This window comes from Candidatus Zymogenus saltonus (assembly GCA_016929395.1).
Lineage (GTDB): Bacteria > Desulfobacterota > Zymogenia > Zymogenales > Zymogenaceae > Zymogenus > Zymogenus saltonus.
The window spans coordinates 1-115,343 of sequence record JAFGIX010000032.1; the positions used below are offsets into that span (position 1 = coordinate 1).

General features: G+C 51.1%; 102 protein-coding genes, 6 tRNA genes and 1 other RNA gene (1 of these 109 running past the window's edge). 85 read left to right on the plus strand and 24 right to left on the minus strand.

What is annotated here, in order from left to right; genetic code table 11:
- Positions 1-171: 171 nt before the first annotated feature.
- The 3 genes from JW984_06620 to JW984_06630 all read left to right on the plus strand — a co-directional run bounded on the left by JW984_06620 (position 172) and on the right by JW984_06630 (position 3,160).
- Positions 172-951, plus strand: coding sequence for a DUF1295 domain-containing protein (locus tag JW984_06620; protein ID MBN1572856.1), 780 nt, complete (start codon positions 172-174; stop codon positions 949-951).
- A gap of 135 nt (positions 952-1,086) precedes the next feature.
- A complete protein-coding gene (locus JW984_06625; GenBank protein MBN1572857.1) occupies positions 1,087-1,494 on the plus strand; it encodes a DUF2177 family protein in 408 nt (135 codons plus the stop codon).
- Positions 1,495-1,816: 322 nt separating this feature from the next.
- Positions 1,817-3,160 carry a deoxyribodipyrimidine photo-lyase gene (locus JW984_06630; protein MBN1572858.1) on the plus strand — a complete coding sequence of 448 codons (1,344 nt, stop codon included), beginning with the start codon at positions 1,817-1,819 and terminating at the stop codon, positions 3,158-3,160.
- Here JW984_06630 and JW984_06635 read toward each other — a convergent pair.
- Entirely contained in the window at positions 3,155-3,634 is a 480-nt protein-coding gene (locus JW984_06635; GenBank protein ID MBN1572859.1) for a tryptophan-rich sensory protein, read from the minus strand. The genes JW984_06630 and JW984_06635 overlap by 6 nt on opposite strands.
- Positions 3,635-4,711: 1,077 nt before the next feature.
- Here JW984_06635 and JW984_06640 point away from each other — a divergent pair.
- A complete protein-coding gene (locus JW984_06640; GenBank protein MBN1572860.1) occupies positions 4,712-5,287 on the plus strand; it encodes a hypothetical protein in 576 nt (191 codons plus the stop codon).
- 129 nt (positions 5,288-5,416) lie between these two features.
- On the opposite strand, the gene JW984_06645 is transcribed toward JW984_06640, so the two are convergent.
- The 3 genes from JW984_06645 to JW984_06655 all read right to left on the minus strand — a co-directional run bounded on the left by JW984_06645 (position 5,417) and on the right by JW984_06655 (position 10,652).
- Positions 5,417-6,610: a hypothetical protein gene (locus JW984_06645; protein MBN1572861.1), complete on the minus strand. Its 1,194-nt coding sequence runs from the start codon at positions 6,608-6,610 to the stop codon at positions 5,417-5,419.
- 764 nt (positions 6,611-7,374) lie between these two features.
- Positions 7,375-8,982 (minus strand): FAD-dependent oxidoreductase, encoded by a 1,608-nt coding sequence (locus JW984_06650; GenBank protein ID MBN1572862.1) that lies wholly within the window; start codon positions 8,980-8,982, stop codon positions 7,375-7,377.
- Positions 8,979-10,652, minus strand: coding sequence for an FAD-binding protein (locus tag JW984_06655; protein MBN1572863.1), 1,674 nt, complete (start codon positions 10,650-10,652; stop codon positions 8,979-8,981). The genes JW984_06650 and JW984_06655 overlap by 4 nt, the downstream gene beginning before the upstream one ends.
- A gap of 547 nt (positions 10,653-11,199) precedes the next feature.
- Between JW984_06655 and JW984_06660 the strand changes: the two genes are divergently transcribed.
- Entirely contained in the window at positions 11,200-11,781 is a 582-nt protein-coding gene (locus JW984_06660) for a hypothetical protein (protein ID MBN1572864.1), read from the plus strand.
- 325 nt (positions 11,782-12,106) lie between these two features.
- Here the strand turns inward: JW984_06660 and JW984_06665 are convergent, their stop codons facing one another.
- Positions 12,107-13,492, minus strand: coding sequence for an MFS transporter (locus tag JW984_06665; protein MBN1572865.1), 1,386 nt, complete (start codon positions 13,490-13,492; stop codon positions 12,107-12,109).
- 118 nt (positions 13,493-13,610) lie between these two features.
- Between JW984_06665 and JW984_06670 the strand changes: the two genes are divergently transcribed.
- A complete protein-coding gene (locus tag JW984_06670) occupies positions 13,611-15,395 on the plus strand; it encodes a hypothetical protein (GenBank protein ID MBN1572866.1) in 1,785 nt (594 codons plus the stop codon).
- Positions 15,396-15,736: 341 nt separating this feature from the next.
- Here the strand turns inward: JW984_06670 and JW984_06675 are convergent, their stop codons facing one another.
- Positions 15,737-16,024: a hypothetical protein gene (locus JW984_06675; GenBank protein ID MBN1572867.1), complete on the minus strand. Its 288-nt coding sequence runs from the start codon at positions 16,022-16,024 to the stop codon at positions 15,737-15,739.
- 237 nt (positions 16,025-16,261) lie between these two features.
- Between JW984_06675 and JW984_06680 the strand changes: the two genes are divergently transcribed.
- The 7 genes from JW984_06680 (at position 16,262) to JW984_06710 (ending at position 21,727) form a co-directional block, all read left to right on the plus strand.
- A complete protein-coding gene (locus JW984_06680) occupies positions 16,262-16,480 on the plus strand; it encodes a zinc ribbon domain-containing protein (protein MBN1572868.1) in 219 nt (72 codons plus the stop codon).
- Between the two features lie 528 nt (positions 16,481-17,008).
- Positions 17,009-17,767, plus strand: coding sequence for a slipin family protein (locus tag JW984_06685; GenBank protein MBN1572869.1), 759 nt, complete (start codon positions 17,009-17,011; stop codon positions 17,765-17,767).
- Between the two features lie 8 nt (positions 17,768-17,775).
- A complete protein-coding gene (locus JW984_06690; protein MBN1572870.1) occupies positions 17,776-18,297 on the plus strand; it encodes a hypothetical protein in 522 nt (173 codons plus the stop codon).
- On the plus strand, positions 18,287-19,285 hold the full coding sequence (locus JW984_06695) for a site-2 protease family protein (protein ID MBN1572871.1): 999 nt from the start codon (positions 18,287-18,289) through the stop codon (positions 19,283-19,285). The genes JW984_06690 and JW984_06695 overlap by 11 nt, the downstream gene beginning before the upstream one ends.
- A 185-nt stretch (positions 19,286-19,470) precedes the next feature.
- Positions 19,471-20,313 carry a lysophospholipase gene (locus JW984_06700; GenBank protein MBN1572872.1) on the plus strand — a complete coding sequence of 281 codons (843 nt, stop codon included), beginning with the start codon at positions 19,471-19,473 and terminating at the stop codon, positions 20,311-20,313.
- A gap of 82 nt (positions 20,314-20,395) precedes the next feature.
- A complete protein-coding gene (locus JW984_06705; GenBank protein ID MBN1572873.1) occupies positions 20,396-20,770 on the plus strand; it encodes a hypothetical protein in 375 nt (124 codons plus the stop codon).
- A gap of 27 nt (positions 20,771-20,797) precedes the next feature.
- Entirely contained in the window at positions 20,798-21,727 is a 930-nt protein-coding gene (locus JW984_06710; protein ID MBN1572874.1) for an alpha/beta hydrolase, read from the plus strand.
- A 425-nt stretch (positions 21,728-22,152) separates the two neighbouring features.
- Here the strand turns inward: JW984_06710 and JW984_06715 are convergent, their stop codons facing one another.
- Positions 22,153-23,124, minus strand: coding sequence for a dipeptide ABC transporter ATP-binding protein (locus JW984_06715; protein MBN1572875.1), 972 nt, complete (start codon positions 23,122-23,124; stop codon positions 22,153-22,155).
- 32 nt (positions 23,125-23,156) lie between these two features.
- Positions 23,157-24,119 carry an ABC transporter ATP-binding protein gene (locus tag JW984_06720; GenBank protein MBN1572876.1) on the minus strand — a complete coding sequence of 321 codons (963 nt, stop codon included), beginning with the start codon at positions 24,117-24,119 and terminating at the stop codon, positions 23,157-23,159.
- 180 nt (positions 24,120-24,299) lie between these two features.
- On the opposite strand from JW984_06720, the gene nikR reads away from it, so the two are divergent.
- The 3 genes from nikR to JW984_06735 all read left to right on the plus strand — a co-directional run bounded on the left by nikR (position 24,300) and on the right by JW984_06735 (position 25,921).
- Entirely contained in the window at positions 24,300-24,731 is a 432-nt protein-coding gene (gene nikR / locus JW984_06725; GenBank protein ID MBN1572877.1) for a nickel-responsive transcriptional regulator NikR, read from the plus strand.
- A 214-nt stretch (positions 24,732-24,945) separates the two neighbouring features.
- On the plus strand, positions 24,946-25,620 hold the full coding sequence (locus JW984_06730; GenBank protein MBN1572878.1) for an energy-coupling factor ABC transporter permease: 675 nt from the start codon (positions 24,946-24,948) through the stop codon (positions 25,618-25,620).
- Positions 25,621-25,639: 19 nt separating this feature from the next.
- The gene (locus JW984_06735; protein ID MBN1572879.1) at positions 25,640-25,921 is read left to right on the plus strand and encodes a PDGLE domain-containing protein; all 282 of its coding nucleotides are present in this window, start codon (positions 25,640-25,642) and stop codon (positions 25,919-25,921) included.
- 995 nt (positions 25,922-26,916) lie between these two features.
- Here the strand turns inward: JW984_06735 and JW984_06740 are convergent.
- Positions 26,917-27,534 (minus strand): response regulator, encoded by a 618-nt coding sequence (locus JW984_06740; protein ID MBN1572880.1) that lies wholly within the window; start codon positions 27,532-27,534, stop codon positions 26,917-26,919.
- Positions 27,535-27,712: 178 nt separating this feature from the next.
- Between JW984_06740 and JW984_06745 the strand changes: the two genes are divergently transcribed.
- The 25 genes from JW984_06745 to JW984_06865 all read left to right on the plus strand — a co-directional run bounded on the left by JW984_06745 (position 27,713) and on the right by JW984_06865 (position 52,421).
- Entirely contained in the window at positions 27,713-28,330 is a 618-nt protein-coding gene (locus tag JW984_06745; GenBank protein ID MBN1572881.1) for a threonylcarbamoyl-AMP synthase, read from the plus strand.
- Positions 28,331-28,549: 219 nt separating this feature from the next.
- Complete coding sequence (locus JW984_06750; GenBank protein ID MBN1572882.1) at positions 28,550-29,830, plus strand: aspartate aminotransferase family protein; 1,281 nt, start codon at positions 28,550-28,552, stop codon at positions 29,828-29,830.
- Positions 29,831-29,927: 97 nt separating this feature from the next.
- Positions 29,928-30,287: an SCP2 sterol-binding domain-containing protein gene (locus JW984_06755; protein ID MBN1572883.1), complete on the plus strand. Its 360-nt coding sequence runs from the start codon at positions 29,928-29,930 to the stop codon at positions 30,285-30,287.
- A 144-nt stretch (positions 30,288-30,431) separates the two neighbouring features.
- A complete protein-coding gene (locus JW984_06760; protein MBN1572884.1) occupies positions 30,432-31,718 on the plus strand; it encodes an aspartate aminotransferase family protein in 1,287 nt (428 codons plus the stop codon).
- 44 nt (positions 31,719-31,762) lie between these two features.
- Positions 31,763-32,554 (plus strand): APC family permease, encoded by a 792-nt coding sequence (locus JW984_06765; protein MBN1572885.1) that lies wholly within the window; start codon positions 31,763-31,765, stop codon positions 32,552-32,554.
- A complete protein-coding gene (locus JW984_06770; GenBank protein ID MBN1572886.1) occupies positions 32,555-33,199 on the plus strand; it encodes an APC family permease in 645 nt (214 codons plus the stop codon).
- 266 nt (positions 33,200-33,465) lie between these two features.
- Complete coding sequence (locus JW984_06775; protein MBN1572887.1) at positions 33,466-34,086, plus strand: 4-vinyl reductase; 621 nt, start codon at positions 33,466-33,468, stop codon at positions 34,084-34,086.
- 85 nt (positions 34,087-34,171) lie between these two features.
- Complete coding sequence (locus JW984_06780) at positions 34,172-34,792, plus strand: hypothetical protein (GenBank protein ID MBN1572888.1); 621 nt, start codon at positions 34,172-34,174, stop codon at positions 34,790-34,792.
- 66 nt (positions 34,793-34,858) lie between these two features.
- On the plus strand, positions 34,859-35,476 hold the full coding sequence (locus JW984_06785; protein ID MBN1572889.1) for a 4-vinyl reductase: 618 nt from the start codon (positions 34,859-34,861) through the stop codon (positions 35,474-35,476).
- Between the two features lie 388 nt (positions 35,477-35,864).
- Positions 35,865-36,704, plus strand: a complete 840-nt coding sequence (locus JW984_06790; GenBank protein MBN1572890.1) for a transketolase — start codon at positions 35,865-35,867, stop codon at positions 36,702-36,704.
- 15 nt (positions 36,705-36,719) lie between these two features.
- A complete protein-coding gene (locus tag JW984_06795; GenBank protein MBN1572891.1) occupies positions 36,720-37,733 on the plus strand; it encodes a transketolase family protein in 1,014 nt (337 codons plus the stop codon).
- 32 nt (positions 37,734-37,765) lie between these two features.
- Positions 37,766-38,542 (plus strand): hypothetical protein, encoded by a 777-nt coding sequence (locus tag JW984_06800; protein MBN1572892.1) that lies wholly within the window; start codon positions 37,766-37,768, stop codon positions 38,540-38,542.
- Between the two features lie 88 nt (positions 38,543-38,630).
- Complete coding sequence (locus tag JW984_06805) at positions 38,631-39,977, plus strand: APC family permease (protein MBN1572893.1); 1,347 nt, start codon at positions 38,631-38,633, stop codon at positions 39,975-39,977.
- Between the two features lie 92 nt (positions 39,978-40,069).
- Positions 40,070-40,690 carry a hypothetical protein gene (locus JW984_06810; protein ID MBN1572894.1) on the plus strand — a complete coding sequence of 207 codons (621 nt, stop codon included), beginning with the start codon at positions 40,070-40,072 and terminating at the stop codon, positions 40,688-40,690.
- Between the two features lie 29 nt (positions 40,691-40,719).
- On the plus strand, positions 40,720-41,826 hold the full coding sequence (gene ald, locus JW984_06815; protein MBN1572895.1) for an alanine dehydrogenase: 1,107 nt from the start codon (positions 40,720-40,722) through the stop codon (positions 41,824-41,826).
- A gap of 269 nt (positions 41,827-42,095) precedes the next feature.
- Positions 42,096-43,052, plus strand: coding sequence for a MoxR family ATPase (locus JW984_06820; protein ID MBN1572896.1), 957 nt, complete (start codon positions 42,096-42,098; stop codon positions 43,050-43,052).
- Positions 43,053-43,216: 164 nt separating this feature from the next.
- A complete protein-coding gene (locus JW984_06825) occupies positions 43,217-44,002 on the plus strand; it encodes a VWA domain-containing protein (GenBank protein MBN1572897.1) in 786 nt (261 codons plus the stop codon).
- Between the two features lie 398 nt (positions 44,003-44,400).
- Positions 44,401-45,546: a 2-hydroxyacyl-CoA dehydratase gene (locus JW984_06830; protein MBN1572898.1), complete on the plus strand. Its 1,146-nt coding sequence runs from the start codon at positions 44,401-44,403 to the stop codon at positions 45,544-45,546.
- 75 nt (positions 45,547-45,621) lie between these two features.
- Positions 45,622-46,812, plus strand: coding sequence for a 2-hydroxyacyl-CoA dehydratase (locus tag JW984_06835; GenBank protein MBN1572899.1), 1,191 nt, complete (start codon positions 45,622-45,624; stop codon positions 46,810-46,812).
- Between the two features lie 122 nt (positions 46,813-46,934).
- On the plus strand, positions 46,935-47,174 hold the full coding sequence (locus tag JW984_06840) for a MoaD/ThiS family protein (GenBank protein ID MBN1572900.1): 240 nt from the start codon (positions 46,935-46,937) through the stop codon (positions 47,172-47,174).
- A 6-nt stretch (positions 47,175-47,180) separates the two neighbouring features.
- A complete protein-coding gene (locus JW984_06845; GenBank protein ID MBN1572901.1) occupies positions 47,181-49,070 on the plus strand; it encodes an aldehyde ferredoxin oxidoreductase family protein in 1,890 nt (629 codons plus the stop codon).
- A 130-nt stretch (positions 49,071-49,200) separates the two neighbouring features.
- Positions 49,201-49,935 (plus strand): metallophosphoesterase family protein, encoded by a 735-nt coding sequence (locus JW984_06850; protein ID MBN1572902.1) that lies wholly within the window; start codon positions 49,201-49,203, stop codon positions 49,933-49,935.
- A 93-nt stretch (positions 49,936-50,028) separates the two neighbouring features.
- Entirely contained in the window at positions 50,029-50,760 is a 732-nt protein-coding gene (locus JW984_06855) for a hypothetical protein (protein MBN1572903.1), read from the plus strand.
- 149 nt (positions 50,761-50,909) lie between these two features.
- Complete coding sequence (locus tag JW984_06860; GenBank protein ID MBN1572904.1) at positions 50,910-51,644, plus strand: hypothetical protein; 735 nt, start codon at positions 50,910-50,912, stop codon at positions 51,642-51,644.
- A gap of 93 nt (positions 51,645-51,737) precedes the next feature.
- On the plus strand, positions 51,738-52,421 hold the full coding sequence (locus JW984_06865; GenBank protein MBN1572905.1) for an acetate--CoA ligase family protein: 684 nt from the start codon (positions 51,738-51,740) through the stop codon (positions 52,419-52,421).
- Positions 52,422-53,172: 751 nt separating this feature from the next.
- Here JW984_06865 and JW984_06870 read toward each other — a convergent pair.
- From JW984_06870 to JW984_06880, 3 genes are all read right to left on the minus strand, one after another.
- Complete coding sequence (locus tag JW984_06870; GenBank protein ID MBN1572906.1) at positions 53,173-54,051, minus strand: 3-keto-5-aminohexanoate cleavage protein; 879 nt, start codon at positions 54,049-54,051, stop codon at positions 53,173-53,175.
- A 30-nt stretch (positions 54,052-54,081) separates the two neighbouring features.
- A complete protein-coding gene (locus JW984_06875; protein MBN1572907.1) occupies positions 54,082-55,470 on the minus strand; it encodes a TldD/PmbA family protein in 1,389 nt (462 codons plus the stop codon).
- Between the two features lie 135 nt (positions 55,471-55,605).
- The gene (locus JW984_06880; protein ID MBN1572908.1) at positions 55,606-56,022 is read right to left on the minus strand and encodes an NUDIX hydrolase; all 417 of its coding nucleotides are present in this window, start codon (positions 56,020-56,022) and stop codon (positions 55,606-55,608) included.
- Positions 56,023-56,128: 106 nt separating this feature from the next.
- Between JW984_06880 and JW984_06885 the strand changes: the two genes are divergently transcribed.
- The 6 genes from JW984_06885 to JW984_06910 all read left to right on the plus strand — a co-directional run bounded on the left by JW984_06885 (position 56,129) and on the right by JW984_06910 (position 59,836).
- Positions 56,129-56,806, plus strand: a complete 678-nt coding sequence (locus JW984_06885) for a LysE family transporter (protein ID MBN1572909.1) — start codon at positions 56,129-56,131, stop codon at positions 56,804-56,806.
- Between the two features lie 21 nt (positions 56,807-56,827).
- Positions 56,828-58,249 carry a phosphoglucomutase/phosphomannomutase family protein gene (locus tag JW984_06890; protein ID MBN1572910.1) on the plus strand — a complete coding sequence of 474 codons (1,422 nt, stop codon included), beginning with the start codon at positions 56,828-56,830 and terminating at the stop codon, positions 58,247-58,249.
- Positions 58,250-58,264: 15 nt separating this feature from the next.
- Positions 58,265-59,293 (plus strand): tetratricopeptide repeat protein, encoded by a 1,029-nt coding sequence (locus tag JW984_06895; GenBank protein MBN1572911.1) that lies wholly within the window; start codon positions 58,265-58,267, stop codon positions 59,291-59,293.
- A 75-nt stretch (positions 59,294-59,368) separates the two neighbouring features.
- Positions 59,369-59,443 (plus strand) — tRNA-Gly (locus tag JW984_06900).
- A 10-nt stretch (positions 59,444-59,453) separates the two neighbouring features.
- Positions 59,454-59,528: transfer RNA gene (locus tag JW984_06905), tRNA-Cys, on the plus strand.
- A gap of 221 nt (positions 59,529-59,749) precedes the next feature.
- Positions 59,750-59,836: transfer RNA gene (locus JW984_06910), tRNA-Leu, on the plus strand.
- Between the two features lie 232 nt (positions 59,837-60,068).
- Here the strand turns inward: JW984_06910 and JW984_06915 are convergent.
- Positions 60,069-60,269, minus strand: a complete 201-nt coding sequence (locus tag JW984_06915) for a hypothetical protein (protein ID MBN1572912.1) — start codon at positions 60,267-60,269, stop codon at positions 60,069-60,071.
- 300 nt (positions 60,270-60,569) lie between these two features.
- Between JW984_06915 and JW984_06920 the strand changes: the two genes are divergently transcribed.
- The 21 genes from JW984_06920 (at position 60,570) to JW984_07020 (ending at position 77,402) form a co-directional block, all read left to right on the plus strand.
- The gene (locus JW984_06920; GenBank protein ID MBN1572913.1) at positions 60,570-61,118 is read left to right on the plus strand and encodes a nucleoside deaminase; all 549 of its coding nucleotides are present in this window, start codon (positions 60,570-60,572) and stop codon (positions 61,116-61,118) included.
- Between the two features lie 69 nt (positions 61,119-61,187).
- Positions 61,188-61,281 (plus strand) — tRNA-Ser (locus JW984_06925).
- 63 nt (positions 61,282-61,344) lie between these two features.
- Positions 61,345-61,435, plus strand: a tRNA-Ser gene (locus JW984_06930).
- A gap of 80 nt (positions 61,436-61,515) precedes the next feature.
- Positions 61,516-61,614: signal recognition particle sRNA small type (gene ffs, locus JW984_06935), an RNA gene on the plus strand.
- 125 nt (positions 61,615-61,739) lie between these two features.
- A complete protein-coding gene (locus tag JW984_06940; GenBank protein MBN1572914.1) occupies positions 61,740-62,801 on the plus strand; it encodes a DNA adenine methylase in 1,062 nt (353 codons plus the stop codon).
- 40 nt (positions 62,802-62,841) lie between these two features.
- Positions 62,842-63,597: a restriction endonuclease gene (locus JW984_06945; GenBank protein MBN1572915.1), complete on the plus strand. Its 756-nt coding sequence runs from the start codon at positions 62,842-62,844 to the stop codon at positions 63,595-63,597.
- 23 nt (positions 63,598-63,620) lie between these two features.
- A complete protein-coding gene (gene dnaX, locus JW984_06950; GenBank protein ID MBN1572916.1) occupies positions 63,621-65,312 on the plus strand; it encodes a DNA polymerase III subunit gamma/tau in 1,692 nt (563 codons plus the stop codon).
- Positions 65,313-65,338: 26 nt separating this feature from the next.
- Complete coding sequence (locus JW984_06955) at positions 65,339-65,668, plus strand: YbaB/EbfC family nucleoid-associated protein (GenBank protein ID MBN1572917.1); 330 nt, start codon at positions 65,339-65,341, stop codon at positions 65,666-65,668.
- A gap of 28 nt (positions 65,669-65,696) precedes the next feature.
- Positions 65,697-66,287, plus strand: a complete 591-nt coding sequence (recR, locus tag JW984_06960; protein MBN1572918.1) for a recombination protein RecR — start codon at positions 65,697-65,699, stop codon at positions 66,285-66,287.
- Between the two features lie 268 nt (positions 66,288-66,555).
- Positions 66,556-67,104, plus strand: a complete 549-nt coding sequence (locus tag JW984_06965; protein ID MBN1572919.1) for a 2-oxoacid:acceptor oxidoreductase family protein — start codon at positions 66,556-66,558, stop codon at positions 67,102-67,104.
- Positions 67,105-67,107: 3 nt separating this feature from the next.
- Positions 67,108-67,446 (plus strand): 4Fe-4S binding protein, encoded by a 339-nt coding sequence (locus tag JW984_06970; protein ID MBN1572920.1) that lies wholly within the window; start codon positions 67,108-67,110, stop codon positions 67,444-67,446.
- Positions 67,447-68,622 carry a pyruvate ferredoxin oxidoreductase gene (porA, locus tag JW984_06975; protein ID MBN1572921.1) on the plus strand — a complete coding sequence of 392 codons (1,176 nt, stop codon included), beginning with the start codon at positions 67,447-67,449 and terminating at the stop codon, positions 68,620-68,622.
- A complete protein-coding gene (locus JW984_06980) occupies positions 68,619-69,560 on the plus strand; it encodes a pyruvate synthase subunit beta (protein MBN1572922.1) in 942 nt (313 codons plus the stop codon). Before porA ends, JW984_06980 begins: the two co-directional genes overlap by 4 nt.
- A gap of 25 nt (positions 69,561-69,585) precedes the next feature.
- Positions 69,586-70,047 (plus strand): NAD(P)H-dependent oxidoreductase subunit E, encoded by a 462-nt coding sequence (locus JW984_06985; protein MBN1572923.1) that lies wholly within the window; start codon positions 69,586-69,588, stop codon positions 70,045-70,047.
- Positions 70,048-70,069: 22 nt separating this feature from the next.
- A complete protein-coding gene (locus JW984_06990) occupies positions 70,070-71,929 on the plus strand; it encodes a 4Fe-4S binding protein (protein ID MBN1572924.1) in 1,860 nt (619 codons plus the stop codon).
- Positions 71,930-71,937: 8 nt separating this feature from the next.
- Positions 71,938-72,657: a (2Fe-2S)-binding protein gene (locus JW984_06995; protein ID MBN1572925.1), complete on the plus strand. Its 720-nt coding sequence runs from the start codon at positions 71,938-71,940 to the stop codon at positions 72,655-72,657.
- A 99-nt stretch (positions 72,658-72,756) separates the two neighbouring features.
- A complete protein-coding gene (locus tag JW984_07000; protein MBN1572926.1) occupies positions 72,757-73,245 on the plus strand; it encodes a roadblock/LC7 domain-containing protein in 489 nt (162 codons plus the stop codon).
- A 17-nt stretch (positions 73,246-73,262) separates the two neighbouring features.
- Positions 73,263-73,856, plus strand: coding sequence for a gliding-motility protein MglA (locus JW984_07005; protein ID MBN1572927.1), 594 nt, complete (start codon positions 73,263-73,265; stop codon positions 73,854-73,856).
- 230 nt (positions 73,857-74,086) lie between these two features.
- Positions 74,087-74,162 (plus strand) — tRNA-Asn (locus tag JW984_07010).
- Positions 74,163-74,429: 267 nt separating this feature from the next.
- Positions 74,430-75,080: a carboxymuconolactone decarboxylase family protein gene (locus tag JW984_07015; protein MBN1572928.1), complete on the plus strand. Its 651-nt coding sequence runs from the start codon at positions 74,430-74,432 to the stop codon at positions 75,078-75,080.
- Positions 75,081-75,293: 213 nt separating this feature from the next.
- Positions 75,294-77,402 carry a DUF3160 domain-containing protein gene (locus tag JW984_07020; protein ID MBN1572929.1) on the plus strand — a complete coding sequence of 703 codons (2,109 nt, stop codon included), beginning with the start codon at positions 75,294-75,296 and terminating at the stop codon, positions 77,400-77,402.
- Between the two features lie 642 nt (positions 77,403-78,044).
- On the opposite strand, the gene JW984_07025 is transcribed toward JW984_07020, so the two are convergent.
- The gene (locus JW984_07025) at positions 78,045-78,635 is read right to left on the minus strand and encodes a tetratricopeptide repeat protein (protein ID MBN1572930.1); all 591 of its coding nucleotides are present in this window, start codon (positions 78,633-78,635) and stop codon (positions 78,045-78,047) included.
- Positions 78,636-78,789: 154 nt separating this feature from the next.
- On the opposite strand from JW984_07025, the gene JW984_07030 reads away from it, so the two are divergent.
- The 9 genes from JW984_07030 to JW984_07070 all read left to right on the plus strand — a co-directional run bounded on the left by JW984_07030 (position 78,790) and on the right by JW984_07070 (position 90,309).
- On the plus strand, positions 78,790-78,942 hold the full coding sequence (locus tag JW984_07030) for a hypothetical protein (protein ID MBN1572931.1): 153 nt from the start codon (positions 78,790-78,792) through the stop codon (positions 78,940-78,942).
- Positions 78,943-79,217: 275 nt separating this feature from the next.
- Complete coding sequence (locus JW984_07035; GenBank protein MBN1572932.1) at positions 79,218-80,126, plus strand: DUF362 domain-containing protein; 909 nt, start codon at positions 79,218-79,220, stop codon at positions 80,124-80,126.
- Between the two features lie 339 nt (positions 80,127-80,465).
- A complete protein-coding gene (locus JW984_07040) occupies positions 80,466-82,055 on the plus strand; it encodes a 4Fe-4S binding protein (protein ID MBN1572933.1) in 1,590 nt (529 codons plus the stop codon).
- Positions 82,056-82,092: 37 nt separating this feature from the next.
- A complete protein-coding gene (locus JW984_07045) occupies positions 82,093-83,805 on the plus strand; it encodes an alpha-glucosidase (protein MBN1572934.1) in 1,713 nt (570 codons plus the stop codon).
- 132 nt (positions 83,806-83,937) lie between these two features.
- On the plus strand, positions 83,938-85,089 hold the full coding sequence (locus tag JW984_07050) for an alanine--glyoxylate aminotransferase family protein (protein MBN1572935.1): 1,152 nt from the start codon (positions 83,938-83,940) through the stop codon (positions 85,087-85,089).
- 11 nt (positions 85,090-85,100) lie between these two features.
- On the plus strand, positions 85,101-86,681 hold the full coding sequence (locus JW984_07055) for a phosphoglycerate dehydrogenase (protein MBN1572936.1): 1,581 nt from the start codon (positions 85,101-85,103) through the stop codon (positions 86,679-86,681).
- A gap of 160 nt (positions 86,682-86,841) precedes the next feature.
- Positions 86,842-88,137 carry an adenylosuccinate synthase gene (locus JW984_07060; protein MBN1572937.1) on the plus strand — a complete coding sequence of 432 codons (1,296 nt, stop codon included), beginning with the start codon at positions 86,842-86,844 and terminating at the stop codon, positions 88,135-88,137.
- A gap of 5 nt (positions 88,138-88,142) precedes the next feature.
- On the plus strand, positions 88,143-88,712 hold the full coding sequence (locus tag JW984_07065; GenBank protein ID MBN1572938.1) for a DUF2889 domain-containing protein: 570 nt from the start codon (positions 88,143-88,145) through the stop codon (positions 88,710-88,712).
- A gap of 268 nt (positions 88,713-88,980) precedes the next feature.
- The gene (locus tag JW984_07070; protein ID MBN1572939.1) at positions 88,981-90,309 is read left to right on the plus strand and encodes an NCS2 family permease; all 1,329 of its coding nucleotides are present in this window, start codon (positions 88,981-88,983) and stop codon (positions 90,307-90,309) included.
- A gap of 120 nt (positions 90,310-90,429) precedes the next feature.
- Here the strand turns inward: JW984_07070 and JW984_07075 are convergent, their stop codons facing one another.
- Together JW984_07075 and JW984_07080 are read right to left on the minus strand one after the other, a co-directional pair.
- Positions 90,430-91,371, minus strand: a complete 942-nt coding sequence (locus JW984_07075) for a DUF4268 domain-containing protein (GenBank protein ID MBN1572940.1) — start codon at positions 91,369-91,371, stop codon at positions 90,430-90,432.
- A 251-nt stretch (positions 91,372-91,622) separates the two neighbouring features.
- Positions 91,623-93,842: an alpha/beta fold hydrolase gene (locus tag JW984_07080; protein MBN1572941.1), complete on the minus strand. Its 2,220-nt coding sequence runs from the start codon at positions 93,840-93,842 to the stop codon at positions 91,623-91,625.
- Positions 93,843-94,073: 231 nt separating this feature from the next.
- Between JW984_07080 and JW984_07085 the strand changes: the two genes are divergently transcribed.
- The 3 genes from JW984_07085 to JW984_07095 all read left to right on the plus strand — a co-directional run bounded on the left by JW984_07085 (position 94,074) and on the right by JW984_07095 (position 96,714).
- Entirely contained in the window at positions 94,074-94,661 is a 588-nt protein-coding gene (locus JW984_07085; GenBank protein MBN1572942.1) for a hypothetical protein, read from the plus strand.
- A gap of 170 nt (positions 94,662-94,831) precedes the next feature.
- On the plus strand, positions 94,832-95,572 hold the full coding sequence (locus JW984_07090) for an SUMF1/EgtB/PvdO family nonheme iron enzyme (protein ID MBN1572943.1): 741 nt from the start codon (positions 94,832-94,834) through the stop codon (positions 95,570-95,572).
- Entirely contained in the window at positions 95,569-96,714 is a 1,146-nt protein-coding gene (locus tag JW984_07095; protein ID MBN1572944.1) for a PQQ-binding-like beta-propeller repeat protein, read from the plus strand. The genes JW984_07090 and JW984_07095 overlap by 4 nt, the downstream gene beginning before the upstream one ends.
- Before the next feature lie 164 nt (positions 96,715-96,878).
- Here JW984_07095 and JW984_07100 read toward each other — a convergent pair whose 3' ends face one another.
- The 8 genes from JW984_07100 to JW984_07135 form a co-directional block, all read right to left on the minus strand.
- Entirely contained in the window at positions 96,879-98,360 is a 1,482-nt protein-coding gene (locus JW984_07100) for a sulfatase (GenBank protein ID MBN1572945.1), read from the minus strand.
- A gap of 25 nt (positions 98,361-98,385) precedes the next feature.
- Positions 98,386-98,943 (minus strand): hypothetical protein, encoded by a 558-nt coding sequence (locus JW984_07105; GenBank protein ID MBN1572946.1) that lies wholly within the window; start codon positions 98,941-98,943, stop codon positions 98,386-98,388.
- A gap of 391 nt (positions 98,944-99,334) precedes the next feature.
- A complete protein-coding gene (locus tag JW984_07110; protein ID MBN1572947.1) occupies positions 99,335-101,569 on the minus strand; it encodes a (Fe-S)-binding protein in 2,235 nt (744 codons plus the stop codon).
- A gap of 60 nt (positions 101,570-101,629) precedes the next feature.
- Positions 101,630-102,604, minus strand: coding sequence for an electron transfer flavoprotein subunit alpha/FixB family protein (locus tag JW984_07115; GenBank protein MBN1572948.1), 975 nt, complete (start codon positions 102,602-102,604; stop codon positions 101,630-101,632).
- A 36-nt stretch (positions 102,605-102,640) separates the two neighbouring features.
- Positions 102,641-103,399, minus strand: a complete 759-nt coding sequence (locus JW984_07120; protein MBN1572949.1) for an electron transfer flavoprotein subunit beta/FixA family protein — start codon at positions 103,397-103,399, stop codon at positions 102,641-102,643.
- Between the two features lie 34 nt (positions 103,400-103,433).
- Positions 103,434-104,576 carry an acyl-CoA dehydrogenase gene (locus JW984_07125; protein MBN1572950.1) on the minus strand — a complete coding sequence of 381 codons (1,143 nt, stop codon included), beginning with the start codon at positions 104,574-104,576 and terminating at the stop codon, positions 103,434-103,436.
- 122 nt (positions 104,577-104,698) lie between these two features.
- Entirely contained in the window at positions 104,699-106,675 is a 1,977-nt protein-coding gene (locus JW984_07130) for an enoyl-CoA hydratase/isomerase family protein (protein ID MBN1572951.1), read from the minus strand.
- Positions 106,676-106,718: 43 nt separating this feature from the next.
- Complete coding sequence (locus JW984_07135) at positions 106,719-107,351, minus strand: TetR/AcrR family transcriptional regulator (protein ID MBN1572952.1); 633 nt, start codon at positions 107,349-107,351, stop codon at positions 106,719-106,721.
- A 540-nt stretch (positions 107,352-107,891) separates the two neighbouring features.
- On the opposite strand from JW984_07135, the gene JW984_07140 reads away from it, so the two are divergent.
- The 5 genes from JW984_07140 to JW984_07160 form a co-directional block, all read left to right on the plus strand.
- Positions 107,892-109,028: an acetoin utilization protein AcuC gene (locus JW984_07140; GenBank protein MBN1572953.1), complete on the plus strand. Its 1,137-nt coding sequence runs from the start codon at positions 107,892-107,894 to the stop codon at positions 109,026-109,028.
- 172 nt (positions 109,029-109,200) lie between these two features.
- Positions 109,201-110,583, plus strand: a complete 1,383-nt coding sequence (locus JW984_07145) for an aspartate aminotransferase family protein (GenBank protein MBN1572954.1) — start codon at positions 109,201-109,203, stop codon at positions 110,581-110,583.
- Positions 110,584-111,027: 444 nt separating this feature from the next.
- A complete protein-coding gene (locus JW984_07150; GenBank protein MBN1572955.1) occupies positions 111,028-111,471 on the plus strand; it encodes an Lrp/AsnC family transcriptional regulator in 444 nt (147 codons plus the stop codon).
- Positions 111,472-111,563: 92 nt separating this feature from the next.
- Positions 111,564-114,296 carry a tryptophanase gene (locus JW984_07155; GenBank protein ID MBN1572956.1) on the plus strand — a complete coding sequence of 911 codons (2,733 nt, stop codon included), beginning with the start codon at positions 111,564-111,566 and terminating at the stop codon, positions 114,294-114,296.
- 618 nt (positions 114,297-114,914) lie between these two features.
- On the plus strand, positions 114,915-115,343 hold the beginning of the coding sequence (locus JW984_07160; protein MBN1572957.1) for a PAS domain-containing protein. 2,145 nt of this gene lie beyond the right edge of the window; the window shows 429 of its 2,574 coding nt (coding positions 1-429); the start codon lies at positions 114,915-114,917; the stop codon falls past the right edge of the window.

Here is a 115,343-nt window from a genome sequence, read left to right on the forward strand (position 1 = left end):
AAAAGACCGGGATAAGATTGACGATTTGATTAAAAGGGTGAGAGACATAATAGAGAGAGGATTAGAAAAAAACTTATCTCTCGGGCAGTCCTGATCTATCATAACATGGGAAAGCGAGAGGTCTCATATTGAAAAAAGATCATTTATTAAGATAGAAAAGGAGGTGTTTAGATGGAAATAATTAATACATTTTTGATTGCAGCGATAATCATCTTCTGCTACATGACGGGGCTCTTCGTTATTGCCCTGATTCGCAAAGATAACAGCATTGCCGATATCGCTTGGGGACTTGGATTCGTCATCGTCGCATGGGCAACGTTGTTGATTGTTGGCAGTTTGTATCCGCGGCAGATTCTGGCCTGTAGCCTCATTTTGATCTGGGGTAGTCGGCTCTCGATAAGGATTTTTCTTAGAAATCGTGGGAGGCCGGAAGACCCCCGTTATCGAAAATGGAGGGAAGAGTGGGGCCGCTTCTTCATCTTGAGAAGCTACCTTCAGGTCTTCATTTTTCAGGGGATGATCCTCCTTGTTAACATCAGCCCGGTTCTAATCATCAACACCACAAGCGATAGTAATCTGGTTTTCCTCGACGTCCTGGGGCTTTTGGTGTGGTTGACCGGATTTTTCTTCGAATCGATGGGCGATTATCAGCTTGACACCTTCTTAAAAGATCCCAAGAACCGGGGAACTATCATGGACAGGGGACTATGGCACTATACCAGACACCCTAACTACTTCGGGGAGATCACGATGTGGTGGGGGATATTTATCATCGCACTCTCTGTCCCCTATGGGTGGATCGGATTTATCGGCCCACTTACCATCACGCTTATGATCGTTTTGGTCTCGGGGATCCCCATGACTGAGCGACTGATGGCAAAGACCCCCGGCTTCGAAGAATACAGACGAAGGACGAGCGTATTGATTCCGTGGTTTCCTAATAAAATGTAAAGAAGTTCGTGAGGTAGGGTAGTATGGAATGTGAATTACTCTAGGTTACAATGGTATAGTACCGGTTTTTTTCTTGCAATAGCTTAGAATACATGTTATAAGTATAAAGAAGGATAGTGGAATTGAGGTGACACTATGAGCATTATATTTTACCTTAAACTCTACGCGTTAACGGTACCAGTATTTTTTGCAATTGATATGTTGTGGCTCGGTGTTGTAGCCAAGGGTTTTTACCGTAGAAAGCTGGGTTTTATTTTAAGTCCCAACATCAACTGGACGGCGGCCATTACATTTTACTTAGTATTTATAGCGGGCATTCTCATCTTTGCCGTTCGACCGGCAGTAAACAGCAATTCGTGGGTGCAGGCTGTAGTTTTTGGCGCGCTATTTGGATTTTTTACTTATGCAACCTATGATTTAACGAATCTGGCCACAATCAAAAATTGGCCATTGATTATTGTGGTAGTTGATATACTCTGGGGTATGTGTCTTTGCACACTTACCGCACTCTTGAGTTTCACTATTTCAAGATGGCTTGTCTAATCACAGAAGATAGTAAGACTCCTTCAGAATGAGAGTTCCTGTTAGCTTCCCATGAGTTCTTATTGCTCTAATTCTCCACTAAATTTTACAGTATAAATCATCTCCGAGTTTCTAATTACAGTTATTGGAATATTCTATTAAAGCTATATCCTTAAGGAAAAACCAAAATGTAGAGTTAAGCGTAACTCTTTTGCTCCGGATGGTCATTTGCATGATAAGGAGTGGATAGTGTAAATTCTTTAAAGGAACGTCAAAAGACGTAAGGGATTACAGACCATCTTATAGGAGGTCAAACCGTCAACACAAATCATGACTGATGCATATGAATCAGCAGAGGATAAGAAAGCTCAACAATAAATCGCAACGAGTCGGGAGCATACTCTACTGGATGTCGAGAGATATGCGGACTGAAGACAACTGGGCCATCCTCTTTGCCCAGAAGCTCGCTCAGATAAGCAAAGAACCACTGATGGTGCTTTTTTGTCTCGCCTCAAACTTTCTCGGTGCCAAGAAAAGACAGTATTCCTTCATGATCGAGGGGCTCAAAAAGGTAGAAAAAAGGCTTCACAAAAAAAACATTCCCTTCTTTGTTAAGGTAGGTGAACCCAAAACCATAATCTACGATTTCGTTCGGCAGCATAAAATCGGCGCCGTTATCTGCGATTTCGATCCGCTCCGAATAAAGAGGAAGTGGAAAGATGAAGTGGCATCTTCGATCGATGTCCCGAACTTTGAGGTCGATGCCCATAATATAGTCCCCTGCTTTGTGGCATCCCCTAAAAAGGAGTACGGCGCCTATACGATTCGTCCTAAGATAAGCAGGCTTCTGGGAGAATTCTTGGACTCGCCGGAGAGACTACAACCACAGAGAGATTTTAATCTCCATAATGTTGCAAATGACTGGCAAGAGATCGAAAAAATCCTCGGGATAAAGGACGCCGATCACAATTTCGGCTTCTTCGTTCCGGGAGAGGATGAAGCCGGAAATGTTCTCAAAGAATTTATAGAACAGAAGCTCGATCGGTATGCCGAGGCGAGAAACGACCCCACCCGAGATGCTGCTTCAAACCTTTCGCCCTATCTCCACTTAGGACATATTTCTCCCCTCAGGGTGGTCTTAAAGGTTATGGAGAGCCCGATAGCAAAAACCGCCAAAGAGGCTTTTTTAGAGGAGCTGATCGTCCGGAGAGAGCTTTCTGATAATTACTGTTTTTACGAAAAAAACTACGATTCTTTTGAGGGGTTCCCCGACTGGGCAAAAAGGACCCTCAACGATCACAGAAATGACCCCCGGCCGTATCTCTACACCGTCCGTCAGTTTGAGAGTGCCGAGACCCACGACAAGCTCTGGAACGCCGCCCAGATGGAGATGGTAAAATGTGGTAAGATGGCCGGATATTTGAGGATGTACTGGGCGAAAAAGATCCTCGAATGGACAAGGCATCCCGAGGAGGCCCAGGAGTTTGCCATCTATCTAAACGACGCCTATGAACTGGACGGCAGAGACCCTAACGGATACACCGGCATCGCGTGGTCTATTGGTGGTGTACATGACCGGGCATGGGGCGAGCGGCCTATTTTCGGAAAGGTAAGGTACATGAGCGAGCGGGGAGCTCGGTCGAAATTCGACGTTGAGGAATACATTAGAAAAATCAATGCCCTATGAGTTAAGGATAAAAATGGAAATATTGAGCAGGGCGGCGAAACTGACCCACGCTATGTAGGGAATCAATAAGTATCCTGCCAATCTTGAAATCGGGAAAAACCTAATAATAGTCACCAGTATGGCAATCCACAATAAGATTATTTCAATAAATGCGGCCAGGGGCGCTTTGAGACCAAAGAATATCAACGTCCACAGGACGTTTAGGACAAGTTGAACGGCGAAAACCCACACCGCCAACTTTACCTCCCGCTTTTTAAACCCTTCTCGTATTACTAAAAAAAGCGAGATCCCCATAAGAAAAAAGAGAGCGATCCAGACCGGTGAAAATATCCAGTCGGGAGGGTTAAACGATGGTTTTGTGAGCGAAGCATACCACGTGGGGACGCTGGGAGCGGTAAAGAGCGAACCGATAATTCCACAGCCCTCGCACAAGATTACGGCGCCCAATAGCCTAACAATATCTTTACTTTTCATACATTGACCTAAAAGAAAGTTTTTACCTTGTATTGAATAAAAAGATTTTCTTCGACGTATTGTATATTTTATATCCATTTGAGTAAATAAGCAAAGGTAATCCCGAATTAATTGCCGATGGCATAGTCGTCTGCATGTTGGGTAAATTCACCATTACAATCTGTAATGTACCAATCATGTTAAATAAAAAGATTATCGGTTTATATGATAAAATTATGTGTTCCAGAAATGTAACTCAGATTTTCACTATTTACCCAATGACTTTGTTCTCGAAAATAAACAATGCTCTTTCATTTATAATAATTATATTCCATGTTATTTATTGTGTGTGACCACACAGTGACCAAAACACTTCAAAACAAACCGAAATAGATCGAAATAAACCGAAACAGATCAAAACGTTTTTCTCAATAAAAATAGAGGGTTAGCCTATTTTCAACGTTATTTCAATAACTTAGGCTAACCCCCTGTACATGACTGGCAGTCATAAGGTCGTTTTTTTGGTGTCATTTTTGTGTCACTTTTTTTGAAAAAAATGGGTATTTTTTGGTATTTTTAGGTATATTTTAGGATAGTCAAAATTTACTTAACTATTTGATATTATTGAAAAAACCTAATAATTACCCAGCTCTACCATACCTAATACAACGGACTACGAATCCGTAGGCCGCAGGTTCGAATCCTGCCGGGCGCGCCATATATTGTCAATATTTCAAGGAGTTGGGAGAAGTTTCAGCTCCTTTTTTTTGGGGAGAAGCAAGTATTGCAAAGACAGATCAAAAAAGCGGACTTTGAGCTTCAGCTTTTTTTGTAGAATCAAATCGATCGGGTCCCATGCTGTTACGCAATTACCCTATGCCGGTTTTTCAAATATGGGGTAAATCTTCAGGCTGTAAATAGACAAAAAAGTCTAATTTCTTCGCTATAGTGGTTTAGCATAATTAAAATTGAGATAATGTAATATTTGAAGACTATGGTTACACATATGAAAAAAGAAAAGGAAAAGAGGTATTGAAATTTGTCATATTCTAAAATACAATACAAAATATAGCGGATTTTGATATTGCGGTGAAAAAAATGGGTGAAAAAACTGTTTCGAATGTGGTTATTCGTATTCTTTTGGATGCGACCGAAGACATTCTGGGAGTCAACGGCGTAAAGGCTTTGTTGAATTACGCGAATATGGCTTCGCTGATTGAGAACAAGCCGGATTACTCTATGGAGAAAAACTTTACAGATGATGAATATGCCGTATTGTCATCAAATTACTATAAGGTACTTGGTACTTCCGGGGCGAAGGCGGTGTTCAGGATAGTCGGGACGTCAATTGTAAAACAGGTACAGGGAACCGGCATGCTGGAATCCTTCAACGATCTTGAAAAAGAGGAAAAGCTTTTTAAGGCCATAGAGTTGTATTGTTTGGCGTCGGGTAGGGGAAAGGTAAAAAAGGAGGGGGAAAAGATTATCTTCGACAATCCCGATTGTACGGCCTGCAAAAATATTAAAGACGATGCCCCGTTTTGCACCGTTTACAACGGAATGCTCGATGCATTTATCAAATGGGCGGGAGTGGAGGGTCTAAAGTCGGTGGAGATCAAATGCATGGCCATGGGTGATGACACCTGCTGCTGGGAGATCGTGCCCGTGGATTGAATCGCCTGCGCCCGATATTTGTTATCGATGCGGCCCTAGAATTGCCGGACGTAGATTTTCATGCCCTACAAAAACCGGACGATCAGTAAACCCCTGTATATTGTCTGCAAAAAAACGACTCGCAGCTTTCTACTTCCCCCAGAACCTGATGGTTTTATCGCCGGAAGACGAGATCAGAAAGGCGCCGTCTCCGCCGAAGACGAGGGAGTAGACATTCGAGGTGCCAGCATGCCTCAGGTCTTTGATAAGCGCGGCATTGGATGATCCCATATCCGTCGAGATTATTCTGACGTGTCCGTCGTAAGACGAGACCGCGACGGCGTCCCCGCTCGGAGAGAAGCGCACGTTGTGGAGGTTATTTTGAAAATCCTTGTAGGTGCTTATATGGGATGGGTTTTCTGCGTCGATCAAGATAAGATATTGTCCGCCGACGGCGACCTTACGTCCGTCTAGGGAGATGTCGACCGGTCTGGAAAAGGTCGGCGCAGGAATAGACCAGACCGCCCCGCCTTTGTGCAGGTCTATCAGCTCGACAAGATCGGACGGGTAGAACGTGACCGCCATGTATCGATTGTCGCGGCTCAGGGCAAAGCCGTTCACACGGTTCTTGAATTTGATCGTCTCTATCCTCTTAAGGGAGTTGGGATCGACCCGTTTGAAGAGCGTGAGAACCGACGTCTGGGTGCTTATGTCTGACAAAACGCAAATGAGAATACGCCCGTCCGGAGACCAGCGCATATGCCACACGGGAGAGCCGTCCAGATGGGTGACCAGGTCTCCCGTAAGTCCGCTGAAGAGGTTGAGCCCGACTTCGTTTCCGACGAGGAAGGTCGGCCCGCCGCCTGTTTCGGGCCATAGGACGACCTCTCCCCTGTCAAAACTGCCGTACTCGAATCCCGGGACTTTAAAGTTGCCGATAAGCTTTTTCGTGTTTGCAAGATAAACCCGGACCGTGGCTTCCATTTCGCTCATCGCGAGGAGGTACCGCCCGTCTCCGGTGAGGTCGGCTGTTGAGAGATGGCTCTGTCCCACATTGATTTTCGCCGTTTCCCTCCATCCCTTGTAGCGCTGTGGATCGGCCGATGGCAATGGCTCCGAGAGAAAATCGGCGTCTGTGTCAAGAATGATGGGTCGATCAATCTTTGATATAGCGGGCTTCGTCTCCAACGGCTCCTTTTTCTGATAAGAGGAGTCATCCACCATCTGTTTTGCTATTTTCAATTCGATGGTTTTGTTAAATTCGCTTGCTTTCTTGCCGCTCTCCCCAAAGATGGAAATTGGCAAAAAGAGAAGCACGGCCGAAATCGCAATTATTTTTTTCATGGCTTTCCTCCCAGGGTTTGTAAATTAGCACAGTGATTTTTTTTGTCAAGTTTTCTTTTATAAAGCTTTTATGATTCAAAAATCAAAAACCTCCAATAAACGAGTTTTGTCTTTCTCGAAACCATTTACCTCCGTTTTTCTATTATGAAATGAGAGTCTGTCTGATACCAAGTTTCTATTGTGATAAACAGCATTTAATGTTAATCTAAAATCAAGTGAATTGATGTGCAAATCAGACACATAAACTGTTACGTGTAATATTAGTCAATTATATATGGAGTAGTAAAATGGGAGATTGTGAATTATTAAAGGATTGCATGTTTTTTAATAATAGATTGAAGAATATGCCCGTTTTTTCAGAAAAGCTAAAGGAAGAGTTTTGCAAAGGCGACTATTCGAGATGTGCGAGGTATCTTGTCGCTAATGCTCGTGGGAGGGATAAGGTTCCGGATAATTTGTTCCCGAATCAATCCGAGAGGGTCGACGATTTGATAAAATGATAAAGCAACATAGTTAAGCCGAATTGATGGAAATACTTCTCAAGCGAATAGTCTCAATGGAAACAGCACGTGTTCATTCAGCAATAATTCAAGTTTAAGTCAAATAGCTTACGTTAAACAGCTTGGTGATTTCAGGCCGACCTTGGGTAATTGCCTATTTTTTAATAAAATTAACCTGTTGCTTTAAGAGGAATGAACGACATTTCTACGCTCGGCACCTTTGATTTTTTACCACGGGCTCCAGCCCCGTTGATCGGTGTTCGGCTATCTAAGGAGATAGGGTATCTCGATCCAGATCGCCTCCTCGGGGCACTCAACCTCGCAGGCGAGGCAGAACCAGCACGACCTGTGCTTCCCGAAGGGCTCGCCGCAGGAGTAGCAACGCTTTGCCTCCCTTAACGCCTCATCTTTGGACATCGTGGACTCGATCTCTGAAAAATCGCCCGAACCATTGTACTTCCTCTTTTTGGTCACCACGCGGGGGGAGTCGCTCTCCCTGCTAATGTCGATGTCGAACTCGGTTATAATAGGGCCGGCGTAGGAGCGTCCGTATCTCATGTGTCTCCCTTTGAGGTACCTGTCGGCGGATTCGGCCGCCACAAGGCCGTTTGCCATCGCTTCTACAACCGAGGAGGGGCCGGTAACGATGTCGCCGGCGACAAAGATGTTTTCGGAGCCGGCCTGCAAGGTCAAGTGGTCGATTTCCGCTACCTTCTTCATATTGAGGCCGGCTGAGATGAGGGCCGAGGCGTCCGGCCTCTGGCCGATGGCGATTATGACCGTGTCGGCGTCGAGGCCCAGCGTCTCGCACGAGTCGAATACCGGCTTGAAGATACCGTCGGCGCAGTTCACCTCGATACACCGCCGGAACTCAACGCTGTTGATTTGGCCCTTTTCAGTATGGAGCATAAGGTTTCCCCAGGAGGGGTGGAATTTGACACCCTCGGCCCGGGCGTCCTCCACAGCCCAGGGGAAGGCGGGCATTTCGGCCTCCGGTTCGAGGCACACTATATTAACACCCCCGGCGCCGAGGCGTAAGGCCGTCTGTGCGGCATCCACCGCCACGTTGCCGCCGCCGACAACCACGACCTTTTCCCCCACCTTCGGAGGCCTGTCGGACCTCACAGCCTTGAGGAAGGGGAGGCCGTAGTGGATACTCCCGGCGTTCTCCATCCCCTCCATAGTCACGCTTTCTGTGCACCCCGCCGCGATGATAATCACGTCGTGCGATTTCTTGACCTTGTCGAAGGGGATGTCTTTACCGACCGCCTTGTCGCAAACTATCTTAACGCCCATGCGATTAAGGACCGATAAATCCCTCTCAAGTATATCAAGGGGGAGGCGAAACTCCGGGATCGCCCACCTGAGCATCCCGCCGGGGGCAGACTCCGCCTCGAAGATGTCTACCCTGTGCCCCCTCCTCCTCAGGTCGTACGCGGCGGCGAGACCCGCCGGGCCGGAGCCGACGACGGCAACCTTCTTTCCGGTCTCCGCCTCCATCGGGGGGGTGTAGTCCGCCTCCTCCTCAAACTCACTGACGTAGCGCTTCAGCTCCCTGATTGCCACCGCCTCGCCCTCTGTCTCCCTTCGGTGGCAGGCTTCCTCGCAGGGCCTGGAGCAGATACGGCCGAGGATTCCGGGGAAGGGGAGCGTCTCCCTGATCAGGTCGAGAGCCCTTTTTTCCTCCCCCCTGGCCACTAACTGAACGTACCCCTGGCAGTTGACCCCCAGGGGGCAGGCGCCCCGGCAGGGGGAGAGCTTCATCCTAAGGTTGTCCAGGATGCAGGTCTCGACGCAGACCCCGCAGAAGGTACACTTGTCCTTGTCGACCACGATGTTGTCGGAGAGGCCCTCCATGAGATTTACTCTCATTCTTTTATCCCCCTCTCCATTTTAATGATTGGCGCGTGCTTGACCCTTATGTCCTCTATCGTGTCACCCTTTATCAGGACGATGTGCTTCAGCCACTCCTTATCGTCCGTTTCCGGGTAGTCGACTCTATAGTGCCAGGGGATCCAGCGGCTCTCCCTGCGCTCGAGGGAAGAAACGGCGCTCATCTTTGCGCACTGGATGATGTTTTCTACCTCGAAGAGCTTGAAGAGGTCGTGGACGTTTTCCACCCGAACCACCTCTCTCAATTCTCTTCTGAAGCGGTCCATCCACCAGACGGCGCGGTTGAGCTTGTACTCGTTTTTCGGCGGTACGAGGTAATCGCCGATGATTCGCCTGACCTTGTACTCGAACTCCTCGACCGATACCGGTCTGCCCTTCTGGGACGTTCTCTCCTCTATCTCCGAAAGAAAATCGCTGACCTGATCGAGGTTCGGGTTGACATCCCCGTCTTTTTCGGCGAGCTCCGTGGCGGACTCGGCCGCAATCTCGCCGAAGACGAAGGCACCGGAGAGGTGCCCCCTTGCCACCAGCGAGGTGTCACCCGCGGCGTAGAGGCCGGGGACTGTGGTCTCGGCCCTTTCGTTTACCCGGACGCCGGTGAGACCGTGCCCCCCGCAGAGAAAACACTCGGTGGGCCATAGCTCTATCTCCTTCTTCCTGAAATCGATTTCCCTCCCATCGTAGAACCGCTGGCAGGCGGGCCTCTCGGTGGTAAATAGTATCTCCTCGATCTCCCTGATTCTGTCCTCCGGCAGGTGGCTCATCTCGATGCGAAGAGGGCCCCGGTTCATCAGGAGGTGCTCCCTGTACATGGTGCGGATCGACGGGTGCTCCCTGTCCTGGGGCTGGTTCAGGGCGTTGAAGAGCCTCGCCCCCCTTGTGAGCGTAATATAAAGGAGGGGCGCGTTGATGTCCTTTACGATGTAGTAGACCAGGGTGTACTCGAACCCGCTCAGCTCGGCGCCGGCCCGGTACGCCAGTATGTAGCCGTCGCCGGTGTTTCCCGGAAAGTCGTAGACACCGTAGAGGTGGCCGTTGTCTGGAAGGCCGAACCTCGCCGTTCCGCCGGAACTTATGATCGTTGTCTTCGCCCTGCAGACGATTATCTCTCCTGTCCTGACGTTCATCCCTATCGCCCCGGAGACGCGGTCGCCCTCCTTCAGAAGCCTGACCGCCATCGTTCGGTTTACGACCTCGGCCCCCGACTCCTTTACCTTTTGTGCCAAGATCGTCTTCAGGTCGGGCTCCATCATCGTCAGGCAGAATTTCCCCTTCGGGTGCACCTGGAGGATCTCGTAGTTTCCGTCTTTGTCCTTCGGGAAGTAGACGCCCCACTCTTCGAGGCGCTTTAAGAGTTCCCAGCTACGCTCGGCCAGTTTATGATTCACCGGCTCGTCCATGATCCCCTCGCAGGCCATCCGGTTTGACTCTACGTAGAGGTCAGGGTCGGAGACCCCGGGGACCGCAACGATGTTCAGGGCGTCCATCCCCCGGGCGATGCAGCCGGAGTACTTGATATCCCCCTTCTCGAAGATGACCACCTTCTGACTCGGGTTTACTCCCTTTGCCCTCACCGCGGCCATGGCGCCGGCGCTCCCGCCGCCGATGATAAGTATGTCCGCGTCCAGTATCGGGAAATCTCTGTTCATTGAGTCGGCTCCGCTCCCTTTCTATCGCCTTTAAAAATCAGAAACTATCTTATTTTTAAGTTGAAAAAAATATTTTGGCCTCCCACTATATATCCGCTGAAAATTGAAGTCAACAATTTAACTTATGAAAGGTCTGTTTAGAAGATTCGAGAGATGAACGAAGAATTAAATAAGGGGATCGATTTGTAAAGCCCAAGCTTCAATTGGACTCAAAGGGTTTTAGCAGGGAGGCACAAAAAAAGAGCGCCGGATATTTTACTGATAGTTTTGGATTAACCTGGAAATATCTTTGCAAAAAAGTCCTTGCAATTTTTCAGATAATATTTAAAATATTCTAAATTTTATTAAAAGAGCTTTAATTTGCTGAAATAACATGATTTTTTTGGAGGTTTGTTTTGGAGAGGCCGCAAGGTTCACGCTATTTTGGCATATAATTTGCTAAATATAATGTATGTGAAATAATAGTAAATTGGAATGTTGAATTATTAAAGATTTGTTTCATGAAGTAAATAATAATAAATAGTAGACTTTATAATAGGAGTATAAAATGAAGGAAATTAAGACTCACCTTACGTATCTATTAGATTTGGTCGGTTTAAATGAAGACGACTATTCGGTACTCAAAAAGCATTCCGATAAGACCAAGATGTGGGGCGATGAGTTTGCGAAGAAGTTTATTACCGCCATTTCTACCTATGAGCCCACAAAGGAGATCTTTTTCAGGGAAGGAATACGCCTGCCGGAAATCGGCGTGGATGTCGTAAAAAAGTGGTACATCGATGTGGCGAGCGGCAATGTGGACAGGGATTTCTGGAGGCGCCAGTACTTGATAGGTCTAGTGCACCTCAAGCACGGGGTAGAAAACTCATTCAGATTGGGGATGATGAGCGTCGTTCAGCAGCTCTTTCTTATGGAGTGCCTAAAGGAGCTCGACAAGGACGAGGCGATAAGGCTGTATCTCTCATTCAAGAAGGTGACAGACGTCATCTCCGGCATAACCGCCGAGGGCTATTTCCCCAATCTCGTTGTCGCCATTCAGCGGACGACCGGAATAAAGAAGCAGGTGATGGACAGGATGGTGAACCTGGAGATCGATACGCTGATCTCCGAGGCGAGGAGCCTTTCTTAAGGTGATTTTATTCTCTAAGGCAAGTCTATTTGCAAGTTGTGTGTAAATAAACACCTTACTTACAATACAAAACAAGGGGCTTGAGCAGGACAAGGGGCTTAAGCCCCTTGTCTAAGTAGATAAAAATGCGGACACATCAAAGAGATCGGCTTCTGTAAAAAATGAGCCACCAGCCTTCATGTCGGGACGTTGGGGAGCCGAGTACTTGTTACCGTGCCGACGATGACCTTCGCCCCTAAAACAGGGGTGGTTACATTACAGAAGTTACTTCCAACGACAAATCAATTGCCAATCCACAGTTCCCGTCCCGGCCCAAAGAGACAACTTATGCCCCCGCCCCCTTCTCCTTCTTGTCCAGTATCTCCCTGATCTCCCTGTACTTTTCCTTTGTGATCGGATAGAAGAGGCTGACTATTATCGACGACAGCAGCAGCATTGCCGGGATCGGCCCGATCAGGAGCTTTATCGCTATGATCGCCTTTTTGGTCTGCAGCATGTTCGCCACGTAGCCGAAATAGTCTAAGAATATCCCTATAACGAAGAGAGCTATTGCCGAGGCGAACTTCTGAAGGAATAGGGTAAATCCCGTGAACATCCCCTCCCGGCGGGCCCCGGTGTTAAGCTCGTCAAAATCGACGCAGTCTATGATCATCGCCCACGGGATGAGGTGGGCCGTCGATACGCCGATTCCGGCGAGGAAGCTCAAAACAACAAGGGCCAGAAAGGGCGTTCCCGGGGGAAGGATGAAGAGGAGGAACATGACCGCGGCCCAAAAGGCCATGCCGCAGATGTAGGTCATCCTCTTTCCGATCTTCTTTGAGACGAAGACCCAGAAGGGGAGAAAGAGCATGGCCGTGATAAACATCGTTCCAAACAGTATCTGAAGCACCGATTCCGTATACCCGATGCAGTATATGACGTAATAAATAAAGACCGCGCCGATGATGTCGACGGTCATCCAGCTCAGAAGGAAGATAGTCATGGCGACGCGAAAGGGCTTGTTTTTCAGGGTCTCCTTAACGGAGGTGATAAAGGGTAGTGATTTCTGTTCCTGAAACTCCGGCCTCTCCTTGGTTCCGAAAAACGATATAAGAACGGGGAATATCGCGAATATCCCGATGAAGATGCCCATCATCCCGAATCCCGTCTCTTTATTTGGATAGAGGTCCAGGATCATGAAGGGCACTACCGCCGCCAGCAGCCCGAAGACTATGGAGAAGAACATCCTGGCGCTGATGAGGGATGTGCGGTCGTCGTAATCGAGGGTAAGCTCCGGCGCCAGGGAGGCGTACGGAATTCCCGCTATGGTGAAGAAGGTCCAGAAGACGAGGTTCAGAAGCGCGTAGGTGATGAAGAGGAAGGTCTGGTTATCGATGGGGATCATCGGGTACGTCTGCCAGATGAGGGCGAAAAAAAAGGCGCAGGGGAATATCCCAAAGAGCATGTAGGGGCGTCTTCGGCCCCAGCGGCTCTTCGTCCTGTCCGACAAGTAGCCGACCATGGGGTCGGTTACCGCGTCCCATCCCTTCAGGATGAGGAGGACCGCCCCCGCCAGGGACGGCTTAAGCCCAACCACGTCGGTAAGGAAAAACATGTATAGAAACGCGACGACGGTAAACAGTGTGCTGAAGGTGGAATCGCCGACGCCGAAAAGGATCTTCCTGTAAAAGGGCATCCTTTCGTATTTTTTTTCTTCGACCTTTGTTTTCATATTAATATTTCAATTTGGTTGGTAGATTGTGCAATAGTACTTAATTTGGTTTTGTTTGTAAAGGTTTAACTTTCCCTATTTTCATTTTTCTGGTATAATCTCGGCTATGGTTGAAAAGGTGCGCAAGAATAAGGATAAGGGGCCTCAAATGCTCCTCGACAGGTCAAGACGGGGCGGCACCATAGACGGGGCCGATCTGGAGCGGCTTACCGTCGACGAGAGGCTCTGGTTGATTCAGCGGATGCCTGCGAGAAAGAAGGCGAACCTGATAATATCGTCTCCCGATCCGATGAACCTTCTGAAAAAGCTTTCCCCCCAGGAGGTATACCTGATTGTGAGGGAGTCGTGGGGGGACGATGCCTCAATAATCCTCGAGATGACGGCTCCGGAGAAGATAGTCCAGCTCATGGACATCGATATCTGGACAAAGGATCGGGTCAACTACAACAGGTTAATGGAGTGGCTGGAGCTGATCGCAATCGGCGGGGGGAGGGCGCTAACAAAGAGCCTTTTTTCCCTCGATCCTCCCCTTCTGGTACTCTTCTTCAAGGGGATTATCGAGGTGAAATCCAGAAATCTCGATCAGGACCCCCTGGAGATGGACGAGGGCGGTTATTACAGCTTCGATTCAATATACTATTTCAGGCCCGTAAATCCGGATCTCGATTTCGAGATGATCATTGACGTGCTGTCTAAATTTTTCGAAATAGAGCCGGAGTACTACAAGATAGTGGTGGAGGGGATAATGGGGGAGCTGCCGTCGCCGATGGAGGAGGAGGCATACCAGCTCCGCTCATCGAGGATGGCCACTTCAGGATTCCCGGAGTTTTACGAGGCGCGGGAGATATTCCTTTACAAGGATACAGAGTCTTTGAAGAAGGAGATAAAAAACGGGGTGGGCAAGGTGCTAGACAGCGATGAGGAGCATAGGGACGAGCTCCCGCCGGACTACTGGCTCATGCCAACGAACGGGGAGGGGGGGATACTGGAGGAGCTTTTGGCAGATATGGGAGGTTCCAGGGATGAAGGAAACGTCCTCTGGGAATTGTCGTATCTTGTCCATAAGCTCGTCGCGGCCGAAGGAAGCGACCTTGCGGACACCCAGCAGATCGTATCTTCGGTGGAAATGGCCAAGGACTATTTGAACCTCGGGCTTGAGATACTGACGAACGGAAACCGGGATGAGGGGAGGAGGATACTTAAGGATGTTTACCTCCAGTCTATCTTTCGCCTTGGATACAGCAGGGCGCTCGACGTCAAAAAGAGCTCCGACAAGATACTGAAGAGACTTCGGGAGTTGATCAATCCCGCCCTCTGGGGAAGCGAGGCGGGCGATCTCATAAAAGGACTTTCCGGCGATCGCCCGTTCTTCTACGAGGGGATAACGGAGGGTTACGACCAGTATCGGAACTTCAGATCGATACGGGATGTCGAGTTTATCGAGGGATTTCTCAAGGAGCTGGAATACAAAATAGAGATGGTGTCCGCCCTCGTTGACATCCCTGTGGAGATAGAGTCGTACCTGAAGAAGAACGCCCCGGTCAACAACTGGGGAATGGAAACGGTATTAATGACGGCCATTGTCAGAAGGTGTCTCAACGGCACGTGGGAGGTAATCCCCCTCTCACGAAAGGATATCGAGAAGTTTTGCAAGGTTTTGAAGGGAAAGGGGAGAAAGATCGAGGTGGCAAGGAATGAGATCGACGGGATAATTGGGGAGCTTTCGGTTAAAGGAACTGGGGAGGACGGCACGGATTTTTTGAAAAGATTCGTGTCGGAGGCTTTTCGGGGTCTCGAAAACGAGCTTTCGGCCATTAAAGACAAGAAGGATATAGACCTGAGGTTTATCGGATCTGTTAGCACCGTGGGGGTGTCGCCAGATGGGGGGGATTGGCGGGATTGACTGGTAACGTTGGACAATGCTGAAAGCAAAAAAAAGGGGTGTAGAGGCAGGGGCGGTAACGCCCCCTTAATTACGAGTCAACCTTCTTGAGTTTGATATTTTAGGTTAAATACGCCCCTTAAGGCGAAAAATAACCGCTCATATCTAACAACCGGCAAACCCAATGTAATACTGCTGACTGTTATTAATGTCGGCTGTTGTCAACGCCTTTGCTAACACCCTGTCCGGTGCCTTTGTTCAGCCCTTCGCTTTTTACCCTTTGCCCTTTAATATCAACCAACGCAAATCCGACACCCACTGCGGCCGGAATCGGCCGAATCCATCGATTAAATCAGGTCCTTCTATTCGGCTCCGGTTCTCGTCTTTATTATCTTGACGTTGGCCCAGGGCACCTCCACGAGGCCGTAATCCTCGGTCAGAAACATGACGGTCCCCGTGGGCTTCTCGAAGGGGCCTATTCCCTCCGTCCTGCTCTTGTACCACTTGACGTTGTTGAATACGGTCCCGTCATTCAGGTAAACGGAATAGCCCCCCCTCGTTATTGTGCCGACCCCGCTGCAGCCGATCAGGGCCGCGATCATAAAGATAACTATAACCGCTGAAAATCCCTTTTTCATGGCCTTTTTCATGGCTCTATCCTCATAAATTCCTGTTTAAAACAATCTAAAACTTTTTACTCTAAAAATATGTGACATATATCACACCTGAAAGTAGAAAGTGTTTGATTTATAGATTTTGCTTTCCAAGAAAATGTGTTATAAGATACTATATATATTGTATCATATTTATATCATATTGGCTCAATTTGTTTCAATACCGTTTCGATATCCGCTTTACCCGTTTGAAGATCGAGTTATAGGAAGATTATGCCGATTTACGAATACATCTGTAACAGCTGCAGCGAGGAGTTCGAGGAGCTCGTTCTCGGGAGCAAGGACGATGTGGTCTGCAAGAAATGCGCTTCGGGAGATGTAAGGAAGAAGATGTCCGGGTTTGCGGTGAAGGGGAGCGAAAAAACGGTGGCGTCGTCAGGGGGTAGCGCATGCAGCGGCTGCGTCTCGAAGAACTGCGGCAGCTGCAAGTGATCCGCAAGTCCATTTGGATATTTGTCAATCGGCCGAGGAAAAAGGGGGCAGAATTTATATAACGGGTCTGTGCCCCCCCACCATGTTAAGGGGGGCATAATATTATAATCTGTTAAGCTGCTTTTGGGTTTGTGTAGGCGGGAGTGTTTTGTGATTGTCCCTCGATACTGATTAGCGGGCAAGCACATAATTGTACAGTTTCTGCTTCAATCAGATCATTCATTGAAACCCCGGTTTTAAAGGCAATTTATTTTTCTGCGACCTCGATGGGTTTTTTTAAATAACTTTTTCATACCTTACCACCCCCTGCTATTTACATACTTCCTGTCTACTTTAGAATTTGACCAGAATCACGTCTGTCGAGGAATACTCTTTTAGTATTCCCCTTGTTGAGATAGGGAAGCCGACCGTGCAAGGCTATATTTGTTGCTCATAAGGGGCGACCGCAGTATAAATTCATTGACTGAGTGATAGTATAAGAGTATACTGTTGTTTCAGTTTTGAAAAAAATCTATATGGAGGTTTTAGATGGATAAAATATTTCCTTTGATAATTCTCATCGGCTTTGGTGTGGCCATCCTCTTTTCGATGATAAAGATTCTCAACGAATACGAGAGGGGGGTAATCTTCAGGCTGGGGCGCATAATCGACACGAAAGGCCCCGGGCTTATCATCCTTATACCGCTCATCGACAAGATGATCAAGGTCTCGCTGAGGACCGTCACCATGGACGTTCCGGCCCAGGACGTCATCACGAGGGACAACGTCTCGGTCAAGGTGAACGCCGTCATCTACTTCAGAGTAATGGACCCGAACAGGGCGATAATCGAGGTTGAGAACTACATGTACGCCACTTCCCAGCTTGCCCAGACCACGCTGAGGAGCGTTCTGGGCGAGGCGGAGCTGGACGAGATGTTGGCCGAGCGGGAGAGGATAAACAGGCAGCTCCAGGACATCCTCGACAAGCAGACTGATCCATGGGGGGTCAAGGTATCCCACGTGGAGGTGAAGCACATCGACCTCCCGCAGGATATGCAGAGGGCGATCGCGAGGCAGGCGGAGGCGGAGCGTATCAGGAGAGCCAAGGTAATCAACGCCGAGGGAGAGCTCCAGGCGTCCACGAAGCTGGCCGAGGCGGCCGACGTTATGGGTAAACACCCCATATCGGTGCAGCTGAGGTTTTTGCAGACGCTCTCCGAGATCGCCACGGAGCACAACTCGACCACGATATTCCCGGTGCCGATTGACCTCTTCGAGCCGTTCATAAAGGGGTACAAAAAGGGATAGGGGGATAAATGGAGGACGGTGGACTGAAGGCGGCGGCCGACCTCATGGCCTTGGCGGCGAGGACGGCGCCCAAGTCGCGGGGGGAAGATTATATCTTGGTAAAATCCATCGCCGGCAAAGAGATTGAGAAGCTCGCCGACGGGATGGAGAAGTTCGGCGAGAGGACAGGGAAGGGGAACTTCGACAGGGACGCGAAAGGCGTGAGGAATTCCCCGGTGGTGCTGTTGATCGGGATCAAAGACGCAAAGCCGTTGGGCCTGAACTGCGGGGCGTGCGGATACAACTCCTGCGGTGAGCTGATGAAGAAAAGGAAAGGTCCGGAGTTCAACGGACCCCACTGCGCATTCAGGCTACTCGATCTCGGGATCGCCCTCGGGTCGGCCGTGAAGACCGCATCGATCCTGAACGTCGACAACAGGATCATGTACAGGATAGGGACCGTGGCGAGGGACATCGGGATCGTTGACTGGGACTACATCATGGGGATACCGATGTCGGCCACGGGAAAGAACATATATTTTGACAGATAAGCTTAAAGGGGATATAGAGACCGTCGAAGGCCCTGCTGCGGAAAACAATCTTCATGGGGGTGAATTTTCTCGTGACGACTTGAGACGGAGGCCGATTTACCCGAGGATTAGGACGCAGAAAGGCAGAAAGGGGAGTAAGGGGAGGGGCTACAGGCTTAACATCGTCCTGTTTGTGCTGACGGTCATAACGACCCTATTCGCAGGGGCCTCTTTTTACGTAGGGTTGTGGGATATACTCAAGGAGCCGGCAAAGCTCTTGTTGGGCGTCCCCTTTTCGATCTCGATCTTGTCGATCCTTCTGGCGCACGAGATGGGACACTACATCACGTCGAGGAGAAACAGGGTGGATGTGTCGCTCCCCTATTTCATCCCCGCGCCGACCCTCTTCGGGACGCTCGGGGCGGTAATCAAGATGAGGTCCCCCATCGCGAAGAAGAACACGCTCTTTGACATCGGGGCCGCAGGCCCAATAGCGGGTCTTGTGGTCGCTATTCCCGTGGTTGTCCTGGGATTGGCGAAATCCAAATTCGTTGATATACCGGCGGGGGGAAGTGACGAGATCGGTTTGATTTTCGGAGACTCGATCCTCTTCTCGGTCATCTCAAAGGCCGTCCTCGGTAAGACGCCGGAGGGCCAATATATCTGGCTCCATCCGATAGGGTTTGCGGGGTGGGTCGGATTCCTCGTCACGGCGCTGAACCTGATGCCGATAGGCCAGCTCGACGGCGGGCACATAGCATACGCGGTCTTCGGAAGGCGCCAGAGGTACGTGGCGAGGGGTTTTCTCTTGGTCTTGATATTCATGGGGGTTGTGTTCTATCCGGGCTGGTTGATATGGGCGATCCTACTTATCCTGATAGGGATCGACCACCCGCCGATAATGGACGGGGATATCCCTCTGGACAAAAAGAGGGTGGCCGTGGGGATATTGACGTTTTTGATATTCATCTTGACCTTTATTCCTAATCCGGTCAGGATGGATATGTGAAATATTATGGTTTCCCGATCGAGCGGATCGGGTTGAAGTCCTTTTGGGGATCGGGACGATTACGACGAAATGAGATATTCAACCCACCTTTATGAAGGGTGCCGAATTACGAGTTGTGAGCTTTTTAAGGTTTTAGATAAAATTGATTTCGTATGAACGGAAGAAATCTGGAGGTAATATACAATATGTCTCAATATATTCATGACAGCGGGAATTTCGAGGGGGTCGGGGGACTTAAGATCTTTTTTCAATTCTTCAAACCTAAAAAGTATAATGGGGTCATAATTTACGCTCACGACAGTGGGGAGCACAGCGGTCGATACATCCACGTAATCGAGCATTTCATAGATAAGGGATTTTCCTTTTACGGTCTCGATCACAGGGGCAACGGAAGATCAGAGGGGAAGAGGGGACATATAAACGGCATGAGCGACTACGTGAATGACCTGTGGACGTTCATCAATATCGTGAGGAAACGGGAGAGCGATAAGAAGTACTTCCTGCTGGGCCACAGCATGGGGGGACTGATCGGCATCAATTTTGTGGAGGAGCATCCCGGTTTGTTGGACGGCGTTATCGTTACCTCGCTCCCCTTAAAGACAAAGACCGAGGTCTTGGGGCTGAGGGAGTTTATCGGCAGACAGCTGTCCGCGTTTTGGCCGAGATATTCCTTGTCAAACGAGTTCGATCCCATCTACCTTTCCCACGATAAAGACGTGATAAAAAAATATATGGAGGATAAACTCGTTCACAACAAGGTCACGGCCCGCTTTTTCACGGAGATGGTGTCGGCCATGAAGTCGGCGATGCAAAAGGCGGAGAATATTAAAACACCCTTTCTGATCCTGCACGCCGGAGATGACGAGATAGCCGATCCCGCGGGGAGCGTGGAGTTTTTCGAGAAGCTGGGGTCTTCGGACAAAAAGCTGATCGTCTACGACGGATTTTTCCACGAGATATTGAACGAGGCGGATAGGCAGCTTGTGTACAGGGACATCGAGAAGTGGCTCAAGCCGAGGGTGGATTAACAATTTAAGTTTAGTATTACAATGTCGCTTACTTAGTAATTGTCCGGGTAAGGTTATTTCTAATAGTCATGGTGGTTATAGCTTGAATAATAGCAAGCTCGATAATAGATGGAAAATGGGAATACAAAAAGATGCTGGCGAGTTGTTAATGCTTTGTTATGAAAGATACAGGGAAGGTAAAGAAACCAGCATAGAAGAATTTAAGAAAGTGTCTGGATGGGATGATGTAAGAATAAAAAATGCGGGAAGACATCTTTTTAAGACGGGATTGGTTTACGGTCCAACATCTGATCAAGGGGATTTTAAAATAGTAGAAGTACTCCCAGAAGGTATTAGAATTGTGGAAAACGAAGAAATATTTGAAAGTACTTTTGGAATAAAACTAAATTTAGGAGTGCTATCGTTCAGCTGGGATATTAGAAAGAAAAATAATTATAAGTCTATTCTAAATATTTAGAAGATATAATATATTTTAGGAGGTCTTATGAAATCTGATAGTTTTAAGTTCAAGGCGAAGGACGGAACGGAGCTCTTCGTCTACAGGTGGCTTCCCGATAAGGGAGAAAAGATAAAGGCGGCCGTACAGATAGCCCACGGCATGGCGGAGCAGGCCTCGAGGTACGAGCGATTTGCAAAGGCCCTCGTCAAAGAGGGATACGCCGTCTACGCGAAGGATCATCGGGGCCACGGGAAGACGGCGGGCGACCTCGAAAACGTCGGGTTTTTCGCGAAAGAGGACGGCTGGACGAAGGTCGTGGACGACATGCACGAGTTGACCAAGATCATCAAGAAGGAGAACCTGAAGCTCCCCGTCTTCCTCTTCGGGCACAGCATGGGATCGATGCTCGCAAGGCACTACATCTTCCTGTATGGAAAAGAGATCGACGGCGTCATAGTATCAGGAACGAGCGGAGACCCCGGGATACTCGGGAAGATAGGGGTTCTAATAGCGAAACGGGAGAAGAAGAAGAGGGGGGAGAAGTTCAGGAGCGAGCTCTTAACAAAGCTCTCTTTCGGCGAGTTCAACAAGCCCTTTAAGCCGAACCGGACCGAGTTCGATTGGTTGAGCAGGGACGAGGCCGAGGTCGACAAATACGTGAAAGATCCCTACTGCGGAGGGGTCTTCACGACCTCCTTTTTCTGCGACCTCCTTGCCGGTATAAATGCCATCCACGACGTGAAGAACGTCGAAAAGACTCCCAAAGACCTCCCGATGTTCATCTTCTCGGGCGGGAAAGATCCGGTCGGAAAGGGGGGCAAGGGGGTAAGGGCGGTCCACAAGATGTACGAGAAGATCGGCATGAAGGACCTTACCCTCAAGCTGTACCCGGACGCAAGACACGAGATGCTAAACGAGGTAAACAGGGAAGAGGTGTTCGCCGACGTCATAAACTGGCTGAACGACCACCTTTAATCCCTCTGTCGTTGGTTGATCGTAGTGATAGAATGTGGAGCGTCGGTCAAAATAGGTAGTTGACAACTTTTTTAAGTTACTACGCTGAGTCTTCTACCGGATTTGAGGGGGGGATGGGGGGAGTTTAAGTTTTTGGCGCTTTCGCCTAGAGTCTTCGATTGGGGCTTTACAGGCGTGCCGGCGTTTGACATTGTGCCGATGTGAGGGTCGATGGAAGAGCCTCTTGAGCCGCCCCATCTTCAATAGTCGACGGCAGGACAGACCTGGAGAGACCGGATAGATCGGATAGAAAATCTAATCGGGATATTTGCTGGGGTAGGCGGGTGCAGGGCGTCTCCCTGATTTACCGAGGGGGACATTGACGGAGTCCCCCCTCTTATAGAAAATGGCGGTCCCCCCTCTTATAGAAAATGGCAAGCCCCCCATTAACGGAAATGGCAGGCGCAGAGCCTTCCCCCCCCCTTGTCTTCGAGGGGGGGTTCTTCATTCCTGCACAGATCCTTTACCTCAGGGCAGCGGGTGTGAAAGCGGCACCCGTGAGGGGGAAAGACAGGGCTTGGGATATCCCCCGACAAAATTATCCTCTTCTTCTTTTTGCCCGCCTCGTCGACCTCGATCGTGGGAACGGCCGAGAACAGGGCCGCCGTGTAGGGGTGAAGGGGTTTTTCGTACATGGCGTTTTTTTCCGACATCTCCACTATCTTGCCGAGATACATGACGCAGACCCTGTCGCTGATGTATTTGACCACGGAAAGATCGTGGGAGATGAACAGATACGTGAGGTTGAAGTTCTCCTTTAGATCGCTCATCAGGTTCAGTATCTGGGATTGGATGGAGACATCGAGGGACGAGACCGGTTCGTCGGTGACGATAAGCTCCGGCCCCAGGGCGAGGGCCCTCGCTATCCCTATCCTCTGGCGCTGGCCGCCGGAGAACTCGTGGGGATAACGCCCCAGGTGTTCCTCCGAGAGCCCCACGAGCTCGAGGTATTCGGTCACCCTCTCGTTCACATCCGCCCTCGTGGCCAGGTTGTGAATCAGCATCCCCTCCCCGATAATGGAGGCCACGCTCTTTCTCGGGTTCAGCGAGGAATAGGGGTCCTGAAAGATGATCTGAAGCTTGAGCCTCATCTCCTTGAGCTCCCTGGCCGACAGCTCGGCCATGTCCCTCCCCTCGTAGAGGACGCTCCCGGAGGAGGGCCTCTCCAGCCTCAGGAGCACCCTCCCCAGGGTGCTCTTCCCGCAGCCGCTCTCCCCTACGAGTCCCAGCGTCTCCCCTCTGAAGATCGAAAGCGTAACGCCGTCGACCGCCTTGACGGAAAGGTCTTTCTTTTTCAAGAAGCCCTGGGTGACAGGGTAGTACTTCTTTATTGATTTAAGCTCTATCAGCTTTTCCATCTTTCGGCTTTTCCATCTTTCGGTATAACACCTCAACAATACAGCCAGCATCTGACCCTCGGCGAAGGGTATTCCCCCTTCATCTCCGGCTCTTCTTTCAAGCATATATCCATGACGTCCCGGCACCGGGGGCTGAACCTGCATCCGACGGGGAGGTCGGACAGCTTAGGGACGCTCCCGGGAATGGTAAAGAGTTTTTTCCCCCCCACGTTTCTGGATGGCAGGGATTTCAACAAGGCCCTTGTATATGGGTGAAGGGGATTCTTGAACAGGTCCGCGACGCTCGATTCCTCTACAATGGCCCCTGCGTACATCACCGATATGCGGTCGGCAACCTCGTGGACGACGCCGAGATCGTGGGTTATCAGGATCACGGACATCTCCATCTCCTCCTTTATTTTGTTGATGAGATCGAGGATGGAGGCCTGGATCGTTACATCGAGGGCGGTGGTCGGCTCGTCCGCTATCATAAGGTCGGGCGAAAGCGCCAGCGCCATGGCTATCATCACCCTCTGGCGCATCCCGCCGGAGAGCTGATGGGGATAGTCTCTGTAACGGCTCTCCGGCGAGGGGATCTCCACCTGTCTCAACATCTCAATGCTCCTCTCTTCAATCTCGTCCCTCGACATATCCCGGTGATATCGAAACACCTCCGCTATCTGCTCGCCTATCGTGTAGACCGGGTTCAGTGAGGTCATCGGCTCCTGGAAGATCATAGATATCTCGTCCCCCCTGATCTTTCGCATCTCCCTATCTTCAATGTTGAGTAGATCGCTCCCCTTAAAGCGAATCGAGCCGGATACGGTCTTGCCCGGAGGGGGAACAAGGCGCATAATGGAGAGCGCCGTCATGCTCTTTCCCGAGCCGCTCTCACCGACAAGCCCCAGCGTCTCCCTCTTCTTTACGGATAAATCGACGCCGTCCACGGCCCTTATCGTGCCCCGGTCCGTAAAGAAATGGGTCTTCAAATTTTCAACTTTTAGTATTTCACTCATATATTTCGTCCGTGTTGAGATTACTTTATAACAAAAAAAAAAGCGGTACAACAATATTTTTTTCTTGACATAAAATGCAAAAAAAGTAGAATTGGAGTGCTACGAATATCACAAAAGTGCTACTACTATTGGTAGAAAGTAGCATCATTTGGCAAGACAATATAACAATAGTGAGATACCATGAGCGATTTAGTAAGGTTCGGCGTTTCCCTTGAAAGGGGCCTCCTCAGTGATTTTGACAAGTATATAAATGAAAAGGGGTATCAGAACCGCTCTGAGGCGATCAGGGACCTGATCAGGGAAAAGCTTGTTGAGAAGGAATGGGAAGCTTCGGATGAAGGCTATAATGAGGGGAGGATGGCGGTCCTCACGATAGTCTATGATCACCATCAAGCCGATCTGACAAAAAACCTCACCGACATCCAGCACAAAAGTCACGGAGTCGTCTACTCGACGCTTCATATCCATATCGATCACGACAACTGCCTCGAGATATTGGTTCTGAAGGGTTCCGTGGAGAGTATAAAACAGTTAGGGGACAAGATCATCAGCACCAGGGGGGTGAGGCACGGGAAGATGATTTTCACCACAACCGGGAAGGGGCTAAAGTAGGGGGTGGCAGGCAATTTGTTTGGGGGGAGGGGGGTGTCGTCAATTAGTGGGGAGGGGGGGGGAAGGTTGGAATTGGGAATGTAAGGGATGGGGGGGATAGACAAAAAGGGGAGGTCGTTGATATCGAGTTGATTCTTCCCAAGTTTACAGCGGGTAAGGTTTTCGTATCCGATCGATGTCAATATAACTTGTAAATTAAAAATGGAGGTAACTGATGCACATTCCAGATGGATTTTTATCAACGGGGGTGGCTGCAGCATCCTACGGCGTTTCCGCCGTTACGGGGGCGATCGCCGTTAGAAACGCGAAGAAGAAATTCAGCGAGAGGTTGATCCCCTTGGCCGGGGTTACCGCGGCTTTCATCTTCGCCGCGCAGATGCTCAATTTCCCGATAGGATTCGGTACCAGCGGACATTTCCTGGGGGCCCTTTTGGCCTGTGTCCTTTTAGGCCCGTCGATGGGATTTTGGATAATGACCCTGGTTCTGCTCGTTCAGGCACTCTTGTTCGCCGACGGCGGAATCACCGCTCTGGGGGCGAACGTCCTCAATATGGGGCTGATCGGTGGTGTGATTAGCTACTACGTCTATATCGCGGCCGTGAAAATGCTTCCGAAGAATAAGGGATCGCTTTTTGTTATCACGTTTCTCGTGGCCTGGTTCTCGGTCCTCCTGGCCTCGGCCGTCTGCTCTCTGGAGCTGGCGGTTTCCGGGACTATACCGTTTAAGCTCGTTTTCCCGTCGATGGTGGGGTTCCACGCGATTATTGGCGTCGGGGAAGGTCTGATTACGGCCTCGGTTCTCACCTATGTCCTCGCGGCCAGGCCGGACCTTGTCTACGCGGTGTCGGATGACCTGAAGATAGAAGATATGGTAAAGGGGGTGGCTTAAAATGGCTGATAAAAAGAAAATGACCGTCATTGTAGTTCTATTCATCATTGCGATCGTTTTGGCATTTCTGCTGTCACCCATGGCCTCGGGTCACCCTGACGGCCTCGAAAAGGTGGCCGAGTTACTCGGATTTATCGACCTGGGCGAAGGAGCGGTTTGGAATAGCTCGCCGATGCCCGACTATACCCTTTTCGGCGACTCGGTGGTATCGGGAATGCTGGCGGGACTCGTCGGCACGGTCGTAATGTTCGGCCTCGGCTTCGGGTTGGCGGCCCTGTTGAAAAAGAAAAAGGAAGTGTAACGTAAACAGGGCTGACGACGGCTGCAGTTGAATAGAAGACGGCGGGATGGCGGAAGGCGGGACGGTGGATGGGGGGACGGCAAATTGTTGAATGTCAGGCAGTCGGATGTCGAACGGCAGTGCGTCGGATAGCGGAACAACAAACGGCGGGTACGGTGAGGCGGGGATGGAATTGTCAACGGTGAAACTGTCTGAGTCAAGTCAATGGGCAACGCAGATAAAAAAAAAGGGGAGGAATTAAAAATCTAAATTAATCCATCCTCGTAGTTGAGGGGCCTTGGTTTTCAAGTAAATCTTTTTGGTGGTCACGGTTATCTTCCTGCAATACTGGCGGTTGTTCGGCAGGGAGATAATCTGGCCACTTTTTTTATTGACTACCGGACTTGATTTGATCCTTTGATCGCGCAAATATTCGAGATTGTCGATGGTAGGAACTCGGAGGAAAAAGACCTGTTCATCTGTATTAATTTCTAAATTTCTATGTCAATAAACGGAACAAGGCATACAGATTATCATCCCTTCCACCCATTACCCCGTTATTGGCAAGCCCGCCCTTTGCCCTCTGCGTCACTCAGCCCGACCCTTTGCCTATATCATTATCAATTCCACCAATCCCCCCCGTCATCACCCGCCCCGCCCTTGGCCCCCAACATTATCAATTCTACCCTTTTCCCCCGATATTGTACGATCCACACCTTGTCCCCATTGTCATCCGCCCCGCCCCTTGACCACGATATTGTCCGCCCCACCTCTCGCAACCTTTGTGATTCGCCTCAACCGTTTACGCTTTTACCATCCCACCGTTGCCCCCATCATCATTCGCTTCACCCAGCCCCCCCAGATATTGGCCGACCCCCCGTTTGAGTCCCGAATCAAAGACTTTTCCCTACTCCCTTCCATTCCGTGAAAAATCGATGCAATTATAAGGGATAAATCCGCCGACCCCCCGTCTTAAAAAACTCGATGCCCTTACAAAGGAGCAATCCGCCGACCCCTTACTTCATATCTATACCGAGGATCTCAAATCCTTTTTCCTTCAACTCTTCGTAGGAATCCGCCCCGCCCTTTTGGACGAGCGTAATTCCCTCCATTCCGCTCTCGAAAATATCCGAGTGCATCCCCATTGCGGCCGTGAAGATAACGATCTTTTTGGGCTCGATATGTTTCAGTACCGCCGTGATAAAATCAATCCCCGACATCTCCGGAAGCACGAGATCGACTATCAAGAGGTCCGGTTTTTTCTCCTTGATCGATTTGAAGCCATGTTCGGCCCTATCGACCTTGACGACCTCTGCGATCTCTTCTTCAAAGAGGTCGCAGATCTGCTCCCGCGTAAGGCGTGAATCCTCGATGACAAGGACTTTCTTCTGAACCTTGGGCTTTTGCTTCCTTACCTTCTTTACAACGACCTTCTTTACAAACTTTGTCTTCTTTTTGGCCGCATTCTCCGCATCGTCCGAAATCGGTGTGACGTCCGAGTCGAACCCGAAGATAAACTCCTTTCCGCACTGGGAGCACTTTATGGGCCGGGTGCTGCTCTCGGAAATAATCTCCTCGAGATCGAGATAGATCTTTTTATTGCAATTTGGACATGCTGTCTCTACGAGACTCATTTACCGTCACCTTATTGTCTGTTATTACTATTATATTTGAAATCCCTGCTGTGTCAAGAAGATTAGTTTGTTGAATAACTGTGGTTTTTTTAAAAAAGAAAAATTTTCACCATTCCCATATCTCTGATTGACACTTCAAATTGTTTGTGATAAATCATCATGATATGGAAGGAGGTCCATGCAGATATTTAAAATCAATCCCGATAATCCTCAAAAGCGTTTGATCAAGCTCGTCGTCGAGAGCTTGGAGGACGGCGCCGTTATCGCCTATCCCACCGACACTATCTACGGTCTCGGATGCGATATTTACAACAAAGGGGCGTTGGAGCGGCTGTACAAGATAAAGGGAAAGGACCCCAACAAGCCGATGAGCTTTTTGTGCTCTGGGATCAAGGAGATCAGCGAATACGCTCAGGTGGGAAACCAGAACTTCAGGATTTTAAACAACCTCGTCCCGGGGCCGTACACGTTTATACTGGAGCCTTCAAGGACGGTTCCCAAATTGCTGCTCAACAAGAGAAAGCACGTTGGGATCAGGGTCCCGGACAATAATATTTGCAGGGCACTGACCGAGGAGCTCGGACGTCCCATCATTACCACGAGCGTGAGAAATCTGGAAAACGAGCTCTTCAACGACGCCGAGGATATTGCCGAGCGCTTCAAGGGTCAGGTCGATATTGTTATCGACGGCGGCAGGATAGTCCCCCATCACTCCACCATAATCGATCTTACGGGCATTGAGCCGCTCCTTATAAGGGAGGGGAAGGGGGATTCTTCGTTTTTAATGGAGGATTAACGGGCCTCTTTGATTGAGAGGGCCAATCTGTAAATTTTGAACGGCCGGAATGATTGGTTCGCTCCGCTTTTGAAAGCCCCTGATGAGGCGTGGACTTGCGGTTCTTCGGCGGCGGAAGGTTAGAAGCTTCATCAACGCAGCGACATCGTTTTTTTGTATTTATTATAAGGCCGTCTTTGAATACGGTCTGTTAAGGTAGTATATTTCAGGAGGTCTTATATGGGTAAAGAGATGAGCAAGGGCGAGATCGAGGCGCTGAAGCAGCAGACGCTCTCCGATTTTGCGAAGTACGTCAATCCCCAGAAGGCGCGGGTGCTCAAGAACGCCGGCCTCTCGGTAATCGAGGGTAAGCGGGAGGGGGCGTCGGTCTGGGACATCACCGGCGAAAAGTACATCGACTGCATAACGTCCGCCGGGTCGTTCAACGTGGGGAGGAGAAACCCGGAGGTTCTGGACGCCTTGAGAAAGGGGCTCGACGAATACGATCTGGGCGTTTTTCTCCTCTGCAGCAAGCCGAAGGCCGACCTGGCCAAGAGGCTCGCCGAGATAACTCCCGGAGACCTCCAGTACACCATGTACGGCTGCGGCGGCGGAGAGGCCAACGACTTCGCCATAAAGCTCGCCAGGGGATTTTCGATGAAGACCGAGATCATCTCGACGGTCAAGGCCTACCACGGCCACACCGGTTTTTCCCTGGCGGCCATAGGGAGGGACGAGTACAAGAAGCCCTTCTTCCCGATGGTCCCCGGGTTTTCCCAGGTCAAGTACAACGACCTCAAGGCGGTGGAGGAGGCGATAACCGAGGACACCGCGGCCGTGATGATAGAGCCGGTGCAGGGGGAGGGGGGTATCCACCCCGCTACGGACGAGTATATGAGGGGATTGAGAAAGCTCTGCGATGACACGGAAACCCTCCTCATCTTCGACGAGATACAGACCGGCTTCGGGAGAACCGGGAAGATGTTCTGCTGCGAGCACTCCGGCGTCGTCCCGGACATCATGACCGTGGCGAAATCTCTCGGCGGGGCCCTCTATCCGATCTCGGCCACGATATATAGGGAGGAGCTCAACGACTTCGTTGTAACGCATCCTTTCACCCATCTCTCAACCTTCGGCGGCTCCGACTTGGGGTGCATCGTTGGTCTTGCCGTAATCGATTTTCTGATCAAGAACAATATCCCGGAGCACGCCGCGAAGATGGGGGAGCGCTTCCAGAAGGGATTCGACGAGCTCCTGAAGAAATACCCGGAGCTCTTCAAGGAGGTCAGGAGAATGGGCCTCATGATGGGGCTCCAGTACACAAATGACAGCATCGGCCCCAGGATGAGTTACCAGCTGGCCTTAAACGGCGTGATGGCGATCTACACCGGAAACGAGCCTTCGGTGATGAGGCTCATGCCGACGCTCACGATTCAGCCGGAGGAGGTCGACTTCGTCGTCGAGGCCTTGGACAAATCGATGGCGGAAATCATGAAGCAGGGGGGGATCGAGGAGTATTGATATTTTGGACGCGAGTCTATTTTTCAAAGAGCGGTATTTAAAGGAAACAACCCTTATGGATAGAAAAGAAATTTAAGAGTTTTTTAAAGGAGATATTATGGCAACATCGGATGAAATCATGGAGGCCCTGCAGGACTTTACCGAGCAGTGCAACAACAACAAGCGTCTCAGGAGGATGCAGCGCGACTGGACGAAAAAGCTCCACTATGTGGCCGTCGATACCAAAGACACCTTCTCCATGGATGTCATCGAGGGGGAGATAGTCAAGACCGCAGCAGGCACCGAGGGGACGCCCGATATAATCGTCGAGGCGGACAGCGAGACGATGTGCGATATGTTCTGGGGCGACATCAATCCCACCCAGAAGTACCTCAAGGGTGAGATAAAGGTCAAGGGGACCCAAGAGGATGTCATGAGGATCGATGCCATCACGGCCGTCATATGGCCCGACGTTTAGGGCGGTTCTCAAGACGGGGGGGTTTGGGGAGGTAAAGGGTAAGGGGGATGGTAAGTGCGGTGTGAGACAATAGGGGTGGCAGCAGGTATGGAATTCCTGGTTTGTAATGTTCTACTGGAACAGATAAAGGGCGGAGGTTAAAAGATGTCTATAATCGACGAAATATTGGGCGAAAAGGACGTAGAGAAGATAAGAAAGGAGACGGAGGAGAACTATCGGGAGTACGTAAATCCCTTTGCGATGAGGATGCTCAAGAACGCGAGCCTCGATATCATCGAAGGCAAGCGCGAGGGCGCCTCGGTCTGGGATATATCGGGCGAGAAATATATAGACTGCGTCACGGGAGCCGGTATATTCAACGTGGGGAGGCACAACCCGGAGGTGGTGGAGGCTTTAAAAAAGGCGCTCGACACCTACGACATGGGGGGGTGGATAAGCATTGTGAGGGAGAGGGGTTTGTTGGCAAAAAAGCTCGCGGAGATCACCCCAGGCAACCTCAAATACTCCCTCTTCTGCTGCGGCGGGGGTGAGGCGATCGAGGTGGCCATAAAGCTCGCCCGGGGCCATACCGACAAGCCGGAGATAATCTGCATGAATAACGGATACCACGGGGTCACCGGATTTGCCCTTCCGGCCACCGGCCGGGACGTCTACAAGAAGCCCTTCGCGCCGCTGACTCCCGGCTACGTCCACGTCCAGTACAACGACCTCAAGGCGGTGGAGGAGGCGATCACCGAGGAGACCGCGGCCGTAATGCTTGAGCCTATACAGGGGGAGGGGGGGATAATCCCCGCCGATGATGAATATTTAAGGGGATTGAGAGAGCTCTGCGACAAGAACGATATGCTCCTCATCTTCGACGAGGTTCAGACCGCCTTCGGGCGCACCGGGAAGATGTTCTGCGCGGAGCACAGCGGTGTCACCCCCGACATCATGGTCATGGCAAAGGCGCTCTCCGGCGGGCTATATCCTATATCGGCCGCCATCTTCACCGAGGAGATAAGCGACTTTCTGATGACCCACCCCTTTATCATCATCAACTCCTTCGGTGGGACCTCGCTTGCGTGCCTCGTGTCGCTGGCCGCCATCGAATACCTCGAGAAGAACGACCTGCCGGCCCACGCCGAGAAGATGGGAAAGAGGTTCTTAAAGGGTCTCGCCACACTAAAGGATAAATACCCCGACCTGATACTGGACGTTCGGGGCAAGGGGCTGATGCTGGGGATAGAGTTTCCGGAAGACAGCATCGGGCCGAGGATGTCTTACCAGCTCAGGCACAACGGTGTAATCTCCATCTACACCTTCAACAACCCGAGGATAATCAGGATCATGCCGACCCTCGTGATAAAGGAGGAGGAGGTCGATTTTGTGCTTGACGCCTTCGACAAGTCCCTTGCGGAGATAGCGAAGCAGGAGGCGAAAAACAGTTAGAAGAAGATAAAGGTTAATCTCAAAATATCAAAGGGGGAATTTATATGGCTGTTTTGAAGAGGGCCGTTGGCCTGAGAACCGTGGTTTCAACCGGAGCGGGAATGGCGCTTGCCACCGTAACGTACATATCTTTCATCGAGCTCGCAAGTTACCTAACCGGCAATTCAGCATGGATAGCGATCCTCACGTCGGGAACCATGGCGGTACTTGCGGGTTCATGTTTCTGTGAGCTCAATTCCATGTACCCCACTGCGGCGGGATTAAAGCTCTACGTTGAAAAGGCCTTCAACGAGCGTATCGCAATTATAATAGCAGGCGTCTACGTCATGGGACAGATCGCCATCGTGGGCGCCGAAGTCTTTATACTCTCTCAGGTGCTGTCTGTGGGAATTACGATAATCCCCCCGGTAATCTGGGCGATAGCCTTTATGGCAATACTATTTTTCCTGAATTACAGGGGAATCAGGATTGCCGGAATGACCCAGGACATCATCGCCTACACGATGTTCGCGGGCCTGATCCTGATTTCCGTCTACGGTTTTTACAGGATAGATTTTCACATACCAAATCCGATCGCAATTGGGAGCCTGGACGGCTTCATTCAGGCGGTGGCGATAGGTATAAGCTCATACATCGCATTCGAGTGGGTCGTCACGATATCGGAGGAGGTAACCGACGTAAAGCTGGTGCCAAAGGGGATGATGATAGGACTCGGAATCTTGGCGATAGTCTACGCCCTCTTTTCGACTGCCATGACCTCGGTTCTCGGAAACGAGGGAATGGTATGGGCGTTAAGGCCGGACTTCCTGCCGGCCGACATTCCGGTGCTCTTATAGGTGATCAGTGCAGATGGGCTTCCGATTCCTCACGTCCTGTATGGGATGAAGCTTTTGGGTAAATTTGGTCTCTATTTCATGATAGGTATGTCGATTTTGGCATCACTGACATCCCTGAACGCCGGACTCCTGACCTTCTCAAGGTTTGTCTATGCCATGGCCAGGGACTGGTCCCTCCCCAGGCTGTTCGCAAAGCTCCACCCAAGATACGCCACACCCTGGGTTGCAATGGTTGTGGTAATGATCTACGGGGCGCTTATTATCACATATACATTCGCCACCCACTTTGTCCTTTCGATGATCTTCACAATCGTGGCGGTGGAGTGCATGATGTACGTTATCATGGCGGTCTCTGTTATACGTCTCAGGTTTAAGGACCCCGAAAGGGAAAGGAGCTTTAAGATCAAGGGGGGGATAGTCTTTCCGATAATCGTGATTGTCATCTACGGGATAGTGGGCTATTTTATCCTCTTCGGCCCGGTTAGCAACGCCGATGATTTACTGGAACAGAGGATCGCCCTCTATTTCATTATTTCCCTTATAGTCTTCAATTCGTTGTATGCCTTCTTGATCTGGCCGAAGCTCAGGGCGAAGTATCAGAAAATTGCGGATGCAAGGGTGCCGAGAAGAAGGAGGAGGCCATAGAAAAAGTGTAATATAATACATAGAAAAATTCTAGAGCAGGAACTGTTCTATTGTATGAGATCATCTAACCGTATTTTTTTTGCATATTTTGTTTGCGACCGTATTTTGTTTAATATTGCAATATTGCCGGAATATGGTTGAATTGGGTTGAATTGAAACAGATTGAATCGAAATACGGTTGATGTTATAGATGCATCTGAGTGTGGTAAGATATTAATACCTTTACTTTTCTATCTGATCCTTATCGGGAAAAAGGAGGACTTGTTATGCTTAAAGAGAATATTCCAAACTCAATGATGTACATCTCAATTCTGACCATGAAGGAAATCATGGGGGAAAACGGTATTAAGGCAGTGCTTAATCATGCCAATATTCCAAAATACATAGAACAGATACCGCCGAACAACGACAAGCTTGAGGTGCCCCTTTCCGATTTCTCCAAGCTGTTCGTAAGCATCCTTGACATCTTCGGAGAAAAAGGGGCCAGACCGCTTCTCTATAATCTCGGGAAGAGGAGTTTTCACGTTATACTGGAGGAGAATCCCAACCTCTTCGGTCTGGTGGGATTGGGATTGAAGCTCCTTTCTAAGAAGAAGCGCCTGGAAAAGTTCTTCTCGGTCGCGTCGGGCGAGACGAACAAGATCTTTGGCGAAAACCAGAGATACACTATAACTGACGAGGCTTTTGAATTCGAGATCTATGACTGCTTCTGGTGCAAAGGTCTCAAGACCGAGGGGCCGATCTGTTTTGCCGAGATCGGATGGAACGTCGAGGCGATTAAGTGGGCCACGGGAGGGGATGAGCACGAGGTGAAGGAGGTGATGTGCCGGGCCAAGGGGGATGATATCTGTAAAATCGTTATATCGCTTAATCCAAAAGAGGATTGATCAAGTGAAAGAGAGAATTGAAATAATATGAAGGGGGAATAGAAGTATATTGATTAAAACACCCTTTAGTGATATGAGGTAAATCGTGTTAAAAGACTACATCCCAAACTCGCTGATGTATATAGCGCTTTTGACTATAAAAGATATTCTTGGAGAGAATGGTTTTAAGGCCCTGCTCAATCACTCTAAGATCTCAAAGTATATTGAAGCACTTCCGCCGAACGATGAAAAGCTCGAAGTGCCCCTTTCGGATTTCTCACAACTCTTTATGGGCATTCTTGATATTTTCGGCGAAAGGGGGGCGAGGCCGCTGCTCTTCAATCTCGGGCGGAGGAGCTTTAACATCATATTGGAGGAGAATCCCAACCTCTTCGGCCTGGTCGGATTGGGATTGAAGATTCTATCTAAAAAGAAACGTATTGACAAGCTCTTTACCATTGCTTCCAAGGAGACGAATAAGATATTCGGTGAGAACCAGAAGTACTATATGAGCGATGAGGGCTTCGTCTTCGAGATATACGATTGCTTCTGGTGCAGGGGTCTCAAGACGGAGGGCCCGATCTGTTTTGCGGAGGTCGGGTGGGACGTCGAGGCGGCCAAGTGGGCCTCGGGGGGGGACAATCACGAGGTAAGGGAGGTATTGTGCAGGGCCAAGGGAGACGATATGTGCAAATTCGTTATCTCGCTCGATCCGAAAGAGGATTGAAATTAGCCGAAGGGAGAATAGAAGCATATTAATTGAATTCCCCTTTTCAGCGATATGAGGCAAATTATGCTTAAAGATTACATCCCAAACTCCTTGATGTATGTTACGCTTCTTACATTAAAAGATATTCTGGGAGGTAATGGTTATAACGCGCTGCTCCAAAGTTCTAAACTCAATAAATACAGAGAGAAATTTCCCCCGAATAACGATAAACTCGGAGTATTGGGAAGTGAGTTTACTCAATTAATCAAAGGGGTCATATTTATTTTCGGTGAGAAGGGGGCAAGGCCTCTCCTCTACAACGCCGGACGCAGGGGGTTTCAGGTTATTCTTAAAGAGAACCCTGCCATGTTTAACCTCGTGGGTTTAGGACTGAAGGCGATGCCCAAAAGGAAGCGACTTGAAAAAGTCTTCTCCACCGGATCTAAACAGGCCAATAAACTATTTGGAGAAAACCAGAGATTTTATGTCAGTGAAGAAGGCTTCGTAAGTGAGTTTTTCGATTGCTTTTGGTGCAAGGGAATTAAATCAGAGGGTCCGATATGTTTTGGTGAATTGGGGTTTAATGCGGAGACCGCAAAATGGGCCACAGGAGACGAGCACGAAGTAAAGGAGGTTTTGTGCAGGGGCAAGGGGGACGATATCTGTAAGGTAGTTGTATCGCTCGATCCTAAAGAGGATTGATTGATCGTAGGAGGTCGTCAGCCGACCTCATTTTAAGGTGCGGGGAATAGGGGGAATTGGGGGGAATCATATAAAAAATATAGGGATGAGACAGGTTTTAGGGGCAGGGGGGGGCTGTTCTTTGTTAAGGAGACCATATCGTTTGCCGTGAGGGGGGTTGGAAGATTTAATTGGAATTCGGTTTCATGGTCGGTGACGATATTGTGCCGGGGCCTGAGAGGGTGTGGGGGGTGAGGGCGATGTCTCCCGTCTCGGGTTGAAGTTAAAATTTTAGACTTGTTTTGTATCCGCCGGGGTTTTCAGCTGTCCAGCCCTTGATAAGGGCAGGAATATATAGAAATTTTTTCATGCAATGTATTCAAAACAATTTGATAATAGGAGGTAAGATATGCCGCTTTCCGATTCAGAATTAAAAAAATTGGAGGAGAAGGCCTACCAGCTTCGCAAGGACGTCATTCAGACCGTCGCGTGGTCTGGCGGCGGACACGCCGGGGGAGCCCTCTCTCAGCTCGACTTACTTGTGGCGCTCTACTACAAGTATATGAACGTAGACCCCAAAAATCCCGAAAAGGAGGATCGGGACAGGCTTGTTCTTTCCAAGGGGCACGGCGGAGTCGGCTACGCGCCGGTCCTGGCGGACAAGGGATATTTTGAATTCGACCTGCTGAAGACCTTCAACCACACCGGCTCAAGATTCGGGATGCACCTTGACAAGCTGAAGGTCCCGGGCGTTGACGCTTCGACAGGCTCCCTCGGACACGGCCTTTCGATAGCGGTGGGGCTTGCCCTGGGGGCGAAGATAGGCGGGAAGAAGTGGATCACCTACTGCATCATGGGAGACGGCGAGCAGCACGAGGGATCGATATGGGAGGCGGCTATGGCGGCCGCCCATTTTAAGCTCGGCAACCTTATCGGATTTGTCGACAGGAATAGGTTCTGCATCGACGGAAAGTGTGAAGACATCATGAACGTGGAGCCGCTGGACAAGAAGTGGGAGGCGTTCGGCTGGAAGGTGGTGACGATCAACGGCCATGACTACAACGAGATATGTGGTGCAATCGATGAGGGGCTTGCCTATAAAGACGGGCCGTTTCTGATCATCGCCAATACGGTAAAGGGTAAGGGTGTTGAATTCATGGAGGGTGTGGCGGCCTGGCACTATGGTGGACTCGACGGCGAAAAGACCAAGGAGGCCCTGGCATCTATTGACAAGATGTATGGAAAATAGAAAAGGAGGTTAGTCATGGTAGAAGGTAGTGTAACATGGAGTTTATCCGACGCCGATCACATGACGGCCGCGGAGATATACGGCGAGATGCTCGTCAGGCTCGGGGAGGAGAGGGAGGAAGTGGTGGCCTTAACGGCGGACCTGGCGAGATCGACCAAGATAGGAAAGTTTGAGGAGAAATTTCCGGAGCGCTTTTTCAACGTCGGCATAGCCGAGCAGAACCTCTTCGGGATAGGCGCCGGACTCGCCCTGGCGGGATATATCCCCTTCATCTCGACCTTTGCGGTCTTTGCATCGTTGAGGGCCGGGGAGCAGGTGAGGACCGATATATGTTATCAGAACCTCAACTGCAAGATCATAGCGACGCACTCGGGCGTCTCCTTCGGGCAGGCGGGCTCCACCCACCACTGCACCGAGGACATCTCGGTGATGAGGTCTTTCGCCAACATGACGGTCATAGTCCCAGCAGACGGCATAGAGACCGCCAAGGCGGTAAGGGCCTGCATCGACTGGCCCGGCCCGGTGTACATAAGGATAGGGAGGGGCTTCGAGCCCTGGGTTCACAAGGACGACAAATACGACTACAAGATCGGCAAGGGGATAGAGATGGTCTCGGGGACCGACATTACGGTAATCGCATGCGGCCCATCGGTCTACGCCGCGGTGGATGCCGCCAAGACCTTGAAGGATGACGACGGGCTCTCGGTGAGGGTCATAGACCTCCACACCATAAAGCCGATAGACAAAGAGATTATTGTAAAGGCGGTCACGGAGACCAGGAGGATCGTCACCTTTGAAGACCACAACATAATCGGCGGCATGGGGACGGCCGTGGCCGACGTCATCGCGGAGTCGGGCAAGGGATGTGCCTTCAAGAAGGTCGGCATCCCCGACGAGTTCTCCATTGTCGGATACCCGGAAGACCTCTACAACCACTTCAAGATCGACAGCGAGGGCGTCATCGAGACCGTCCGTGAGGTCATGGGCAAGGAGTATGAAGAGGACGAGGACTGGGAAGACGAAATGTAGTAGTGAGAAAACCAGAAGAATAAGGAGGCGATATGCCTGACGATAAATATGTCCTTGCGAGGATCATGCTTAGGGCCGCCATCCCGTTGGCCAAGGTCTTGGTAGAAGACGATCCGAAGATGCGGGAAAAGTACCGCGGTTTCAACAGCGTCGTCCAGTTCGAGGTGAAGGGGAGCGAAGACCTTGTCGCCGTTATGAATTTCGTTGACGGGATTCCCGAACTCGGCTTTGAGCGCCACGAGAACCCGGACGTCAATTTCGTGTTCAAAAACGCCGGCCAGCTCAACAAGTTCTTCGCAGGAAAGATAGCAATGCCGAAGATAAAGGGGATGCTCAAGCTGGGGATTCTCCTCAAGGTGGTCCCGCTCCTTCTGGGGCTTACCCTGCTCCTTCCCTCCAAGAAGCCGAAAGACCCGGCAAAGAGGAAGCTCAAGGTAAAGCTCCTGTTCTATATGCTGAGCTCGGCCCTCTCCCAGATGAACAAGGCGGGGGACGAGGAGTTCAAAAGCTTTACAGAAAAGATGCCGGACCGCATCATCCAGTGGACGTGCCTTCCGGACGGGCCTTACGCCTATCTCAGGATAAAGCGGGGAAAGACCAAGGCGGGAAGGGGACTCTACACGAGGAGGAAGCCTTTCATAGATATGCAGTTTAGGGATGTTGACAGCGCCATCAAGGTGCTCACAAACGAGGTTGATCTCATCATCGCGGTAAAGGAGGGCTATCTCACCCAGATCGGATCGCCGGAGTACGGCGCAAAGCTGGGCTCTTACATGCTCAAGATCGATCAGTGGATCAGGGAGTCTTAGTCCATTTATCAAAAGCTAGAGAGTCTGTATATGATCGGGCTTTTGTGTTGTGCGGCTTGAGCAATCGTTGAATCGTAAAGGAGGGTCAATGGCCGAACTTAAAAGGGCCTTGAGGCTGAGGACCGTTGTGGCCACCAGCGCCGGAATGGCGATGGCCACGTCATGTTATGTCGCCGGGGTTGAGATAGCGAACATGATGGCGGGGCAGACGGCGTGGATAGCCATCCTCGTGGCGGGGGTGATGTGTATGTTGTCGGCCCTCTGCTTCTCGGAGCTGAGCGGGATGTACCCGTCTGCGGCGGGGTTGAAGCTCTATATCGAGAGGGCCTTCGGGGAGAGGACCGCGATCATCGTGGGGGCCTTCTACATTATGTGCGCCATAGCCATCGTGGGGCCCGAAACCCACGTATTGAGCAAGGTAATCGGAAGGGTCTTTCCGAACGTCCCGAGTCTGGTCTGGGTCTTCTTCTTCCTGGGGATAATCGGACTGATAAATCTCAGGGGGATTATCATCACGGGCTGGGTGCAGGATATCCTCTCGTACTCCATGATAACCTTCATGTTGATAGCCGGGGGATACGCGATATCGGTATCGGGAGTGAAGATCGGAGAGTTTTTTCATCCTGGTGACGCGATGGGCGTGGTCGAGGCGGCGGCCCTGGGGGTATTTCTCTACGTCGCCTTCGAGTGGGTGACCCCCCTGGCGGAGGAGGTCACCGACGGCATGATGATACCGAAGGGTATGCTAATGTCGGTGGGCCTCCTCGCGATTACCTACGTGGTGTTTATCACGGGGATGACGTCTGTTGTCGATAAGGAACTCCTCGCAGGCTCAAAAATCCCCCATATGCTGATGGGAGAGGCCCTCTTCGGTCAATACGGCCTCTGGTTCTTCGCCTTTATGAGCGTCATGGCGTCGATGACCTCCTATAACGCGGGATTTCTGAACTTCTCGAGATTCATGTACGCCATGGGGCGCGACAACGTCCTGCCCAGGGTCTTCTCGAAGCTTCACCCGAGTTACGCCACGCCCTGGTTTGCGGTTCTCGTTACGTTCACCATCTCCATAATTGCGTCCCTTTACGTGTTTCTTACAGAGAGGGTTATGATACTTATCAAGGTTACCGCCGCCATCGAGGTGATTATCTACATAGCCATGGCCCTGGCGGTAATCAAGCTTAGGCGTTCTAAGGCGGACGAAGTGCGCCCATTCAAGATACCGGGGGGGATTGTTGTTCCCGTTCTCGCAATCATCTTCTTCCTGGTGCTTCTCGTGGGAATCTACGCGGACGACATCGTTGTCCTTTACATAATGCTATCGATCCTGCTCCTCTGTGTCCTGTACACCTTGGCCGTTGTGCCGAGGCTCAAGGCCGCCTACGAGGCGAAGATGGCAAAGCGCGTCCCCAGGAGGAGGCGCCCGGGAAGCTCTTAGGGGGCAAAATAAAGCGGTTGCCGTTTTGTGTTTATGTTTGCCGTCGACGGCCGTTGATGCTAAAATAGGTGGGTGGAGAGAGGAGGTGAGGTATGCTTAAAGAACATATTCCGAACTCGATGATGCACATTACCCTCCACACGATTCAGGATATAATCGGAGAGAACGGGCTGAACGCGCTGCTGAATCATGCCAGGCTCACAAAGTACAGGAATAACTTCCCTCCGAATAACGAAAAAAACGAGGTGCCGATAGAGGAATTCAACGCGGTTCTCGGAAGTGTAATCGATATATTCGGCGAGAAGGGGTCGAGGCCCATACTATACAACGCGGGGCGAAGGGGATTTCAGATCACTCTGGAGAAGAATCCCGCAATGGTGGGATTTGTGGGCTTGGGACTCAAGCTGTTGTCTAAGAGGAAGAGGATCGAAAAAGTATTTAAGGTAGGGGCCGAGGGAACCAACAAGGTCTTCGGGGAGAACCAGAGGTTCTACGTGAGCGATGAGGGATTTGTCTGTGAGCTTTTCGACTGCTATTGGTGCAAGGGGCTCAAAAGCGAGGGGCCTATATGTTACGGCGAAATCGGGCTGGATGCCGAAGTGGCCAAGTGGGCCACGGGCGATGAGCACGAGGTTAAAGAGGTGTTGTGCAGGGCCAAAGGGGACGACGTCTGCAAGTTTGTAATCTCTTTCGAGCCCAAAAAGGAGAGTTAGAGCTTAGAGGTAAATTTAAGGAGTTTAAGATGAAGATAGGTGTTCCGACCGAAATAAAGGCGGAAGAGAACAGGGTTGCCCTGACACCGGCAGGCGCCGCCGCCTTTGTGAGCCACGGGCACAATGTTTTTATCCAAGAAGGGGCGGGTTTGGGCAGCGGCCTTACGGACGAGGAATATAAAGCCGCGGGGGCCAAGATACTCCCCGACAAGGAGGCGGTCTGGGCCGAAGTGGATATGATAATCAAGGTGAAGGAGCCGTTGGGGCCTGAGTTCGGCCTCATGGAAAAGCAGATCCTCTTTACATATCTTCACCTGGCGGCGGACGAGGAGCTTACGAAAAAGCTCCTCAAGACAAACATCGTTGGAATCGCATACGAGACGATCCAGCTTACGGACAAATCGCTCCCCCTTCTGGCCCCAATGAGCGAGGTCGCCGGGAGACTCTCCGTCCAGATGGGCGCCCGCTGTCTCGAGGCGATAAGCGGCGGCAGCGGAATATTGATCTCCGGGGTGTCCGGGGTGCCGCCGGCAAAGGTCGTTATCCTGGGCGCCGGGATAGCGGGTTCCAACGCCTGCTTTGTCGCCGTCGGTATGGGGGCGAGGGTCACTATTCTTGATGTCAATCCGGTAAAGCTGAGATATATCCACGACGTTATGGGCGGGCATGTGGTTACGGTCATGTCGAACCGGGCAAATATAGAGGAGGAGGTGCTTTCCGCGGACCTCGTCATAGGATCGATTTTGATTCCGGGGGCCAAGGCGCCGAAGCTTATCACAAGGGATATGGTCTCCAAGATGAAGAAGGGATCGGCAATAGTCGACATAGCTGTGGATCAGGGGGGGTGCGCGGAGACGACAAAGCCCACGACCCATAGCGATCCGATCTATATCGTCGACGACGTTGTCCACTACGCCGTGGCAAACATGCCCGGAGCCGTTCCCAGGACATCCACCTTCGCCCTGACAAACGCGACCCTGTCGTATGCGCTGGATATCGCCGATAAGGGCGTGGAAAAGGCGGTAAGGGATGACAATTCCCTCAAGAAGGGCGTGAACGTCATGGATGGAAATGTGACGTGCAGTGCCGTGGCCGATGCGTTCGATATGGAGTGTGTCGATTTAGATTTTTCTTGATTTATTAGCCGGTTTCCAATATAATAACACTTTAGTCTAATCGTGATGGGGCAAGTGTAATTTTATTGGAGTTGTGAAATCCCGTGCAGAGTTTGTGGTGATGCAAAGAGCTTGGGCAATTTCGGGGGTGAGTGGGGGAGGAGGGGAGAGGGTGAGTGGGGGATTAGAAAATAAGATCGATTCAATGATTGGAATGAATTGCATAGATCGGTATCTGATAGTTGAGTCAAGTTTAGTACCATAGAAGTAACTTAAGGGGAGTCTTTTCAATGCTCAACACCGTAGCCAAGATAAAGTCGACTTTGGACGAATATGTGGTCGGACACGATGACGTAAAGGAGGGGATACTCCTTGCCCTGATAGCCAGGGAGCACGTATATATCGAGGGTGCCCCCGGAACGGCAAAGACGATGCTTGCGGAGCTTGCCGCAAAGGCCGCAAACCTCCAGTTCTATTTCTACCAGTTTCACCGGGACACGAGGCTCTCGGAGCTTATCGGTGAATATATCATATCGAGGGAAGAGACGACTCAAAAATTGGAATCGGGAAACGGCAAGGGAGAGCTGATAAGGCAGCAGCTCCTTCCGGGAGGAATATTGACCGCCCAGATGGTGGTCCTCGACGACATCACCAGGGCGCCCGGGGAGGCCCTCAATATCCTGCTGAGGCTTCTTAACGAGAGGGAGTATCAGGGGATCAAACTGCCGCTTCTGACCGCTATTGCTACAAGCAACCCAACCCAGGACGATTACTACAACGAGCCCCTCGACCTCGCCAACCTCGACAGGTTTGCAATCCAGCTCAGATCCCAGGGACTCCTGACGCGGGGAAACTGGGACGAGGCGCTGTCGGTATTGGATTACTACGTAGACCACATCTTCGATAAGGACTCCATAAAGGGATTCGAGGCGGAGCTCTTTGAAAAGCCCATCGACTATCTCTTGGACGTAGAAGTGCCCCAGAAGGTCAGAAAGAGGCTGATGAAATTCCTCAGTAAGCTAATCGATGATTACCACCTCAACGAAACGAACTCCCTCCTGACCGACAGGACGTTTTTGGTGAAGGCCGTAAGGATCCTGAAGGCCAAGGCGATCCTCGAGGGGAGAAAAGAGGTAAGCCCAGGCGACCTCTCCGTCCTGAAATATATGACAACCTTCCGCGTGCCGGAAGAGATAGCCGAGCGGATCGAGGAGATACTCGAAAATCTCGACGAAAAAAAAAAGTAGATGAGCCGGAGCAAGAGGAATCGCAGCAGCCGGTAGAGGAGGAGAGCAGGACCCAGGACAGCCAGGAGGGGAATCAGGAGCCGGCGGAGCTTACCGACAAGGACTTCGAGAGATTCCCGGACGAATCGTTTATCGTCAAAGACCTTCTGCCCGCCCTGGAGAAGATGTCCGATGACGTTCGGGACAGGGTGGAGGAGAACACCAATAAGGAGACTCTGAGGGACGTTCGCCCTATACTGAAGGTCATCGAGGGAAACATCGTACAGAAGACACAGGACCTTATGAAGGACTACGGGGGATCGCCGAGGAGCTGGGCGCGCCTCGAAGACTTCTCCCAATTCGAAGATATAGATCCCGTTGAATCCTCCATATGGTTGGAACAGTTGAGTCCCACGCTGCCCAGGGCGCTTCTTAGGAAGAGAAAACTTAAAGGCGGCGCACTGGCGGTAATCAGGGACGTCAGCTCATCCATGACCGGAACGAGGGCCCAGTGGTCGTCGATGCTGATTCTGGGGCTTGTCAGGATGGCCAGGAGGAGAAGGATGAAGCTGGGTTACATCGAGTTCAACCACCAGTCCACAAAATTCACCAAGAGTCAACTCTTCTTTAACAGGTCATATAACAAGATCGGAGATATGGCGGCCAAGTGTCTCTGCAGCGGATTTACCAACTACCAGCTTCCCCTTATGGACGCCATCAGGGAGTTCAAGAGCGTAAACGATAATATAAAGCACGTGGTCTTCATCACCGACGGCAGACCGACCGAAGGAGACAGGGAGATCACACGGGAGATAGAGCTGGCGTCAAGGGACGATATCGCGGTCCACTCCATATATATCGGCAAGAAGGACTCGCCGGAGATATTGAGGACGCTCTCAGTGAAAACGGGGGGGACCCACTTTCAGGTGGGGCCGGACGACTTCGGCAAGTTGAAACTCAAGACCCTGTGAGGGGCCGGTAAAGAATTTAACGGGTGGTTGGCACAGATGTTAATTGGGGGGTGGTGAGTGTAATCGTTGAACGGGAGGTTGGCGCAAATGTTAGTGTGGGGGTCGGGTATATATTCTTGGAGGGGGGTCGGGCAAAAATTTTACACAGGGTGGGAAGGGCAGGAATATTGGAGTGGAATGGCGGGCGGGAATTCTTAGTTGGGGTATGATCGGGAGTTTTGATTGCCGATATTATTTTAGGATGATGAGTGAGGATTAAATATTGTCAGGAGTTGTCGGGCGGGAAAGGGGAATTGATGTTTCTTAGATTCAGGCAGGGTGGAGCGGGTCGCGGAGGTGATTCGCAAGGTTGGCGGGTGTTCGATTAGATTTGACCGTAGTAAATGAAGAGGTGCTATATGGGGAGAGACGAGGTTCTAAAGACGTTCGAGGGTGTTGTCAGTGATCCCTTGGGATCGATAAAGGAATACAAGGAGAAGGAGAAAAAGCCGGTCGTCGGCTATTTCTGTACATACACCCCTGAGGAGATGATTCACGCCGCAGGCGCAATCCCCTTCAGGATCATCGGCGAGAATAAGGCCGTAGAGAGGGCCGACGGTCACCTGCAGAGCTACTCGTGCTCGCTTATCCGGACGGGGCTCGACTTGGCGCTTCTGGGAAAGCTCGACTTTGTCGACGGCACGGTCTTTCCCCACACCTGCGATTCGATCCAGCGCCTCTCCGACATATGGAAGGTAAACGCGAAAATCGACTACCATGCAGACGTCGTCCTTCCCGTTAAGCTCAACACCGAGAGCGCAAAGAAGTATCTGATCGAGGAGCTCGGGGCTTTCAGAAAGTCCCTCGATGAGCACTTCTCGACGACCGTCTCCGATAAAAAGCTGAGAGAAAGCATAAAAGTATATAACGAGATGAGGGACAACCTCTCCCGTCTCTACAGGATCAAGAACGAGGCCCCGAAATCGATAACGGCGAGGGACGTGAACAATTGCGTCAAGGCGGCGATGTACATGCCGGTTGAGGAACACAATCGCTTGATGGCGGAGCTTCTTGCCGACCTCGATAAGGGGGCAAAAGACGAGGATGCCCCCCGCGTGATATTTTCGGGAAACCTCTGCGTCTTTCCGGAGATACTCGATTTTGTCGAGAAGGCGGGCGCCTATGTGGTGGGAGACGACATGTGTACCGGCTACCGCTACTTCGTGACTAATGTCGATGAAAAGAAGGGGGACGATCTCGGCCCAATAGAGGCTATCGCCGACAGGATTATAAAGAGGCCGATCTGCGCGGCGAAGCACAATCCCGATTTTGACAGGGGGGAGTTCCTAAAAAGCCTGGCCAGAGAGGTAAAGGCCGAGGGGGTGGTATTCCTCTTCTTGAAATTCTGCGATCCCCATTCCTTCGATTATCCCCGTCTGATGAAGTCTTTGGATGAGGTTAAGATACCCCATATCCTGATAGAGACCGAGATGGACAACCCCGCGTTGGGGCAGCTTAGGACGAGGATAGAGGCCTTTGTCGAGATGATTCGAGATAACAGATAGGAGGAAGCCGTGGCTGAAGATAAAAAGGTAAAAGATCCCGAGAGGGAAAAGAGGAAATTCAAAACGGCGAAAGATATGCGTGAGCTTATGACCGCCTATTACACGGAGGCGAAGACAGCCGAGATAGACGGCTCCAAGAAGATCGCCTGGATAACGAGCGGCGGGCCTGTGGAGCCGCTTCACGCCATGGACGTTATCCCCATATACCCGGAAAACCACAGCGCCATGCTGGGGGCTTCGAAGATGAGCATCGAGATGTGCGAGGTGGCCGAAGAGATGGGTTATTCGAGGGACCTCTGCTCATATTTCAGGGGAGATATAGGGAGCGCCGTGACGAAGAAAAGCCCCATCCCCGGGGCGCTGCCGAAACCCGATTTCCTTGTGGCGGCAAACAACATATGCGGCACGGTGACGAAATGGTACGAGATTCTGTCGAGATTTTTCGATGTGCCCCTCTTTCTTCTCGACACACCCTTCATCCACGGCAAGATAACCAAGCAAAGCTCCGAGTACGTCGAGGCCCAGATGAGGGAGTTGATCTCCTTTCTGGAGGTGAACTGCGGCAAGAAGTTCGACCACGACCGCTTTAAGGAGGTGGCGGAGACGGCCCTCGAGGGCCTCTACCTCTGGGAGGATATCCTGGCCACCTGCGAAAACAGGCCCGCGCCAATGAGCTGTTTCGACGCATTCTTTTTTATCGCACCGATAGTGACCCTCAGGGGAACCAAGGAGTGCAACGAGTTTTATAGAAAGCTATTGGCCGAGCTCAAGCAGAGGGTGGAGGATAATATAGCCGCGGTCCCTAACGAAAAGATCAGGCTCCTCTGGGACAACATCCCGATATGGACGCGTCTCAGAGACCTCTCCGAGCTTTTCGCCTCCCACGGGGCGTGCCTTGTTGCGGATACCTATACAAACGCCTGGGCCAGGACGAAGATCGAGGGGGACGATCCGGTAAAGGGCCTTGGAAACGCCCTGCATAAGGCGTATCTCAACATAGATTTTCAGCAGATGATCAAAGAGGTGAAGGGGCTGATCAAGAGGTTTTCCGCCGACGGCTTTGTCATCCACTCCAACCGGTCCTGCAAGCCCTATTCCCTGGGGCAGTTCGACATGGCGAGGACCATCCAGGAGGAGTTGGACATCCCGACCATAATCATCGAGGCCGACCAGACGGACGACAGGGTCTTTTCAGAGGAGCAGACCAAGACCAGGGTCGAGGCGTTTATCGAGACGGTCACCGAAAAGATTAAAAAGGCCTTGTGAATCTATTGATTATGATCGATCACTCCTCGGCGTGAAGTTTTCGAGGGGATCGAATATATCGGTCGATCATTTCTCGGTGTGAAGCTTTCGATGGAATCGAATATATTTGTCAAAGCTTATCGATGATAAACGTCAGGCTTTTTGGCGGCCTAAAGCAGCACACGGGCGGAGCAAAGAGGATCGAGCTTGCGTTCGAGGACGTCAAGAGCGTCGAAGATATTCTGCATACCATGAGAATTCCAAAGGGAGAGGTGGGCCAGGTCCTAATCAACGGCACTCCCATGGAATCTTCCCGAACTTTCAATGATACCGTTTCAGATGGCGATGAGGTGGATTTCTATCCTATCTCCGCAGGGGGATAGACGTTTATGAACGGGGGATACTTGAATAAAGTATTGCGGGTAAATCTTACCGAAGAAACAAGCAGAGTGGAGAGTCTCGAAGACGGCTTCATCAGGAAATACCTCGGCGGGAGGAGCCTCGCCCTTTATTACCTATTGAGGGAGACAGCCCCGGGCCTCGATCCCTTATCCGAAGAGATCCCGATCATTTTCGCGACCGGGGCGCTCACCGGAAACTCCGGCCCCGCAATACCGAGGTATACCGTCGTCACGAAGTCCCCGCTGACGGGGGGCCTCGGGGCCTCGGAGGCGGGCGGCTTCTGGGGGCCGGAGCTCAAGTTTGCCGGGTACGACGCCCTGATAGTGGAGGGTAGGGCGAAAAAGCCGGTCTATATTTGGATTAAGGACGACGCCGTCGAGATAAAAGACGCGGGGAAAGTCTGGGGCCTCGGGACATACGAGGCACAGAATCTGATAAAGGAGGAGGTGGGGGAAAAGAGGGCCAGGATCGCGATTATCGGACCGGCCGGGGAAAACCTGGTCAGGTTCGCCAACGTCGGAAACGAGCTCGGCCACTACAACGGCAGGAACGGCCTGGGCGCCGTCATGGGGAGCAAGAATCTGAAGGCTGTGGCGGTAAGAGGGTCGGGAAAGCTAATGGTCTTCGACGAGAAGAGGCTAAAAGGTATCGCCCGGGAGTTCGCGAAGAGTTTCAAGGAAAACAGCCTCGGAAACACCCTCTTTGAATACGGCACTACTGCGACTGTGGAGGCCCTCGCCGGATTCGGGGCGCTCCCCACCCGGAACTGGGATACCGGGGTCTTTGAGGGGGTCGAGAACCTCTTTGCCGACGTATACAACGAGAAGCTGTTGATCGGGAGGAAGGGGTGTTACGCCTGTCCTATCAGATGCAAGAGGGTCGTCGATGTAAAGGACGAGAGGTTCTCGGTGAATTCCGAATACGGCGGGCCGGAGTACGAGACTATCGGGGCGCTGGGGTCGAACATGGGGATAGACGACCTGAACGTGGTCGCCAAGGGAAACGAGCTTGCCAATCACTACGGGCTTGACACAATCTCCCTGGGCATGACAATCTCCTTTGCGGCGAAGTGCTTCGAGGAGGGGATTATTACGGAGGAGGACACGGGGGGTCTCAGGCTCAGGTTCGGGGACGCCGATTCGTTCCTGAAGGCGATAGAGCTTATAGCGAAAAGGGAGGGCTTCGGCGACCTGATGGCGGAGGGCACAGCAAGGATGGCGGAGAAGATAGGGAGAGGCTCGGAGAAGTTTACACTCACCGTCAAGGGGCAGGAGGCCCCAATGCACGACCCGAGGACAAAAATCAGCGTCGGAATCGCCTACGCCACATCGGACATAGGGATCGACCACATGGTCGCCCCCCACGACGGATTTTTTACCGATTCCGAGTCTTGGTCGTTTAATAACGCAAGGAGGCTGGGAATCAAAGAGCCGACGGGGCTTTTCGATATGACAAAGACGAAGGTGAAAAACTTCGCCATTTTAAACCGCTATTATAGAATGATAGACGTGATAGGGTGCTGCTGCTTCGGCTTCGCCCCCAGAGGCCCGATGGATATCGAAACGTTTCTGGATATGATAAACGCGATAACGGGATGGGATACCGACTTCGAGGAGCTTCTGAAGTGCGGCGAGAGGTCGCTAACGATGTCGAGGATATACAACTTCAGGGAGGGATTCACCGAAAAAGACGATACCCTCCCCAAGAAGTTTTACGAGAAGATGGCCGATGGACCTTACAAGGGGAAGCTTGCCATCGACGGGGACAAGTTCGCCGAGCTGGTAAGGTTGTTTTACGAGGATCTCAACTGGGAGGGGGAGACGGGCCGTCCGACGAAGGAGGCGGTTGAGTCCCTCGGCCTCTCCGATTTGATCTGATCAGAATCGCTTTTGGCATTATATACATAGAGACGGTTTTAATGTAGGTGCGATGGTCATGTGGAATCCGGGACTTTTAAATGGAATGCGGAGTGATTCAAGGCTGTGTCAAAGGTAAAAGGGACTTTTTATGAGAATTGCGGTAATATCCGATGTCCACGGCAACCTTCCAGCCCTTAAGGTTTTTTTTGATCATATAGACAAGCTGAAGATCGACAGGACCCTGTGTCTCGGCGATCTCGTGGGCTACAATCCCTGGCCGAACGAGTGTGTCGGGATGGTGAGGGAAGGAGGTATCCCGACCATCATGGGCAACCACGACAGGGTGGCGTCCGGGATCGAGGAGCCGGATCATTTCAACCTCGCCGCGAAAAGGGCGATACTCTGGACGAGAGAGGCCCTGAGCGGGGACAAACGGGACTGGCTCTCCAAACTCCCGGAGAGACTGCTCGTGAATAATCAAATTGTCCTGGTTCACGGCTCTCCGTCGAATCCGAACGAGTATATTTTCTCGGCCGATTCGGCCATCTATAACATGGAATTTATGACGGAGCAGTTCGGGGTGTCTCTCTGTTTTTTCGGGCACACCCATGTTGTGGCGGCTTATTCACTCAAATCGAAAGAGGTCTCTTTCCTTGAAGGGGATACGATAAATATCGAAGATGAAGTTCAGTATCTGATAAATCCGGGGAGCATCGGCCAGCCCAGGGACGGCGATCCCAGGGCCGCCTTCCTCATATTTGACGAGGAGGAGAAGAGAGTCGAGTTTCACCGCTTCCCGTACGATATTGATCGTGTGTACAAGGCGATAATTGACACGGGTCAGGATGAATTCTTGGGCAAGAGGCTTTATTTGGGGAGATAATGTTATACAGATGAAAAATCTCTTGATAAATTTCAGCTATAATGTTAAATTATCCATTAATAACCTGTTTCAGATTTTTTTAGGGAGGACTCAATGAAGAAGATAGCTATCCTGTTTTTCACATTCATGTTGGTTTTTGCCTTCTCATTTTCGGCCCTGGCCGCGGACGTAGCGGCGGATATTGCCGAGGCGGACACCCTTTATGACAAGGGGGATGTCGCATCCTATAAGGCGGCGGCGAAGCTTATGGAGCCTTACATCGGAAAGAACGAAGATGCAACATGGAGGTACGCCAGGGCCACCTACAGCACCGCGGTTCGTCTGACGGATGCAGCGACACAGGAGAAGATGTTTGAGAAGGCCTATAAGGCGGTCGAGCCCTACTTCAACAACGGCTCCAAGAATATAGGGACAAACTACTGGTTTGCCCTCTGCGCCGGGAAGTACGGAAAGATCAAGGGCGTTGTAAAGACGCTGTTTCTTGTCAAGCCGATGAAGAACGCCTGTAAAGAGGTAATCAAGCAGAATCCCGGATACGAGGACGGGGCGGCCCTTACCATCCTGGGCGCCATTGAGTACGAGGTCCCCGGGGGAGACAAAAAGCTTACCATCGACTACTGCACTAAGGCCCTGAAGTACGATCCGAACGCAATCGTTCCCAACATGTATCTGGCAAGGGCGTATTACAAGATGAAGGAATATCCTAAAGCCAAGGAGAGGCTCGAACACGTATTGAACAATTGCAAGGCCGTTACTAAGGACGAAAAAAAGGATATGGAAGAGGCGAAGGAGCTCCTTGAAAAGGTAAAAGAGAAAATGTCGTAATTAAATAGAATCGGATCGCAGATGTAAATCCAGGTTTACACCACCTTTTCAATGAATCGTTTTGACTGAAAAAAAGCTTGTAAATGATAATCTTCTGTGATAGATACAGTACAAAGTTATATAATTTTTTCAATAAGAAGGAGGACCTTATGAAAAAAGTTGCTGTTTTACTGTCTCTGGCCCTGATTATAGGCATTTGTTGTGTCCCGGCGTTTGCCGAGGATAACAAAGAAATAATAGCCAAAGCGGACGAGTTATATGATGCCGGAACCTTGGCGTCATATAAAGAGGCAAAGACGCTCCTGGAGCCGCTGATCGGAAAGGACGAGGAGGCTACGTGGAAGTTTTCCAGGGCTTCTTATCAGATTGGAGTAAGGACGACAAACAAGGAAACGAGAAAGGCTATTTTCGAGAAGTCCTTCAAGGCCGTAGAAGCTTACATTAACGCCGGCTCCACCGTTCCCGGCACCAACTACTGGTATGCCTTGAACGCGGGTCAGTACGGGAAGCTCAAGGGCGTGCTGAAGAGCCTTTTCCTTGTAAAGCCGATGAAAAAGGCGTGCAACAACGTTATTGCAAAAGACCCCGGCTTTGAGGACGGCTCCGCATACACGGTCCTCGGCGCCATCGAGTACGAGGTCCCCGGAGGCGATCTTGACAAGTGCATCACCCTCTGCAAGAAGAAACTGGGATACGAACCCGACGATATGACGGCGAATTTGTACCTCGGCAAGACCTATTACAAGAAGAAAGATTACGCCACCGCAAAGAAGTATATCGAGCACATGATTGCCACGGCAAAGCCGAAGACCGCCAACGACAAGGAAGACGTTGCGGAGGCCAAAGAGCTCCTCATCGAGATAAACAAGAAGCTGGCAAAATAATTGCGGCAAATGGATCGACTGTAAAAAGTAATGGGGGGCTTTGTTTAAAAGCCCCCCCGTTTTAAATCATTTGAGAATAGTTGAGGATCAAGGATGGACATCATTAAGAAGGCCGTCAAAGAGGGCCAAAAGAGCCTCTCGGAGCATGAGTCGAAGCTGTTTCTGAAATCGTACGGGATAACCGTAACGAAGGAGGAGCTGGCGTCTTCCCCTGAGGAGGCGATAAAGATCGCAAAGGAGATAGGATACCCGGTGGTGCTTAAAGGGAACTCCCCGGAGCTTACCCACAAGACGGAGATGAATGTCGTCGAGCTGAACCTGTCAAACGACGACGAGGTCAGAGCGGCCTACGACAGGATCATGAAGACGGGCGTCGTGCCGAAGGGCGGGATACTCGTTCAGGAGATGATAAAGGGACAGCGGGAGCTCGTTATAGGACTCACCCGCGATCCCCAGTTCGGCCCCTGCGTCATGTTCGGCCTCGGCGGAATATATACCGAGATCCTGAAGGATGTCTCGTTTCGGGTTGCGCCCCTCACGGAGTACGACGCAATGCAGATGATGGAAGAGATAAGTGCCAAGAAGATCCTCGATGAGTTCAGGGGAAAGCCTGCCGTAAATAAAAAGCTCCTCGCCGAGGCCCTCATCAGCGTCGGAAAGATAGGCCTGGAGCACGAGGCGGTGAAGGAGATAGATATAAATCCGTTAATCATCCTGGGAGACAAGCCGATCGCCGTAGACGCCCTCGTTATCCTTGGGAACGGAAAAGATAAGTAGGGAGTCTTTTCATCCGCCTTTTGCCTTTGCCTTCTGAAGGTTGGTTTGTGAAAAAGCCGTCTGTGACAAAGTATGGAGCTTTTCATCCATCTTTTACCTCAGGCGGTTTTGTGTTTTCAATGCTTTAATACTTGATGAGCGTAAAATCGGGATAGTGGTGTAATGAGTGTAGTGGGAATGGGAGCGGGGTGATCGTAAAAGGAGATCAGGGCTTTATTACGCTGCAAGCTGTAACATGAATTCTTTGGGGTGCTACCACATTACGGAGGCACGGGGCCGACCGCCGATTGGGCCGGCATTTTAGGGAGGGGGGCAGTTGGTTTATAAAATTTTTAAATATCCAAACATCCGGCGTCATGGCCGGTTTTTTATTGGTGAAAGGTCGTCGGAATCACTTCTTTTTAAAAGGTACAAACTACGGGAAATCTCGAAGGTAGGGACGGCAGGCTTAAAAACCCTTTCGGTCTTCTCAATAACCGGCGGCGTATGGCGCCTCTCAAATTAGAAAAACGCGGTCGGCGACATTAGTAGAGGCTGTAAAACAACCGCCGTGACTCAATCTCCTCCGAGGTGCAAACTTAAAATAGTTGCGAAAGACAAGGGGCTTAAGCCCCTTGTAAAAGTAGATAATTAGACGCAAAGATAAAACGATGTGGTTAAGCCTCAGTATCGATATGAAATCACCAAAATCCCCGCCGTAGTCGTTAATCCCGCCCCCTCTCGATTCCTACAGGCGACCGATGGGTTGAGGCTACTTCAATCCGAGCATGACCTTCGCCTCCTCCACCGTGGCCGGCTCCCTGCCGAGATCCCTTGCGATTCTCACCATCCTTTCCACGAGCTGGGCGTTGCTCTCAGCCAAAACCCCCCGGGAGTAGTAGATGTTGTCCTCCATCCCCGTCCTGATGTTTCCTCCCATGGTCATCGCCATGACCGTCATCCTCAGCTGGTACCTCCCGATCGTTATGACCTGCCAGGTGGAGCCTTCCGGAATTTCATTAAGGAGCGTCATTATGTGTCTCGGGTCGGGCGGTATCCCCCCCATGATACCCATGACGAAGCTGAAGTGTACGGGCGTCTTCAGTATCCCCTTCTCCACAAGCTCCATGATGTTTGCGATGTGGCTTATGTCGTAGACCTCCACCTCGACCCCTATCCCCTGCTCGTTTAGGCCCGTGACGTACTTCTCGTTGAACCAGAGGGGATTTTCGAACGTGCTGGAGCCGTACTTTGTCCTGAACTCGAATGTCCCCGCGTTTATGGTGTGCATCTCCGCCTGGGGCGAAATGGTGAGGAGTCCGAGGCGCTGATCAAGGTTGGCAACCCTGATCTCTCCCTTCTCGTCGATGTAGGCGCCGATGCCGTTTCCTATCTGGCGGATGATGGGAGACTTCTCCCCGATCAGACTGAGCGCCTTGTTGTATATGTTCAGATCGGCCGTGTTGAAGCCGTCCGGCCCCCTCACGTGGAGGTGGAGCACCGCCGCCCCAGCGTTGTAACAGTCGAGCGCCGCCTGGGCCTGCTCCTCCGGCTGCTCCGGGATGTTCGGGTTCATCGGCTTTCCGTGGATCCCCCCGGTTATGGCCGCTGTTATAATAACTTTTTTGTCTGTAAGGATGTCCGGGTTCATTTTGGAGTTCTCCTCAATACAATTCTAAATTTAAACTTTGCCCCCGAGCGTGATGCTTGGAATCCTTAGGGTAGGCTGGGCGTCGGAGACCGGCACCCCCTGTCCGTCCTTCCCGCAGGTGCCGATTCCGTATCCGAGGTCGTTTCCGACCATGTCTATCTCCATCAGAACCTGTGGGCCGCTCCCTGTGAGGATTGCCCCCCTAACCGGCGGCCCCACCACTCCCCCCTCGATCATGTAGCCCTCCGAAACCTCAAAGACGAACTGGCCGTTCACTGTGTTGACCTGTCCGCCCCCCATCTTCTTTACAAGGAGACCCCTGTTAACCGAAGACAGTATCTCCTTCGGATCGGATTTCCCGGGAGCGATCATTGTATTGGTCATCCTCGGGATCGGCTTCTGCCTGTAGGACTCCCTCCTCCCGTTTCCGGTGGATTCTTTCCCCTCCCTTATCGCAGAGAGGTTGTCGTACATGAAGCTTACGAGCGTGCCCCCGTCCACGAGGATCGTCTTGCTTGAGGGCGTTCCCTCGTCGTCGAATAGAAACGACCCACGCTTGTTCGGGATGGTGGAGTCGTCGATTACCGTGATCAGCTCGGAGGCGACCTTTTCCCCGAGCCTCCCCGAGTAGACCGAGAGCTTCTTAGACGCCAGGTCCGCCTCGAGGCCGTGTCCCACCGCCTCGTGGATCATCGTCCCCCCCGCCTCGGAGGAGAGGACGACGGTCATCGTGCCGCCTGGGGCGCGGTCCGCCTTCAGCATAAGCCTGGCCCTGTTCGCGGCGATGAGCGCCACCTCCGCGGGCGACCTCTCGTCGAATAGCTCGAAGCCCACCGCCCCGCCGATCGGCTCGTAGCCGGTCTGGATGCTCTCTCCGTCCGTAACCACGACCTGGGCCAGAAAGACGGAGCCTGTTCTTTTCTCGTTGGTCACGCTGCCAAAGGAGTTCGCCGTTAATATCTCATTCGTGCCGTCCCTGTAGACGACCTTTACCTGGGAGACCTGCTTCTCGCCCCGCGCCGCCTCGTTAGCCTCGACCACCGCCCCGATCTTCCTCTCTATATCCACATCGGCGGGGTCGATCTTTATCTTTTGGGAAAAGCAGGGTTTAAGGGCCTCAAGCGTAATGTCCCCGGGGGAGTTTCCTGCCTTTGATAGTGCGCCGGAGAGGTCGTCCGCAATTGAAAGAAGAGCGGCCTCCTCCGTATCGTTGGTGTAGGCGTAGGCCGTCCTGTGGTTCTTGATGAGCCTCAGGCCCACCCCTAAGTCCCTTCCGGAGATGACCTTTTCTATCTTGTCGTCTTCGCAGATTATCGAGGTGGCGTAGCTCCTCTGGCAATAGATGTCCGCGTACTCGCCCCCGTTTTTCAAAATGGCCTTCAGGATTTTTCCTGAATCTATATTGACAAAATTACTCATATATTATACTCAACCAATCGACTTAGTAAGTCCACAAACCTAAAAAACCATCCTAATCAACCAATTAGATCAACCAAGCAATCCACCAAAACAATCCACCCACCCTCCATCTAAAATATCCCGGTGACCCCCGCCTCAATATCTGCCGGAGAAATAGTCCCTCAATATATCCGCGTGGTCGAAGGCGATGGGGGAGGGTAAAGTGTTTTCGGTGAAGACGCCGATATTCTTTGCGTCGTCGGCGGCCCTCGGCTCCCCCTTAGCCTGGGCGATAAAAACCATCGTGATAGAGTGGTGCCTCGGGTCCCTGTCGGGTAAAGAGTAGGCGTGAAACTGCCTCATAAGCTCAACATCGAGGGAAGTTTCCTCCAGCGCCTCTCGAACCGCCGCGTCCTCAAGGGACTCCCCCCAGTCGACAAAGCCGCCAGGGAGCGCCCAGCCGTGGGGGGGGTTTTTCCTCTCTATTAGGACGATCGCCCCTTCCCTCCCCTCAAGCTCGATGATAATATCGACCGTCGGAAAGGGATTTCGCCTTGTTTTCTCTCCGGTCATTTTTTAAGGCTCGCGGTTTCAAAGAAAAAAGATGGTAACACAATCGTATGAGGGTTGTCAAAGTTTTTTATCTCTTGACGGTCTCGTAGATAGAATGATATAGTCTATGTCTATGCTTGAACATGTCGGAATATATGCGGGGATTTTCGTAACCTCCTTTATAGTCGCCCTCTCCGGGGCAATAATCCCCGGGCCCCTCCTTACGGTCACGATAACCGAGAGCGCCAAGAAGGGGAGCTGGGTAGGTCCGCTCCTCATCGTCGGGCACGGAATACTGGAGCTCGTCGTCGTGATCTTGATCCTGGTTGGCCTCGGGGAATTTTTCAAGGAGGACAAAATCCTGTCCGGAGTGGCCTTCATCGGAAGCGCCGTTCTCCTCTGGATGGGGATCGGCATGATAAGGAGCGTAAAGACGATCACACTCATGGGAGAAGAGGAGAGGCTTAAGAATAGCAGTCTATCGAGGTTTCTGAAAAACCCAGTGCTGTCCGGGATTGTCGTCAGCCTCGTGAATCCCTACTGGGTCATATGGTGGTTTACTATCGGCCTTGCGTATACTTTTATGTCGATGAAGTTTGGCGCCCTGGGCATCGTCACCTTTTTCGTCGGACACATCCTCGCGGATTTTGCGTGGTACACCTTCATCTCGTCATCGGTAAGCTACGGGAAAAAGTTCTTTTCGGACAAGGTATACAGGGGGGTAGTCGGGGTGTGCGGCGTTTTGATGATGTTTTTTTCCGTCTACTTTTTCAAGGCGGGATTTGACTACCTGTTGAAGATATAAGGATTTGCATAAGGATTTGATATGGCCATAAAATTCGGCACCTCCGGATGGAGGGGGGTAATCGCGGATGACTACACCGGCTTCAACGTAAGGTGCGTGGCCCAGGCGATCGCGGAATACGTGATCAGAGAAAAGGAGGAGAAGGAGGGACTGATCGTCGGTTACGACTCCCGCTTCCTGGGTGAAAGGTTCGCCGAGTATGCGGCCCGGGTGGTGGTCGGAAACGGAGTAAGAGTCCTTTTTTCAAGAGAGGCGGTGCCTACGCCCACAATAGCCTTTGGCATCGTATCCGGAAAGGCCGCCGGCGCAATAAACATAACCGCAAGTCACAACCCCTACGACTACAACGGCATAAAGTACTCCCCGAAGTGGGGGGGGCCGGCCCTCCCCGAGACCACGAAATGGATCGAGGATCGGGCAAACGAGGTGGTGGGCACAGGCAAATTCAAGGAGATGGCCGAGGAGGAGGCGAGATCGAAAGGCCTCTGGACGGACGTCGACCTGAGGCCCGATTACCTCGATGAGCTGAATCGAAAGATAGACTTCGCCGTGATAAAGAAGTGGGGGAAAAAAGTGGCCTACGACCCCCTCTTCGCCACGGGCAAAGGTTACCTCGACCGGGCGCTTTCGGAAAACGGAATAGACACAGCCGTTATCCACAACGAGGTCGATCCCTACTTCGGGGGCGGGGGTCCCGATCCATCGGAGGAGAAGCTTAATGAGCTTTCCCGGCTGGTGAAAAACGACAAAAAAATCAGCCTGGGACTAGCCACCGACGGCGACGCCGACCGCTTCGGAATCCTCGATTTCGACGGGACGTTCATAGAGCCGAACTACATCATCGCCCTCTTGTTGGACTACCTGATCAGAGTAAGAAAATTCGAGGGGGGGGTCGCGAGGACAGTCGCCACGACCCACCTGATCGACGCCGTGTCCAAGTACCACGGCGTGAAATGCTACGAGACACCCGTGGGGTTCAAATACATCGGCGAGTATATCTCTGGGGGCGAGGTGGTCGGTGGGGGGGAGGAGAGCGCCGGCTTCTCGATCAAGGGCCACCTCCCGGAAAAGGACGGCATCCTGGCCTGCCTCTTGACCCTCGAGATGGTAGCCAGGGAGAATAAATCGATAAAGGAGCTCCTCGATGAGCTCTACAAAAGGGTTGGGACGTTCAAGACCCGTCGCGTAAACCTGATGTTGACCGAGGCCCTCGACCTAGCCTTCCCGGAAAAGATGAAGACAGACCCCAAAGATTTTGCCGATATAAAGATAAAAGAAAAAAATACCATCGACGGAACAAAATATATCCTGGAAGACGGCTCCTGGATACTCTTCAGGAAATCGGGAACAGAGCCGGTCGTTCGTATCTACGCCGAGGCAGAGGACGACAAGGAGCTCGAAAGGATAATCGAGTCAGGTAAAAAGTTCATCCTCGGGACTTAAAAAGGAGTTAAAAAATTGAAAAAAATAAAGACCGTATTTATTGTAGCCGTACTTATTTCCATTCCGATTTTGCTGTTTGGAAAGGATGATAGGGCGGTGACGGGTGAGGACACGCCCAAGATGCGAGAAGCCTACGAGATGTACGTCCTTGGGGAGGGAAATCCCGCTTTCGCCATGAACAACGAGGCAAATTTCTATCTCATAAAGGGGGACACAGAAAACGCGATTCTGAAATACCTCGAGGCGCTGAAGGTCTCCCCGGGAAACGTCCTCATCTCCAACAACCTCTCATGGGCTTATATTGTGGCGGGTAAGTACGAGAGGGCGAAAAAGCTTCTGGAGAAGACGATAGTTGTCGCCAAAGAGGGCGCTTCGACGAACTTCTACCTCGGGGTGGTCAACCTGAAGCTCGGAAATATCAATGACGCAAAAAAATACCTTGAAAAAGCCGTCGAGCTCGATTCCAATCACCCATACTCTCACTACTACCTCGCTAAAACTTACGAGGCCGAGGGATTTATCCAAAAAGCGGTCCTCGAGGCGGAGACGGCCGCATACATCCTCGGAGATGTGTGGAATCCGGAAGTGGCGCTCTATCTCGGCAATCTCTACGGGCAGGCGGGGATGTTCCAGAAGGCCATACTCCAGTATACAAAGCTGGTCGACGAGCCGGAGTATGCCTTTGAGGCCTACTACGGTCTAGGCGTCTCGTACGGCCACTTCAACGACTTTGATAGATCGGAGAAAAACTTCCTGAAAGCCAAAGAGTTCGACAAAAAAGACCCCAGGGTCTACTTCGGACTTGGAAAGATCTACTCCACCAAAGAGGATGAATTAGGAAAAGCCCTGAAAAACGCCGAAAAGGCGTTGAGCTTGGACGAAAAAAATCCGAGATACTTCCACCTGATAGGCTGGATATACTATAAAATGGGCGAGTATGAAGACGCCCTGAAACACTTCAGGCTGGCCCAGAAGTACGATCCCGAAAACAAGGAGTATGGACGACAGATCAGGACCCTTGAGCGGGCACTAAATGAAAAATGACAAATTTTAACAACATATCTGCTTGACAAAAAAACTTTTTTTTGATAAATTCTTAACCTTCATTGCACAGATCGAGCGGGAATAGCTCAGTGGTAGAGCATCGCCTTGCCAAGGCGAGGGTCGCGAGTTCAAATCTCGTTTCCCGCTCCATTAAATATCGGGCGGCATAGCCAAGTGGCTAAGGCAGAGGTCTGCAAAACCTTTATCCCCGGTTCGAGTCCGGGTGCCGCCTCCAACTTGGGGGGTCGGGAATGTTTGTGGGTCGGGAATGTTTGGGTGGCTGGGAATGTTTAGATGGTCGGGAGTATTTGGAGGGTCGGGAGTATTTGGAGGGTCGGGAATGTTTGTGGGTCGGGAGTATTTGGGGGGGGGTCGGGCGCTTTTTTTTGAGGTGTTCAGGCAGGCAACGCTTTTAGGAGATTTCAATTAAAAGATAGATAAAAAAATTGCCAAAAAGCCTGGGTGGCGGAATTGGTAGACGCAAGGGACTTAAAATCCCTCGGGGTTATCCCCGTGCCGGTTCGATTCCGGCCCCAGGCACCAGGAATATAAAGAGTATTGATAATAACTGGGATTTCACGATTTGGTGGAATCCTTTTTTTATTCATATATTTTTTCACCTGCCCTTTATCTATGTAACACGAAAAGGCTGTCAGCTTCCCCCCGAAAAAAATAAACCCGATCCAGATTTGGATCGGGTTCATTAGCCCAATTAAGGACTTCTTCAACCTATCAGATTATATTATCCAATGATAATATAAAAACCGCGTTTTTGCTATTCAGCTTCGGTCTCTGTTTCGGTCTCTGCGGGGGGCGTTGCTTCCTCTGACGGCGTGACTTCCTCTGAAGGCGTCGTCTCTTCGGTCACTGCCTCGTCCGTAGGCTCGGTGACTTCCTCAGAAGCCTTGCAGCCCGTGAACATAAGCAGAGAAGCGATGGAAAAGAGGATCAGCAAAAACATTGAAATCTTTTTCATTTTCGTCTCCATAAAAGTTAAACAACATTTTTCGTATGCTTTACCAGCACGAAATTGTATAATGCTAACACTATTTGTATAACATATCAAGAAAAATCTTACATTTAGCATGTTAAAAATCATTTTTTTTTTACTTAAGGACTAAAATAATAGCGGGAATTATCGCTCTAACCACTGAAGGCAATTTGTACGGTCGGTTCCATTGATTTCAATTTGAGACTGGACCACTTTTTGAAATGTTATGTAAAAAAAAATGATTATTTGTCTTGAAACAAAGACAAAACATGATAAAATAACCCGATGTTGACCTTTAAGAGGGAGTGTAAGGGGAATCCCGTAAGCAGAGTGTCGGATCACGAGTATTTTATGGGGATCGCCCTCGATGAGGCAAGGGAAGCCCTGAAAAGCGGTGAGGTCCCGGTTGGAGCCGTGGTGGTTTATAACGGCGCCGTTGTCGGGAGGGGGAGAAACAGCGTGATGTGCATAAGTTGGGCTGATGGGGGGGGAGGGGAGGGGGTGGATATGAGGGGCGGCGACCCAACCGCCCACGCGGAGATAGTGGCGATTAGGGATGCCGTTTCGAGGATCGGCGGAAAAAACAATTACCGACTTGAGGGCGCGGAACTGTATGTGACAATCGAGCCCTGCATCATGTGCGCCGGGGCGATTATTCAGGCGAGGCTGAAAAAACTGATATACGGGGCGCCTGACATCAAGGCCGGGGCGGTGGATTCCCTCTATAAGATATTGGGGGACGAAAGACTAAACCATCGGGTCGAAGTGACGGGGGGAATTCTGGAGGAAGAGGCGCGGAGACTGATACAGGATTTTTTTAAAGAGAGGCGGTAGCCAAGGAAAAGGGAGCGGAATAAAAGCGATATAACGCTATTTGTATATTTTGGTGTAAGAAGTAAGAGGGGAGAGGTACCGAAGTGGTCGTAACGGGACCGACTCGAAATCGGTTTGGGGGTTAACAGCTCCCACGTGGGTTCGAATCCCACCCTCTCCGCCAACTATTAATAAAGGCTGTGAGAATAGGGGGAAAAGACCAGGCCCGGATGAAAAAATATTATGCGGAGAGGTGGCCGAGCGGCTGAAGGTGCGCGACTGGAAATCGCGTGTACGTTAATAGCGTACCGTGGGTTCGAACCCCACCCTCTCCGCCATTTCAATTTCCAGGGCGGGGGGTTGTCGAGAATATCCATTTTATCAAATATCTTTAGTTAGATGAGCGGATATCTGTGATAGCCGGGTCCTGTGCAATAGATGCTCCCGAACCCCGTCAGGTCCGGAAGGAAGCAGCGGTAGGGACCCTCTCTATGTGCCGCAGGTTAACCTGGCTATCACAAATATCCGTTACTTAAAAAGGCTTGAAAATATATAATAATATGAAATGGAGATATTTATTTAAATTAATAAAAATAGATAATTAACAAAAAAATGAAAAGAAGTTTTGATATAGATAGAAATATGGCTACTCAACAACCTCTTTTTGAAGACGCATTTGTAAGGTTTCCATCAACACGTTATCAAGGGAGTAAAGCGAAAATCGTTGAATGGATAATTGAAAATATTAGAGAATTTGAGTTTTCTAATTGTCTTGATGCGTTTGGAGGTACTGGTGTAGTTGGATACCATTTAAAGAAGGAAGGAAAATGTGTAACATATAATGATTTGCTGAAATTTAACTATTATTTTGGTTTATCGCTAATAGAGAATAACGAAACTATTTTAGAAAAAAATGAAATAGATTTTATTCTTTCTTATCATCCGCAAAGAAAATATCCTACTTTTGTGCAAGACAACTTCTCTGATATATATTTCAATGACGAAGAAAATGTGTGGATAGATAAAATAATTGCCAATCTAAAAGAATTTGAAGATCCTTATAAATTTGCAACCGGTTTTTTTGCATTATGCCAAGCTTGTATTATAAAAAGACCATATAATCTGTTTCATAGAAAAAATCTTTATATACGTAATTCAGAAGTTGAGAGATCTTTCGGCAATAAAACAACATGGGATAAGCCTTTTGATTTCTGGTTTGTCAATTTTGTAAATGAAGCCAACAAAGCAGTTTTTGACAATGGAAAGAATAATAAATCATTAAATCTTAATATATTAGAAGTCCCGACAGATTTCGATCTTGTATATATAGATACACCTTATATATCAAAACGTGGTGTCGCGGTAGATTATTATGGATTCTATCATTTTTTAGAGGGTCTTACGATATATGATAGTTGGGGGAAGAACATTGATTATAAATCAAAACATAGACGTTTAAAAATGAGGCCAAATGAATGGACTAATCGAAAAGAAATATATAGTGCTTTTGATAATTTATTTTATAGGTTTAAGGATAGCATTTTAGTGGTTTCTTATAGAAGTGACGGTATACCTTCAGAGAATGAATTAGAAACTATTATGAAGAAATATAAAAGAAATGTAAGAATAGAACGCTTTGGTAATTATAAATATGTCTTGTCAAAAAATGAAAAATCACAAGAGATTTTATTAATTGGTTTTTAATTATGGTGTTTTTGTGAAAAGCGAAGAATTTAAAAAAATCATGGTTGAAAATTTTTCTGAATTTAAAAATAAAATTGCCACTAAAGATGGAGATTGGATTATTAAAGGATTTATCGATGTATATCGAAATATTTATACAGTATCATTGGATACTAAAGTTCTGTCAAAAATTATTGAAATAATACTATTACCTATTATTTCCAGTTTTGCAAAAAGAAACAATTTTGAAATAATATTTACTGAACATCAAAACCATTATCCAGATATAACATTCTTATCAAATGAAGGTGAAAAGTATGCGATTGATTTAAAGAGTACATATAGAATAAGCAATCAATTAGTGAATGGATTTACTCTTGGTGCTTTTACAGGATACTTTCGTCATAGGAATTCTAAAAAGAATATTGTTTTTCCTTATAATGATTATAGTGAACATTTTGTATTGGGGATTGTATACGAAAGAATAGAAGAAATAGTGAATGAAGAAATGACGTATAAGTTAGAAGATATAGAAAATATCTTGTCCGTAATTAGAAATTTCACTTTTCTTTTTCAAGAGAAATGGAAAATAGCGTCAGATCACCCTGGAAGTGGCAATACAAAAAACATTGGTTCGGTTAAAGAAATAGAAATTCTAAAAGAGGGGAAAAGCCCATTTGTTAAATACGGGAAAAGGACATTTGATGATTATTGGATGAACTATTTAACTAAAGATATGGCAAGGGCAATAGATTCTGATATTCCATATAGAAACTTAAATGAATATCTTAAGTGGAGGAATTTTCAAATTACATGAACGGTGATAGTAAAAAATAAAGAATGTCGTACCTTGTAATAGCAAGAAAATACCGCCCCCAGACCTTTGACGAAGTAGTGGGCCAAAACCACGTTTCGAGAACCCTGAAAAACGCAATCGGAATCGGAAGGATCGCCCATGCCTATCTCTTCAGCGGACCGAGGGGCGTGGGCAAGACCACTATGGCTCGCATAATGGCAAAGGCACTGAACTGCGTGGAGGGCCCGACCCCGGATCCGTGCAACAAATGCAGGATGTGCATCGGCATAAACGAGGGGAGCGTAACCGACGTCTACGAAATCGACGGGGCGTCGAACACCGGCGTGGATGACATCAGGGAGCTCAGGGAAAACGTCCGGTATCTGCCGTCGGCGGGCAGGTACAACATATACATCATCGATGAAGTCCACATGCTCTCGATAAATGCATTCAACGCCCTCCTGAAGATATTGGAGGAGCCTCCCGCTCACGTCATTTTTATCTTTGCGACTACCGAGCCGCACAAGATACCCGTGACGATACTATCCCGCGTCCAGAGATTCGACTTCAGGCGCCTGGGCCTCACAGAGATCATCGACTCCCTGAAAAAGATCGCGGTAAATGAAGGAATAGAGATCACGGAGGGAGCCCTCACGATAATCGCAAGAGAAGCAGAAGGGAGCATGAGGGACGCCCAGAGCCTCATGGATCAGGTGGTCGGTTTTGCTGGGAAAAAGGTCTCCGAGGAAGACGTCAGGGGGGTCCTGGGGCTGACCGATCGCGAGCTTCTCTTCAGGATGGCGGACGCACTGATGAAAAGGGACGCGCCCCTTTGCCTGTCGATACTGAACGAGGTATACGGCCAGGGATACGACATCAACCACTATTACAGGGAGTTCCTCGATCTGATGAGAAACATCCTGGTGGTGAAGGTCGCCCCCAGCTACGGGCTGGATGAGCTGACCACAGAAGAGCTTGAGGAGGTGAGGGGCCTAGGGGAGCCGAACAGCGTTGACGGGATAACCCTCCTTTTCAACGTGCTGTTCGGCATAGAGTATCAGATGAAGAACGCCGGCGACCCGAAGACGCTCTTGGAGCTGACGCTGATAAAGATGACACGGCTCTCCGAGATGAGGTCTATCGATGAAATTTTGGAGAGGCTCGGCAGCACCGCTGCGCCAAAGGGAGGCGGGGAGGATAGGAGGGAAGAGGGGATATCCTATTCCGAACTCTTTCCCGAGGGCGACCACCTGCCTTCTGTCGGCGGTGGCGAAAAAAAAAAGGAAGTTGAGGAATCCACAGAAGAAGTAGGGGGGGAGAGCGGTGATGGAAAAGGGGACGGTATTGATGATGATGGTGAGAGGGTGGGGGAGTTTATATCTCATTTGAAGGTCAAAAACTCCCTCATCTATTCTCATTTAAAGGATAAGCTCTCCTTTAAGTTGGAGGGGGATATAGCTGTCATAACGTTTCCCAAAGGGAGCCTTGCCCTGAGCCTAATCTCCGGGGCGGAGAAGGTGAAGGAGCTCGAGAGGGAGTTATCTGAATATTACAAGAGGGAGATAGCGGTTCGGATTTCGGGCGTGGAGGCGAAAGGTAAAGAGGGGGAATCCGGTAAAGGGCCCCATGAAAAGGTAAATCCCTATCGGGATTTGATCGATTCCGGGACCGTGAAAAATGTATTCGATGTTTTTGACGGCGTGACGGTTGAGGGGTATGACCCGGTTAAGAAATGAGAAAAAAGTATTTATAGGAGAAGAAAATGTCACGACAGGGCGGCGGCGGGTTTGGCGATATAATGAAGCAGGCCCAGAAGATGCAACAGGACATGATGCGTATCCAGGAGGAGATGGCATCGAAGACCATTGAGGCGAGCTCCGGGGGCGGTATGGTAACAGTGGTTGTGAACGGCCGCCAGGAGCTTCTGTCCATTACCATAGAAAAAGATATCGTAGATCCTGCGGACGTTGAGATGCTGCAGGACCTGGTGCTTGCGGCGGTAAACGAGGGGCTCTTGAAATCTCAGGAGATGGTGAAAGAGGAGATGCTCAAGATAACGGGCGGGATAAATATCCCAGGCCTTAATCTGTAATATAAAAATATAGTCCGATATTGAATCGATGGATGATCCGATAAGAAACCTCATTGAAGAGTTCAAGAGATTGCCGGGCGTTGGAGAAAAGACCGCCCAGCGTTACGCCTATTTCATCGTCTCCTTGGTCGACAGGGACGCCAGAAAGATGGCGGGCGCGATTGTTGATGTAAAGGAGAAGATCAAGGTTTGCTCGATTTGCTACAATTTCTCGAACACCGACCCGTGCATCATATGTTCCGACAAAAGGAGGGAAAACGGCCAGATCTGCGTTGTGGAAGACCCGAGAGACATGATGGCGATAGAGAAGAGCGTGGTCTTCAAGGGGAGGTACCACATCCTTCACGGGGCGATCTCCCCGATAATGGGGATAGGCCCCGATGAGCTGCGGATCGAGGAGTTGAGGAGGCGGGTCAAAGGAGGGGAGGCCACCGAGGTGATCATCGCCACGAATCCGACCAAGGAGGGGGAGGCCACGGCCCATTTCATTCAGGAGAGGCTTAAGGATCTGCCGGTTATGATTACAAGGATAGCCAGGGGTGTGCCTGTCGGGGGGGACCTGGAGTATTTTGATCCGCAGACACTCTCCGAGGCAATATCAAACAGAAAGAGATTTTAGCAAAAAGAAAGGGATTTTAGGCGAACAGGAGAAAATTTTAGAGAAGGGATTTTCGCAAATTTTTTTTCATTTTTTCTTGATTAAGGAAAATTTTTTTGATATACAACACGGGTAATTTCCATTGCGAAAGGTGGATCGGGGTTGGGGAGAAAAAGGGGGGGATGGGGGGAAGGGAGCGAAGGGAATAGGAGTAGATGGGTAGAGGGGGGGGAGGGGGAAAAATTTTAATTGTGATACGAGAGAGTTACCCTGCTTATAAGGATAATAAGTGATTGAGATAATTTTTCACGGAAGGGGGGGGCAGGGGGCCGTCACCTCCGCCGAGATGGTCGCCCACGCCGCCATCTCGGAGGGCAAGTACGCCCAGGCCTTCCCGAACTTCGGCCCCGAGAGGAGGGGCGCCCCGGTCATGGCGTTCGCCCGGGTGGACGACAAGCCTATAAGGCTGAGGTCGAAGATATACAAACCGGACGTGGCGGTGGTTCTCGACCCGTCGCTCTTGGAGATAATCGACCCGACGGCGGGCCTGAAGGACGACGGATTGGTGATAATAAACACACATAAAAGCATAGGGGAGATAAAAAAACAGTTCGGCTACACAAAGAGGGTGGCCGTTGTCAACGCATCAGCCATCGCAAGGGAGGTATTGAATCTCCCCATAACCAACACCACCATGCTCGGGGCGATGGTCGCCACGACGGATATCGTCGATGAGGAGTCGATGATAGGGCCTCTCAAAGAGCGCTTCGGCAGGATCGCCGAAAAGAACATAAAGGTTTTTAGACGGGCTATAGAAGAAACCAAAGTGGAGGTCTAAAGATTGGCAAAGCCGATGGATCAATACACCTGGAAGGACTTGACGGTTGGCAACGTCGTGGACGAGCCGGGAAACTCAATCGAGTACCACACGGGGGACTGGAAGTCCCAGAGGCCCCAGTGGAACCAGGAAAAATGTATAAGATGCGGCGTGTGCTGGAACTTCTGTCCGGACAACGCCATAGAGAAGAGGGCGGGGGAGTTTATCGTTACCGCCAAGGACGGCAGAAAAATCAAGTACGATCACTACTTCGTCGCCGACCTCGAGTACTGCAAGGGATGCGGCATATGCGCCCACGAGTGCATTACGGGCTGCATTGAGATGATCGAGGAGGTGGATTAGATGACTAATAGGATAGGGATGGAGGTCTCCCTGATGGTCTCGGAGGCGGTCAAGCTCGCCAACGTCGACGTGATCGCCGCATATCCCATAACTCCCCAGACCCACATAGTCGAGCACCTGTCCGAGCTCGTCGCCGACGGGGAGTTAGACGCCGAGTATATCTGTGTGGAGAGCGAGCACTCCGCCATGAGCGCCTGCGCGGGGAGCTCCGCCGCCGGCGCGAGGACATACACCGCCACCGCCTCCCAGGGACTTCAGCTAATGAGCGAGATCCTTTACGCCGTAGCGCCGATGAGGCTTCCGGTGGTGATGACGGTGGCCAACAGGACTGTCTCGGCGCCGCTGACCATCTGGAACGACCATAGCGACATCATGGCGAACAGGGACTGCGGCTGGATAATGATATTCGTGGAGAACGGCCAGGAGGACTTCGACCAGACCATCTGCGCATTCAGGATAGCCGAGGACAGAAGGGTGCTTTTGCCTGTTATTGTCAACATGGACGGCTTTATCTTGAGCCACGTCATCGAGCCTTTCGAGCCGGTCGATCAAAAGACCGTAGATAGTTTTCTCCCGCCGTTTGACCCGATCTACACTATGCATCCGGACAGGCCCGTTACGATGGGAGCCTTTACGATGCCGGAGATATTCACCGAAACGAAGATGGCCCACGACGTTGCGTTGAGGGAGTCTGAGGCGGTGATCAAGGAGGTATGGGAGGAGTGGGGAAAACTGACCGGCAGGCACTACACGGCCGTCGAGGAGTATATGACCGACGACGCCGCCACGGTCTTCGTAACGATAGGAAGCTTCTCCGAGCTGGGGATGGAGGTTGTGGATGCGATGCGGCAAAAGGGGGTAAAGGTGGGTCTTGTGAAGATCAGACTCTTCAGGCCCTTCCCCACGGAAGATATTCTGTCCGCACTTACCAAGTTTAAAAACGTCCTCGTCATAGAGAGATTTCTCGCCCTGGGAGGTGTCTGCGGGCCTCTGGCGGAGCAGATAAAGGCCGCTATGTATAAATTAAAGGATACGCCGAACATCGTGGATTTTGTCTGCGGCCTCTCCGGGAGGGACGTCCCGCCCGAGGAGTTTTTTGGTATGTACGAGACGGCGATAAACGCAATAAAGGATGGAACCGTGAAGGAATTCTACTTATGGGGGGTGAGGGAATGATTGACAGATACAGAGTTTACGCCCCGAATCTGACTAACCAGAAGGAGAATTTCGCCGAGGGACACAGGGCATGCCAGGGGTGTGCCGAGGCGCTGGCGGTGAGACACGTGCTTAAGGCGCTGGGGGACGACATCGTAATCGCAAACGCGACCGGCTGTATGGAGATCGTCTCATCGCCGCTGCCCCTTACATCGTGGAATGTCCCCTGGATTCACGTCGCCTTCGAGAACGCCGCGGCTGTGGCGTCCGGCATGAACGCGGGGTTGAAGGCGCTGATGAGAAAGGGGAGGATTCCAAAAAAGAGGATAATCTCGGTGGGAATGGCGGGAGACGGCGGCACCTCCGACATCGGGCTCCAGGCCCTCTCCGGGGCGCTGGAGCGCCAGCACAAAGACTTCATGTACGTCTGCTTCGACAACGAGGCCTATATGAACACGGGGATTCAGCGCTCCAGCTCGACACCCTTCGGGGCCGCGACGACCACGTCCCCGTCCGGGAGCAAGTCGATCGGGCAGGCCACCTGGAAGAAGAACATGTCGAGGATCGCGGCGGCGCACAATATTCCGTACGTGGCCACAGCCTGCTCGAGCTACCCCTTCGATCTTCAGGAGAAGGTCAAGAAGGCGGTCGCCCTGGGAGGCCCCTCCTATATCCACGTCCTGTCGGTCTGCCCCACGGGCTGGAGGATCCCGTCCCACCTCGCCATAAAGTACGGGAGACTCGCCGTCGCGACGGGGGTTTTTCCCCTATACGAGGTGGTGCACGGCAAGTACAGGATGACCGCCCATATTGATGAAAAGAGTGAGAAGAGGAGGCCGGTGGTCGACTACATGAAGGGGCAGGGGAGATACCGGCATCTCAGCGAGGAGCATATCGAGGAGATCCAAAAAAGGGTGGACAAGGAATACGAAGAACTCGTTAAATTAACCGAGCTTTAGCCGATTTCGGCTCGTTGGGAGTAGTATGAACTACAGCGAAAAAAGCGTTGACAAAATAGTCAAAGATCACAACGGTGATGCATCGAAGGTCATCCTTATGCTCCAGGACGTCCAATCGGAGTTCAGGTACATCCCCAGGGAGGCCGTGAAAAAGCTCTCCGACGACCTCGACATCCCGGAGGCCCGCATTTACCACATCGCCACGTTCTACAAGGCCTTCAGCCTTGTCCCCAGGGGCGAGCACGAAATCAGGGTCTGCCTTGGTACCGCGTGTCACATAAAGGGGGGCAAGAGGATTGCCGAGGGATTCGAGCGGGCCCTTAAAGTTAAGGCGGGAGAGACGACCAAGGACAAGAAGTTCACCTTAGAGACCGTAAACTGCCTAGGCGCCTGCGCCCTGGCGCCCTTGGTACAGGTGGACGAGGAAAACCACAGCAAGATGACCATAGAAAAGATAGACAAGGTTCTGAAACAATACAAGAAGTAGTAGATGAGAAGGTCTTTTGAATATGAGGCTTGAAACCCCAAACAAACTCGAGGAGCTCAGAAAGTCCATCCTCGAAAAACAGGATCCTAACAAACAGAAGATACTCGTGTGCGGCGGAACGGGGTGTATATCCAACGGGAGCCTCGAGGTCGCAAAGGCCTTCGAGGCGGAGCTCAAGAGCCAGAAGCTGAAGGCGGAAGTCGAGGTAAAGATTACCGGATGCCACGGATTTTGTGAGCGGGGGCCGCTGGTGGTCTTTCTCCCCCAGAGTATATTCTACGAGAGGGTGGATCTAAAGGGTGTCCCCGATATTTTGAAGGAGACGCTAATCTCCGGGGTGCCCCACGACAAATACCTCTACAGGATGACCAAGAAGGACGATCCGATAACCAAGGAAGAGGACATCCCCTTCTACAAGAATCAGCTTCGCTGGGTTTTGAGGCATAACGGCAAGATCGATCCCACGAGCATCGATGAATATATCGCCCAGGGGGGCTACAGCGCCCTCGCAAAGGCGCTGAACGGGCTTTCCCCAGAGCGGATAGTCGACGAGATAGACAAGGCCGGGCTTCGCGGCCGGGGGGGCGGGGGATTCTCCACGGCGAGGAAGTGGCGCTCCGTAAAGGACGCTGACGGCGGGCCGGATAACATCAGATACGTGATCTGCAACGGAGACGAGGGAGACCCGGGGGCGTTCATGGACAGGTCCCTCATGGAGGGTGACCCCCACAGCGTCATAGAGGGGATGATAATCGGGGCTTATGCCATCGGGTCGAATAAGGGTTATATCTACGTCAGGATGGAGTATCCGCTGGCGGTAAAGCACCTCGATCTGGCGATCAAGTCGGCCCGGGACTACGGGTTATTGGGGGAGAACATCCTCGGCTCTGGATTCTCGTTTGATATCGAGATAAACAGGGGCGGCGGCGCCTTTGTCTGCGGCGAGTCTTCGGCGTTGATGGCCTCCATCATGGGAAGGGCCGGAGAACCGAGGGCGAAATATGTCCACTCTTCCGAGAAGGGCCTGAACGACCTGCCCACCAATCTCAACAACGTGGAGACATGGGCCAACGTACCCCTCATTATAAACCGCGGGGCGGACTGGTTCGCGGCCGTAGGCACCGAAAAAAGCAAGGGGACGAAGGTCTTCTCCCTCGTAGGGAGTGTAAACAACGTGGGCCTGGTCGAGGTCCCTATGGGTCTAAGCCTGAGGGAGATAATCTACGGCATCGGGGGTGGAATCCCGGGAGGTAAAAAGTTCAAGGCGGTGCAGACCGGGGGGCCGTCCGGCGGGTGTATCCCGGAGGCGCATCTCGACGCGCCCGTGGACTTCGATGAGCTTACAAAGCTCGGCTCCATGATGGGCTCGGGCGGCATGATTGTAATGGACGAGAAAACCTGCATGGTGGACGTGGCGAAGTATTTCATCAACTTCCTCGTCGACGAGTCGTGCGGCAAATGCACGCCCTGCAGGGAGGGGCTGAGACAGCTCCTTATCGTGCTGACCCGGATTACGGAGGGCAAGGGCAAGGAGGGGGATATCGAGCTTCTTAAAGATATCGGCGACTGTATGACCTGGGGATCCCTCTGCGCCCTGGGGGGAAGCGCCTCGAATCCGGTTATCTCCACCATCAAGTACTTCAGGGATGAATACGAGGCCCATATAAAGGAGAAGAGGTGCCCGGCGGGCGTGTGCCAGGACCTCATAACTTTTTCAATAATCGAGGGCGACTGTATCGGGTGCGGAAGGTGCCTGAAGGTGTGCCCATCCTCCGCAATAACGGGAGAAAACAAGAAGCCGCACGTGATCGATGAGAAATTGTGTATTCGCTGCAGGGCCTGCTACGAGGTATGCCCGGTCGATGCCGTAATGATAGAATAGGGATCGAAATGAAAGAAGTCGTTAAAATAGAGCTCAACGGTGAAGAGATAGAGGTCAAAAAGGGAGCGACGCTCCTTTCCATAGCCAGGGAGAGACATGTTTACATACCGACCCTGTGCCACAACGACGCCCTCGAGCCCTACGGGGTTTGCAGGATGTGCCTCGTCGAGATCGAAGAACGGGGAAGGATGAGGGTGGTAACCTCCTGCAACTACCCGGCAAAAGAGGGGCTCAAGGTAAAAACCGATACAGAGCGGGTTGTCTTAACAAGAAACGTTGTCATCGAGTTGCTCCTTGCCCGGGCGCCTGAAAACGAGGAGATAAAAAAACTGGCCGAATTCTACGGGGTTAAGGGGGGAAGGCTCGAGCTCGTAAACGACGAGTGCATCCTGTGCGGCATGTGCGTCAGGACGTGCGACGAGGTTGTGGGGGTCAAGGCCCTCGGATTCGCAAACAGGGGAATCGACAGGGTCCCCGCGACGCCGTTTATGGAGTCTTCGGAGACATGCATTGGGTGCGGCTCCTGCGTCTACGTATGTCCGACCGGATACATCAAGATGAGGGATGAAAACGGCAAAAGATATATCGAGAATTGGAAGGTCGAGCTCGAACTTTCGAGGTGCGAGAGCTGCGGCGCGTATATCGCCCCTAAAAGACAGCTCGATTATATCAGGAACCTTGCCGACCTTCCCGAAGATTTCTATAATTTATGTTGGAATTGCAGATAATCAAAAAAAAAGTTGTAAAATTATTTCTTTTCTGGTATATTGTATTAACTTATATGCCTTTTTAAGATACATGTTGTATGAAATTCTGGGGGAGAATAGATGAGCTTTACACAGCTTGTCCTTTATGAGGAAGAGTTCAAGAGAATAAACGATGTCTTGACAAAACTCTACTCCGAGACAAATGCCAAGGTTATCTTTCTTGTTGACAGGAATGGTCAGCTGATTGCAAATACCGGCGAGACCGAGAACCTTGACACTACTTCTCTGGCGTCCCTTACCGCGGGTAACATCGCCGCCACAGGAAGTATGGCCAAACTCTTGGGAGAAAAAGAATTTACCATTATCTTCCACGAGGGATATAGGGATAATATCTATATCTCGATAGTCGGCAGACGCGTAATTATGGTTGTTATATTCGATGAACGATCCTCGTTGGGACTCGTAAGATTAAGGGCCAAGAAGGCTGGGGATGATCTGACGACGATTTTTGATGAGTTACTCAGAAAAGTGGATTCAAAAACGGAAGAAGGCGTTTCACCCTTCGCTGAAATCACCGACGATGATATTGACAAGCTCTTTAGCGAGTAGGAGGAGAGCAGTACTTTATGTCATTTATCAATTATCCGGCAAGAGAAATTAACTGTAAGATAGTTTATTATGGTCCCGGATTGTGCGGCAAAACTACAAATTTACAGTATATATATAAGAAGACAAATCCGGATGCCAAGGGCAAGATGATATCCCTGGCAACCGAAACGGAGAGGACCCTCTTCTTTGACTTTCTCCCCTTGTCCCTTGGGGAAATCAGGGGCTTTAAAACGAGATTCCACCTGTACACCGTTCCGGGGCAGGTGTTCTACGATGCAAGCAGAAAACTGATACTTAAAGGGGTGGACGGGATCGTCTTTGTGGCCGATTCCCAGGTCGAGCGCATGGAGGCCAATGTAGAAAGTGTAGAAAACCTGAAAGCAAATCTGGTGGAACAGGGTTATTCCCTCGATTTGATTCCCTACGTAATGCAGTATAACAAGAGGGACCTACCAAACGCCGCCCCGGTCGAAGAAATGAGGAAACTGCTGAATCCGAACGGCGTGCCTGAATTCGAGTCGATAGCGACCGAAGGGCCGGGCGTGTTCGAGACACTTAAGTCGGTGGCCAAGCTCGTCCTCGTCGAGCTCAAGAAGGGGGCAGGCGGGTAGTAAGGTTGGGGACGGGCAGGTGGTGCAGGTGGGGGAAGGGGGGGGTAAGTGAGGTTTGGTTAAGTGGGGGGAGTGGGGAAAAGGGGAAGGGGGAGGGGAGTAAGTGATGCAGGGTGGATCGGTAAGGGAGAGGGGGGGCGGTGATAGAAATAAACTGTTTTTTAAAATATTTCAACTTATTTTTTCAGTTGAAATATTTTTCTATATGTGTAATATATAAAACAAATCGATCCTCGGTAGCTCAGTTGGTAGAGCGGGTGGCTGTTAACCACCATGTCACAGGTTCGAGTCCTGTCCGGGGAGCCAGTAATCTAAAGGGGTTGGGCGTTTTGCCTAACCCCTTTTTTGCCGGGAAACTGCGCGGCCTCCATCTGTCGTGATCTTTCTTCCCCGCTTCGATTGAGCCAGTGATTTTCATCCGTGGAAAGCGGGCGTAAAACGATTTTTAAAGACCACGTGTGGAAATAGCAATTCAGGTTTGGTTTCAGAATTAAATCGTCAGTCAACGGCCTCGAATAATCAAAAGCCGAAGTGGCAGCCGGGGGAGGGCAACCTCCCTCAGCCTCCCGATAGTTGAAGAATCTTCTTGACTTAGAAAATGGATTAAGAAGGGTATTTAATAATTTTATAAACTTTGCAACAGTAGAAAAAATGACACAAAAATTTGACAAAAAAGTATTCACAGCAAGTTTGCTAACAAAGGATTTAGGAATTCTTTTATACAATCTTCCGCACATTATTGGTTCGTTGCGAAGTAAAAAAATAAGTAAAGCTTTTAAGGAAAAAATTATGATCGTGGTTACTGCGGTCAATGGATGTATCTATTGTGCATGGTTTCATGCGAAACAAGCGGTATCAAGCGGAATAAGTGAAGATGAAGTAAAAAATATGTTAAACCTGCAATTCAAGGCGGATGCCTCTGATTTTGAGACAATGGGACTATTATACGCACAACATTATGCTGAAACCAACAGAAATCCAAATGAAGAAATGAAAGCAAGATTGTTCGAGTATTATGGAGAAAAGACAGCAAAACATATAATTCTAATAATTAGGATGATTTTCTTTGGAAACCTTTCGGGAAATACATTTGATGCTTTTTTAAGCCGATTGAGAGGGAACAAGGCCCAAAATAGTAATGTTATTTTTGAACTATTTTTTTTCATCTTTACTGCTCCTTTCTTAATCCCACTTATTCCTTTTACAAAAAAAATACAAAACTAATTAGTCGATTATTATTATAAAGAATGGAAAGCACAATAGTGAAAAAGGCAGTAACAGGATTTCAATACTAAAGGAAAAGATTCCTGAATTCACCATTTCAAGTTAAGGCGACCTTCCTTTACGCTTGTAGGTTTTTGTAAAAAATCGTGAAACAAGTTAATCGCTTGTTCGTCCTTTTTAAGAAAATTTGATTATTTTCCGGAGGGTTTTCAAATGAAAAAAGCCGTATCTTTTTTAACAGTGGTTTTTTTCTCGATAATGCTGCTGCCTCAAATTGGGTGCGCTCTCGAGAAGGAAACCGAGTCTTCTTTAAATAGGGAGATAGAAGCAATGAACCTTTCAGAGAAAGCAAAAAAAATATTCGGAAAAAATGGTTTTGTCATAGTCCCGGGCTTTGAAGATGAAATTACCGACATTTACAAACAGGCCGATGAAGATGACGAGCCCGTCTTTGTCACCACGGACGCCGTCCTGCACACCGCCCATATCTTCTACGACTACCTGCTGCGTATCCTCGAAATGGATAAGCTGTACGCAACGCTTCTGAGGCTTATCGACAGGATGCTTGCAATCTCTGTTGAGCAGTACAACGATGCCCAGGACGAATCGGTAAAGGAGGCGGCCCGGCTCAACATCGGGTATTTCGCCGTGGCAAAGAAGATCTTCGATCCCGCCTACGAGGTCGGATACGGTCTCGATGAATTGGTCAATAAGGAGATCGAAAATATCAAGGCCCACAAGGATATAAAGTACAGGGAGCTTCTGACCTATGTCGAGAACCCAGGCCTTTATACAACCCCCTATGCCTTTGAGGATTACTCTCAGTACGTGCCGAGGGGCCACTACACGAGAAACGAGAAGTTCGAGACCTATTTCAAGGCGATGATGTGGCACGGCCGGATCGACTTCAAGCTTAAGCCCGGGGAAAGTGAAGAGGCCCAGAAGCACGGGCTTATGATGACCCTTCAGGCCCTACTTATCAGCGACGCGCTGATGAGAGACGAAGAGGCCTTTACCCTTTGGAAACAGATCTATGAGCCGACGACCTATTTTGTGGGCAAGACCGATGACCTCGATGTTTACGATTACAGGAAGTTGATGAAAAAGATATTTCCCAAAGGGGGCGGTGTTGATAAGTACGGCGATATTGACAATGTTTTAAAATTCATCGATGAGGCGATGAAGCTGCACCCGCCGAAGATACTTTCCGGTGCCGCGTTCGTAGAAGACGGCAAGTTTGAAAACACCACGATGGGTTTCAGGTTTATGGGACAGCGGTTCATCCCGGATTCGTATATCTTTCAGAACCTCGTATACGGTGCGAAGAAGTTCAAATATACCGGAAGCGGGAAACCCTTTACCATGGAGGAAATCCCAAATTTCGGGCCTTCGAGGGCCTTCCCCCGGGGCCTCGATATATTTGCCGTCTTAGGCTCGGATAGGGCTCACGAGATACTGAAGCTCGAGGGGGACACGGACTACACGTATTACGAAGAGCAGATAAACCTCTTGAAAAAGGAATTTTCCTCAAAGACGACCGAGGACTGGGGGCAAAACCTGTACTGGAGGTGGCTGTACGCCCTTATCCCCCTCCTTGATGCCAAGTCGGGAGACTCGGTACCGGCATTTATGTCGACCGTCGCCTGGATGGACAAGGAGCTTCAGACCGCCCTCGGTTCATGGGCGGAGCTGCGCCACGACACGATCCTGTACGCAAAGCAGAGCTATACAATGGTGGGCCGGGGTATGCCGATCGAGGTAAAATTTCCCTACGGCTACGTTGAGCCATACCCGGAGGTGTATGGACGGATTGAGGAGATGATGGCCGACCTCGGGGCAAACCTTGACGCCCTCGGGATCGCTCCGGAGGGCGTGCCCGAGAAGATCCGGAAATTTGAGGAGCTGCTGGCCCAGCTGAAGACCATTTCAGAAAAGGAGCTGAGAGACGAAGAATTGAGTCAAGAGGAGTACAATACGATCAGAAAAGTCGGCACGAAGCTTGGATCGATGACGTATTTTTCGGGGGAGATCGCCAGGATGATAACTTCCGATACGGACACAAAGATGGATATCATAGCGGACGTCCATACCGACCTAAATACCAGCTATGTCCTGGAGGTCGGCGTTGGCTCTCCCTTCAATATATTCGTTATTGTCGAGGACGCCAAGGGGAAGAGAATCTGCAGGGGGGGCGTCTTCTCGTTCTACGAGTTCAAGCATCCGATGTCCGACAGGCTGACGGACGAGAAGTGGCAGAAGATGAAAGAGGACAAAAAAAGACCGTCCCAGCCGCCTTGGATAAAAGCGATAACGGCGGAGTAGCTTATTAATTTGAATCCTTAAATAGAAAGGACAAATGCGGAGGAAACGTCATAAAAAGAATAGCTTTTTTAACTTCGATGATATTATAACAAAACACACAAAAGATATTATCTACCAAAGCGATGGCAACGCAACATCGCCGGCCAGCTATGCCGTGAATCAGAAATCCGGCGTGGATGGTGTCTTGGTATATGAGATCACTCTAAAACACAGTAAATCGATTTTACTATTAAAAAGCCCTGTTATAAAGCAGGGCTTTTTTTCGCCCAATATTTATCTGCATTGGTCAAAAATTGTGTTAGCGGTTTGTCTGTCTGCAATCCGTTTTTACTTAACTACGCCGATTGTTATTAAAGACTTGCTCTCTCTATTGAAAACTTGGTAATACCTGGTGAGCCGTTTTTAAATGAAAATCAGGCATTTGGATTGCATTGATCCTGTGTCGATTTGTTCAGTAAAACGGTTTCGCTTTGTATCAAGGTTTGAACCTTTATCGAAAAGCCGATGGTATGAGGTCTCGGCTGTTAGTACATGACCCCATTTTTGGATTGATCAATTTTCCTATCCCAACATTGACCAGTCCTTGGCTTCCTTTAATGAAATCTCACTGTAGAAAAACATAGATGGAGAGGAAAAGAATGACTACTTCTTTCCAAACCCATCTCTATACCGTGCGTATTTCAGGTATCTGCGATACTCCTCCAACATTTTGTCATCAGGGGGAGTTTTTCGGGATCCTAGGGTGACGGCCGTATCGAGGCTCTCCACAGCCCCGTCCCAGTCTCTCAGGGCTATCTTTGTGAGGCCCATATGGTAGTGGAGGAGGTCATCGTCGGCTCCGAGGTTTATCACCCGCTCGTAGTACTCTATGGCGTGGTAGTAAAGCCCCATTTCGTGATAGGTGAGGCCGAGGTTGTGGTTGGCATCGGCAAGAGAGGGATTTATCTTCAGGGCGCTTGAAAAGGCCTTTAGGGCGCCCGCGTAGTCGCCTTTGTTGAAGCGGGAGATGCCGAGGTAGTTCAGAAGCTCGGGGTCATTGGGATTGGACTCGAGGGCCTCGGCAAAGACCGAGGCCGCGTCGTTGTATCTCCCGTCCCTGATCAACGAGACCCCGTAATCCACCCCCGAATGATCCTCCACAATCGATAAGGAAGTCCCCTTGATGATAAATATCAGCGCAATTACGGTGCCAATAATTAAAGAGAGTGTTATTAAGTATCCCCACTTCCTCACTTGAGGCCGACCTCCTTTAATAGTTTATGATCGGCTGTTTAAAAAAAAGTTCCAAAAAAACTTCACCATATAGACAAAAAACCTTCTTTATGATACATTAAAAGCGGTCATGCGAATGTGATATAGAGCACCTTTTAAAAAGGGGTAGTTCATTATGAAGAAAGTCAATTTCATTGTCAAGACAAAGGATGCAAAGGCTGGAGATATAACCAAGGCCTTAAAGGACGTTAAGATCGATGTGTTGAGTGTGGCTCTTGTATACACCGAAGATGTCGCTGATGATGAGGTTGAATCCTCGGAGGAATGATCTTTGGGTGTTTGAAAAGTTTTAGTTTGCAGGTTCTTTATAAGTACCTTGAGCAAATCAAGAGGAAGAACCCTTATATCTAAAAGCGGGGGAGGAGTTGGCAATAGTAGGCGCGGAGGCCGAATGCGTTTTCGCATTATCGGTGATGCCCTATTTTGGCCAAATGAAACCCCGGGCATCAAGATAATTATTAAGTCCATTTTATGAGTGTAAAAATGAAAGAGTTTTTTGATGAAAAGGGGAAGTTTTTCGCTCCGCCCCTAAAAGAGTGCCGTATGGGGAGGAGATGTTTCCTGGCCGGCTCCTTAAAGGTTGGTGTATCGGCATTGGCCTCTACAGCTCTTCCCTTATATAGCAGTTTGGCCTCCGCCGCGGGTGGAACCACCCTCGCGGTGGCCACTGGCAGGAATTATCGAAACGTCGTAATCGACGCCGTCGACATGCTGGGGGGATTGGGGAGTTTCGTCTCCAGTGGGGAGCGGGTGGCGATAAAGCCTAACATCGGTTGGGACAGGACTCCGGAGCTCGCCGCCAACACCCACCCTATTGTCGTTAAGACGATTGCGGAGATGTGCCTCGACGCAGGGGCCAAAAGGATAACGGTCTTGGACAGGACGTGCGACGACGCCAGGAGGACATACGTAAACAGCGGCATAAAAAGCGCCGTTGAGGAGATTAAGGATTCCAGGGTGAGGGTGGAGTACGTCAACATGGAAAGATTCGTCAAGATAAAGATACCCCGCGGGATAAAGCTGGAGGACCTCGAGGTCTATCGAACGGTTCTGGACGCCGATAAGCTGATCAACGTTCCGGTAGCCAAGAGCCACGGCCTGACGACACTTACCCTCTCGATGAAGAATCTTATGGGGGTGATTGGGGGGAGACGGGGGATGATCCACTGGGAGATAGACCAGAAGCTCGCCGACATCTCGACCGTCATAAGGCCTGACCTCATAGTCCTTGACGCCACGAGAATCCTCACAAGAGGCGGGCCTTCGGGCGGGAATATCAAGAACGTAAAGGTGCTGAACAAGGTAATAGCGGGGACCGATCCCGTTGCTATCGATTCCTACGGGGCGACCCTCTTCGGCATTAAGGGCACCGATATAGGCCACATCGCTACCGCGTACAAGATGGGCCTGGGCGAGATAAACCTGAGCAAGGTTACCGTCAAGGGGGTCTGATCCCTCAAGGGTCGGAGGGCTTCAAAGGCGAGAAAGGGTAGTCCCTTTTTATTTTCGGTTAATGGGGCCGATCCATATAGGATAGAGGGGAGGATCTCCAAGCTAATCCTTATGTCGATTCAGTTGCTGTCGAGGGGAGTTGGTCAATTAAGGAGCGGGGAACCGCGAAAAGAGCGGATGTCGGGCAGTTGTCGGGTCGAGGGGGGAGAGGGAAGGGTTGGGAGAAGGTTTTTGGAAAGTCAAGGGGATAGAGGTTGAATTTGAGTTTTTTTCGTTGCAAAATTGCAGGGCCTTTTTAGATTGCAGATGGAAAAACGTCGCTCAAAAGCAGCTAAGAATATGCCGTCTCCCTATTTGAGGAGGGCGGTGCAACTCTTCTTCATCCTCATCTTTCTTACCCTGTTCGTCGCCACGACCTACCGGGGTGGAAACGAGGTCCACTATCCGATAAACGTCTTCTTCCAGGTGGACCCCCTCACCGCAATAGGGAACATCCTCGCCACGAAGTCTTTTGAGGGATTTGTTGATTTCTTTCTGCCGTCCCTCATAATTCTCCTCGCAACGATAATCATCGGGCGCTTCTTCTGCGGCTGGGTCTGTCCAGTCGGAGGAGTCCTTGACCTCCTGCGCCCCGTGGTATATGGGGGGAAGGCGAGGGCGAGAGGAGCCGAGGGGGGACTATGGCTGAAAAATGCGAAGTTCCCCAAGAGCCTGAAATACTACCTCCTGATCATCATCCTGATTCCGACGCTTTTCTCCGTCAACCTGACCGGCATCTTCGATCCCTTGAGCATCGCCATAAGATCCCTTACCATCGCAATCTATCCTCTATTTTCATCGCTGTCCTTTTCGATATTCAGTTGGTTGTTTGGGTTTGACCTTCCGGTAATTACCCCCGTGACCGACGCAACTTACGGTTTTTTGTCGAGGATTATTCTCCCTTTTAAACAGGGCTTTTTCGCCCTCTCGATATTCAGCCTCGCGATCTTTCTGGGAATAATAATCGCCGAGAGGATAAGGCCCCGCTTCTGGTGCAGGTATCTATGCCCCCTGGGGGCGGTCCTCTCGATCTTCGCCACATTCTCCTTTCTGAAGAGGACTCCTGCAAGGCTCTGCAAGGACTGCCAGGATTGTTCCGACAACTGCATCATGGACGCCTTTTCGGAGTTTGAAAAGGGCGGGGACTTCCTGAAGGGCGAATGTATCCTCACCGAGGACTGTGTTACCCTTTGTCAAAAGGGAAGGGTTGAGAATACCTTAAGCCTGAAATCGATCCGGTCGAGGGGGGGGCGTTCGGATATAAGGCGGAGATACGTAATAACCTCGGCAATCGCCGGGCTTTTTGTCCAGCCGCTTCTCTCCGTATCGCCCGTGAGGAAGCTCAAAAAGGAGGGGGGGATCAACTTTCTCATCCGCCCCCCGGGGGCGATGGATGAGGCGGAGTTTATCGAGAGGTGCATCAAATGCACCGAGTGCATGATGGTGTGTCCCACGGGAGGACTCCAGCCCGACATCGCGATGGGCGGGCTCGAATCGATATACTCCCCCGTCCTCGTTCCGAGGATAGGCTACTGCGAGTACCTCTGCACCCTCTGCGGACAGGTGTGCCCCACCGACGCCATAAGGGAGCTAAAAGTAGATGAAAAGAAGGAGACTGTAATCGGAAAGGCGTATATAGATACCGACAGGTGCCTTCCCTGGGCGCACAACGTCAACTGCATTGTCTGCGAGGAGCACTGCCCCACGGCGGACAAGGCCATAAAATATCATAAATGGAAGGAGGGAGACGAGCCTTCAACAGACGGATCCCCCTTGAAGAAGCCGTATGTAATATACGACCTCTGCGTCGGCTGCGGGATATGCGAGAACAAGTGTCCCATTGGAGGTCGCTCCGCGATAATCGTGACCTCCATGAAGGAAGAGATATAGCCTGAATTTTTAAATTCTATCTGGAGTGATAATTGAAATGAGTGCTTCAAAAAAGGGGGAGGCCGCCAAAGGCTCGCCGAAAGATTCGCAAAAAAAGTCACCAAAAGGTTCAATATGGTGGAGGGAGGGGGTCTTCTATCAGATCTACCCGAGGAGCTTTAAAGACACCAACGGCGACGGCGTCGGCGACCTCAACGGGATAACCGATCGCCTCGATTACCTTAACGACGGCACCGAAAACTCCCTCGGCATCGACGCCATATGGCTCTCGCCGATAAATCCGTCTCCGATGTTCGACTTCGGCTACGACGTCTCCGATTACAAGGATATCGATCCGGCCTTCGGCAATCTGACCGATTTCAAGAGGCTCCTCAAGGAGGCGCACAAGCGGGGCATAAGGATAGTCCTCGATTTCGTCCCGAACCACACTTCCCACCTCCACGAGTGGTTTCTGGAGTCGAGAAGCTCAAAGGACAGCCCGAAGCGCGACTGGTACATCTGGCAGGACAGGGGGAGCTTCAGGGGTGGGAGGCCGAACAACTGGCAGTCGGTCTTCGGCGGCCCCGCCTGGGAGTTGGACGAGAAAACGGGGCAGTTCTACTACCACCACTTTCTTAAGGAGCAGCCCGACCTTAACTGGAGGAACAAGAAGGTCAGAAAGGCGATGTACGACCAGATGCGGTTCTGGCTGGACATGGGCGTGGACGGCTTCAGGTTGGATGTCATCAACCACATCTTCAAGGACGAGAAGCTGAGGAGCAATCCCTACACAATAGGGATTCGCCCCTACGACATGCAAAAACACCTCTACGACAAGGAGCTTCCGGAGTGCGTCGAGGTGGCGAGGGAGATGCGAAGCGTGGTCGACTCCTACGGGAAGGAGGGGAGCGGAGTGGAGAGGATGCTCGTAGGGGAGGTGTTTTCCAAGGACCCTGTAAAAGCAGCCGAGTTTTACGGAAACGGGATGGATAGGCTGAACCTCGTCTTCAACTTCGACTTCTTCTTCAATCACTTCAGGGCGGAGGCCTTCCGGGAGGCGATCTCCCTGTGGGAGGATCTGCTGCCGGACAGGGCCTGGCCGACTTATTTTCTGTCCAACCACGACCAGCCGAGGCATATAAGCAGATACGGCAGGGGAAGTGAAGACGAAATCGTCATGAGGGCCAGGGTCGCGGCGACGATGCTCCTGACGCTCAAGGGCACCCCGTTCCTCTACTACGGCGAGGAGATAGGTATGAGAAACCTTCACATAAAGAAGCAAGATCTCCAAGACCCGGTGGGGATACGCTACTGGCCGGTGCCGGTGGGGAGGGACATGGCGAGAACCCCCATGCAGTGGGATGACACCGTGGGCGTCGGCTTTACGCAATCGAGCAAACCCTGGCTTCCAATAAATCCCAATAGATCCTATATCAATGTTAAGGCCGAGTTGAAAAACAAGGACTCGCTCCTCTCGTTTTACAGAAACCTGATATGGAAGAGGAAAGGAACCCCCTCCCTGACATCCGGATCGATCGAGATATTAAGGGGGACGCCCAAGGGGATATTCGCATACAGGAGGGTTAAGGGAGACGACTCGCGCCTTGTTCTTCTCAATTTCAAGGGGTGCAAAAGGACAATCGCCCAGAACATCATCGGCGGTGAGAAGGAGGTGAGATACTCGGTAGATTTTTCCACGCACAGAGCCGGCGGGGATGACGTCAAATTTCCCCTCGAAGTCTGGCCTTACGAGGCCACAATCCTCAGATAGCGGTTTCAGGCGGTTGAAAGAAATCTAAATTTCGTGTTGAATATTTGTCTGTTATTCTTGACAACGGACGACTATTTTGATATTAAAGTTGTTTCGGAAATTGTATATTAACTTCAGAGGTTGAATGTAAACATGAAAAAGTACCTAATGACACCCGGACCCACACCAATTCCGGAGAGGGTCCTCCTGGCAATGGCGGAGCCGATAATCCACCACAGGGCACCTAGGTTTTCGGAGATCCTCGAAGAGGTAAGGGAAGGTCTCAAGTACCTCTACCAGAGCAAAAACGAGATAATCATCCACAGCTCCTCGGGAACGGGAGCCATGGAAGCGGCGGTGGTGAACACCTTATCCACCGGCGACAAGGTTATCACCGTCAGGGGAGGGAAGTTCGGCGAGAGGTGGGCCGAGATCTCCCAGGCCTACGGCCTCGAGACAATAAACATCGATGTTACATGGGGGGAGGCTGTCGATCCGGCCCTGATAGAAGACGCCCTCAAAAAGAACAGGGACGTCAAGGCCGTGATGATTCAGGCCTCGGAGACATCGACCGGTGTCGCCCACCCGGTTAAGGAGGTCTCAGAGATCGTCAGGAAGCTGGACGGGACGCTCTTTATCGTAGACGCCATATCGGCGTTGGGGGTGGTTGATCTCCCCACGGACGAATGGGGGCTCGACGTCGTCGTCTCAGGCTCCCAGAAGGGATTGATGCTTCCGCCGGGTCTCGCCTTTGCGTCCGTATCCGAAAAGGCAAAGGGATTCATGAACCGCTCGAACCTCCCGAAGTACTATTTCGACTTCGCAAAGGAGGAGAAGAACCTGCTCAAGAACCAGAACGCCTACACCCCGGCCATCTCCCTTATCGTGGGGCTTGCCGAGGCCCTTAAGATCATACGGGAGATAGGCCTCGAAAACCTCTTCCATCGGTATTCTGTGATGGGCGACGCCGTCAGGAAGGGAGCGGTTGAGATCGGCCTCGAGCTTTTCGCCCCCACATCGCCCTCGAACTCCATTACGGCAATCAAGGCCCCGGCCGAAATCGACGGGGGCAAGATAGTAAAGACCCTTCGGGAGACTCATGGGATAACGGTTGCGGGCGGCCAGGCGGAGCTGAAGGGGAAGATATTCAGGATAGCCCATATGGGCTACGTCGACACGTTCGACATAATTATGACCATAGCGGCCGTCGAGATGACGCTTTCGACCCTCGGATTTAAGGTGGATGCCGGAAAGGGAGTGGGCATTGCCGAGGAAATACTGAAGAAACTCAACGCTATTAATTAGGAAGGTTTTCCATGAAAGTACTCGTTGCCGACAATATGTCCGAAAAGGGAATAGATATATTCCGTGGGGCAAAGGGGATCACCGTTGATGTCAATACGGGTCTGAAACCGGAGGAGCTTATAAAGATCATAGGCGAATATGACGGCGTTGCGATAAGGTCCGCCACCAAGATCACGGCGGATATAATAGCCGCGGCCAAGAAGCTGAAGGTAGTAGGAAGGGCCGGTATAGGCGTTGACAACGTAGATATAGCGGAGGCCAGCAAGAAGGGAATAGTCGTGATGAACACGCCGGGCGGAAACACCATAACCACGGCGGAGCACTCCATTGCGATGATGCTGTCTTTGTCTCGAAATATTCCGCAGGCGACGGCGTCCATGCGCGAGGGGAAGTGGGAGAAGAAGAAGTTCATCGGCAAGGAGGTCTTTAACAAGACCCTGGGGATCATCGGTCTGGGAAACATCGGAAGGATAGTGGCGTCCAGGGGGATCGGCCTCAAGATGCGGGTCATCGCCAGCGATCCCTTCATCAGCCAGGAGGCGGTGGATAAACTGGGCGTGGAGCTCGTGTCCAATGACGAGATATTCAAGCAGTCCGATTTCATCACGGTGCACACGCCTAAGACGGAGGAGACCACGAGCCTCTTGTGCCGCAAGGCCTTCAAGAAGATGAAAAAAGGGGTATTCATCATCAACTGCGCCCGGGGGGGTATCGTCAATGAAGAAGACCTCCTTTGGGCGATTGAAGAGGGAATCGTCGCCGGGGCGGCGCTGGACGTATACGTCAAAGAGCCCCCGGAGCCATCGCCCCTGTTGAATAACGAAAAGGTAATTCTGACGCCGCACTTGGGGGCATCGACGGAAGAGGCGCAGGTCAACGTCGCCGTTCTTGTGGCGGAGCAGATAGTCGACTACCTCTTGAAGGGTGTCGTGAGAAACGCCATCAACATGCCATCGGTAAGCCCCGAAGACCTCACCGTATTGAAGCCGTACATAGAACTGTCGGAGGTGATGGGATCATTTATCTCCCAGCTTGGACTGCCGGGATTGAAGGAGATAGAGATAGAATACAGGGGGGAGATTTCAACGATGGACGTTCGTCCCCTCAAGGTTGCGGTGCTGAAGGGGATCTTCGATCCGATACTCGAGGAGGGGGCAAACTATGTCAACGCCCCGATCATAGCCGATGAGCGCGGAATAAAGGTCGTGGAATCGAAGAGCGAAAAGGTAGAGGGATTCACGAGCCTCCTCGGCCTCAAGGCAAAGACCAATGAGGGGGATATAACCATATCCGGCACTATCTTCGGTTCGGACAATCCGAGGATAGTGAAACTTGACAGCTTTGACCTGGAGGCGGTGCCGGACGGAAACATGCTGGTTATAAAAAACCTCGATAAGCCAGGGGTGGTCGGCGGAGTCGGGGGGGTGCTCGGCGAGGCCGGCATCAACATCGCGAGGATGCACCTCGGCAGAGATAAAGAAGGTGGAAACGCCCTTATCATAATATCCGTGGATCAGGATGTGCCGCCGGATGTTATGAAGACGCTTACAGATCTTCCAAACATGGTCACGATAAAGCAGGTGAAGTTATAACGACCCCTTGGACCGGCAGTCTAAAGATTCAGACTCATCGCTTTTTTTAAGCTTATAAACATCCTCAAGATTAGTCGCGGTTGCCGCATTCGGTTGCCTTATACTCAAGTGCGGTCGCAAAAAAAAATGAAAAGCAATATATACACGGGGAGATATTAAGATGCCCAATATTGTCTTGGTCGGGACTCAGTGGGGTGACGAGGGGAAGGGCAAGATGGTCGATCTCCTCTCCGAATATGCGGATGTTATAGTCCGATTTCAGGGCGGAAACAACGCGGGGCACACCCTTGTCGTCAAGGGGGAGCAGATAGTGCTTCACCTGATTCCATCCGGAATCCTCCACCCGGGCAAGATGTGCATTATAGGAAACGGTGTTGTGGTGGACCCAGGGGTATTGATAGAAGAGATCGAGGAGATAAAAGATAAAGGATATTTCAAAAACGATGAGTGCCTCAAGATCAGCGAAGAGGCGAACGTAATAATGCCCTACCACAAGTCGCTCGATGTTTTGAGGGATAAGGCCAGAAAGAAGGGCAAGATAGGCACGACGGGGAGGGGCATAGGCCCGGCGTACGAGGACAAGGCCTCCCGTTCGGGGATCAGGATGGGGGACTTCAAAGACCCAAAACGCCTGAAGGAGCGGCTAAAGCTTGTAATCGAAGAAAAGAACTTCTACATCAAGAATTACTTCGGCTCCGACCCCGTGGACCAGGAAGAGGCATTTCAATACCTCATGGCTTCGTCGGAAAAAATATCGAAGTATATCGCAAACACCTCCCTTGTTTTGGACAAGAAGATCAAGGAGGGGGCGTCGATAATCTTCGAGGGGGCGCAGGGGACCCTCTTGGACGTTGATCACGGGACGTTCCCGTTTGTGACGTCCTCCCACACGGTGGCCGGTGCCGCCGCCACCGGCTCCGGAATAGGGCCAATGCTGATCGACGGGGTCTACGGAATAACAAAGGCATACACGACGCGGGTCGGCTCCGGCCCGTTCCCGACGGAGCTCGAAGATGAGATAGGAGACTTCCTTCAGAGCAAGGGCGCGGAGTTCGGAGCAACCACCGGAAGGAGACGCCGCTGCGGCTGGTACGATGCGGTCGCCATGGCCCATTCCGTGAGGCTCAACGGACTGAGCGGACTTATCATCACCAAGCTCGATGTCTTAAGCGGGATGGAAACCTTGAAGATATGTGTGGGGTACAGGATGGACGGCGAGGTCAGGGAGGATTTCCCGTCGGATATCCCATCCCTCGAAAAGGCGGAGCCTGTCTACATAGAGCTTCCCGGCTGGGAGGAGAATATCGAAAAGATCAAGAACTTCGATAAGCTCCCGAAAAACGCCCGCGACTACATCGGAAAGATAGAGGAGATCCTCGGGGTCCCCGCGGCGATAATATCGGTCGGGCCGGACCGGGAGGATATAATTACGATAAGAAATCCCTTTTTAAGTTGAATGATATGACACCTAAAAGGACGTCGGTCTACAACAGGAAAAAAGATGTGAATATTTATATTACGGACTTTGGGCTGACCGTCGTCGCGGTAATGGAAGACAGGGCCCACAATATGGAAGTCGAGTTGGACATCGAGCTTCCGACGATGGTGATTAGCGACATCAGGGGCAGGATGCCGCGCATCCCGAGGGAGGAGTGTCGAGAGGCGCTACCCGCTCTTCAAAGGGCCGCGGGTCTTGAAATAAAGAGGGGGCTTTCGGTGAAGATGGAGGAGACGATAGGGGGAAAGATCGGGTGCTCGCACATGACAAACCTCGTCATGGAGGCGTGCTACTGCTCCTTTCAGGGGCACTATATGAAATTGAGGGAGATCGCGGGGGACATCCTGGACGAGATGTCCGATCCCGAGAGGATGAAGGCCTTTGTCTCCATAATGCCCCGGATGCTGGACTCCTGTATCGTCTACAGCGAGGCCTCAAGCCTCATTAAGGAGGCGAAGAGCTCTCCCGAAACGGAGAACTTCAACAGGCTCATCAGCAGGATCGCCGGCGCCTACGGCGGGAAAGCGAAATAGGGGGGGTCGGCAAGCAGGGGAAGGGAGGCCAGCAGGACGGGGCGGCGGCAACCATTATCAATATCGAGGGGTAATTGAAGGGATCGTCGCTCTTTTTTGTCGTCGCCGTTTTTTGATCTTTCTCACCCGCGGTGGCTTTCTTCGATAATCACGATATTTATATTGGAGGGCATGTTTTATCATGGGTGGTGATCTCCGGTTACATTCGGGCTTTTTGAACAGATGTTAATAAATATTATATTTTTGGTTTGTTTTTGAGGTAAAAGCCATGGCACTTGATATCTTTAAGCTGAAGGAAAACAACACGAAGCCGCGCACCGAGATCCTCTCCGGCTTCACCACATTTATGACCATGTCCTATATCATCTTCGTGCAGCCGGTCGTCCTCTCCATCGCCGGGATGGACGCCGGGGCGGTCATGGTGGCGACCTGTATCTCGTCGGCGGTGGGGACGCTCCTTATGGGGCTTTTCGCTAACTACCCGATCGCGCTCGCGCCGGCGATGGGCCACAACTTCTTCTTCGCCATAACCGTCGCCACCATCATGCATATACCGTGGCAGGCGGCGCTGGGCGCGACGTTCATCTCGGGCGTCCTTTTCCTGATACTCTCCATCTTCGGGCTGAGGGAGACCATAATAAACGCCATACCGTCGTCTCTGAAAAACTCCATCGCGGTCGGGATAGGCTTTCTCATAGCCCTCGTAGGGTTCGAGTGGGGCGGGATCGTCGTCGCCAACCCCGGAACGCTGGTGGCCCTCGGCGACCTGACCTCTCCGCCGGTTGCCCTCACGCTTTTCGGGCTTGCCCTGATAGCGATCTTGATGGCGCTGAAGGTCAGGGGCTCGATAATCATCGGGATTCTCGCAACGGCCGTCGTCGGGCTGCCGTTCAGTCTCACGACCTTTCACGGCGTCTTTGCGGCCCCTCCCAGCATATCGCCCACGCTCTTCAAGCTCGATATCATGGGGACCGTAAACCTCGGCGTCCTCTCGGTCATCTTCGTCTTCTTTTTCCTCGACCTCTTCGACACGGTAGGAACGCTCATCGGGGTGAGCGAAAAGGCGGGTTTCATCGACGAGAAGGGCAACCTGCCCAGGGCGAGGCGCGCCCTCCTCTCCGACGCCACGGCGACGGTGATAGGCGCGCTTCTCGGAACGTCGACCGTAACCAGCTACATAGAGAGCGCGACAGGTGTTGCGGAGGGGGGAAGGACGGGACTCTCCAACGTGGTCACCGCAACCCTCTTTATCCTTGCCCTTTTCACCTACCCGCTGGTAAAGATGATCGGCGGCGGGTACGCGGTCACAGAAGGCGTGGTCATGTACCCGGCCATCGCCCCGGCGCTGATAATCGTGGGGAGCCTCATGCTCTCCGGCGTCAAGAAGATCGACTGGGAGGACGTGACCGAGTCGATCCCGGCGTTTCTGACGATCATAATCATGCCGATTACGGTCTCGATCACCGAGGGAATCGCCATGGGCTTTATATCGTATGCGGCTTTGAAGCTCGTCTCGGGAAAGGGGAAGGAGGTCCACTGGCTCCTCTATACCTTTGCGGTGCTCTTCGTTTTGCGCTATATCTTCTTGAAGGCGTGATGCCCTAAGGGCTCGGCCGCCGTATGTAAAAAGGGGAGGGGAATTTAGAATGATGTTCCCCTCCAATATTTATTAGCAGTTTTTTTCGTCTTGTGTTAAATCTTTTTAGGTATTCTTCATTTAATCAAGTTGAACGTTTTTCACCAAAGGGCCAAAGACTTCTTTGAATTTTATTAAGAGTGGGCAACCCCAATTAATAAGTTTATCGAGTTCTTCTTCACTATCGTCTATAGAACCTTTGGTGGGAAGATATATACGACATGCCCTTTTTTCTGTTAAACGATCCCATTCTAACTTATTTCCTATCTCTTTTTCGATATATACTCTATTCTCTTTAAGGGCTTCAAAAGCTTTTTCGTTAAATTCCTTATTTCCAGTATCAATGTAAATTTCTACTCTGAATCTATCGTCTATTGTAAAATTGACACCTAATATAAAACCAGCCCTTCCAATCCCAAGACTCCACCAACTTTGATACAAGGCTTTTGCCCTTGTAAAATTGGGATTTTTCTCAAGTAACTTCTTACGTAGTTTATCAAAGAAGGCCTGATATCTTATATTCTTTGGAGACTTATCTATTGGCGGTTTGCTTTTTCTGGGAGGAGGCTCCGCAACGATTCTAAAATAAGGGGCCGGTTTAGAATCGTCAATTTGCAGCAATTCTAATTCAACACCATAAAAGGTCATGTCATCGGGGGTAATCTGGTTTTGCCAATTTATAGCTTTTCTGTGTGCATATTGGATTTCATTTGATATCAATATTGCTATACCCGCTTCCTTAACAGAGGAGTATGTAATTAGCTTGCCGAGGTGATCATGATCGGATTTCCCAAACTGGTTTTCAATAATCACGGGTACTTGAGATATCTTATCGGTTCCCATTAAATCAATAAAGAAGTTTTGTGCGGGGACTTCTATTCCTTCAATCTCTATTTGTGTATTCAATAAATCGTTCAACAATTCTATATGTTTTGCAATCCAATTTGATAAGTCTCTTTCATTAGGCCATATCTCTTTAATTTTTTTCGATCCTAACTTCTTTATTTCCCCTATTTCTGTCATAAATAATCTCCTGTATTGTTAATTATGTAGCCAGTTCTAAATTTATTTCTAAAAAACCGCAGATGCCTTTTAAAGAAAGTGGTAGGATGACATCAAGACAATGGGTTTAAAACCATTGTCTGTAGGTAACCCATTATCTACAGGCAAGGATGCCAACCGGCTTTTCAAGATAAGTGTAAATGATAACAGGTCGAAACCGTCGCTTACAATTTGTCGTACAAGACAATTGCCAAGGACCATAAATCCCTCAACTAACCCGGTATCCACGTGTGGGATTCCTCGACCCCCTTCTTTGGGTCATTTATGAAATCGACGATCTTCTTGAACTTATTGTCACCGCCGCGATATACTATTCCGTGATAGGGGGAGTCCACCCATACGAGGCCCTTGATCTTGGAGGATATAGAATTGTAGTACTCCACGGCGCTTTCCGGATCGACGGTCGGATCGTGCCCCCCCTGTATGATCAGGGCCGGCACCTTTACCTTGTTCAGCTCTCCCTTTACCACCCTGATGAGCTCCAGGAGCTGGTCAACCCCGTGCACCGGATTCCTGAAGTAGTTGATGTGAGGATTTTCAGGTATGTTTTTGATAAACTGAACCGGCGACCTTTTGAGTCCGACGTATTTCAGGGCGTTGTCCAAGAGATCAAAGGCGGGAGCCAAAAAAGACGCCCTGCTTACCAGCTTCATCGCCGCGGAGATGGAGATGATGCCCTTGATCTTCGGGTAGCCGCAGGCCGCCAGGTGCCAGGAGAGAGCTCCCCCCATCGAAAAACCGCAGATGAAGATCTTCTTTACGAGCTTTGAAAGTATTGTGTATCCGACTCTTGCCGAATAAAACCAATCCTCCCAGTTTCTCCCCCTGAGGTCCTCCGGGGAGGTGCCGTGTCCCGAAAGCCTTGCGGAGTAGACGGTAAATCCCTCTTTGACGAGATACTCGTTTAAAGGCCGCATTTCTTCGGGGCTCGCCATATATCCGTGGATAAGAAGAATCCCGATATCGTTGCTGCCGAAATTGATTTTTGGCATCCCGAATTTTCTCTCCTTGGACTGCCCCTCGGTGTAAAACATCGAGTAATCGGTGAAAAACCGCTCCTCCTCTCCACGGATGAGGGCCTTTACGGTTTCATCCCTTAAATATTTTCCCTTTAGGCTCAGGGTTTCATCGACGAGCTCGGTCACCTCCTTGAGGGGGCTTATCTCGTTGTTTATGACCTCCACCGTGTTGAACAACCTTATGTCGTGAAATTTATGGGGCCACTTGAACTGCTTTTCCTTGATAGTGAGGGTTGAATCCCCGTTAGTGCTTCCGCTCCCCTTGCTTATTTCAATAAGATCTTCCGCCTTCACCATCTCCAGAAAGGAATCGACCACCTTCTCACCCTCAACAACGATGGTCTCAGGCTCATGCTTAATCCTGTTGTTAAGAGAGATGTTCGTAAGCTCCCTTGTCTTGAGCGCCGACAGGAATGTCCTCATTTTGAGGTTTTCTGTATCGTCCTTGAGTATGTTGCGCTTGACCATCGTCTTCATCAGTCTTGCGGTGATGTGGTCGGGATTTACGGTGGTGAGATGATAGATGTCGTACATGTAATCGTTCATCATATCTTTTATGACCTTTGAGAGGGCGACGTTCTTCTTCTTTAAGGAGTCCTTCTTTACAACGGGGAAAACGTCCCTTTCTTTTACCCACGGCGTGTATTCCGTGATGCTTCTGGGATGGCCGAAGTTAACCGTCATCTCGACCCCGGGCGAGATTATTGAGCTTTCAATCTTGAGCTCCTCCTCGTAGCGGGGCGAGAGCCCCCCCCTCTCGATGAAGCGAACGAGCCTGTCAACCTGTTTGTAAAGGCCGGTCTCAATGACCCTCATCGGGTAATAAGTAATGTTTAGGGGAACGATGTTGACCTCGAATTCATCGAGATAATCGAAGCCGAATATTCTGGTCAGGGAGTGTTTGTCCGTAAAATCCCTCATGAGCCGCGCCGCCATTTGGGTTTTTATGGCGACCATTCCGGCGCCGGTGTGGGGGGGACGATCCAGAAGCATATCACCGTCGTGGATAATAAAATGGCCGTCTTTGATCACCTTCTTGTCCTTGACCATCCTTCCCTCCGGGAATATTATCCAGCTTTCTCCGGAAAGGAGGCTCTTTGCTATCATGTCGTCCCTGTCGGGGAAATTCACGGGCACGGCCCCAACGCTCTCCATGAAATCCCTCGGCAGAGCCTCGAAGATCTGTGTGGCGGTAAGAGACCTCGGAAATATTCCCAATCGGGTATGTATAATATAGGGGAGGATTAACGTCTCGATCCTCGTGAAGTGATTTGAGAGGAATATGGTCGATTTCTTGGGAACCTTTTCGATTCCATTTACGACCATCTTTACCTTGGAAATCCTCAAAAGTCCCTCAATAAAAATGCGCATCCTGTTGGTGTTGGCCCTGTTTATCTCCCTTAAATCCTCCATTTTTTACCCCAAGAGGTCCAAATTAAAAAATTAAAAAAGTTTGCCTTTTTCAAGTTTACTACATTTTTTAAAAAAATTGTAGCAGATTTTATGCTCTGCATGCAAAGAAGTCAAGAATTCATGTGTACAATTTTCTATACTATAAAAAAATGACTTGTGATATTGGTCACATTATAGTATTATCAGAAAGTTAGAATGATTAATCAAAAAACATAAGGAGGTTTTTACAAGATGAAGAAAATTGCTATTTTTGCAGCAATCGCCCTTTTATTGGGCGTCTCTTTTGCCGTGGCTCAGGATGAGATAAAATTGAAGTATTTCGAGACTCCCGATTACGGCTATGCCCTTATGCTCCCCGAGAACTTTGAACTCGTTGCGGGCACCAAGATAGATGCGGGCACAACCTGGCAGCATCAGAAGGGCAGCGCAACGCTGGGTGGATTCACCAGGGGTCTCGCCGGCGGCCTTGAATCCGCCGACAGCATCAGCGTAAACTGGATGTGGTTTCCCGATGTGTCTCCCGACACCCTCTATAAGGCGAACTGGAAGTCCGTCCAGGACGACATGAACTCCCCGCACCCGAAGTACACCGACCTTAAGGCCCTGAAGATCGAGGGGGGGAAGGCGTTCTGGTACAAAGAGGTCGACAAGGAAGATCCGACGGAGATCCACCGTTGGCACATCTACGCAGTCGGCAACAAGAGCGTCTACGGTGTGATTCTTGCCTCAGGAGAGTTTAAGAACTTCGCTTCGATGATCCCGATCTATGAAGAGGTCGTAAAGAGCTTCAAGCTGATACCCTTGAAGGTCTCCAAGTAGAAATTTGACAGGACTTTGTACTCTTGCGGGCCCGGTGAAAAAGATCGGGCCCGTTTTTTTTATTAAAGGAGATGATTGCCGACATGTTTGCGGAAAAAAGGCCTTTTAGATTTTCGGTTTTTTTTGCCAAGTGTATTTTCGTTTTTTTATTAGTATTGCCGATATTTTTAATGCCGCAGACTCCCTGCGCCGTCGAGCTCGATAAGATGGTGGAGGTCCCCGGGGGGACGTTCGTCATGGGGGGGGCGGATGACGGGATGGAGAACAGCGTCCCGGCCCACGAGGTAAAGGTCAACTATTTTTTCATCGACAGCCACGAGGTCACAAACGTCCGCTTCGCCGAGTTTCTGAATCATCTCGGAAAGACGACCTTAAACGGGAATAAACTCATCGACCTTGACTTGTCAGGGATCGAAGTCGAGGAGAGGGGAGGAAAGGCGTTCTACGTGGCGAAGGAGGGGATGGAGGAGTACCCAGTCGTCTCGGTGACGTGGCACGGGGCGGACGAGTACGCCAAGTTCCGGGGAAAGAGGCTCCCCACGGAGGCGGAGTGGGAATATGCGGCGTCCGGGGGGGCAAAGTCCAAGTTCCCTTGGGGGGACGACTACGACCCAAACCGGACCAACCAGGGCGGCTCCTTCGGGGCGCTGACCCCGGTGATGAGCTATCTCCCAAACGGCTTCGGATTATACGACATGGTCGGAAACGCCATGGAGTGGACGGCCGACTGGTACGGGGAGGATTACTACACCAAGTCTCCACCGGACAACCCCACGGGGCCAAAGGCGGGAACGGAGAGGGTAGTCCGGGGCGGCGCCTTCGACAGCATACAGCCGGTGACGGTTCGCGACCGGTTCTATTTAAAGCCTGACAGGTCGCTGCCGGATTTGGGGTTTAGGTGCGTGAAATGAGAAACTTTGTAGAAGCTTTAATTAAAATAACATTCAAAATTTCATTGGCATTATTGGTGTCATTGGTATTAATAATGGTATGTTTTAATCTTTATGAAAGAACTATAAATGTAAAAGTTCCTGTCAAACTGAAGTGGCGCTATAAAACTGGTTTTTATGGATATTCCACTCCCGTTGTGGATGATGGAATTGTTTATGTTGGAGACCAATTAAACTATCTTTATGCCATAGATAAAGATAGGGGCAAAATGAAGTGGAAGTATTATGAAAGCTATTTTATATTCACATCACCATCGGTGGTCGATGGTGTTATATATGTAGGTAGTTACTATAATGGCCCTTTTGATGATACTTGTCTTCATGCTATAGATGCAAAAAATGGCAGGTTGAAGTGGAGTTTTAAACTGGCTGATCCTGGATCATCGTCTGGTCCGCCAACAGTAGCTGATGGTACAGTATTTGTAGGATGTTCAGACAATTATCTATATGCCGTGGATGCAGAAAGTGGTGAGCTGAAATGGCGCTTTGAGACAGGAGGCAGTATACTGTGCAGACCTACAGTTGTTGACGGTGTAGTTTATTTTGGAAGCAGGGATGATTGTCTATATGCCATTGATGCCAATAGTGGTGAGATGAAATGGAAATATGAGGTGGGAAATTGGATGGAATGTTCCTCCCCCGCGGTTGACGGCATGGTCTATGTGGGAAGTAATAATAGTAATGTTTATGCCATTGATATAGATACGGGCGAGTTAAAGTGGCGCTTTGAGACGGGAGGAGAAATAATTTCTTTTCCCACAGTGGTCGGAGGTGTTGTCTTTATAGGGTCTAAAGATAATTACTTGTATGCTTTAGATTCCAACAGTGGCGAGTTAAAGTGGCGTTTTAAAACGGGAGATAACGTTTGCTCTACACCCAAAATGGCTAATGAAGTGGTCTATTTCGGAAGCAATGATCACTATCTTTATGCTGTAGACTATACTAGTGGTATCCAAAAGTGGAGATATAAAACAAGAGGTAGTATCGTTTCTTCCATCGTTGTTGTTGATAATTTCATCTATTTTGGAAGTGCTGCTCATTTTTTTCGGGGTAAGCATCATTGGGGACCTTATCTTTACGCCCTGGAAATAAAGAAGCAGTGATTTGGTAGATATAGATACCAGATAATAGAACAAGGAATAAGGGGCGCAATTAAGCGCCCCTTATTATTGTTAGCTCAAACCTAATCCTATCCTACACCCACGCCCCCCCAAAAATCACACCCGGCGGTCAAAGTTGATAGATCGGAGACAGTAAGCAGTCTATCCTAAATATTCCCGCTGACGAGGTGAAACCGCTCCTTCAACGAATCCAGCTCCGCCTTGAGGTCGGGCATCAGCGCCTCGCCCTCCGGCGTCCCGTAGAGATTTTTCAGCTCCCTCGGATCGTTGGCGATATCGTAGATCTCCGGCTCCTTGCAGAGCTCCCACTCGATATATTTATGGGTGTTGGTTCTTAACGTCTTGTTGGGCGGGACCCTCCCGCCGAAGGGGAAGTCCCTGAAGAGCTCGTAGACCCACGACTCGCGGCCCTCGGCCGAGGCGGATCTCATGATCGGTGCGAAGCTCTCCCCCTGGACGCTTTCGGGAATCGGTATCCCGGCGATCTCCATCAGCGTCAGCGCGAGGTCGATGTTCAGCACCATCTGGTCGGCCTTCCTGCCCGGGTCTTTAATGAGGCCGGGGTACCTGACGATGTAGGGGATCCTGATCGACTCCTCGTAGGGGTAGTGCTTGGCGATGAGGCGGTGCTCCCCGAAGATGTAGCCGTTGTCGCCGGCGTAGACGATGACGGTGTTGTCGAGCTCCCCCGTCTCCTCCAAGGTCGCAAGGAGCCTCCCTAACTCCTCGTCCACCGACTCGAGGCACTCGCAGTAGTCCCTGTAGCGCTTGTGCATGTTGTCCATCCCCCCCTCGAGAAAGTTGTTCTTGGTCATCGTGTTGAACTTGTCCGACTCCGGCGCCAGGAAAGACAGGTCTGCGTCCTTGTACTTCCCCTTCAGGTGCTCCGGCGGCTTCCAGTCGTGGTGAACCGCCTTGTGGGAGAGGTAGAGGCAGAAGGGGTTCTCCCGCTTCTCCTTGACGAAGGCCATGGCGTACTCGGTGAGCTCGGTCGTTATGTAGGGGTGCCTGTTGGGGGTCAACACGTGGTTCACGTAGATCGGGCAGTTGTAGTAGTCACCCTGGCCGTCCTTCCTTGTAAACGAGACGAAGAGGTCGACTCCCGGAAGCTCCGGCAGGCCCTCGCCGGTGCCCGGCATGTGCCACTTGCCGATGAAGGCGGTGTCGTAGCCCGCATCCTTGAAGTGCTTCATGAAAGTGACGTTTTTGTCGCTGTCCCAGCGGCTGAAGTTGTTCTGGACGCCGTGGACGGAGGCGTACTGGCCGGTCAAGAAGCTCGCCCGGCTCGGGCTGCAGAGGGAGGTGGTGACGAAGGCGTTCTCGAAGAGGATCCCCTCGTTCGCCAGCCTGTCCATGTTCGGCGTCTGGATGAAGGGGTGCCCCATGACCCCCAGGACGTCCCATCGGTGGTCGTCGGTCAGGATGAATATCACGTTGGGCCTTCGCGGGGCGCCGTAGGCGGCTCCCCCAAGTCCCAGCCCGGAAATACCGGCCAAGGCGACGGTCGATCCCATGACCTTCAGGGCGTCCCTTCGGGTGATGCCGGTCTCAAGACACCGATCAAGTCCGACAGCCCTTGTGCCGTCTCCACTGCCGGCAACTTTTATATTTTTTCTATTGTATTTCATTATGATTTCCTCCAAATCAATTCGCTCAGTTTAGGAAGTGAGCGGCGTAGTGGTGAACCACCATGTAGACCCACTCCTGTCCCTTGATCAGGCCCATGTACGTCCCGGCGAGTCCCAGTATCAAAAGGACGACGACGGCGGGATGAAATATTCTTACGTCCTCGGGGTCTTTAATCTTGTGGATTGTTCTGCAGACAATCTCCGACACCGAGAATAGGAACAGGGTGACGCAGATTATCCCGAAGAACCACGGCAGGAAGAGGAAGTAAATCATTTCGATCCCGCTGAACTGGCACGCCACCATCGACTCCATCTTGACGATCCAGATTATGGGATTGGCAAAGGCGATGATCAGTCTCTCAATGAAGAGCGCCCCCCTGAAGTAGGCCAGGGGCGGCCCAACGAGGGCGAAGAACCAGATCGAGAAGAAGAGGAGGGGGCCGAAGATACTGATGAGCAAATCCCTGAGCTTCCCCGGCTCCAGGCCGCTTGCCGAGTGATAGATGATGGCTGAGATCAGCATTATCCCCACGACGATTACGAGGGGCACAATAAAGCTCTTAAAAAAACCTTTTCTCTCCATTTTGAGCTTTCTCCTTATAAATATTTTGATATTGTAAACGGTAAAAGAATCAAGGGGATTATACCATTTATTATCGGTTTTTAAAGGTTTTTAGGGATTTTATTTGGAGAAAGGCGAAAAATTTTGGGCGTATATAGAGAGTAGGGGTGGGGGATCGAGTCAAGATAGAAATTTGAAGGGAAAATAAAAAGGGGCCCAGAAATAAAAAAGGGGCCCCCTTTTAAGAGGACCCCTTGGTATCGGAACGGCTTGGTTATCTCGAGGGCGCTGTCTTGAACAGGTTGTCTTAAATGTCCTCAAGATATTCGAGATACCCTGAAGCTGTATGTGGCCGTTCCCCTTATGTTTTGGATCGCGGCATCGCACCCTTTTTTAAAGGCGGAGTCGACCGTTAAATTCCCATCGATTTTGCAACGAGCTCCAGGATGTCGAACGCCTTCATGGAGTCTCCCTTTTCGAGCTCCTTGATGCCGTCCGAGAGCATCGTCAGGCAGAAGGGACACGCGGTGCCTATCGTTGAGTAGCCCTTGTCTATGGCGTCCTGGGTCCTGACGTGATTTATCCGCTTTCCGATGGTCTCTTCCATCCACATCCTGGCGCCGCCCGCGCCGCAGCAGTAGCTCTTCGTCTGGTTCCTGGTGAACTCCTTGACCGAAACGCCGGGGATGGAGTTCAATATCTTCCTCGGCTGGTCGTAGATGTTGTTGTAGCGGCCAAGAAAGCAGGAGTCGTGATACGCCACGCCGTTCACGCCGTCCACCGGCTTTTCGAGCTTGATCCTCCCCTGTTTGATCAGGTCGAGGATAACCTCGGTAAAGTGGAACACCTCGAATTTTCCCCCCTCGTTCTGCGGGTACTCGTTCTTGAGGCAGTTGTAGCCGTGGGGACAGGTCGTAACGATCTTCTTTACGTTGTAGCCGTTCATTATCTCGATGTTCTGCTGGGCGAGCATGGCGTAGAGGTACTCGTTTCCGGCCCTCCTGGCGCTGTCTCCGCAGCATCCCTCCTCCTGACCGAGGATACCTATCTTGACGCCCGCCTTGTCCATGATCTTGACGAATGAGGTAGCGACCTTTTTGTAGAGGTCGTCAAACGAGCCCGCGCACCCCACGTAGTAGAGGTACTCGACGTCCGGGTCTTCCGCCAGTGTCTTGACGGGGAGGTCCTTCGCCCAGTTTCCCCTCTCGTGGAAGCCGAAGCCGTAGGGATTGGAGTTGTTCTCCATGTTTCTCATGGTAGTTGTCAGCTCGGCTGACATATCTCCCTCCATCAGGACCTTGTAGCGTCTCATGTCGATGATCTTCTGGGGATGCTCAATGAGAACGGGACACGCCTCAACGCAGGCGAGACAGGTTGTGCACGCCCATATCGCGTCGATGTCGTTAGCCTCTCCGATCAAGGCTTTTGACTCGATCTCTTCCGCCGCCGTCCCCTTGAAGAGGGCGGGGGCGCGCTCGGCGAGGTTGTCGTTGGTGTCAAGGATGATCCTCTTGGGAGAGAGCGGCTTCTCCGACAGGTGGGCGGGACAGACGTCCTGACAGCGCCCGCAGTCGGTGCAGGCGTCGCCGTCGAGGATCTGTTTCCACGTAAACTGCTCCGGGTAAGAGACGCCGAAGCTCTCGGCGTTTTCCATATCCTCGATCGGGGTCAGCGCCCCCCTCGGCTCGAGATTCCTGAAGAAGACGTTGATCATCGATGTGATTATGTGCTGCAGCTTGCCCAGGAAGAGGTAGCTGATGAAGCCCATTGCGAGGAGCAGGTGCACCCACCAGTTGACCTTGTGGGCGGTTATCAATCCGCTCTCGGAGATGGCGCCGTTAAAGAGATTGGCCAAGACCAGACCCGCCGGAGACCACTTCGCAAGCTCCGGATTGTAATAGTAGGCGTTCCTTACGATGTAGACGTTTTCTTCGGTTACCGCCTCGTCGTCAACGGTTATACCGGCCTCGTTCGCCTTTACGATAAGCTCTTTATCGGTCCACTCAGGAAACTCGGCACGAAAGGCCTCATCTTGTCCTTCCAACAGGCCGCTCATCCTGATGACCGCCTTGTTGTTACTGACCTCGGTCAGAGACATTCTGAGCCCCTCGTTGACAAAGCCTGTCACAAGGATCAGCAAGATGAGGATAAGGGAGATGGTGTCGGTTACCTTTCTGCCGAGGCGCTCCGGCCTCTGGATGTAACGTATGACCATAAAAACGAGAATCGCCAGGATTGCAGCAAGCCCAGCCACATCGAGAAAGACCGAATACCACTTGTAAAAATTGCCGTACCAGAAACGGACGTCGAACAGGAGGATGGTGAAGTCCTCCTGAATCACCACTATGGCGGTTCCGATGAAGAGGACGACGAATCCCCAGAAGAGCAAGAGGTGGGAGATTCCCGGGACCTTCTCCTTTAAGAGCTTAAACTGAAGGAAGATGTACTGCACTATCCCCCAGATTCTCTTTCCGATCTGGTCCGTCCGCTTCTCGGGCTGCCCGAGTCTCCAAACCTTTATCTTCTTGAACAGGAGGCATATGAATAGAGCCGTAACGACCAAGGCTATTCCATACACGATGAACCTCACGATGCCGTGGGGTCCTCCCAGGTTGAAGAAGACTTCACGCGAAATATTGTAGTCCATAAGATCTCTCTCTACAAAGGTTTAGGGGGGCTTTGGACGCCCCCCGTTTCTACACTTCAATTACTCGGCCAGAAGCTTCTTGACTTCTTTGGTCAGCTCCGGGACCAACTTGAAGAGGTCTTCCACGATGCCGTAATCCGCCTTGGAGAATATCGGAGCGTCCGCGTCCTTGTTGACCGCAACGATGTACTTAGACGAGCCCATTCCGGCCAGGTGCTGGATGGCTCCCGAGATTCCGCATGCTATGTAGAGGGAGGGAGAGACCGTCTTTCCGGTCTGTCCCACCTGGTCCGAGTGGGGTCTCCATCCGGCGTCCACGGCGGCCCTCGATGCGCCCACCGTGGCGGTGGATCCCAGTGCGTCCGCAAGCTCCTCCAGTATTTTGTATTCGTCCGGACCCTTCATGCCCCTTCCGCCGGAGACGATAATATCGGCCTCTGTGAGGTCAACCCTGTCTCCCGCCTCCTGCTTCAGCTCCTTCAATGCGGCCTTGGCGTCTCCGAGGGAGACCGAGACCTTCTCGACGGCTCCCGCCTTGGCGTTTTCCTCCGCCGGGAAGACCTTGGGCCTTCCCGCCGCAACCTGCGGGGTTCCGTTTATCTTTATCGTAACGAAAGCCTTGCCGGCGAATACCGGCCTTAAGGCCATGAGGGAGTTGCCGTCCATATCCAATTTTACACAGTCCGACGCCATAGCGGTGTCAAGCCTTGCCGCCACCCTGGGAAGGAGGTCCTTCCCCATGGCGGAGGCTCCGCCTATCAAGACCTTGGCGTCCTTTGCGACCTCCGCCACTGCCTGGGCGTAGAGATCGGGGACGTAATCCTTGAGCTTGGCGTCTTCCACAACGAAGACCTTGTCGGCACCGTACTTGCCGAGGTCGGCGGCCATACCGCTGACACTGTCGCCTACCACGACCGCGCAGCACTCACCGCCCATACTGTCGGCGAGCTTACGACCTGTTGTCACCATCTCGAAGGAGACCTTCCTTAAAGCCCCCCCTCTCTGTTCGGCGAAAACCAGAACTTCCTTTGCCATTTTTTATCTCCTTGAATCTTATTTACCCTTGGGGGATTAAATCACCTTGGCTTCTTCCCGAAGCGCCTTGACCAGTGCCGCGGCCTTGGTTGCCGCGTCGTCTCCCTCGATGATCCTTCCGGGTGGACGCTCCGGCGGTGCCTCCCACTTTACGATCACTGCCTTGGCATCGCCCAAGGAGATGTCCTTCTGATCGAGGGGCTTCTTTTTGGCCTTCATAATACCCGGGAGAGACGCGTAGCGCGGCTCGTTAAGTCCCTTCTGACACGCGATGACCGCGGGAAGGGCGACCTCAACGATCTCCTTTCCGCCCTCGATCTCCCTGGTGCAGACGGCCTTATTGCCCGAGAGCTCGACCTTGGTTACCACCGTAACACACGGGATACCCATCAGCTCCGCCACCATCGGGCCGACCTGCGCCATATCGTCGTCTATCGCCTGCTTTCCGCAGAAGATGATCTTGTAATCACCAGCCTTCAACTCCTCGGCCAACGCCTTTGCCAAACCCAGGGCACAGGCAGAGCCCTCTCCTGCGTTGAGCAAAACGCCCTTGTCCGCGCCCATGGCGAGCGCGGTCCTTATCGCCTCAACGGCCCTTTCCGAGCCGAGGCTTATGATGGTAACCTCACCGGCTCCTGCGGCCTCCTTGATCTTCAAGGCCTCCTCGACACCGAACTCGTCGTAAGGGTTCATAACAAACTTTACCCCCTCCTTGACGTATCCCGAGCCGTCGGGTGCCAATTTGATCAAGGCCTCCGTATCCGGAACCTGCTTCATAATGACAGCTGAGTTCACTTTTTAGCCTCCTTAAAACATTTAATATTTACTGTTATCCTTTAATCAAGCTCTGTGATATGACGAGGCGCTGAACCTCCGAGGTTCCCTCGTATATCTCCGTTATCTTTGCGTCCCTGAAGTAGCGCTCCACCGGATAATCTTTTGTATAACCGTAACCGCCGTGAATCTGGATCGCCTTCGTTGCGGCCCACATGGCGGTCTCCGACGCAAAGAGCTTGGCCATTGCCGCCTCCTTGCTGTAGCGGACATCACCCTTATCCTTTAGCTTTGCCGCCCTCCATGTCAGGAGCCTTGCAGCGTCAAGCCTCGTCGCCATATCGGCTATCATCCACTGAAGCGCCTGAAAGTTGATGACAGGCTGGCCGAACTGCTCTCTGGTCTTGCCGAACTCTATGCTTTCTTCCAGGCTGCCCTTGGCGATGCCCAACGCCTGAGAGGCAATGCCGATCCTGCCCCCGTCGAGCGTGTGCATCCCGATCTTGAATCCCTCTCCCTCCTTTCCGAGGAGGTTTTCTTTAGGCACCTTGACGTCCTCGAAAACCAGCTCCACGGTGGACGAGCCAACGATTCCGAGCTTGTTCTCGAGCTTCCCTACGGAAAAGCCGGGCGTTCCCTTCTCCACGATTATCATGGAGAGACCCTTGTGCTTGTCCTCGCCGGTCCTTACCATGACCACCGCTATTTCGGCCTCTTTGCCGTTGGTAATAAAATTCTTTGTCCCGTTGATAATGTAGCTGTCGCCGTCGAGCTTTGCCGTTGTCCTCGTCCCCGCCGAATCCGTCCCGGCGCCCGCCTCGGTCATTCCAAAGCATCCTATCTTCTGTCCCTGGGCCAGAGGCGTCAGGAATTTCACCTTCTGCTCCTCTGTGCCAAAATAGTATATCGGGGCGGCACAGAGAGACGTGTGGGCGCTCATAATGACGCCGGTGGAGGCACAGTGTCTCGATATCTCCTCTATGGCGATGGCGTAGGATACGTAGTCCATCCCCGAGCCGCCATACTGCTCCGGAAATACCATCCCCATCAGGCCCAGCTCCGCCATCTTTGCGACGCTTTCCGTAGGATACTTGTGCTCCCTGTCCACCTCCTCCGCTCTCGGTTTAAGCTCCTCTTCCGAGAACTTCTTGGTCATGTCATAGATCATCCTCTGTTCTTCTGTAAGCTCAAAATACAACTTTCGTCACCCCCTTTCGGTGCTTCATTTCTTTATTGAAATCAATGCCGGGCATCTTATCTTAACCTTGCACCAATCCGGTTTGCCCGGCTGTAAACCTTAAAACGCCTATTAGCCTATTACTACTTGTCCTTGAAGTTAGGCGCCCTCTTCTCGATGAAGGCCGCGATACCCTCCTTCTTGTCCTCCGTCGGGACGAGCTTGCCGAACTCCTTAGACTCGATCTTGAGCCCTTCTTCCAAGGTAGTCATGTAACCCTTGACGACGGCCGTCATGGCGGCTGTAATGGCAAGCCTGCTCTTTCCGGCCATCTGGGTTGCCAGCGCCTTGGCGTCCTTGATGAGGTCCGCCGGGGCGGAGACCTTGGTAACCAGGCCATACTCGTATGCCTCTTGGGCCGAGAGGAACCTTCCGGTGGTCACCAGCTCTATTCCCCTTGCAAGCCCGACGATCCTGGGCACCCTCTGGGTCCCGCCGAAGCCGGGGATGATGCCGAGGTTTATCTCCGGAACGCCGATCTGCGCCTTGGATGATGCGTACCTGATGTGACAGGCGGACGCTATCTCAAGGCCGCCGCCGAGGCAGTAGCCGTTGATAGCGGCGATGACCGGCTTCGAGGCCTGCTCGATCTTGTCCAGGACCTTCTGTCCCATGCGGGTCATCTCCTCGCCGAGCTTCGGATCGTCTATAAACTGGATCTCCTTGATGTCCGCGCCGGCCACGAAGACCGTCCCCGCGCCTGTGAGGATTATCGCCCTCACCTTGTCGTCCTTGAAGGCGGCATTGAAGGCCTCCTCGATGTCTTCTACCGTCTGCTTCGCCAGAGCGTTCATCGGGGGATTGTCCACGTACATCAAGGCAACGCCGTTGTCGTCCACCTTGTAGTGGCATCTCTTGAGGAGTCTCCTCTTCCCCGAGGCGAGGTCGTCAAGAATCTTCGGTGCGGCGAATCTGACCTTGTCCACCGACTTTGCGTACTCGTCGAACTTCTTCTTCACCTCATCCCAGCCCATTATCAGTTCGGCGTAGTGGAGAGGGCCCCATGCGGTCTTGTAGGGGAAGCCCGTTCCGTAGACCATTCCCGTATCGACGTCGTAGGGGGATGCGAAGCCCTCGTCGACCAGCATCAAGGCCTCCCTGATCTGAATGAGGATAAGCCTTGAGATGTCGAACTTGGCCTTTGTGGGGGTCACGTTTTTGCGCTCCTCCTCGAGGATCTTCAGGAACTCGTCGCTGTTGGGGGCGCCCTCCTTGGTGTAGTCGTAGAATCCCTTCTGGGACTTCTGGCCCAGGAGACCCGCGTCCACCATCCTCTTCATCAGGGGCATTACCCTGCAGCGCTCGCCGTAGGCCTCCTCCAGGGTTCCTGCGGCGTGGGTTCCCACGTCAAGACCCACGAGGTCGGTGAGAATGAACGGCCCCATCGGCATCCCGAACTCCACTGCGGCCTTGTCTATCTCCTGGGTCGTGAGGCCCGGAGTGTCAAGAAGGGCCGCCATCGCCTCTCCCATGTAGGGGATGAGGGTCCTGTTTACCGCAAATCCGGCGCAGTTACCCACCTCGATCGGTATCTTCTTGATCTTTGTCGAAAAGTCCATCATCGTCTCGACGACTTTATTGTCGGTACCGGGGTAGTAAATGACCTCGACCAGCTTCATGACATTTGCCGGGTTGAAGAAGTGAAGGCCGACGACCTTATCGGGCCTCTTGGTGGCCTTCGAGATCTCCTCGATGGAAAGAGACGAGGTATTCGTGGCAAAGATGGTGTGTTCGGGGCATGCTCCTTCGAGATCGGCAAAGACCTTCTTCTTGATATCCATGACCTCAGGAACCGCCTCGATGATGAGATCCACATCTTCAAATCCGTCAAATGTCAGCGTGCCTTTGATAAGCGCCATTCCGCCGTCGGCAACCTCTTGGGCCATCTTTCCCTTCTTGACTCTGCCGTCGTATATCTTTTTACACCCCTCGATCGCCTTGTCGACAAATTTCTGCTCGATGTCCTTTACCAACGTCTCGATTCCCACGGAGCTTAATACGTAGGCGATACCGCCGCCCATAGCCCCGCCGCCGATTACTCCTACTTTTTTGATTTCCATGATATATTTCTCCCTTATATAGATTGATATTTTTTAAGCTATGCTATCTCGCGCTTTCCTTTGCCTCTTTCCCCTTTATGAAATCCTCTTTGCCCTTTTGAATAATCCCCGAGAGAAAAAAATCGGCCACCTGCTCCGCCGCGATATCTATACTGTATTTGCTCTTTGGGGCAAACAGAAACATCGTTGAAAGCTCATCCAACGCCCCGAAGAAAGAGCGCTTCACCAGACCGGGCATTACATCGTCGCCGAAATATCCCTCTTCCTTTCCCTCCCGGATTATCCGGGAAATGATATTCAGGTATTCGATGAACTTCCTGTTCTTGTACTCACGCATGAATTTCGAGCTCTGTCTCAACTCAACCTGGATTACCTCGGCGAGGTTTCTATTATCCCTAACCATGCTCAGATGGATCAGGGCAAACCGCCTGATCTTGTCGATCGGATTCGCCTCTTTTTCGATGCTCTCCTTCATGTTCTTTATGATCTTGTCCATCTCCTCCTCGAAAAGGGAGATGAGAATGTCGTCTTTGTTCTTGAAGTAGAGATAGACGGTGCCGTCTGCCACCTGCGCCTCCTTGGCAATCTCCGAGACGCGGGAGTTATAAAAGCCGTTCTTTGCAAACACCTTTATTGCGGCCTTTATTATTTTTGAGTGTTTGTCCTGATTCTTCATATTCTATGGTTCGTTCCTTGAAATCGATTCCAGCTTCAAAGGTGAGAAATCATCGCTATAGCAAATTATCCGCCGGAGGCAAGGTATTAAAAACAGCCTATCCCAATATCTCCTAACTTCTCCTGTAATTCTTTCTGCCCCCCACTGTGGAGAATGAATGATTACTCATTCACAACAGCATTTCTACCATAAATATTGAAAGGGTGTCAAGAAAAAATTAGGGATAGATAAATATTGTTTTTATGTCTTTAGCAAGAATAATCCGATTATAATCGATAATCGATCTATTTGAAAAGGCAGTATTGAAAATCCTTCATCGGCGACTATAACAAACCTGCTTTCACCATTTTTCGTTGACTTAACGAAAAAAACGGTTATAATCTTTATCGTTTCCTTTTTTAAAGCGATCATCCACACCGTCGCAGCCTGATATCTGAAAAGTGCTATCGGTTATATTCCGTTTTTTATCATTTGCCATACTGTCGGGAAGGTTTTTTCGCCCTGCCCCCAAGCATTCTATCTTATTTTGGTGAGAGTTTGGTGAACAGCTATTTCATATACTCCGAGGAGAGCTCGAATTTTGAGTACGATCCCGATCATCCTTTCAGGCCCGAGCGTTCGCTGATGCTGAAAAAACTCCTCGAAAAGTACGACCTTCTGAAAGAGCCCTGGATCGAGGTGGTGCCTCCCGAGCCGATACCGAGAGAATTGCTGCTCCTCTTTCACTCAGAAAAGTATCTTAAGACATTGGAGGCCGCCGGGAAGGGGGAGGTAACGGAGGACACAATCCATGCGGGATTGGGAACGAACGACAATCCTATCTTCAAGGATATGTTTGAGAAATCGAACCTTGCGGCGGGGGGAACCCTCGTGGGGACAAGACTTGTCCTCGAAGCCGAGGGGAAGGCCTTTGCCTTCAATCCCACCGGAGGTTTTCATCACGCCTACCCCGACTATGCCGAGGGTTTCTGCTACATAAACGACATTGCAATTGTGGGAAAAATGCTGAGGAGGGACGGTCTCAGGTTTGCGTACATCGATGTCGACGCCCACCACGGAAACGGGGTGGAGACGGCGTTTTACGATGACGACGGTGCCCTCGTGATATCGATCCATCAATCGGGAAAGACGCTCTATCCCGGAACCGGATTTGAGGACAGCTTCGGGGAAGGTGCGGGAGAAGGCTACAACATCAACATTCCCCTTCCTCCGCATACCGACGACGATCTTTACCTCAAGGCATTTTACGAGATCGTGACCCCGGCGGTGGATACCTTTTCTCCGGACGTTGTCCTGTTCGAGATGGGAACGGATACAATGGCCAACGATCCCTTGACTAACCTTTCTCTCACGAACAACAGCTTTGAGGCGATAGCCCTCGAGGTGGGGAGGCTTTCGGAAAAGCTGATCGGCATGGGCGGCGGCGGGTACAATGTCGACAGCACGTCCAGGGCCTGGGCCGTGGCGTGGGCGGCGATAAACGGCTTCGAGATGGATAATCCGTACGCCGGCATAGTAGGGGGTGTAATGACGGGCCCTGAGATCGAGGGGGGCACCCTCCTCGACAATCCGATATATATTACAGGCCCTACGAGAGAGCGGAACAGGGAGGAGCTGGACAGGGTGCTTAAATATATTAAAGAGAATATTTTCCCGAAGATAGGGGTCAAGGGCTGAGTCTGTTTACGGATATTCACAGCCTTCCAACCCAACTTTTCCCGGTCGATTTGATCGAGATCGGACTCTCGGAAATGGGGCAATGTTTTTGAACTTGAAGATGCTTTCGAGGGGGCTGGAATCTCGTGATCGAATCCGAATGAAATAATCATACAAAAAAAGGTGGAAAGCCATGATCGACGAGGAGCTGAGGGGGCTGTTCGAGCTGGCCAAGTCCTACGCGTTTGAATATATGGACGGTGTGTGTGATCGCGCCGTATTTCCGACCGAAGACGCGATCGAGCGTTTAGGTGTCTTTGACGAGGAGCTGCCGGAAAAGCCGTCCGACTCATCAGAGATATTGCATATGCTCCACGAATACGGTTCGCCGGCGACGGTCGCCCAGACCGGGGGGAGATATTTCGGCTTTGTGATCGGGGGCGCCAACCGGGCGGCCGTGGCAGCCAAATGGTTGTCGGCCGCCTGGGATCAAAACTCGGCTTTGTACGTGATGTCGCCTGTTGTCTCCAGGCTGGAGGCCGTTTGCGAGAGGTGGCTGGTAGATCTTTTCGGCCTTCCAACGGGGACCGCAGCGGGCTTTGTCAGCGGGACTTCCGTGGGCACAATCTGCGGTCTGGCCGCGGCGAGAAACGAGATATTAAACCGTCTCGGCTGGGATATAAACCTTAAGGGGCTTTTCGGCGCCCCGAGAATCAGGGTCGTCCTGGGCGATCAGGCCCACTCGTCGGTGTTCAAGGCGTTGACGTTGCTGGGCTTCGGCGAGGAGAGTCTCGAGCGGATTCCCGTCGACGGCCAGGGGCGTATGATAGCAGGCAAGCTGCCGGAGCTGGATGATAAAACCATTGTGATCGTCCAGGCGGGGAACGTGAACTCCGGGGCCTTTGATCCGATTGATGAGATATGCGACCACGCCCGTAAAGCGAACTCGTGGATTCACGTGGACGGGGCCTTCGGCCTGTGGGCGGCGGCGTCCGAGGGGAAAAGATCGCTCACTAAGGGGATCGAGAGGGCGGACTCCTGGTCGGTCGACGCCCACAAGACCCTCAACGCGCCGTTCGACTGCGGAATTATTCTGTGTAAAGACCGGGAGGCGCTGGTCACCGCAATGCAGTCCAAGGGCTCGTATATCCAGTACAGCCGGGACGACGAGAGGCGTGACGGGATGCTCTATACGCCCGATATGTCGAGATGCGCAAGGGGGGTGGAGCTCTGGGCGACGCTGAAGTCCCTCGGGAAAAGCGGGGTTGAAAGGCTCGTCGACCGGCTGTGCGACCTGGCTGTCGAGTTCGCCGGGAAGCTCAGCGGCGAAGGATTCAATGTTCTAAACGACGTCGTCTTCAACCAGATCATCGTCTCCTGCGGCACCGACGAGGAGACGAAAACCACGCTGAAGAACATCCAAAGCTCGGGGGAGTGCTGGTGCGGCGGGGCGGTCTGGGAGGGAAGGCCGGTGGTTCGAGTCAGCGTCTGTTCCTGGGCCACGACTGCGGAGGACATCGACCGCTCGGTGGCGGCCTTTGTGGCGGCGCGGGATGGGGCCCGGTCCGGCGGCTGAAGGTGTGCTGGCAGATAAAAGCGGTGGCGGGTAAGGGGTCGTGGACTTCAATCAGTCAGGTGGCGTTTTACGAGGTTTTTAACCTTTTTCGCCGTCGTTCCTTAAACAGCTTTTTTAAAGAAAACCCCCAATTTTTAGAGCCGGATAGACTTCCCCACTATGTAAGATAAGATCATACTAAATCTAAAGCATGTCATAACAGCCCGTTCATTCTACCATCCTTTCATTCATTTCAAACAACTCTTCGCTTCAGGCCATTTAGGGCGGAGAAAACCCCAACCCAAATTATCGTCAAATTTAGCATTAGAGCAGAAAATGCACTAAATATTGACGAAATGATAAAATTATCAGAAATATCTTGACAATATGCTCAATTTATGACAATATCACTCCCGTGATAATACAAAAAAACCTGCTCAAAGGATAGAAGGAGAGATGGTTACTATGGACTCGGACGCGACAAATATAGAGATCATCAGACACCTGAGGGACGGCCGAAAGTCGTTCAAGGAGATAGCCGAGGAGATGTCGCTTTCCGAAAACACCGTCCGGGCGCGGGTCCAAAAGATGGTCAAGGAGAGCGTCCTGGATATCGTCGGTCTTGTCGATCCGGATGCCATTGAGGGCCATCAGGTAGTGATCGTGGGCGTCAAGGTCGACACGATGGACCTGGAAAAGAAGGGAGAGGAGTTCAGCAGGCTTAAAGGTGTGGTGTCGGTCGGGGTCGTAACCGGCAGATACGACCTTATGCTGACAGTCATATTGAACAGCGACTTCAAGCTCCTTGACTTCTTCAAGCACGAGATGGCGAAGGTAAAGGACGTCCAGTCAACCGAGACGTTCGTCCTCTTCAAGAACTTCGGCTGGAGGGTTCCCTACATCCTGTGATTACTTTAAGACGCTATTGACTGAAATTCGTATGGCCTGCTGGGAAGGACTTTTTATTGCCAATATAGATACTTAAATTCAAAGGATGCGCCATGATATCGGAACCATACAAGATCAAAGAGGTGAAGAAGATCGGGGCGAAAAAGCCCCACGAGAGGTGGAACATATTGAAGAAGGTCCACTTCAACGTATTTCACGTAAGTTCCGACTATATAACCTTCGACCTGGTGACGAGGGGTATGTCCTCCTGGTCTCACTACCAGAAGGCGGGCTTCATGATAGGAGACGAGGCGTACGCAGGAAGCAGGAACTACATCCACCTCGAGAGGTCGGCGAGGGAGGTCCTGGGACTCACGCAGATCGTCCCGACCCACAACGGCATCGGCGCGGAGAAGCTCCTCGTTACGACCATGCTGGAAAAGGGGCAGACAGTCCTCCACAACAGGGGCAGATGCGAGGGACTCGTCCCGGCAAACGGCGGGGTGAGCATCAACGTCACCGGGGCGGAGGCCTTTTCCTATCCCGGGCCGGAAAAGTTCGGCGGGAACGTCGACACGGGTCTCTTGAAAAAGCTCTTGAGCGAGAAGGGGAAGGAGGAAATCGCCTATATCCATCTCGAGACCTGCCCAGCCGCCCTCAACGGCCAGCCTATCTCTCTTGTGAACCTAAAGGAGGTAAGGGAGCTTTCCGCCTCCCGCTCAATCCCTCTTGCGGTTGACATCTCCCACGTCTTGGAGAACGCCTACTGGATAGGGAAGGCGGAAGGGGGAAAGAGGGGGCTGATGGATATAGTCCGGGAGATCATCGCCCACTCCGATGTTGTGCTGATGGACGCCAGTCAGGACTGCCGCTCCGACACGGGGGGCCTTATAGCGAGCGATGATCCCGGCTGTTTCGAGAAGTTCAAGAACCAGGTGGTGGTATACGAGGGGCTCCACACCTACGGCGGCATGACCGGGAGGGCGATGGAGGTCTTTGCCGTCGGCATAGAGGAGATGGAGGACGTAAAGCACGTGGAGTGGTACGCCAGCCAGATAGGCTTCATCTACGATATTCTGAGAAAGGGGGGCGTCCCCGTCTATCGGGGCGGAAACGGGATAGCCCTCGATGTGGAGCGCTTTCTGCCCCACCTGTCGGCGGACGACCTTCCCAAGTTCGTGCTGGCCGCAAGCCTCTATATCCTCGGGGGGTTGAGGGGGAGCATAGACGGCGCATGGGAGTACCACGCGAGGGGGGAGGGGAGACGAGTCCTCAATCTGGAGCTTCCGAGAAACGCCTATACGGTTAATCATCTTTTGAAGATCGCAGACGTTATCTCCTCCGCATACGGCCACAGGGAAGAGATATCGGGCCTTAGGCTTCTCAACGAGCCGGAGTTTGTGGACCAGGCGATGCTCGAGCCGGAGCACTTCCGCCTCTTCGTGTCGTTCCCCGAGGAGGAGGACTGGAGGGAGGGACTCTTTGAGCCGTACAAGATAGCGATCTTCGAGCCGCTCAAGATTACCGACAGGGACTACAGAGTAAAGGCGATTGAAAAAGCGGGGTACAACACCTTTCTCCTCAATTCGGAGGACGTCTACATAGACTTACTGACCGACAGCGGGACCTCGGCGATGAGTTCCTTTCAGTGGGAGGGGATGACAAACTCGGTGGACACCCCCTACAGCAGCAGGCACTATCTGGATCTCGTCGCCGAATTCAGCGACATCCTCGGCTTCAATTATATAATACCGACGCACCAGGGGCGGGCCGCTGAACAGATAATGTCGCAGACGATGATAAGGCCGGGGCAGATCGTGCCGGGCAATATGTACTTCACCACAACGAAGCTCCACCAGGAGATGGCGGGGGGCGTTTTCGTGGATGTGATCGTCGATGAGGCCCACGACCCGACGAGCGATTACCCATGGAAGGGAAACGTCGATATCGGAAAGCTTGAGAAGGAGATCGATCGGGTTGGCCCTAAGAACGTCGCCTACATCAGCTTCGAGATGTCGGTCAACATGGCCGGCGGGCAGCCCTTTTCGATGGGGAACCTGAAGGAGCTTTCCCACCTGTGCCAGAGGCACGGGATACCGATAATGTTCGACGCTACGAGGTGCGTCGAGAATGCGTATATGGTGAAAGTCAGGGACCCTGAGTATTCGGAAAAGCCTGTAAGGGAGATACTGAGGGAGATGCTCAGCTACGGGGACGGGTGCACGATCAGCTGCAAGAAGGACTTTCTGGTCAACATGGGCGGGATTCTGGCCTGCAACGGCAAGGAGCTTGCGGACAAGTTCAACAAGATGCTGCGCGTATGGGAGGGGAATATAACCAACGGCGGGCTCGATCCGAAGGACATGGAGGCGCTTCGCCGGGGGCTCCTCGACTCCCTCGACGATGACTATATCAGGATGAGGATCGAGCAGACGCAGGAGTTCGGCGGAAGGTTGATAGAGGCGGGTGTACCGATAGTCCTTCCTCCAGGCTCCCACGCGATATTCATCGACGCCAGGAGGTTTCTCCCCCACATAGATCAGGACCAGTACCCAGCCCAGGCGCTGGCCGCCGCGGTATACGTGGAGACGGGGGTCAGGACGATGGAGAGGGGAAATGTCTCGAAGGGGAGAAATTCCGAGACCGGAGAGAACTATCGCCCGGCCCTTGAGCTCGTGAGGTGCACGATACCGAGGAGGGTCTACTCAAACTCTCACTTCGACTACGTCGCCGAGGGGATCAAGCGGCTCTTTGATAAGAGGGAGCAGATTTGCGGACTAAAATTCATATACGAGCCGAAAGTCCTCCGCTTCTTCCAGGGGAGGTTTGAACCCGTAAAATCTTAGGTTTAGGTAAAAACGATGGTTCTCTAAAAGGATTTGGGTTAGCCGGATTTTTTGAAGACAACAAACAGATACGTTTTACAGCTATAAAGTGTAGATACTAAAATTCAGTCAGCCATTTCTTACATCCAATAAATGGATTTAGGCAAAGTCCTCACACATTTCAACCGTTTGATTTGCAGATACCCTTTCGATAAAAAAGGGTCGAATTGCCTTATCCCCATTTCTTCGTTAAACTTCCCTAAAATATCGATATCTTTAAATATTTTGAGTTGCCGTAAGAAATGCAAAATATTTTTAAATGTTCATGGAAATAACTTTACAGAAATATACATTTTTGATAAAATTTCATTTATTGTTTCAAGTATTCTGCCGTTGATTCATTCTTTGTTGCGATATTTTTAGTACGGTCGATGAAAATATTTTCAGATACTGAAATATTATATTAACGTTGTCGTTAAAAAGGAATGAATCCGAAGAGACGGTCGCAGGCAGCTCACATATTGGATATATATTCTTAAAAAGCCCCTTTAAAATTCACGCTGAAGAAGATGGAAAGAGCGATGTGTGGTTAATGAGAAAAGACATCTCAGAGGTTGGATTTGAGTGCAAAGGGGGGAAATGAAAACTAAGGAAAAAAGCGGCGGAAATAGGGGAAAACCGAAAGATAAAAAAAGCAAGAGCCCTGAAACAAATGAAGCCAAGTTAAACAGAGACGGCCTGATCGTTGTAGGTATCGGAGCTTCCGCCGGAGGATTGGATGCGATAAAAAAGCTGATTCCCAATCTGCCGGTTGATTCAAAAATCGCCTACGTCATTCTACAGCACCTCGATCCGAATCATCCCGGAAAGCTCCTTTCGCTCCTCGAGCGTTATTCACGCACAAAGATGACTGAGATCGTTGATCGTGTAAAGATAGAGCCGAACACAATATATATAACACCCTTCGGGAAAAACGTAAAAATCGAGAACGACCGTCTCATCTTGACCGATCCTAAACCCTCTCTAGGTCCCAGGCCCTCGGTGGACCACTTCTTCACGTCTCTGGCC

Excerpts from the sequence above, each read along its gene's own strand:
- JW984_06620 (MBN1572856.1), top strand. The coding sequence starts at position 172 with ATGGAAATAATTAATACATTTTTGATTGCAGCGATAATCATCTTCTGC.
- JW984_06625 (MBN1572857.1), top strand. The coding sequence starts at position 1,087 with ATGAGCATTATATTTTACCTTAAACTCTACGCGTTAACGGTACCAGTA.
- JW984_06630 (MBN1572858.1), top strand. The coding sequence starts at position 1,817 with ATGAATCAGCAGAGGATAAGAAAGCTCAACAATAAATCGCAACGAGTC.
- JW984_06635 (MBN1572859.1), bottom strand. The coding sequence starts at position 3,634 with ATGAAAAGTAAAGATATTGTTAGGCTATTGGGCGCCGTAATCTTGTGC.
- JW984_06640 (MBN1572860.1), top strand. The coding sequence starts at position 4,712 with ATGGGTGAAAAAACTGTTTCGAATGTGGTTATTCGTATTCTTTTGGAT.
- JW984_06645 (MBN1572861.1), bottom strand. The coding sequence starts at position 6,610 with ATGAAAAAAATAATTGCGATTTCGGCCGTGCTTCTCTTTTTGCCAATT.
- JW984_06650 (MBN1572862.1), bottom strand. The coding sequence starts at position 8,982 with ATGAGAGTAAATCTCATGGAGGGCCTCTCCGACAACATCGTGGTCGAC.
- JW984_06655 (MBN1572863.1), bottom strand. The coding sequence starts at position 10,652 with ATGAACAGAGATTTCCCGATACTGGACGCGGACATACTTATCATCGGC.
- JW984_06660 (MBN1572864.1), top strand. The coding sequence starts at position 11,200 with ATGAAGGAAATTAAGACTCACCTTACGTATCTATTAGATTTGGTCGGT.
- JW984_06665 (MBN1572865.1), bottom strand. The coding sequence starts at position 13,492 with ATGAAAACAAAGGTCGAAGAAAAAAAATACGAAAGGATGCCCTTTTAC.
- JW984_06675 (MBN1572867.1), bottom strand. The coding sequence starts at position 16,024 with ATGAAAAAGGCCATGAAAAAGGGATTTTCAGCGGTTATAGTTATCTTT.
- JW984_06680 (MBN1572868.1), top strand. The coding sequence starts at position 16,262 with ATGCCGATTTACGAATACATCTGTAACAGCTGCAGCGAGGAGTTCGAG.
- JW984_06685 (MBN1572869.1), top strand. The coding sequence starts at position 17,009 with ATGGATAAAATATTTCCTTTGATAATTCTCATCGGCTTTGGTGTGGCC.
- JW984_06690 (MBN1572870.1), top strand. The coding sequence starts at position 17,776 with ATGGAGGACGGTGGACTGAAGGCGGCGGCCGACCTCATGGCCTTGGCG.
- JW984_06700 (MBN1572872.1), top strand. The coding sequence starts at position 19,471 with ATGTCTCAATATATTCATGACAGCGGGAATTTCGAGGGGGTCGGGGGA.
- JW984_06710 (MBN1572874.1), top strand. The coding sequence starts at position 20,798 with ATGAAATCTGATAGTTTTAAGTTCAAGGCGAAGGACGGAACGGAGCTC.
- JW984_06715 (MBN1572875.1), bottom strand. The coding sequence starts at position 23,124 with ATGGAAAAGCTGATAGAGCTTAAATCAATAAAGAAGTACTACCCTGTC.
- JW984_06720 (MBN1572876.1), bottom strand. The coding sequence starts at position 24,119 with ATGAGTGAAATACTAAAAGTTGAAAATTTGAAGACCCATTTCTTTACG.
- nikR (MBN1572877.1), top strand. The coding sequence starts at position 24,300 with ATGAGCGATTTAGTAAGGTTCGGCGTTTCCCTTGAAAGGGGCCTCCTC.
- JW984_06730 (MBN1572878.1), top strand. The coding sequence starts at position 24,946 with ATGCACATTCCAGATGGATTTTTATCAACGGGGGTGGCTGCAGCATCC.
- JW984_06735 (MBN1572879.1), top strand. The coding sequence starts at position 25,640 with ATGACCGTCATTGTAGTTCTATTCATCATTGCGATCGTTTTGGCATTT.
- JW984_06740 (MBN1572880.1), bottom strand. The coding sequence starts at position 27,534 with ATGAGTCTCGTAGAGACAGCATGTCCAAATTGCAATAAAAAGATCTAT.
- JW984_06745 (MBN1572881.1), top strand. The coding sequence starts at position 27,713 with ATGCAGATATTTAAAATCAATCCCGATAATCCTCAAAAGCGTTTGATC.
- JW984_06750 (MBN1572882.1), top strand. The coding sequence starts at position 28,550 with ATGGGTAAAGAGATGAGCAAGGGCGAGATCGAGGCGCTGAAGCAGCAG.
- JW984_06755 (MBN1572883.1), top strand. The coding sequence starts at position 29,928 with ATGGCAACATCGGATGAAATCATGGAGGCCCTGCAGGACTTTACCGAG.
- JW984_06760 (MBN1572884.1), top strand. The coding sequence starts at position 30,432 with ATGTCTATAATCGACGAAATATTGGGCGAAAAGGACGTAGAGAAGATA.
- JW984_06765 (MBN1572885.1), top strand. The coding sequence starts at position 31,763 with ATGGCTGTTTTGAAGAGGGCCGTTGGCCTGAGAACCGTGGTTTCAACC.
- JW984_06775 (MBN1572887.1), top strand. The coding sequence starts at position 33,466 with ATGCTTAAAGAGAATATTCCAAACTCAATGATGTACATCTCAATTCTG.
- JW984_06785 (MBN1572889.1), top strand. The coding sequence starts at position 34,859 with ATGCTTAAAGATTACATCCCAAACTCCTTGATGTATGTTACGCTTCTT.
- JW984_06790 (MBN1572890.1), top strand. The coding sequence starts at position 35,865 with ATGCCGCTTTCCGATTCAGAATTAAAAAAATTGGAGGAGAAGGCCTAC.
- JW984_06795 (MBN1572891.1), top strand. The coding sequence starts at position 36,720 with ATGGTAGAAGGTAGTGTAACATGGAGTTTATCCGACGCCGATCACATG.
- JW984_06800 (MBN1572892.1), top strand. The coding sequence starts at position 37,766 with ATGCCTGACGATAAATATGTCCTTGCGAGGATCATGCTTAGGGCCGCC.
- JW984_06805 (MBN1572893.1), top strand. The coding sequence starts at position 38,631 with ATGGCCGAACTTAAAAGGGCCTTGAGGCTGAGGACCGTTGTGGCCACC.
- JW984_06810 (MBN1572894.1), top strand. The coding sequence starts at position 40,070 with ATGCTTAAAGAACATATTCCGAACTCGATGATGCACATTACCCTCCAC.
- ald (MBN1572895.1), top strand. The coding sequence starts at position 40,720 with ATGAAGATAGGTGTTCCGACCGAAATAAAGGCGGAAGAGAACAGGGTT.
- JW984_06820 (MBN1572896.1), top strand. The coding sequence starts at position 42,096 with ATGCTCAACACCGTAGCCAAGATAAAGTCGACTTTGGACGAATATGTG.
- JW984_06825 (MBN1572897.1), top strand. The coding sequence starts at position 43,217 with ATGTCCGATGACGTTCGGGACAGGGTGGAGGAGAACACCAATAAGGAG.
- JW984_06830 (MBN1572898.1), top strand. The coding sequence starts at position 44,401 with ATGGGGAGAGACGAGGTTCTAAAGACGTTCGAGGGTGTTGTCAGTGAT.
- JW984_06835 (MBN1572899.1), top strand. The coding sequence starts at position 45,622 with ATGCGTGAGCTTATGACCGCCTATTACACGGAGGCGAAGACAGCCGAG.
- JW984_06840 (MBN1572900.1), top strand. The coding sequence starts at position 46,935 with ATGATAAACGTCAGGCTTTTTGGCGGCCTAAAGCAGCACACGGGCGGA.
- JW984_06845 (MBN1572901.1), top strand. The coding sequence starts at position 47,181 with ATGAACGGGGGATACTTGAATAAAGTATTGCGGGTAAATCTTACCGAA.
- JW984_06850 (MBN1572902.1), top strand. The coding sequence starts at position 49,201 with ATGAGAATTGCGGTAATATCCGATGTCCACGGCAACCTTCCAGCCCTT.
- JW984_06855 (MBN1572903.1), top strand. The coding sequence starts at position 50,029 with ATGAAGAAGATAGCTATCCTGTTTTTCACATTCATGTTGGTTTTTGCC.
- JW984_06860 (MBN1572904.1), top strand. The coding sequence starts at position 50,910 with ATGAAAAAAGTTGCTGTTTTACTGTCTCTGGCCCTGATTATAGGCATT.
- JW984_06865 (MBN1572905.1), top strand. The coding sequence starts at position 51,738 with ATGGACATCATTAAGAAGGCCGTCAAAGAGGGCCAAAAGAGCCTCTCG.
- JW984_06870 (MBN1572906.1), bottom strand. The coding sequence starts at position 54,051 with ATGAACCCGGACATCCTTACAGACAAAAAAGTTATTATAACAGCGGCC.
- JW984_06875 (MBN1572907.1), bottom strand. The coding sequence starts at position 55,470 with ATGAGTAATTTTGTCAATATAGATTCAGGAAAAATCCTGAAGGCCATT.
- JW984_06880 (MBN1572908.1), bottom strand. The coding sequence starts at position 56,022 with ATGACCGGAGAGAAAACAAGGCGAAATCCCTTTCCGACGGTCGATATT.
- JW984_06885 (MBN1572909.1), top strand. The coding sequence starts at position 56,129 with ATGTCTATGCTTGAACATGTCGGAATATATGCGGGGATTTTCGTAACC.
- JW984_06890 (MBN1572910.1), top strand. The coding sequence starts at position 56,828 with ATGGCCATAAAATTCGGCACCTCCGGATGGAGGGGGGTAATCGCGGAT.
- JW984_06915 (MBN1572912.1), bottom strand. The coding sequence starts at position 60,269 with ATGAAAAAGATTTCAATGTTTTTGCTGATCCTCTTTTCCATCGCTTCT.
- JW984_06920 (MBN1572913.1), top strand. The coding sequence starts at position 60,570 with ATGTTGACCTTTAAGAGGGAGTGTAAGGGGAATCCCGTAAGCAGAGTG.
- JW984_06940 (MBN1572914.1), top strand. The coding sequence starts at position 61,740 with ATGGCTACTCAACAACCTCTTTTTGAAGACGCATTTGTAAGGTTTCCA.
- JW984_06945 (MBN1572915.1), top strand. The coding sequence starts at position 62,842 with ATGGTTGAAAATTTTTCTGAATTTAAAAATAAAATTGCCACTAAAGAT.
- dnaX (MBN1572916.1), top strand. The coding sequence starts at position 63,621 with ATGTCGTACCTTGTAATAGCAAGAAAATACCGCCCCCAGACCTTTGAC.
- JW984_06955 (MBN1572917.1), top strand. The coding sequence starts at position 65,339 with ATGTCACGACAGGGCGGCGGCGGGTTTGGCGATATAATGAAGCAGGCC.
- recR (MBN1572918.1), top strand. The coding sequence starts at position 65,697 with ATGGATGATCCGATAAGAAACCTCATTGAAGAGTTCAAGAGATTGCCG.
- porA (MBN1572921.1), top strand. The coding sequence starts at position 67,447 with ATGACTAATAGGATAGGGATGGAGGTCTCCCTGATGGTCTCGGAGGCG.
- JW984_06980 (MBN1572922.1), top strand. The coding sequence starts at position 68,619 with ATGATTGACAGATACAGAGTTTACGCCCCGAATCTGACTAACCAGAAG.
- JW984_06985 (MBN1572923.1), top strand. The coding sequence starts at position 69,586 with ATGAACTACAGCGAAAAAAGCGTTGACAAAATAGTCAAAGATCACAAC.
- JW984_06990 (MBN1572924.1), top strand. The coding sequence starts at position 70,070 with ATGAGGCTTGAAACCCCAAACAAACTCGAGGAGCTCAGAAAGTCCATC.
- JW984_06995 (MBN1572925.1), top strand. The coding sequence starts at position 71,938 with ATGAAAGAAGTCGTTAAAATAGAGCTCAACGGTGAAGAGATAGAGGTC.
- JW984_07000 (MBN1572926.1), top strand. The coding sequence starts at position 72,757 with ATGAGCTTTACACAGCTTGTCCTTTATGAGGAAGAGTTCAAGAGAATA.
- JW984_07005 (MBN1572927.1), top strand. The coding sequence starts at position 73,263 with ATGTCATTTATCAATTATCCGGCAAGAGAAATTAACTGTAAGATAGTT.
- JW984_07020 (MBN1572929.1), top strand. The coding sequence starts at position 75,294 with ATGAAAAAAGCCGTATCTTTTTTAACAGTGGTTTTTTTCTCGATAATG.
- JW984_07030 (MBN1572931.1), top strand. The coding sequence starts at position 78,790 with ATGAAGAAAGTCAATTTCATTGTCAAGACAAAGGATGCAAAGGCTGGA.
- JW984_07035 (MBN1572932.1), top strand. The coding sequence starts at position 79,218 with ATGGGGAGGAGATGTTTCCTGGCCGGCTCCTTAAAGGTTGGTGTATCG.
- JW984_07040 (MBN1572933.1), top strand. The coding sequence starts at position 80,466 with ATGCCGTCTCCCTATTTGAGGAGGGCGGTGCAACTCTTCTTCATCCTC.
- JW984_07045 (MBN1572934.1), top strand. The coding sequence starts at position 82,093 with ATGAGTGCTTCAAAAAAGGGGGAGGCCGCCAAAGGCTCGCCGAAAGAT.
- JW984_07050 (MBN1572935.1), top strand. The coding sequence starts at position 83,938 with ATGAAAAAGTACCTAATGACACCCGGACCCACACCAATTCCGGAGAGG.
- JW984_07055 (MBN1572936.1), top strand. The coding sequence starts at position 85,101 with ATGAAAGTACTCGTTGCCGACAATATGTCCGAAAAGGGAATAGATATA.
- JW984_07060 (MBN1572937.1), top strand. The coding sequence starts at position 86,842 with ATGCCCAATATTGTCTTGGTCGGGACTCAGTGGGGTGACGAGGGGAAG.
- JW984_07065 (MBN1572938.1), top strand. The coding sequence starts at position 88,143 with ATGACACCTAAAAGGACGTCGGTCTACAACAGGAAAAAAGATGTGAAT.
- JW984_07070 (MBN1572939.1), top strand. The coding sequence starts at position 88,981 with ATGGCACTTGATATCTTTAAGCTGAAGGAAAACAACACGAAGCCGCGC.
- JW984_07075 (MBN1572940.1), bottom strand. The coding sequence starts at position 91,371 with ATGACAGAAATAGGGGAAATAAAGAAGTTAGGATCGAAAAAAATTAAA.
- JW984_07080 (MBN1572941.1), bottom strand. The coding sequence starts at position 93,842 with ATGGAGGATTTAAGGGAGATAAACAGGGCCAACACCAACAGGATGCGC.
- JW984_07085 (MBN1572942.1), top strand. The coding sequence starts at position 94,074 with ATGAAGAAAATTGCTATTTTTGCAGCAATCGCCCTTTTATTGGGCGTC.
- JW984_07090 (MBN1572943.1), top strand. The coding sequence starts at position 94,832 with ATGCCGCAGACTCCCTGCGCCGTCGAGCTCGATAAGATGGTGGAGGTC.
- JW984_07095 (MBN1572944.1), top strand. The coding sequence starts at position 95,569 with ATGAGAAACTTTGTAGAAGCTTTAATTAAAATAACATTCAAAATTTCA.
- JW984_07100 (MBN1572945.1), bottom strand. The coding sequence starts at position 98,360 with ATGAAATACAATAGAAAAAATATAAAAGTTGCCGGCAGTGGAGACGGC.
- JW984_07105 (MBN1572946.1), bottom strand. The coding sequence starts at position 98,943 with ATGGAGAGAAAAGGTTTTTTTAAGAGCTTTATTGTGCCCCTCGTAATC.
- JW984_07110 (MBN1572947.1), bottom strand. The coding sequence starts at position 101,569 with ATGGACTACAATATTTCGCGTGAAGTCTTCTTCAACCTGGGAGGACCC.
- JW984_07115 (MBN1572948.1), bottom strand. The coding sequence starts at position 102,604 with ATGGCAAAGGAAGTTCTGGTTTTCGCCGAACAGAGAGGGGGGGCTTTA.
- JW984_07130 (MBN1572951.1), bottom strand. The coding sequence starts at position 106,675 with ATGGAAATCAAAAAAGTAGGAGTAATCGGCGGCGGGGCTATGGGCGGC.
- JW984_07135 (MBN1572952.1), bottom strand. The coding sequence starts at position 107,351 with ATGAAGAATCAGGACAAACACTCAAAAATAATAAAGGCCGCAATAAAG.
- JW984_07145 (MBN1572954.1), top strand. The coding sequence starts at position 109,201 with ATGATCGACGAGGAGCTGAGGGGGCTGTTCGAGCTGGCCAAGTCCTAC.
- JW984_07150 (MBN1572955.1), top strand. The coding sequence starts at position 111,028 with ATGGACTCGGACGCGACAAATATAGAGATCATCAGACACCTGAGGGAC.
- JW984_07155 (MBN1572956.1), top strand. The coding sequence starts at position 111,564 with ATGATATCGGAACCATACAAGATCAAAGAGGTGAAGAAGATCGGGGCG.